Source organism: Ideonella flava (assembly GCF_051857595.1).
Taxonomy (GTDB): domain Bacteria; phylum Pseudomonadota; class Gammaproteobacteria; order Burkholderiales; family Burkholderiaceae_C; genus Ideonella.
Window position 1 is genome coordinate 1 of the sequence record NZ_JBPZHD010000009.1, and the last position, 115,343, is coordinate 115,343.

Here is a 115,343-nt window from a genome sequence, read left to right on the forward strand (position 1 = left end):
TACGCCAATCACGCCGAGGCCCAGAACGACATCGCCGACTACATCGTCCGCTTCTACAACCCCACGCGGCTGCACTCCACGCTGGGTTATCGCTCACCTGCCGACTACGAGCGCTGCCTTCTGCTGCAGCGCGCTTCCCTACCTATCTGAGTGTCCGGAATGGCTTGACCACGGCACCTGCGTCCCCTCGCCTCCGGCGCTAACTACGCCTTCGTCAAACGGCTTGGTGGCCCCAACGACAAGGGGCGCGACATCGAGGCACGGCTCGTTCCCAACCGCGAGGAGGGACGCTGGGACCTGTACCAGGGGAAGCACTACGAGAGCCCGTTGACACCTACGGACCTCTTTCCCGAGCTTGCCAAATTCTTCAAGCACCTTCTTGCGGAAAGCTACCAGACGCCGCGGCAGTACCTAATTTGCGCGCCGCGGGGCGTCGGCAACGACCTCTTTGACTTGCTTGCTGCGCCCGCGGCGTTCAAGCAGCGGTTTGTCGACGACTGGCGAGCAGGGGTCACCGGGCTCAAGCAGCAGGTGGCTGACCTCACGCTCGAGCAGCTTGCTCTGGTTCAGGCGTTCGACTTCTCGACCATCGTCGATTGCCAGCTGCGCGACATCCTCGAATGGCATGAGTTGGACCGGGCCGCTCACCACGCCTTGTTTGGCATCGTGCCAGAGAGGATGGAAGATCCGGACGCGCCCCCAGTGCCGACGAAGGCAGAAGAGAACTACATCCAGGCGCTGCTGCACGTCTACTGGGAATTCAGCGGCAATACGCTGACCCTTCAGGACTTGATGGAGTCGGCTCAGTTTGCTGAGCACTTTCATGACCAGCGCACCTCCTTCTACTGCGCGGAAGGGCTGAAGACCTTCAGTAGAGACCTGTATGGAGAGCACGAATTTGTGCGCCTCTTAGACATGGTCCATGCCGGTGTTCGTTCCTCCGTGAACAGCCCAAAGCATACCAACGGGCTCGCCCGTCTGGAGGCAGGCTTGACCAACTCGCAGACGCTCAAGGTCAACGACAGCGTCTTGGCGCCTCGACTGAGGCCCGGTGACTTGCCCGGTACTTGCCACCATCTGGCAAATGAAAAGAGGCTCAAGTGGGTCAAGTGAAGCGCCCAGCTGTCGCCGTTTTCAACTCGCCTTTCGAGTTGGGCTTGCGCATGGTCTACCTGCTGCAGGCGATGTCCCCTAGAGGAGCCGACCTGCAGAAGCTGGTGCTTCTGGACTACGCGATCGTCTATTCCGCCGACCTGAACGGTCCAAGTAGCTTGCACACTCCCATCCCGTTCCGTGGGGCAGAGTTGCTGAGTCGACGCGAGTTGATCGAGCGCGGGCTGCATTTAATGAGCACGCGTGGGTTGGTGACGGCATCGTGGGGGACCGATGGCATCACGTACTTCGCCGGCGAGGCAGCCCGCACGATGACGACTTCTCTTACCTCGCAATACATGCGCCAACTTGAGCACCGGTGCCAATGGGCAGCCCGAATCTTTGGGAGCGCAGATTCGAGCGCGCTGACGTCGCAGTTCGCAGTTAGCGGCCATCTGTGGGGCGCTGAAATTGAAGCCGTCGTGCGGCACGGATAGGAACAATGGGCATCATTCTTGGAAAGCTCACCTCGACTGGGCCGGACTTACCAGACGCTGAGATTGAGTTCCACGCCAAACGTCGGGTCATCGTCGGCCCAAGTGACACCGGCAAGTCCTACGTCCGTGGATGCCTCTGGTATCTGCTTGGCGGCGACAAGCCCCCAAAGCCGTTCCCGCTCGCGCGGGGATACCAAGAACTCAGGCTTCGGTTCACGTCCGGAGAGCGCGAGTTCGAGGTTCGTCGCTCGCTGCTAGGTGGCGACGCCGCAGTGTGGGCTCGGCCTCTCGGCATTGAGGATGGGCAGGTCTTCGAGGCGGTGGAAACCGATATTAGCGAGCTGCTCGTGGAGCTGTCCGGAGCGGCCGGCATGCAAATACTCCGCAACCAGAGTGAGCGTGGCCCCGTCACGGGGGACGACGTCCGACATTGGGCGTTGTGGTCGCAAACTCAGATTCCGGCCGAGCACGCGACCAGCGGGCAAGGATTCGGCATCACGAAGCGCATCTCGTCGTTCAACCTGTTCTTGAGCGGAAACGACGACGCGTCGATACAGCTCACAAAGACGAAGTCTGAGGTCGAGCGGATTAAGGGCCAGCTCACCTCAGCGGAAGCTTCCCTTGAGCGTGTCAAGGCAGGTCTTCCTGCTGGCGTCACCCGAAATGAGGTCGCTGATGGCATCGAGAAGGTGGACGCCACACTCGCCGCCATCACGAGCCAGTACGAAGCACGGGCAACCAAACTCAAGGAGCTGCGCAAGGAGATTGCCGACGCGTCGGATGAGCTCAGGACGACAACAAACCAGCGCAACCATGCACAGTCGATGGTTGGCCGGTTTGAGCTGCTCGACCTGAAGTACGCAAATGACCTCTCGCGCCTTGGCGCGACGAGTGAGGGCACCGCGTTCTTTGAGGCTTTGCCAGCTGTCCCGTGCCCGCTGTGCGGCTCCGCTCCGAATAGGGCTGAGCCGCATGACCACGGTCAAACCGAGCCAAAGGACTATCGAGCCGCCATCGCCGCCGAAACCGAAAAGGTTCGGGTTCTGCGCCTTGGCTTGTCCGCTGCGCTTGCGCGCGAGAAGAACCGACACGCGACCCTTCACGCCGCTGCTGAGGTATTGACCAGCAAGCTGAACGTGCTTCAGAACCGCGAGGCGATGGTTGTAGGCGGTGCCCGAATCGAGTTCTCGGCTGACCCAAAGACTCTCGCGGTACGACGTACTGACCTCTCGGCTCAGTTGGCCATCTTTGACGAGCTCGAGCGGCTTGCCGCTGAGATTGCCAGGCTCAAGAAGCTAAAAGTTCGCAAGCGCGTAGACATAAGTCGCGACGGAGGCACGGATGGCCGGGCTGTCGCCGACCACGTCAAGGGGCTTTTGGTGGCCTGGGGCTTCACCGACATCAAGAACATTGCGCTGGACGCGGAGGAATGTGACATCGTCATCAACGATCGGCCGCGGCTGAGCTACGGCGCTGGTCTGCGGTCACTGTACCTGTCTGCGCTTGTCATTGCGTTGATGGAGCACGCCGTCGGTAGCGGATACCCGCATCTGGGCGTTGCCGTCATTGATTCGCCTTTGAAGGCATATGCTGATCCAGAGCAGACGGCATCGCCTGACCTGGCCCTTGGCACGGTGCGTGAGAGGTTCTACAGCTGGCTTTCGACTTGGGCAGGCAATGGCCAGATCGTTGTCCTAGAGAACGAAGCCATCCCTCCGTCCCTCTCGGCATCTCTGGAGCCCATCGTGTTTTCGAAGGTGCCTGGCGCAGGTCGACATGGCTTCTACCCGTATCGCGACGTTCCAGCCGCCGACGTTGAACCTGCTAACAGTTCCGAGAACGCTGGCGACGATGAGGGGCCTTGGGTCGAGGATGACAACGGTTCTTCGAGAAGCGACGAGAAATAGAGGTCGTAGACCGCTATAGAGCGCGGAATTTCGTAAAGCTGCCGGCGGGGATCGGGTCGCAAGCCCCAACTGACCACAACAAGGATCAATCGTTGAGATCCGGTTCGCGGCTACGACACGGCTAATGCCCGCTCTTGTCACTGCAGCAGTCGCATGGGCCGAGCACCGATGAATGTCCGGTGGCGATTGCAGCAGCCGCTCAGGCAGCCGACGGCGAATGACTCCGACCAGTCTTTGCTTGTCTTTCAAAGTCAGCGGCAGATTTGCGGCGCCAGCTGGGGCCGAACTGAGCTGCATCCGCAATCCGCGCTCGGACTGTACCGAAGAAGCAGTCGTTCACTCCTCGAACCCTCGCTGCCTCCACGGATCCGAAGCACTGAGCCGACATGCGAGATCAGCGGTCATTCCACGTCGCTGACTGAGAGGTCTGAGATGCCGTGGTCGCCACACAGGCGACTCTTTCACTTGGGACGCTCATGACCCTGTTCGGGGCCTGCAGTCGCGTCAGGCCTAACCATCAATCTTCGCGTTGTGCCGGTGAACCGCAACGATGCCGGCAATCGCGCTCAGCAGCCAGGTGGCGAGGAAGACCACGGGGATGGCGTCTGGCTCGAACATGCAAAGCGCCAACGCTGCAACGGTCAAACCCAGGCCGGCCTTCCAACCCGCTGAATAGATCAGGCCCAGCGGGCCGAACAGCATGCTCAAGAAGGCCTGCGCGCCGTACGACTTCGTCAGCGCGAGGCGCGTTTGAAGATCATGCTCCTCCTTCGCCACGAGAAGTTGCTGGGCGATTTCGTTCGCGTCGAGCATCTCGAGAAAGTTGCCAACCTCGGACTCGAAGGGTTCGTCGTCGAACGCCCCGGGATTTAGCGCCAGGACTTCGGCCTTGAGGCGCTCGCTCATCGCCGCGCCGCGCAAGCTCTTCGCCTGCGCCAGCGCCTGTGCCTTCAGATGACGCGACCGCGTGAAGTCGGCGTGCTGCAGCCTCGCGTCCCGGAAGTCGACGCCCAACAGGAGCGCCCCCGTGAAATCAGCGCGACCGCAGGAGGCACCCGCAAAGCAGGCCTGCTGCAGGTTGGCCTCGCGGAAGTTCACGCCGGCCACGGTCGAGCCGGCAAAGCTGGCGCTGGGCGCATAGGCGCCGGACAGGTCGACGGTTCGCTTCGTGGCCCACGGTTGAACGTCTCCCCGCAAGTCCAGCCCATCGAAATGGGCGTTGGCCAGAAAGATCGAGGTGATCCTGTTCTTGTTGAGCAGGCGCGCCAGGTACAGGATTCGAACCCCCGCCTCGGCACTCCTCGAGCCGCGCAGGGAATCGATCTCTTCCTGGAACTGGATCGATTCATGATCGCGCTGCGCCCGGCGATTGAGCCAGACGACCACGAAGCCGATGACCAGCAGGTCGAGCAACATCCCATGCGCCTCGACGAGGACACCGGCCAGGAACTGATTGCCCCCGTAGCAGGCGTTGTCGTGGTAACAGGGTCGGCTGATGGCGTAGAGCAGCATCGCGGCGACGACGAGCACCACGACGGCGATGCGCAGCTCCGAGCCGAGCAGCACCTGTCGAAGCGGCCGGCGATGCCCCTTGCCGGATCGATGCTGTCGCCGGTCCTCGATCTTTCCCGGCCCGTACGGGTTTCTCAAGATGGCCTCCTGCCTGGACGATGCGGTCCATCGCCTTCATCATCTCCGCTAAAGCGAGGCGCAGGTGCCGGGCTGTCACTTCGGGGCTCCGCGGCGTCCCTAGACAAAGGTGATGTCGAACACACCCGACAAGCGCCGGATCATGCCGGGCGCGTCGTCTTGCGGCGGCGTGCGCTCCTCCGGTGGCAGGCCGCTCGCCTGCCCCCCGAGCAAGCCCAGGAACAGCTCGCGAAGGCTTGCGCATTCGAACAACGGGTGTTGATCGGGGTGGTCCGGGTGGACACGACCGTTCAGCAGCACTTCGGCCACGACCGCTGCCGTGCACCCGCGGACCGAGGATCCGTCGGCCCCCTTCAGCGCTCTAAGCGTTCCGTCGCCGAGCCACATCGCCTCCTGTGGAAGGAAGACGTCCACCGCCCTGCCCCCCTCGCGCACCCGTTGGCCGGCGATCAACAGGTAGCGGTATTGCCGCATGACGTCGCCCGCTGCGCCGGCGAAGGGTCGGGCGTCGAGGCGTCCCGGGTCGTAGGTCATCTTGCCTTCGGCATCGACCCGCACGGCCAGTCGCGCCCCTATGGGGTTCAAGGCATCGCTGTCGGGCAGCGAGTACATGGGCAGGGCCTCGCTCCACGGGCTGTTCCGGGCGGCCGGGTTGGGGACGTCCAGTCGCCTCGACAACTCCACGAACAGGTTGTAGTGCGGCGGTGTGCCCACCGGGGGGTACACCACGAACGCGCTGGCATTCGCCAACGCTTCGCTGTTGCCCCGATCCAGGCTGAACCCGAAGGGGCCGAAGCAGTCCAGCTCCTGGTCCAGCACCAGGCCGCCCTTGGGATCGACGCTGTGGTCCGGCAAAGGGCCGAGGCGTCGCTCGTTCGGCTCGACGTCCTCGCCGATCTCCTGCTTCACCCTCGCCACCCGAGCGACCAGGCGCTCACCGATGCCATGCTCCCGGAACCACACCTCGTCGAGAACCACGAGGAACGGGCAGCCGTCGCCCTGCGCCTGCGGCCGCGGGCTTTCTCCGCTGGACCGCAGCAGTGGCAGCACCGCCAGGACCTTGGGCGGCTTGATCCGCTGCGCGTCGCCCCTGAACTCCGCGCCAATGCGGCGCGGACCGATGGCGTCCGACTCCGGCGCCGTCAGGACACCGGCGTACCGTGACACGAGCCGCAGGCGGTAATGAAGATAGTCCGCCGCGGTGTAGCCGTCCCGGTTGTCGACGTGCAGCACGATCTCGTCGCTCCAGCGGCGCGGGAAGCGCTTGACGACATCGCTGCGATGGACGAAGCCGCGATCAATGGCCGCCAGCTCGTCGAAGGAGCGCACCAGCTCCGAGTCGGGCTTGTCCCGCAGCGCGGGGTTGACGATCTCCGGCGGAGGGCCGCTGGCCAGCCGGCGCCGCTGCTCGTCCGTGGTGGGTCCGAGAACGAGCGCCTGGGCGGCGGGCAGAGGTAGGTTGCGCCACACCCAGCGATCGCTCGACACCCGCTGCTGATGCACCTGGCGCAGCTTGTCGCGCTCGGAGGCAGACAGCTTGGAGAACGCATACCTCAGCTCAACCTGCTCGCGCTCGTCGGCCTTCAGCACCAGGTCATCCGCTGTCAGCTTCGGCAGCGCCGCGCTGGCGGCCTCGACGAACACGACGCTTTCGGTGAAGGCCCGGTACAAGTTGCCGTCGCCGTCTCGCCACGGGTCCTTGCCCTTTTCAAGCAGGCGGTCCAGGGCCTGTCCGTCCATCCTCTGGAAGTCGGTCGACGAGACGAGCGCCACGAAGCCCAAGCGCACGTGGCTGCCCGGCGCAACGAAAAACGTCAGCTGTGCCGGATCGAAGTGGTCGTGATCCCCGACCGCGACGCGCATGTCGGCGCCTGACGTCCGGGCCAGGACATGCCGCTGCTCGACCTGACCATCGAACGTGAAGCGCAGTCCGATGGCGGACACGGCTGGGTCCAGTGGAAGGCCCACGTCACTCTCCGCCGCACCGGTCGCGAGCTGACGATCGCGCGCCTCGTGCAGCGTGGTCAGCGTCTGGACGAGCACCTTCAGCGCGGCCTGGCGCTGCGCGTCGCTCCAGGTGGTGTCCGGCATGAGCCAGCGCTGCAGCGTGTGCTCGTCCAGGCGCGGCGGCTCGACGCGGAAGCGGGCCTCGCCGACCAGTGGCACGCGCCCCCCACCCAGGCGTCCTTCATGTCGATAGTCATCGCCGGCCGGCGTCAGCAAGATCGCGCAGGGCTTGGTGTTGCCGGCAGGCTCCGGAATCGGGGCCTCTTCCAGGCAGCGCAACGCGATGTCGTCCGGCACCCTCGGCCACGCGCCGTCGAGCGGCAGCAGATTGCAGTCGCCCACCGGCACCCGCCTCAGGAACTGGACCCGGTCCCTCTGCGGGGGGTCGAGCGTGGCGAGCTTGGTGACATCGAAGCTCCAGGGCCGTTCGGGATAGGTCAGTTCCGTCGCCTGCCCGCCCGCCCGGTCGATCACGCCGGCGGCGAACTCGTAGTGGTCGCCATAGCGCAGAGGAATCGCCCGCAGGACCGATACCTGAGCGCTGACCAGCCTGTCGAGCGGTGCCAGCTGCGAGGGTTCATCGGGGGCCTCGACCGCTTCGCGGTGGACCCGCTCGACTGGATTGCGGCACACCAGGTTGGCGCCGCGGTAGCTGAGCTCGCGGTACAGCACGCCATCGACGTACGTCGCTGTCATGCCGAAGATCCGGTCCAGCGCCTTGTGCACGCCGGCGTTGTCGGCCAGCTCGTAGTGCCCCGCCGTCAGCGCCTGCCACGCAATCGCCCCAGCGGTGTCCAGCAGGGCCGGGTTACTGCTGCGCCGCCCGAACAGCTGGATGCCCGCCACGTCGTCGATGCTCGCACCGAGCTGCTGGGCCTCGTGCACCAGCCGGTAGCGCTCGTTGCCCACCATCAGCTCGATCCCTTCATTGGGTGTGCAGGGTCCCGGATCGCGCCGGGCGAACGACGGCAGCAGGCGCTCGACGAGGACCTTGGTCAAGCCGGCGATATCGCCCCTGTCGATCTCGGTCCTGGGCAGCGGTGGGTCGGGCATGGCGCGATCCATCAGCTGCTGCAAGGTCTCGCCCATGGCCACCTGGTACGCCGACCGGATGGCTTCGGCGGGATCGGCATCGCGCAGCAGGGCGTCGAGGATGAGCTGCCGGCGCTGCTTGGAGACGCCGCCGACCGGGACGCCCGTCGTCTCACGCCAGCGCTGCAGGGCGGCAACCACCTCCGCCGAGCTGGCCGACCGCCGCTGATCGACGCCCAGGAGGGTGACGCAGGCCGGCAGCCACTCCTCGACGGACAGCGCGTTCATCGCCGAGGCGGGCGTCAGCGCCGCCTCCAGGCGATCGGCCAGGTCCAGCAGCGAATCGTCGCGGCTGTCGCGGATGCTCATCCAGTGGTTGTCCAGCTCGTCGAGACCGTGCGCCAGCGCCTCGTCGAGCTTGAGCAGCATGCCGTAGGCCAGCACATCGTCGGCCTCGCCGTAACGGTGCTCCATCACCAGGGGCTCGTCAGTCGCATGACTATCCGCGTAGCTGCCGGCACGAATGGTCTGCGGCGCCATGCCGATCCCCACCAAGCCCTCTTTCAGGGTCCAGCGGCCGGTCTCCGCGTCCTGCGTGGCCAGGTATTCGCGAGGCACATGGAAGAGCCAGCATGCCTTCAGCGCAGAAGGGGTGGGGTGCGCGACCGCCGACAGCGAATTCATCAGACCCTGCCAAGACAGGGGCTGGCGCCCGTCGTCGACACTGTCCGGGCGCTTGCCTTCGAATACGAAATCGATCCTCTCCGCCATGGCCTGGGCGCGCCCCACGATCTCGGCCTTCAGGGCGGCGAGGAAGTCCGCGTCTTCAGTCAAGGGAGCATCCACGTCCATCGGGCCAGCGCCGAGCGGGGCACCGGTCTGATCCACCAGGACGAGGCGGGGCAGCGCGTCCGGCCAGGTCGCCCATGGGACCGCTTCGTCGATGAAGGCATGCTTGCCGGCCAGGGTGTCGGGTTGCGTGGCCGCCCCGACGGCCACCCGCAAGGCCATCGGCCATCGAGGGGTCTCGAGCAAGGCGCCGCGCGGACCGGCAATCGACAGAGACAGCGTAACTCTCAGACCGCTCATGTGTGCCCCACTAGATCAACAAGGTCTCGAACTGCCCACGGATGGCCGCGCCGATATCCGGCTTCGCAAGCGTCCCGTAAGCCGGCACGGTGGGCGCTGGCAACGGGCGCCCGGCCGCAGACACCGGCACCGCCTGGTCGGCCGCGCTGGCCATCGGCGCCATCGCGTGGGCCAGCGCCTTGGCGTTATGCTGGCCGCCGCTCTTGCCTTTGCCGGCAAACTCCTTGCGCGCCGATCGATCGACATGCAAGGTGAAGCACCAGCAGATGCGGATGCTGACGCTGAAGGTGCCCTCGCCCACCACGCCGCCGTCGTCGGTGTAGGTGATCCGCAGGATGAGGCGGATGCAGGCGCTGGCGATGCCCATCACCGAGAACTCGCCCCAGATCAGCAGGCCCAGCGAGATGGCGGTGCTGCCCCGGCCGTTCTGCCAGTCGCGGTAGAAGTCGAGTCCGCCCGTGAAGAGGATGCCGGCACTGCCTTGCGCGAAGCCGAAGTTGACAGCCAGGAAAGCCCCCGCGGACATGCCGATCGACACGCGCGTGACGAAGCGCGCTGGCGGGCGGTAGGTCGCATCGATACCGAACCAGCCGCCGCCGCCCAGAAAGAGCACCGCCAGGCCGAACGGCCGGTCCGGCTTGCTCAGCCACAGCCCGGTGCTGATCTCGAAGCCATCGTTGACCATCAGGTCCAGGTGGCTGTTCAGCGTCACCCCGGTCATCGTGAACGCGCCGGTGCCGATGTCCGGCAGCGGCAGGCTGACGGAGGCGCTCACGCCGGCCGGCAGGAGCGGCGTGATGGTGGCTCCGTCGACCCGAGGCATGAGCCAGCGCAGCGCGTCGGTCACGAACTGGAGTTCCGGCGCGAGCTCTATCTGGTTCTTGTCGAAGTCGAACCGGAGTTCGCCGCATTCGTCGAACGACAGCGTGGCCTCGTGGAGCGTGACCATCGGCTTACCGTTGAGCGCAAGCTCGAACGCCGCCTCGAGCGAGGCCGTGGTGCGCTGCTCGCGTGCGCTGCCGGTCAGGCTGATGCTGCTGTCGCCGATGAAATGCGGCTTGAGCAGGCGCAGCTTGACCGGACCCAGGTCGAAGAGCGTGGCGTCGGATTCGAAGTGCTTGTTGATCGACACCTGCGCCCACGCGCGCAGGTGCTCCTTGTCGAAGCCGTGGCGCACCTGCACCCAGCCCGAATTCCTGCGTGCCATCCAGCGGCACGTCCAGGTCCGGCAGCAGGTAGGTCAGCTTCAAGCCGCAGAAGTCCGGGAACAGGTCCCGCACGGCCAGGCCGTCGAGCCGGGGCAACAGCCGGTCGCGGATCCTGTCGAAAGGAAGCTGCGAGCTGAGCGAGTTGAGCGCCTGCGCACCCAGGTCGTTGAAGATCGCGCTGGAGCGCGTTAGCTGCAGCGCGAGCTGGCCTTGCCCGTAGTAGTAGCCCAGCTGGTCGCGGCTGACCTTCAGGGCCTCCGTCACCGGACCGTCGGCCAGCACGCGAAGGGTTTGCAGCGCGGCGTCGGCGTTCTCGTTGGCGATGGCCACGACGCTGCCGACGGCCTGCCGAGCCCAGTCTTCGAGCTGCGTGGCGCCCGCCTGGGCGTACTGCTCGACCACGGTGGCCTGCGCGCGCACCGCGTGCTCCAGGTCACCGATGGTGCCGTCGGCCACCGCCAGTGCCTGGCGAATCGCATCCAGCGGGGCCGTGGCCTTGATGTGGAAGTCCTTCAAGGCGTCCAGGCTGCCCTGCAGAAGCGTGGCCTTGAAGGTGGGAAGCTTGTCCTTGATCGCCGTGGCCAGTCCCGCCGCGGCGCCGCTCATGGCCGTCTCGACCTGGCCGGCCGCGTCCGCCAGCGCCTTCTGGAAGTCCGCGACGATGGAACCTGGGGCGTCGAGCGTCGGCATCAGGTCATTCAGCGTGTCCAGCACGTGTTGTGCCGCGGCTTGGCCTGCCGACTCCCACCACGGGTTGATCTCGTCGAGCATGCTCTGCAGCTGCTCGCGGACACCTTTCAGAAGCGTCTCGACTAGGCCCTTGTCGAGGATCCTCGTCAGCTCGTCGCGCATGCGCTGGAAGTCGGGCGCCTCCTCGTCGAACGGGGGCAGGCTGTCGTTCCAGCGCGCGACCCAGTCCGCGGCAGCCCCGATGCCGGTGTCGACAACGGCACGAAGGGGGGCGTACAGGGTCTCGCCGCCCTCGGCCATCGGCAGGCGGGAAAAGAACTCCCGCAGCGCAGCGTCGGCGTACTGGTCCAGCACGTCGAGCAGGACGCGCAGCTTGGCCGGCAGGGTCCCGATGTCCTCCTGCCACTGCGCGTCCAGCTCGGTGGCGGCGTCGGGATCGTTGGCGTACGCCGCCTCCAGGCGCCCCAGGCTCGAGCGGAACTCGGCCGCCCACTGGACCAGCCGGGCCGTGAAATGTCCCTCCAGGGTGGCCACCAGCTGGCGCAACGCCGCGAGCGCCTGCAGGGGCAAGAAGCCGACCTCGCCCACACGGTTGACCGCCTGCTCCAGCAAGCCGTCCGCCAGCGCCTTGGCCCGTTGACGGGCCGCCTCGACGCCCAGGCCCTCGAGCTGGCGCGGCAGCTGGCTGAACTGGCCGGCCAGGTCCTTGGCCTGCCTCGCGACGGCATTCTGGTACTGCACGAGGCGATCGGCCTGTTTGCCGTCCCACGCCACCTGTGGGGCAGCGTCGACCTTCACCTGCGACGCGGCACCGTGCAGCCGATCGAGCAGCTCCCCCACCTCCCGCTGCAGGTCGGGTTGGGCCTTCAGCGGCGTGTCATCGCCGGCCGCCACGCGCTCGCGCAACGCCGCGCGCAGCTCCGCGAGGCCGTCCAGCAGTTGGCCGTGGGCTGCGCAGAAGGGCGCCGTGGCCTCTCGCAGTCCTTTCAGGGACTGACCCTCGGGAGAACTCGGGTCGGGCTCCGCCTTCAGGGGAGGGTCGCCGGCCGGCAGGCCACGGGCAAGGTTGATGTTGCTGAGGCGGGCCTCCAGTCCGGGGACGTCGCGCCCATGCATGAGGTTGACGGCTTCCTCGGCCGGATTCAGCACCAGCGTGAAATGCGCCATGCCGGGCTCGATGGCACAGGCGTCCGGCTGACGATCGCGTGAGCTGAAGCTGCTCGTGAAGGGCAGCGGCGGCGGTGCCGGCGGCGGCAGCAGGGGATAGTCCACGTCCGGCCAGGCCGGCCAGGCGTCGCTGTCCCCCCCGTCGAGGTCACGCGTGCTGGTGAAGAACACGAGTCGCTCCGTGCTGAGGATCCGCTGGCCGATCGAGCCCCCGCCCTTGCCGGGGGCGCGCGCGAGGTCAAGGAAGACCTGCGGGTCGGGAAAGAAGGCCTCCTTGCCTGGCGGGATGGGGCCCCGAAGGGCGATCACGAAGCCATCGCGGATATCGCGTCCCCAGTCGGAGCGCACCGGAATCGCCACGGTGGCGAACACGCTCTGGAGCAAAGGGCCGGTCATCGACGCCGCGGCACTGCTGTCCGGATAGCGCCGGCGCGGCTCGGTGATCTCGACATATTCGCGCACCTTGCGCAGAGCCGCCAGGCCGGGAAAGGGCGGCTGGCCCTCGAACGAGTCCTGAAGGTCGTCCGAGTCGGTCTCGTCGTAGCGTGGTGCGCGCCGGGTCGTCCTTTCGTAGACGATCACATGGCGGGCCTTGTTCCAGAGCATCGCGATGCGCCCGACCCGGATGAGGGTCAACGAGTCCAGGCGGCCTTGGCGCGACGTGGTGATGATGAGCGTCTTGCCGTTGTTGAACGCCGCGGTCTGTCCACCCTCCCCGCCCAGGCTGCCGAACACGAGCCCTTCTACCGACCCGGCGCTCGATTGCGGCTTGCCAATCATCTCGCCGTAGACGTTCAAGGACTGGAAAGGCCAGTCCACCCCGCCTCGCAGGGGCTCGCGCGGGCCGAACAGCGCGCCGGGGGTGGTCAGGGGAGCAGGATCGCCGATCGAGAACGGGTTGGCCGTGTCGCGTGACGGGCGAAGGCGGTACGTGACGCCTTGATCGATCGCCAGGCGGCCTCGCGAGCCGATGTCCCGGTACGCACGCCACCACGACGGGCGGTGCCACAACCAGCTCAACCAGGCCGCGGCGCTGTTCGCGTAGTCCTCCTTGGTCTTCGAGGCGTTCGGTTGGCCCTGCCCAACGGTCTGGCGCGCACACAGGCGCTGCAACTCGTCCGCCAGCGGCGCGCGCCCGATGAAGCCATCGAGCTCGGCGAGGCGCAGGCCCGGCGACACCAACCGGGCCGACATCCCGTAGAGCAGCTCGAAGTCCGCCGACATCAGCTGCACACCGGTGGCGCCCAGGCGGCGTCCGAGCAGCCGCCGCACCGACCAGGGCGCCTCGGACCGCGCCATGTCGACATCGGTACGGTCGACTTCCAGCCGGGCCGGTGGGGTGAGCCGGAAGTCGAACAACTCGCGGTCGCGCGGCACGCGGGTGCGCACGCCGTCGCGCTCGAGGTGCAGGTAGCCCTTCACCATTTCCTCACCAATGCCTTGCGGCGGCAGCGTGGCCGTCATCTGGCCCTTGTTCGAGGCGAAGCGCCATTCAGGAGCCTGGTCGGCGTCGTCGATGTACTCCGCGAGCAGTTCGTCGCCGAACTGATGCTCGGAGGTCTCGACGCGGGCAACCGTCAGCGGACTCCGGTCGATCACCACCACATCGGTCCGGCGCACGTCCTCCTCTTTCAGACGCACCGCGAAGCGGAGCTGACGGCTGCGCTTCTCATTGGCATGCTCCTCGGCCAGAAGCAGCACCGGCTGCCGCTCGCCCAGGTCGACGGTCCAGGGGCGTTCGCGCTGGACGAAGGCCGCCATCGTCTCGAAACCCAGTTCGGGATCGACGCTGAGCGGCCGGTAGTGCGCAGCATCGAAATCGAGGACCAGGTCGGAGGACAGCGGTGAGCGTCGAAACGGGTCGCCTTCGTGCGTGAGGCCGAAGGAGAACGAGCCGTGCTGGAAGCCGGCGATGGACATCAGCACCGCGTCGACGCCCAGCTCGCAGGAGACCGCGCCGGCCGGTTCGAGGTCCCACGACAAAAGCAGATTCCCCTTGTCGCGCACGTCCTGCGCCCGGGCCGACAGGACCATCGGGCACCCATCGATGTCCAGCGCGCCACCACAGTGCAGCTCCACCGGCTGTCCCGCCTGCACGAGGCGGATGCCGACTAGGCGCGTGTCGACCAGCTGCTGATCGGTGTCGGCCCGCAGCGCGAAGTCGAGCAGCACGCGGCCGGACGTCCTGAGCCACGTCGGGATCAGGCTCAGCCGGCTGCGCGAGCGCACCGTCGCGAGACCCAGCGCGTGGGTCTCGAGCAGCGCCTGGCTCAGGCTCTCCAGCGTGAATGCATCCGGACGCTGGGCATCCGCCTGCCCGAACAGGTCGCTCCATTCGAGCGACCACCCATCGCGACGATCCGCCTGCGTGCAGCGCAGCGCCATCCCCATCGCGCCCATCGCCGCCCGGGCCCGGTTGCCGAGGTCCAGGCGCAGCGCATAGCCACTCACGGCGGCGCTGCGCACGAACGTTGGACTGGCAAGGAACTGCGTGCACACCTCGGCCGGCGAGACGCTGGTGTCCAAGACGAAGGCGAATGAATAGTCGTTCGACGTCCTGCCGTTGAGCGTCGTCGGGATGTCGATCAGGTTGTCCTTGCCACCCGGCGCGGCCTCGGTAGCGCTCAGCAGGCCATTGTCCCGACTGGGCTCCTTGCCGAACTCGTAGACCCAGCGATCGTCGACGTCCGTGAACCAACCGGGCTTGCTGCGCACGAGCCCTCCGCTGTCGGCGACCAGGTACCCGCATCGCCGCAGCCCCGTGCCGGACAGCACCATGTCGCCGTGTTCGTCGATCTTCAGCAGGAGCAGCACCCAGATCCCGCGCTGGCGCGGGCTCAGCGGCGAGCTCACGTGGAACTTCAGCTCGAACCAGCCCACGCCGGAAAGATGTCGCGACGCTGGCAGGTCGCCACGTGCTGTGGCTTCCGGCGGAAAGTCCTCCGGCAAGCCGGCGGGGCCGGGCGTGCGGCGGTCGAAGCGCCACCGGATCGACGTCTCGCCATGGAACAGGCGGACCTCGTGGAAGCCCGTCGCCAGGAAGTCGTGCCCGACTTCCTGGGTCGGGATGTCGGTGTCCGAGTGCAGCTCGATGTACTGCGAAGCCTTCTCGGTCTTGATCGTGATGGACGTCATGGGGGTGGCCACCTTGTCATTGCCGGTTCTGCAGAGATGCCGTCGAAGGCGGGATTGGCCACCCACACCTGGTCGTCAGGCGTGATGGCCGCGGCCCCGCTCTGGGTCAGTTCGATGCCGGGGACAGCCTCGTCCTGCCACAGGTACCGCTGGCGCCCCATGGCAAAGGCTCCATGACATGCGCGCCCCCACAGCTGCACGATCTGCTGCGGGTAGGCCGCGCAGATCGCATGCAGGTCCTGCCCGACCGAAAGCGCGGCGACGCTGCCGAGGAAGGTCTCCGAGACGAACTGTTGATGGGCGTCCTGCGGCAGCCGCACGTTGCCGTACCAGCCGAGCACGATCGGCTTCGCGCCGACCGCGCGCAGCCAATCGAGCCAGCGCGGCGCACTGCCGGGCAAGGACTGGTAGGGAATGCCGAAGCCCGTGAACAGCATCAGCATGTCGCACGCACCCAGCGCACTGCGGACCTCCGTGATGTCGACGACCCGGTCGTTGCGGCTCGTGCCACGGTTGCGCTGTCGCAGTACCAGGAGGCGGTCGTCGGCCGTCAGGCGGATGCCCGCGTAGTAGCGTTTCGACCGTCCGACCACGAACGGGTCGCCCGGCGCCTGAAGCAAGGGCGTGGACTGCCCCAGGATGGCGAGCAGGCTCACGGGCGCCCTGCAGACCAGGTGGCTCGCCAGCACCAGCAAAGGCGCCTTGGGAGTGACCAGGGCTTCACCAGGCGGGCCCACGAGACCACGGAAGCTCACACTCCGGCCCAGGTCATCCTCGATCGCAACCACTCCCGTCTGCCGCGGCCACAAGCCGGCATCCATCAACTGCACCGCCGGCTCGCCGAGATGCAGTGCCATCGCCCCTGCGGCGAGGGCGAGCTGCTCCTGCTTCTGTTCGGGCTCGAAGCTCAGCGCCGCAAAGCAGGCAATGCCGGCGCCGGCGGCATCAACTTCGATGCCCCAACCGTCGAGCCTGAAGTACTTGTCGGTGCCCACCTCGCCGAACCCGCGCGCGATCGTGCCCTTGCGCTGCCGGATGATGCGTTCGAAGTCCGGCCGCGAGTCGGCGAGGACCTCGGTGATCACCTCCAGCTTCCGGGTCAGCGACGCATGAGGGTCCTGGGCGATGAGATCGGTCAGGCCTTGCTTCGCCAGCGCGTCCTCGTCGTCGGTCAGGTGGCCATTGTTGACGTGCAGGTCAAAGAAGAACTGAAGGGTCCTCTCGCCATGCATGTCGAAGGCCGCGGCATACGCATCCGCATCCTTGACGGCATCGTCGAAGTACTTCGTCCTCGCGCGGGCACGCTGCTCATCCTGAACGGCGTCATACTCGCCCAGGTTCGCGAAGGACTGCTGCCAAGGCGCGAGCAATTTGAGCCCTCCGGTGTCAGGATCCGAGACCTCCTGCCCAAAGGCCTGCAGCGATGCGGCCGGGAGCGCGAGCTTGGCGCGGAGGGTTTCTGCCCGCTCCTCCCCGAAGGCCTCGAGCACCAGGTCCTCATGGGATGCGAACAGGGAAGTCAGGAGGCCGTGCAACGAGCCCTTGCGGGGATGGGCGGTTCGACCGCCCTCGATGAGCGCGAAGCCGATGATTCCCCAAGTGATCCCGGCTCTGTCCTGGTTGCCGGCCGCCAGTTTGTAGCCGTGGCCTTCAAAGCCCGCGACCAGGCCCAGCGCGCGTTCGAACATGTCCGGCCACTCGGTCTCGGTGATCGCCTTCCACAGGTCAGGGTCGACCATCCCGGTGACGGGCAGCCCGAGCGCCCGCTGTCGTTCCTGGACCGCGAGCTGCAGGGTCGGGCCGAATACGCCATCGACATCCGACTCGTCGAAGCCGAGGGCCACTTGAAGCTTTTCGATCGACCCGCCTTCGGACCCTCTGGCAAATGCCGTCGCCATGCCTGCACCCTCCCCTGAAGGACGTCGCTGCTGTGCGCAGGCAATCTATCGAAGAACGTGACCCGTCTCAATCCGTGACCGAGGGTTTCCTGAGCGCGAGTCCTCAATGTTGGGGATGCCCCTGCCGAGGGCGCCCGCACGACGCTTCGTGCTGGACGGCGAGGGCAGCCAGGGCAGACTGGCTGTCCTGCGACCAAAAGCGCGAAAGGTGCGATCGGCAATCAAGGAACCTCGGATGTCCGTGGACAGCCTGGGCAAGCGTTTCGCAAGGAAGCATGGGCGGCCGCAAATCAGTCTCGAGCGTGCATTAGCGTCCTGCGTGGCCCGCTTTGCAGCGTTGTGGAAAGCTCTCCATAACGCTGCCTATGCGCAGTTCACAACTATGCTCATCTGGTCGGCCGACATGAGCGTCGCACTTATGCCGGCCGAGGATCGTGGCAGTCGAAAGAAGGAGCAGTGATGCCCATGGCGGTCGCCATAGGTGGAACCGCCAGTGCATGTGGCCAGGGAAACTACGTCCAGTTCCTCGCGAACCGGCTCACTCGAACGGCGCGCCGAACCTCGATGAACGGCGTCATCGCCAGGCGCACTGCGCAAAGTTGCGAACTTCGCATAGGCAGCGTGTCCGGTCGGTCGCCCGTCAACGCGCTAGTCACGGTCACCGCCACCTTCCGGACGCTGGCCTATGCGACCGATCATCGCGTCACTGGCCGGTCCCGGAGGTACTGCTGACGTTCAACCGATGAGGCGCGCCGTCACGAGTCGTTGGCCGGTCGAATGGCAGCTTCCCCAGGCTACCGATTCACGCACCCGACCCAATCCCGTCCTCCGAGCTTCTCCGAAGCTACCCGACGCTTGGACCGACCTCTCTCGGGCTTTCGCCTCCGCGAAGCAGCCGTTCGTGGCCACCTGCAGCCGGCCATCAGCGGCCGTAGACGCTTTGGCTCCTTCCAGCCGTTCGACCGGGCGTGCCTGGAAGTTCATCGATCTCAAGCGAACGCATTGCCGAGGCCCAATGCGCTTGGCCGCCAGGGTATGCCCGAAGAGCGTTCCGTCATGGTTCGGTGGCGCGAAGCTCGTCGTGCAACCAGTCGACCAACTTGATCACGTCGGCGCGACGGCTGAGGTGCGGTGCGATCCAGATCGCCAGCCGGTTGGGGCCGCGGACGAAGCCCAGCGGCGCCACGAGCGTGCCGCTGGTCAAGTCGTCCCGCACCAGCATGCGCGGCACATTGGCCAGCCCCAGCCCGCAACGGGCCCCTTGGATCAGCAGGTAGAAGTGGTCGAAGGACTCGACGACCGACAGGGACATGTCCTGATGACCGCTGCACTGGGCCCAATCATCCCAGGCGCTAGTCCGGGTGCGCGACACCATGAGGCGGACGCGCGCGAGATCGTCCACCGTCTCGATGCGATGCTGCCGCAGGTACTCCGGCGAGCACACCGGGCCGACCCACTCCGGCGCCACGTCGTCCCGCACGACATCCTTCGGCGCCTCGATCGACGACAGGCGGATCGCGACGCTGACGTTGTCGCGAGCGAAGTCGACCGGGCCGTGGCTCATGTTGAAGCGAAGCTCGACCTCCGGGTAGGCGTCCTTGAAACGGTTAAGCCGTGGCAGAAGCCAGTACATCATGATCGACTCGGAACAGGCCAAGGTCAGCGGCCCTGGCTTCAACTGTTCGACGCTCGACTGAATCAGGCTGAAGGCGGTGGATAGCCCATCGGCCAGGCGTTGCCCCTCGGCCGTCGGCGATGCCCCTTGCGCAGTGCGCTTGAGCAGCGGCAGTCCAACCGTGTCTTCGAGCATGCGGATGTGTCGGCTTACGGCGCCGTGCGTGACGGACAGTTCCTCAGCCGCCGCGCTGAAGCTGCGCAGGCGCGCCGTCGCCTCGAAGGCGCGCAAGGCATTCAGCGAGAGGCGAAGCGGCGAGGTCATGCATGTCTCCCGAGTCCGGGTCAACCCGAATGCCATGTGAGGTTTCATCACAGTGCGCAGAGATCATATCGTTTGCCCGCCTCGGAGGTTACGCCTAATCTTGCGGCCAGGTCAGACGGAATCTCACAGCCCCATGAACAACCCAGCCAGCCGCCCCGAGTTCACCGCTCGCTACTTCGTCGAAAGCTCCGTCGCTCCCGAAAAGATCGCGCAGGTGATCGCCGGCGAACAGTCCAGCGGCACCTTCCTCTCGCTGCCCGGCGAGACCGATGAACTGAAGGAGCGCTCCCGCGCTCGGGTCGTCGGCATCAAGCCGCTCGCGCCCGCGCTTCAGCCAACACTGCCGAGCGCCTATGTCGATCGGCATCCACACGGCGGCGTGTTTCACCGTGCCGAGATCGAGATCGCGTTCCCGGTCGCCAACGTCGGCGCCAATCTCTCCAGCCTGTTGGCCACCGCGGCGGGCAATCTGTACGAACTCGGCGAGGTCACCGGCCTGCGCCTGCTGGACCTCGACCTGCCGCCCGACTATGCGGCCCAGTTCGACGGCCCGGCCTTCGGGATTCCGGGCACGCGGCGGCTGGCCGGCGTCGAGGGCCGGCCGATTGTCGGCACGATCATCAAGCCGAGCATCGGCCTTTCGCCGGACCAGACCGCAGAGTTGGTCGACAACCTCTGCGCCGCCGGCATCGACTTCATCAAGGACGATGAACTGATGGCCGACCCGCCGTACGCGCCGTTCGACGAGCGCCTGCGGGCCGTGATGCCGGTGTTGCACCGCCATGCCGACCGTCTAGGCCGCATGCCGATGTACGCCATCAACATCTCGGGCTCGGTCGACGAGATGCTGCGCCGTCACGACGCTGTGCATGCTGCGGGTGGCACGTGCGTGATGGTCAGCATCAACTGGGTCGGTTTCTCGGCGGTCGAGCACCTGCGCCGCCACGCGCTGCTGCCGATCCATGGCCACCGCAACGGCTGGGGCGCTTTCACGCGCCATCCCGGACTCGGATTCTCCTTCGAGGCCTACCAGAAGCTGTGGCGCCTGGCCGGCGTGGATCACCTGCACTGCAACGGCATCCGCAGCAAGTTCTGGGAGCCGGACGACTCGGTGATCGCCTCTGCGAAGGCTTGCCTGGCGCCCTGGGCGGGACTGCAGCCGCTGATGCCGGTGTTCTCGTCTGGTCAATGGGCCGGCCTGGCGCCCAACTTGTACGGCGCGCTCGGCGCGGTGGACCTGATGCACCTCGCGGGCGGCGGAATCATCGGCCACCCCGACGGCATCGCGGCCGGCATGGCCAGCATGCGCGAAGGCTGGGAGGCGGCGGTGGCCGGCGTGAGCCTGGACCGCTACGCCGAATCGCACCCAGCGTTGCAGCGCGCGCTGGTTCATTTCGCAAACCTGTAGGAGCCGGTATGAAGCTCGCCTTCTACGGTGACGATTTCACCGGGTCCACCGATGCGCTCGAAGTGCTGGCCTTCGCCGGCCTGAACTGCGCGCTGTTCCTCGACGTGCCCGACGAACAGACGCTGCGTGAATTCGGACCGTTCGACGCGATCGGCGTGGCGGGCGCGAGCCGCGCGATGTCGCCGGCCGAGATGGATGCCCAGCTCGTACCGGTGCTTGCCGCGATGTCCCGCCTGCCCGTGCCGCTGGTGCACTACAAGGTCTGCTCGACCTTCGACAGTTCACCGAGCATCGGCAGCATCGGGCGGGTGATGGACTTGTCGCGCACGGCCTTCGGCGACAGCGCGATTCCGATCGTGGCGGCAACCTCCGCGCTCGGCCGCTACTGCGCCTTCGGCAACCTGTTCGCGCGCTCCGGTACCGACGACCGCGTGCACCGCATCGACCGCCACCCGATCATGAGCGTGCACCCGGTAACGCCGATGCACGAGGCGGATCTCGCACGCCACCTCAGCGCACAGACCGCGATGCCGATCACCGGCTTCACGCTGCCGCAGTTCGCACTTGACCGCGCAGCGATGGCCGGCGAGTTGCAGCGCCTGGTCGACGCCACGTCGGGCGGTGCGGTGCTGGTGGACGGCACCACGACCGAGCACCTCACTGAGACCGGCCGTCTGCTCGATGGGCTCGCGGGCCGCACGCGAAGCCGCCAGACGCCCTTGTTCTGCGTTGGTGGTTCCGGTCTCGAGTACGCGCTGACGCAGTGGTGGCGCGAGACCGGCGTCCTGCCGGACGTTCCGACCACGCACGAGCGCTTTGACGGTGCGCCGCAGGTGCTGGCCGTCTCCGGCAGCGCTTCGCCGCTGAGCGCCCTGCAGATTGACGCCGCGCTGGCTGCCGGGTTTGTGGACATTCCCGTTGACGCGGCGGCTCTCGTCGCCACGAGCGACCCGGCTTCGGAGCTCGCCCGTCTCGCCGAACAAGCCCTGCAAGCGCTGCGCGCCGGCAACAGCGTGATGCTGCACAGCGCGCGCGGCCCGAACGACCCACGCATCAAAGCGATGTTGTCGGCCCTCGCGGGGCAAGGGATGAGCCAGGAGCAGGCCCGCCACGAAGGCGGCCGCCTGCTGGGGCACCGCTTCGGCGACCTCGTCGATGCGTTGCTGCGCGCCCATCCCCTGCAGCGCCTGCTGCTGTCCGGCGGCGACACCTCCAGCCACGTCACGCAGCGTCTGGCCCCGCAGGCTCTGCGCGTGGTGGCACGTCTGGCGCCAGGCGCGCCGCTGTGCCGCGCCATCTCCCGCGAGCCGCATCTGGCACGGCTCGAGATCGCGCTCAAGGGCGGCCAGATGGGCCAGCCCGACTACTTCGTCAAGGCGCTGCGTGGCACGGCCGACGTGCGCTGATCACTTCACCGACCCCTGAGAGGAGACTCCGCATGACATCGATGAACCGCCGCCGGGCCCTGCTGACCGGTTCCGCCCTGATCGCCGCCCCGGCCCTGGTGGTGCCGCGTTTCGCGCGCGCCGCCGAATTCACCTACAAGTTTGGCACCAACCTGCCGGCCACACACCCCCTCAACGTCCGCGCGATGGAGGCCGCGGAGCGCATCCTGAAGGACACGGGCGGCCAGGTCCAGATCAACGTCTTCCCCAACAACCAGCTGGGCAACGACGCCGACATGCTGTCGCAGTTGCGCGCCGGCGGCCTGGAGTTCTTCACCGTCTCGGGCGTGAACGTCCTCTCCCAGCTGGTGCCAATCTCGTCGATGTGGGGCCTTGGATTCGCCTGGGCGAACGACGACGCCGTGCACAAGGCGTTGGACGGTGAGCTGGGCAAGTACCTGCGCGCGCAGTTCCCGAAGGTGGGCCTGATGGCGATGGACACCGTGTGGAGCTCGGGCTTCCGGCAGATCACGAACAGCGTGCGGCCGATCAATACGCCCGACGACCTCAAGGGTCTGAAGATGCGCGTGCCGGTGAGCCCGCTGTGGACCTCGCTGTTCAAGCACCTCGGCGCGGCGCCCGCGTCGATCAACTTCGCGGAGACCTACTCGTCGCTGCAGACCAAGGTGGTCGACGGCCAGGAGAACCCGCTGACGATCATCTCGATCGCCAAGCTCTACGAGGTGCAGAAGTACTGCTCCATGACCAACCACATGTGGGATGGCTACTGGTGCATGACGAACCAGAAGGTATGGGACCGCATGCCTGAGAAGGCGCGGCCCATCATCGCCAAGCACCTGAACCAGGCGGCGCTCGACATGCGCGCCGATGGCCTGAAGCTCAACGCCTCGCTGCGGCCCGAGCTCACCGCCAAGGGTCTCACCTTCAACGATCCGAAGCTCGGGCCGTTCCGCGAGCGACTGGTCGCTTCGGGCTTCTACGCCGAGTGGAAGCAGAAGTACGGTGAAGAGGCCTGGGCGCTGCTCGAGAAGCACACCGGCAAGCTGGGCTGACCGACATGCACGCCGCCTCCATTTCTGACGACGACGGCGCGCCGCGCGGCGCCGTCGCAGCATGGGCCAACCGCGCCCAGCATGTGTTTGGCCGCTTGCTTGGCGTGCCTGTTGCGCTGCTGGTCGCGGCCGAGATCGCCGTCCTGCTGGCCGGCGTGGTCGCGCGCTACGTGTTCCACCATCCGTTGATCTGGTCGGACGAGGTCGCGTCGATCCTGTTCCTGTGGCTCGCGATGCTGGGCTCGGCGGTCGCCTTCCAGCGCGGCGAGCACATGCGCATGACGGCCGTGGTGGGCAAGCTTTCGCCCGACAGGCGCGCCTTCCTGGACGTGCTTGCCACAGCGGCTGCGCTGGCCTTCCTGCTGCTGGTGCTGCCGCATGCGTACGAGTACGCGGTGGAGGAGGCGATGATGCGCACGCCGGCTCTGGACATCCAGAACTCCTGGCGAGTCGCCGCGATGGCCGCCGGTTTCGGCGCGATGGCGCTGCTGGCCGTCTTGCGGCTCGCCGCGGTGGGCAGGCTTCGCCAAGTCGCGGCAGCCGTCGGCGTGGTCGTCGCCATCATGGTCGTGATGACGCTGCTACAGCCGGTGTGGCGGCAGCTCGGCAACGCCAACCTGGTGGTCTTCTTCGTCGTTGTCGTCGCCGGGGCGGTGTTCGCCGGCGTGCCGATCGCGTTCGCCTTCGGCCTGGCCACGCTGGGCTACGTAATGCTGACCACCAGTACGCCGGTCCTGATCGTCGTCGGTCGCATGGACGAAGGTGTCAGCCACCTGATCCTGCTGTCGGTCCCGCTGTTCGTCTTCCTTGGCCAGTTGATCGAGATGACGGGCATGGCCAAGGCAATGGTCGCGTTCCTCGCCAGCCTGCTCGGCCACGTGCGCGGTGGCCTGCACTATGTGCTGGTTGGCGCCATGTACCTCGTCTCCGGCATCTCCGGTTCGAAGGCGGCCGACATGGCGGCCGTCGCGCCGGTACTTTTCCCCGAGATGAAGAAGCGTGGCGCGAAGGAAGGCGACCTGGTAGCACTGCTCTCGGCTACCGGCGCGCAGACCGAGACCATCCCGCCGTCCATCGTGCTGATCACGATCGGCTCGGTCACCGGCGTGTCGATCGCCGCCCTGTTCACCGGTGGTCTTCTGCCGGGTCTCGTGCTGGCCGCAACCCTGGTGGCAGTGGTGTGGGCCCGCTATAGGCACGAAGACCTCAGTGGCGTGCGCCGGGCCAGCCGTCGCGAGATCGGCCGCGCGTTCCTGATCGCGGTCCCGGCCATCGCGCTGCCGTTCATCATTCGCGCCGCGGTGGTGGAAGGGGTCGCCACGGCCACCGAGGTCTCGACCATTGGCATCGCCTACGGCGTGCTGGCCGGCCTGCTGATCTACCGGCAGTTCGACTGGAAGCGGGTCTATCCGATGCTTGTCGACACGGCCAGCCTCTCGGGCTCGATCCTGCTGATCATCGGTGCGGCCACGGCGATGGCCTGGGGCCTGACGCAGTCGGGCTTCTCGAACACGCTCAGCCAAGCCATGCGTGCGCTGCCCGGGGGCGCCGCGGGCTTCATGGCCGTCTCGATCGTCGCCTTCATCGTGCTGGGCAGCGTGCTCGAGGGCATCCCGGCGATCGTGCTGTTCGGCCCGCTGCTGTTCCCCATCGCCCGGGCCGTGGGCATTCACGAGGTGCACTACTCCATGGTGGTGATCCTCGCGATGGGCCTCGGCCTGTTCGCGCCGCCGTTCGGCGTCGGCTACTACGCCGCCTGCGCCATCGGTCGCGTCAACCCGGACGCGGGGATACGCCCGATCGGAGCCTACATGCTCGCGTTGTTCGTCGGCCTCGTGATCGTCGCGGCGGTGCCGTGGATCTCGATCGGCTTCCTCTGAAACCTTCTTGTCCGGACCCAATATGAACACCACTTCCGAATCACGCGTCGCGCTCGTCACCGGCGGCGCCAAGGGCATCGGCGCCGAGGTGTGCACCCGACTGGCGGCCCTTGGCCACATCGTCCTCGTTGCCGACCTCGATGTCGACGCGGCCGAGGCGACGGCACGCGAACTCACCGCCGCCGGCGGCCGGGCCAGCGCGCTTCGGCTGGACGTCGGCAACGCCGAGGCCATCGGCACCGCGTTCGAGCAGGTCGAGCGCGAACATGGTCGCTGCGACATCCTCGTCAACTCCGCGGGCATCGCGAAGGTCTTTCCTTTCCTCGACTTCCCGCTCGACAACTTCGCCGCGACGATGAACGTCAACGTGACCGGCACGCTGCTGTGCGCACAAGCGGCGGCGCGCCTGATGGTGAAGCAGAAGTGGGGGCGCATCGTCAACATTGCATCCGTCGCCGGCATGCGCGCGGTCGGAAGCGGCCGTACGGCATACGGCACGTCGAAGGGTGCCGTGATCGCGCTGACACGGCAAATGGCGGTGGAACTGGCCGAGCACGGCATCACCGCCAACGCGGTGGCGCCGGGTCCGGTCGATACGCCGATGACGCAGGTGCTGCACACCGAGAAGTTCAGGACCGAGTATTCGAAGGCGATCCCGATGAACCGGTACGGTACCTGCGGCGAAATCGCGTCGGCCGTGGTTTACCTGACGTCGGAGGACGCTCGCTACGTGACCGGCATCGCGATGCCGGTCGACGGCGGCTTCCTTGCGTCCGGTGCACGCGGGTTGTGAGGCCGGCATGCGCCGCCTCCGCCACGCCAAGATCGTCGCCACGCTCGGCCCCGCGAGCTCCGACCTCGCCACCATCCGCGCGCTGTTCGACGCCGGCGCCGACGTCTTCCGGCTGAACTTCAGCCACGGCACGCACGCGCAGCACCAGGAACGGCTGGACCTTATCCGACGCGTCGAGCGCGAGACCGGGCGGCCGATCGGCGTGCTGCTGGACCTGCAAGGACCCAAGCTGCGCGTCGGCACCTTCGCCGCCGGCCCGATCCGGCTGGAGGCGGGCGGCGAGTTTCGCCTCGACCTCGATCCCGAACCGGGCGACGCGCACCGCGTCAGCCTGCCGCATCCGGAGATCTTCGCCGCGCTGAAGCCAGACACCGACCTGTTGATCGACGACGGCAAAATCCGGCTCCGGGTCGAGGTGTGCGGGCCCAGCTTCGCGGCCACGCGGGTCATCGCCGGTGGTGCGCTCTCGGATCGCAAGGGCGTCAACGTGCCCGACGTGCTGCTGCCGATCTCGGCGTTGACCGAGAAGGACCGTCGCGATCTCGACTTCGGATTGACGCTCGGTGTCGACTGGGTCGCACTGTCGTTCGTGCAGCGCCCGGAGGACATGCAGGAGCTTCGCGACATCGTGCAGGGCCGCGCGGGCTTGCTGGCCAAGCTCGAGAAGCCGGCCGCAATCGAGTCGCTGGCCGCCGTCGTCGCGCTCTGCGACGCGGTAATGGTGGCGCGCGGCGACCTCGGCGTGGAACTGCCCGCCGAGCAGGTGCCGCGCATCCAGAAGCGCATCGTGCGCGAATGCCGGCGTGCCGGCACACCGGTGATCGTTGCCACACAGATGCTCGAGTCGATGACGCAGTCGCCCGTACCGACGCGCGCCGAAGCGTCTGACGTTGCCACCGCCGTGTATGACGGTGCCGATGCAGTGATGCTGTCGGCCGAATCGGCGTCGGGCCGCTACCCGGTCGAAGCGGTCGCGACGATGGACCGCATCATCGCGGAGGTCGAGCGCGACCCGCACTATCGCGACGGGCTCGACGCGTCGATGGACGCGCGCGATCCGACGGTCGCCGACGCGATCTGTGCGTCGTTGCGCCAAGTCGCAGCATTGCTGCCCGTGGCGGCGATAGTGACCTACACCCGCTCGGGCTGGACGAGCCTGCGCGCAGCGCGCGAACGACCGAAGGCGCCGGTGCTGAGCGTGACGCCGAACCGCGACATCGCCCGCCGACTCGCGCTCGCCTGGGGCGTGCACACGGTCCATCTGAACAGCGACGTGAAGAACGTCGACGAAATGGTCTCGACCGGGCGCAGCACGACGCAAGCCGAAGGCTACGGACGTGCGGGCGATGCCATCGTCATCGCGGCCGGCATGCCGTTCGGAATGGCTGGAACGACCAACCTGCTGCACGTCGCACAACTCTAGCCACACATCAAGGAACACAATGTCGATCATTCAGGACATCCGCGGAACGGAGATCCTCGACTCGCGCGGCAACCCGACGGTTGCCGCGACGGTCGTGCTGCAATCGGGCGCCACCGGTCGTGCGGCGGCGCCGTCCGGTGCCTCGACCGGCGCGCGCGAAGCGGTCGAACTGCGCGATGGCGATGCGGGGCGCTACGGTGGCAAGGGTGTGACGCGGGCCGTCCGCCACGTCAACGGTGAACTGCGGCGCGCGCTGGTGGGGCTCGACGCGGACAACCAGGCAGCGATCGACCGCCGCATGATCGAGCTGGACGGCACGCCGAACAAGTCGCGGCTGGGCGCCAACGCGATCCTCGCCGTATCGCTGGCGCTGGCGCACGCGTCGGCCGCGGAGGCCGGCCGGCCGCTCTATCGCCACCTCGCTCCGTCGGGCCCCTGGCAGCTGCCAGTACCTATGATGAACATCCTCAACGGTGGCGCCCACGCCGACAACAACGTCGACATCCAGGAGTTCATGATCCTGCCCGTCGGCGCGCAGAGCTTCCAGGAGGCGCTACGTTTCGGGGTGGAGGTGTTCCACGCGCTCAAGTCGTTGCTGAAGCAGCGCTCGCTCGCCACAGCCGTGGGCGACGAAGGTGGCTTCGCGCCGGACCTGCCTTCCAACGAGGCGGCACTGGACGTCATCCTGTCGGCGATCGACAAGGCGGGATTCACGGCCGGCAAGGACATCTGGCTCGGGCTCGACGCAGCGAGCTCGGAGTTCTACCGCGACGGGCGCTACGTGCTGGACTCGGAAGGCAAGGCATTCACGTCGGCCGAGTTCGTGGCCTATCTCGAGCGCCTGGTAGCGCGGTATCCGATCCTTTCCATCGAGGATGGCTTGGCCGAGGACGACTGGGACGGCTGGAAGCTGCTGAGCGAGCGCCTGGGACGCAAGGTGCAACTGGTAGGCGACGACCTGTTCGTCACCAACACCGCGATCTTCCAGCGCGGTATCGGCGGCGGCATCGCCAACTCGATCCTCATCAAGCCGAACCAGATCGGCACGCTCACCGAGACGCTGGCCGCCATTGCGCTGGCCGAACGCGCCGGCTACTCGGCGGTGGTGTCGCACCGCTCGGGCGAGACCGAGGACGTGACCATCGCCGACCTCGCGGTGGCCACGAGCGCAACTCAGATCAAGACCGGATCCCTGTGCCGCTCGGACCGGGTTGCGAAGTACAACCGCCTGCTGCTGATCGCGGAGGAGCTCGGCGCGGATGCGCGCTATGCCGGTCGCGATGCGTTTCCGGTGTTCCCGTCATGAGACAGCTTGTTCTGCTTCGCCACGGTGAGTCGGTCTGGAATCGCGAGAACCGCTTCACCGGCTGGACCGACGTTGGCCTGACCGAGCAGGGCCTGGCTGAAGCCGGCGCGGCCGGCCAGTTGCTAAAGCGCGAAGGGTTCGATGTCGACGTCGCATTCACGTCGGTGCTACGGCGTGCCATCAAGACGCTGTGGACCGTGCTGGAAGAGATGGACCGGACGTGGATTCCCGTGCACCATTCCTGGCGTCTAAATGAACGGCACTACGGGGCGCTGCAGGGGCTGGACAAGGCGGAAACAGCCGCGCGTCACGGCGAAGCCCAGGTCAAGATCTGGCGACGTGCCTTTGACGTGGCCCCGCCTGCGCTGCAGGACGATGATCCACGGATCGAGGCCGGCGATCCGCGCTACGTCGATCTCGTTCCGGGCGAATTCCCGCACACCGAGTGCCTGAAGGACACGGTGGCCCGCGTGGTGCCCTACTGGAACGAAGTAATCGCGCCGGCCGTGATGGCCGGCCAGCGCACCTTGATCGCGGCGCACGGCAATAGCCTGCGCGCGCTGATCAAGCACCTCGACGGTGTTGCGGACGATGACATCGTCGAGCTGAACATCCCGACGGCCCAGCCGCTTGTGTACGAGCTGGACGAACGGCTCAGGCCGATTCGTCACTACTATCTCGGCGACCAGGACACGATCCGCGCGGCAATGCAGGCGGTCGCTGATCAAGGAAAGGCCGTGTGAGGAGAAAGAAGGGGAAGCCTGGACGACGGCCGTTGTTCTGGGTGGCGCTGTCGGCGGCTGAGACTCGTGGCCTAACTGGTGGAACTTGATCGCCTATGGCCGTCGGCGTAGGCCGTGCGCGCGAGCCAGTTTGGTGGCAGTCGTTCTCGCTATGACGCAAGGTGAAGGGCTGTTTCTAGCTTCCACGATGTACTGCTTAGGGTCGGCACACGACTGACAGCTTGCGGAGATCGCCGCCGCAGAGCAGTCGTTGAAGACGGGCGGCCCGGAAGCAGTCGGTCGCGACTGGGTGGACTCGACCCGAACCAGTCACCGGTGATGCAAGAGAGCAGACGCTCGGCGCGACCTTCAGACATTGCCGTGCCCGCTCACTCCACTACCAGTTAGTCAGCGCCGCCGGCGAACCGTTTCGCCGACGCGGCCCCAGTCCTGGCGCGCCAATCCCAGACACTTCCAACCCTTCGGCGATCCCCTCCCGGGTCAACACCGCCGGAGCCTCGTCAGCGATGGTGATGTTCTCAACCTGGAATCGATTCACTTGGGTCTGGCGCGTGTCTTTGAAGTGCGCCACCCCGTACTCAACTCCTGGAGGGCTGATAAACGGGTCGACGCCGCAACACACGAGCATCGTCGTCCACGTGCTCTCGAATCGGAACGCTATGTTGTCCCACCACAATTCTTGCTTGCCACCAACAAGCACATTCTCCAGTAGCGTCATCGTGCCGCCAACCTTCTCGAATCCGCGCGAACACCACTGGATTCCGATTCGCCGCCACGCACCGTTGAAGCTTCCCGACAGATCCTTTACTGCGTGATGGGCGCTGTGAATGCGGAGGTCGCGCACCTCGAAATGCACAATCGGTGCGGGCACTGGCAAACTGATCGCGATGGAGCTCGGATCCCACTTTGCTGCGTCGGTGAACTCCACCCGCAAATGCGAAATGGACCAATGTGCGCACAGCCCGTCGAATGGAGAGACATGACCTTCCCAAACGAACACTGGCCCTGGTGTTGAACGCCTCAGACAGGAGACTTGCGGCGATCGCATTCGATAGTGAATGCCTGGAAGAATTGGCAACGGCGCGTCAACTTCCCACAGGCCGTACCTCTCTGCTTCGGTGTCGAAGTAGATCTCGCCAGCACCAGCGCCTCCATTCCACAGATCCAACGCGCGCTGCCGAATGACCGAGGTCAGGTTGCTCATGTCGTCACCTCCATCCGCCGGCGACTCTGCCTCTGCAACGCATCGCGGCGCCACCCCAATCGGGAACCCAACGCACACTGGCTGCGAGGTTTGGCGGTGGCGGACATCTGCCGATCTGAAGTGTCGCTGTCGACCCCTACGCATCGGATTCAACTAGGCGTAGTTGCCCGTCGCGCTGGACGAGACCGGTCATTCGCGGCTGCACTCCGAGAGATCGATCATCTTTCGCGTCAAGGCGGCTCACGGCGCTCTGTCTGCAAGTACGAGCGAACGCCCGTGGCCCGTCGCCTGCATCTCATTATTGGGAGGCACCCACTATCGGCGTAAGGCATGGATTTCTGTGGTGCCTGATTGCGTGCCAGACTTCTTAATGGCAAACACGTCGCGGTTCGCCGCGACCCCGAACTCGAACGTATGGTCTGTCGGGTGAAGTGCTGTTCGGGTTTGCAGCGAGAACTGCTGGTAACCGCTCGCCGCGGACAGGACGTGGATCTCGGTGGTGCCCGAAGCGCCGCTCTTCTTGATGGCAAACACGTCGCGGTTCGCCGCGACCCCGAACTCGAACGTATGGTCTGTCGGGTGAAGTGCTGTTCGGGTTTGCAGCGAGAACTGCTGGTAACCGCTCGCCGCGGACAGCACGTGGATCTCGGTAGTGCCCGAAGCGCCGCTCTTCTTGATGGCAAACACGTCGCGGTTCGCCGCGACCCCGAACTCGAACGTCTGGTCTGTCGGGTGAAGTGCCGTTCGGGTTTGCAGTGAGAACTGCTGGTATCTACTCGCTGCCGACAGGACGTGAATCTCCGTCGTGCCCGATTGCGTACCGCTCTTCTTGATGGCAAACACGTCGCCATTCGTTGCGACCCCGAACTCGAACGTCGGATCTGTCGGATGCAGTACCGTCCCGGTCTGTAGGCCAAACGCCTGGTATGGAGCGGTGGGCGCGGGGTGGACTGTCGTCCAAAGCGCCTCGTTGCGAAAACTGGTTCCCGCGTTGGTTCCGCCAGTCTGAGTGCATCCCCCATTGGTGTGGATGCCGATCGCAACATTGCCGCCCTCCACAATCACCGGGCTGCCGGAGTTACCACCTTGCGTGTCGGTAGCGTAGCGCAGGACACCCGAAGTGGCCCCGCCGGTGTTCTCGCTCAGCGCGCCGACATGGGTCTGCTGAGTCTGGTTCTGTGCGTTGCGCGGTCCACCAGCACCGAAGTTCGGGGCTGGGCCGTCGACGCCATAGCCTGTGATCCGGACTTGCGCCGGGTTGTCCGAATTTGACAGCTGGAAGGTGGCGCCTTGGGCGGCGGCAGGCATTAGACGAGTTTGTGTGTTCGGCAAGACTTGGAACATGGCCCAATCATTTCCGACGCCGCCGCGTTGATCCACGATCGACTGGGCGTCCACGCGATACTGATCGCGAACCGGCGGTGCGACCGTTGTGCCATCGGCTTGCGAAGCCGGCACGTTGAATTCAACCGTCTGTGTGTCCGGGCCAATGCAGTGCCCGGCAGTCAAAAGATTGCCGCCATCAATCAGCCAACCGGTGCAGCCTATTGGCATAATCCGGCCTGTCCGCGGATTGGCCGAGGCAGCCCTGTCATCGGTCGCCCCGCATATCGCTTCGGTCCCAGCGCCCACACGCGGCGCCTCCCCTTCCTTCCACAGCCCGCGGAGATTGTCGGGAATGAAGCGCAGGACGTCGGGACCGAGCAACTTGCGTAGTGGCTGCGGCGTCACAACCCCAGCGCTGCTGACGCTGGAAGCGGGCAGGCCGATGACAATGTTCTTGATCTTGGCTGAGACAGGCTGCTCAGCGCCCTCTCCAGGTCTTAGGCTAAGGCGGAGTTCTGATCCGTTAAACACCGCGCTCAAACCACTCCAGGCGTCGATTTGTGTTTGCGAGAACGTCTGCGACTCGCCTGAAGCGTCGATGATCGTTAGCAAACCGTCCGGGCCGAGCCGCACCTCCGAGAACTGCAGTTGCAGCCATGCTGCCCCTGGCACTGAGATCGTTCTTTTTCCATCACCAAGTTGGGCAAACAACTGTGACATGGCCTCTGGCGCGGCGTCTGCCGATACTACGGCGCGCAACGCTGGCGCAGGTTGCCCCCAGGATGACGGAGTGACGCTGACCAGCATCACTCCCAGCAAGAATGCGAATTCATCCACGCAATGAATGAACCCTTTGTCCTTCGCCATTTGACTCTCCCTATCCACTCGGGACACAGACGTTCAAGGTACTGGGAGGACGTTCCCTTGCACGAAGCTATCACGCTCAATACACCTTCACGTCCTCAACCTTGAGGATGGTCGCTTTGGGCAGCTTTGACAGCCGGTTCAGACATCCAGCGGAAGGGCAACCGGAGTTCTGGAGTCGGACCTCGCTAGGGAACGTTGGCCCGAAGGATTGTGTAGGCGTGCAGGCTCGCGACAAGATTCTTCTTGCCTTCCGGATTCAGGGTGCCGAGTCGCAACGCGACTCTATGTGCCGCAAAGGTAAGCCTTCTAAGGTTGCTCGCTGAGCGGGACGCGTACAAGTCCACTTTTCATTAACGTTGTGGATGCAAGTTGTACTGCCTTGCGCAAGCATGCGGTGCAAAGTGGAACTCGGCCCCGTCTAATCCATGCAGAACTGGGTCATTCTCGGGAGCAGGAAATGAGCTTTCAACGAAGAGTGCTTCTTTGGTGTTTTCTCACCTCGTCGATTGTCTCAACGAGCCCGACAGTTCTTGCATACGACTGGACGGCAACCGGCACTCAAGTTGTTGCGGTCGAATCCACCTACATGCCGGACAGGATCTCTTTTAGAGTTCAATCTGCGCCGGGTGCTTGTGCCGGAAAGTGGCTCATATGGAACGGAAAGGGTGCTACCGTCGCCGATAGGCAGTCTAACGCAAAGGCGACCTTTGCGCTGCTGCTCGCAGCAAAGGTGTCTGGGACGACTGTCAACATATTTGGCAACAACGCAGGATGCACGATCGATTTTGTCCATTTGGAGTAGATGAAACTCGACGCTATTGGAATTCGCTAGCACACCGCTCACGATTTTCGACGGAGTTGGATTCGATGAGCCCTCTTGCCCGAGCGTTCGCCTACTCTCTCGCAATTTGGTGCTTACTGCCTCGCCCAAGCGGTGCGCAGCCCAATTGCGTCGAAACGGCACAAGGGCGCATCTGTACGATTCGCCAGCCAATAACGAACGGAACGGTAGTCGACAACGACACTCAGCGAGTCCTTGGGCTTGTAACCGTCAACGGAGGATGCAGCGGAACTCTGCTCAATCAATATTGGGTTCTTACCGCAAGGCACTGCGCGACAACAGACGCGACCATTCGGGGTACATTGGCGCCCGCAACCCAAATTGTGATCTCTGCGGCATGGTCTCCCGCGACTTTCGCAGCAACACGCGTTCATGACCTCAATATCAACGTGCCGAAGCCAGAGACGGATATGGTTTTGATCTATCTGGGGTCCGGGGATTTTGGGCCCGTCAACATCCAGCCGTTGTACGCGCAGGAAAACTCGCAGTTGGAATTCGAGGGCCGGAAACTGGCGACGAGTGACATCGTCACGCAATATGGGCGAGGATTTGCAACTTTCGCGACGACACCTCCGGACACCCAAGCGACAGGCCTCGGGACCTACCGCAGCGGCCAATTTAACCCCTTCAGCATCAGTGACGCGGAGTACTCGTTAAACATGAACACTTCCAACCAAGTGGGGCATGGTGGAGACAGCGGAGGTCCCACGGTCGTTACGGCGAATGGGGTTGGCGTCGGGATCGCTGGCGTACAGTCTACTTGCACATCGAGCGGCAGATTGTCACAGCCCGATCCTCCGTTTTGGCCATGGGTGACAGGCATTTCTGGATGCCATTATGTCTCGACGCAGCGCTTCGTTAGAGAAATTTACCGCGTGATCCGCGAGCGGCCCGGATCGTGGCCAGCGGGCGATCCCATTGAGTGCTTCGTTTTCGACGATGGAAACACCAATATGGCAGGACCTTCTGACGCTATATTCTTTTCGGGGCGGACGTCTCCAAACGAGCGCGGGAAGGCTTGCATTCCTGGGGGGGTATCGGGTGTATGCCGAAAGTGGTTCGGAAATTGCCGTACCACCAATTCTCATCGTCCTGTTCAATTCTCCGTGTTTGATGATGGAAATGCCAATGCCACCAGTTTGTCCGATGCGGTTTACATCGAACAAAATGGGAATAGCGCTTGCGTTCCGGACGCGACGTCGCGCGGAACGTGTCGCCGATGGTTTGGGCGAGGGCAGGTCAGCGATGGACGGTTCGTCGCATGTTCAGTGTTTGACGACGGCTATGTGAACCGTACATTCCCGGGCGACGCCATTGTCACGCCACATCCTCTTCCGAGCGGCGGTAGCGCGTGCTTGCCCGGTCCTGCATGTGGACGGTGGTGGGGTCGCTGCGTTGCACCGCATTATCCGCTCCAAGAAATTTTGTACCCGCTCTTGGACTCGGAGTAGCCTTCAACATTGCGAGACGGGGTTTTCCTGTCCTTCCCAGCTCACAGCCACCACTCGGTCTGCTCGGGCGGTGGCGTTCCTAGCGCAGCGCGGCGCCATGCGGCTTGCTGACGCTGCTGGCCTGGCTTGCACAATGGTCTCATTCGGATCTCCTGAGGAGCTAGCGTGCAAGGCTCAGTTCTTCGAGGCATGTGCCGTGAGCGCCGCCCGCCGCGGAGCCTCGCTGGGTGTGCCTGTGCGGAAGGGCTGAAGGTCAGCTTCGCGGTAACTAGCTTAGGTCGCCCCATGTTTCTTCAGGGTCGGGGTACCGCGCGCCAGTTGGCGCGCAAAGAGCCGTCCGCGTCCCTCCAAAGGCGCGTCAGCCTCGAGCGACCGCCGACCAGAGGACAGCGAGCTTACTGGGCGGGCCGATGAATGACCGGGAGCGATCCCGCCGAAATTAAGCGCGTCGACAGGGAATGACCCGCACCCAATTTCAGGTAGACCCCAGATCAACTGTGGCGGATCGCATTGGGAGACGGAGTTCACGTCCAACTTGCGCCTTGCGTACGCACGGCCGGATTGGCGGAGAGTTTCTCCGCCAGAGTGGAAACGGCCGTGGTCTTGGATGCCGCCTCGTTCTGGGTGCGGCGGCGCATGTTCGCTTCCGTCTGCAAGTGCGGTTGACTGCTTCTGGCCGAGCCGAGCCAAACCGAGGCTCAGATTGGCGGCCGAAAACCTGCCGTTCGCACGGGCCACGCGGGAAGAATCTCGAGCGCCCGGTGAAAGGCCGCTTGTGGCCGGCTCCAGGTGGCCACGAACGGCTGCTTCGCGCGAAGCCCGAAAGAGGTCGGTCCAAGCGTCGGGCAGCTTCGGAGAAGCTCGGAGGACGGGATTGGGTCGGGTCCGTGAGTTGGCGTCCAGGGGAAGCAGCCGCTCAATTGCCCGACGACTCATGACAGCACTGCCCGCTAGTTGAAGGTCAGCATTGCCTTCGAGACCAGTCCGTTGCGGCGCAATCGTTCGCGTGAATCACCGACTGGTAGGTGGCCGTGACCGTACCTACCGCGCCGGAGATCGACCGCCCGGACACGCTGCAGACCGGCCGCTGACTTTCAAAGGCAGGTCTAGACTGGGATGGTCATTCCGAGGCGAAGGCAAGAACGACATCGGTGTCACCCATCGTGTATTCCATGGTCTGCGTCCCGGTAGTCAGCTGGGCCCATCTAAGCCAGCGACAGCTCGCGGGCGCGCTTAGCGAGATTCGGGTGTTCATCAGCCGCATCGGGACGGCACCCATGCCTCCCGGCATAGTTAGGTCTGACCGTGGGAGTGGGCCTTGATCCCCCAGAAGTGCACTGCTAGCCATCATCGAAGGCGAGCACGTTCATGTGGATCTCTTCCTGCGCAAGGCAAGCCGGTTGGCTTGCTCTAGAGTAGTCAACGCGTCGGACGACGCCACTCCCACGGTGCTGTCGGCGCTGGTTCGGCCCACAGTCCACGTGAAGCTGCCCGTGCGTTGGCCTCAAGGTCCTTCACCGCCGGATCGGTGACATAACGCGTGTATGCCCACGCCATGCCGGCCCGAACTTGCTCGAGGCTCGCGTCAGGACCATTGCAGCTCACGCGAGCTACCGTGCGGCCATACCGATCACGGGCCTTCGGGTGCACCTCCGCCACCTTTCGGAAACAGAGCTCGGAGAGGTGTTGGCGGCTGCGTTCTCCGAACGGCTGGCGCCTCTCGGGAGCATCAATCTCGGCCAGGCGAATCGTTGTCATCGGTGCGTCGCCGCACCGGGCTTTGAGCGTGTCGCCGTCGGTCACGCCGACAACAAGGCATAGCAACAGGGCTTCCATCGAAGCGTAGTGTCGCAGGCTCGCAGCATCCCGCTGTATCGCGCAGTTAGGCAAATCCGCGGCGGGCCTTCACAATCCCAGCTCACCCACCCCTTTGGAGTTGCCGCCATGAGAAAGCTTGTCTCTGCTCTGGTCCTTGCCTTCCTTGCACTTCCTGCTTTGGCGCAAAACACCTGCGACTCTCAGGCGGCCGATAAGAAGCTGGCAGGCGCTGCCAAGACCAGCTTTCTGAAGAAGTGCAACGCCACTGCAGCTTCCTGGGCCCAGTCTGGCTGTGAAGCCAAGGCAGCTGAGAAGAAGCTTGCCGGTGCCGCCAAGACCAGCTTTACGAAGAAGTGCGTGCGGGACGCGGCCACTGGCGCGAGCGCGCCAGCAAGCGCACCGACGTGACCGTCCACTGAGTCAGTTGAGGAACTCCAGCTGTTTCAACGAGCGGCCGACGATCTTGCGGAGCCCGTTCGCCATGATCGGCTGGACTGATCCTGCGCCACTAACGGTGACTTACCCGGCGCAGTGGCTGGCGGCCGCTGTGTTCCTTCGAATTCCGGTCTTCCTAGGGGGTTGGCGGACCACACTTGCCCTGCCGAATCCTTGTTCTCAAGGCAGGACCAGGTCTACAGCCGATACCTCTTCGGAACCGGGTGGGTCCTGCAGTCGAAGGGGCCATCGCTTCCGCTACCCCGGACGTGGGCCTCGAAGTACTGCCGCTTCGAGTCTGCGGTTTGAAGCGCGCGCACCGTCGCAGCGTCGATCTCGCAGTAGTGGTAGTAGGTTGACCGAAGCCGGATGAGCATGTACCGATCAGCCGCGTCGTAGCAGATCCTCGAAACGTCGCTGCCCTCACGGACGTCAGCGCAGGCGAACGCCTCCAGCGAAACGGGGCCGTGGTACTTGACCTCCACCGTCTCGGCCATGGCGAGACGGCACAACGACATGAGCAAGACAGGGACGACGTGTCTCAACGGAGCCTCCTCGGCGAGGCGGGTCATGATGGGGCGCTACCTCAGAACCTGCCTCAAACGCATGAACGGATTAGAGCGTCGAATCCCGACACGGCATTCGTGAACTTCGGGATTTCACTGAAGGTCCGGTCGCCCAAATCGGAGCTCCCGGTTTTAGCTCGACGACACGCTGCACCCGCCCACACGCGACGCATGCCGCGCGCTCGTACGGACCGCGGCCGCCCGGTCCCAATGCAACAAGCTCCGGACAACCACTGTGGCCACCTGCATGGCGCATGTGCACCGACGCAGCCGACCCCCCACTTCCACCGGATGTCAGCTTCCCGGCATGCTGCTGAACTGGCGGTCCCGGCCACGTCCGGACATTCCCCGGCCTCGGGCGAACGTTCCGTCAAGACTGGACTCGGTCACTCGCGTTCGCGACGTGAGCGGCAGCAGTCTCCAAAACCTGGCATTCGCGTGCCTTCCGAGCGAGTGACCGGTGTAGCTCTACTGTGCCGAGACGTCGGCGATCAAAAGGAGAGACCGGCGAACCGCTTCAGCAGACCGCCCTGGACGCGCTCGACCCCATGGTCAGCCGCCCATTGCCAGCGAGAACAAGCTTACGGTCAAGTGTTGTACAGAAGTCGAGGCTCAACGAGCGAGCGCGTGATGATGCAGACCCGCGCAAGAATTTCACGCTCTTTGTGACTGAGCCGGCACCCAGCGAATCTCGGATCACGAGGGAGCTTTCGCTAGGACCCGCGTGACGTTACTATGAACGAATCGGGAGGAGGGAGGGAACTGTGGGAGGCGAAACAGAGGCCATCGCCAAAATGGCTGAATACGTGTCCAGCGAGATCCTTGATTGGTTTCGATGGAACCGAGTGAAATTACCCAATCAGAATTTCGACTGCGTCAAAGTCGCTACGCACGCGCCGAAGAAGGACAGCCACACACATCCGGTAGATGCCGTCTTCTGGTATCTGGACCCGTACCTGAACAAGGTGGTCTACTTCAACACGGATCTAAAAAGCTATGCCAAAGGCACCATCGATGCGTCGCGAATCATCCCGGCTTTAAAGTCATTGGCCCAGACGATCGACTGCGCCCGTGTATCCGAGGAGTGGGAGGGACGGTACATCCTCAATGACGCGCCCCATGAAATCCGCGGGATGCTCTTCGTCTACAACCACGATGCAGAGTACGACAGGAGCTTTTACGACCTACTGACAGAACCTGTGGGGAGGAAAGGCGTGAAGGAGAAGAAGCCGCCCAGGCTTGATGTAATCCCGATCCAGGATGGGCAGTCAATCCACATCATTGAGCCGCGACTCATCAACTACCTGAGTACGGTCATCTTGGACGCCCACCGGCTGCACGCTGAAGGCACATTCCCTGAGCGGGCCTACGAGTTTTTCTATCCTGAGCTTAAGCTGCACAAGACAAGCGGCGCCAAGCTGGAACGGCCTGCAACTGTGGAGACGCTTGCTGGGCCTTACCTGATCATTCGGCACGACAAGGTCGTCAAGTACAACGAATCTTCAGGCATGCCCGAAGAGCGGTATCCAGAGGGGTATGTCATCTACTACAACCGGCCAGGCGACTCAGCAGAGGAGTTCATGTACTTCTTGGACATTCTCTCAGGCTATCAAATTATAGATGGGCAACATCGAATTCGCGTTCGCATAGCACACAACTCGCCAGCACTCGACGCCCGCAGTAACTTCAAGCGAGCCATTTCTCTCTATGCCCAGGAATGGGGATTCGACCGGTACAAATTGGCCCGGCTGGAGGCGATCGAGTTTTCGGAGGTCGAGATCAGTAAGTACTCATTCTCCAGAGTAGATATAGGCTGGGAGCGCTGATGCGCATCGGAACCATATACAGCGCAAGCGATAAGTCGCTTTACGACGCTCTCAACCAAAAGACGGTGACGAATGCCGACTTGCGCGAGTTGTTTCTGTCCAGAGGCATTCTTGTCTCCAAGGAAACAAGCCGGAAGAATCTTGCCCGCCACTTCTCTCGGCTCAATCATGATTACCGGGACTACGAGAAGCTCGCGAAGCTTTTCGGCAGCCCCTCGTATCGGGAAAAGATGTCAAGCATGCGGATTCCGACCGCAGTTCCACTGACGACATTTGAGTCAAGTGCCCACGAGCTCAAGGCGGAACTAGAGCAGGGCGGCGCGATCGTCAAAGTCTATGCAGCTAAGGGTACGCGACTCGACATCGAGATCAAGTACTCCAAGGTGCACTTCAACAAGAGTGACTTCCGTCAGGTGGTGAGCCGCACTGCAATCATCTCCTTTCAGCGTGAGGGCAACGAGATCGTCATCACTGCTCCGCACAGTGACGATGTCCGCGAATGGGTTGAGACGATCAAGCAGACGGCCAGCGAAAAAAGCGGCGAAAAGCTGGAGCTAGATGAAATCACACTGCCCCCGGGACTTGACCCGAAAGTCAAGAGTGCGTTCTTCACGCATTTGATCAAGGAACTTCCGGGATATGTTCTCCACGATGTGTCCGACGTCTATGTGAGCAAACCAAAACCACCTACTGCCGCAGAGGACGACGAGGACGACCTCGACGAGGGATCACCCGGGATTCATATTTCTAAAGCGTCACTCCGTGGTCAAGGTGTCGGTCAATCCGATGAATTGAAGCTTCTCAGTGCGAAGGGCTTCTACATCTCCAGGATCGTCTGGACTGCTAAGGCCACTGCTCCCGACTCGGACATCTTTGAATTTGAGGCGCAGTTTGCCTCGCCGGACGACTGCACAGATTTCACATACCTGCCGCGCGGCTACTACCGTTGTTTGGAGGGGCATAGCTACAACCAGACGCGCACCGGATTCTCATCAGAAGAGGAGCAGCGGTTCGGTAAGGTAATTGAAACCGCAGCCAGGGCGACCTTAAAGAAGCTACCTGGGATTAGCCATGCATAAATCGAAATGGCTCTACTTCGATGGAGCCCGCTCGCAGCGAGCCTTGATTTCAGCGCTTCGGCAGTGTGCCTTTGACGCCGATTCAGGGCGAGGCTTTGAAGTGATCTACCGAAGTGGTGACCGCTTGAGGTCTAAGTTCATTGAGCGGATCGCGACAAGAGAGGCAGTCACAGATCCGTTTGGATTTACGACCGAGTTTGAGACGGTTCGGTACGCAACTACGGTCTTCGACCTTCATATGGTCATTAATCTCCCGTACCAGTACGTCTTGGAAGTGGGGTTGCCTCCGCGCTCACTGCGTCCGCTGATAGCCGCGCTTGAGAGCGCGCTTGATCAAGTGACTGTGAAAGAAGCCGACCTAGCCCTGCTTCATGTTTTCGGCGAGCTCAAGAAGTCATCACCGGCGGCGAAGGTAACTCGGATCAAGGCGTCGCAACTTCGGCTCACGGCAGAATCGGAGGCCAAAGTTGAGTTGGTGTCGATCAAAGACGCGCACAAAGACTTCGTGAAGGCATTCGGAACCGCTGCGAAGATTGATAAGCTTCGAATCGAGAATGCGTTCGGCACTGGTGTGGGAATTACCGAAATTGCCCGAAATGGGTTGGTAGGTCACGACCCTTCAGTGGACGATGAGGTTCGCTCGTTTATGCTTGGCTACCTGGCCGCCAACTACGAACGGGGTGAGAGCAGGACCACAGAGGGATGAGCATTCACGTCTGTTTGTAATGGATCGGCACTGCGAGTTCGAGCCGTAGGGAGGCGGTCGCCGGCGCCGCGGACTGCTCCGCGGGACGCCTACGGCTCCTGAACCTCCTGCACCCATCACTCGTGCCAGTGACGGTCGTCGAGCTAAACGACTGCTTGCAGTCAGCGTAACTACGGTCGCCAGAACCAAGGTCGGCAACCACTGCGCACCTGGCATTGACATCGCCCTGCCGAGCGTCGTTCTCGGCCGCATGAGTTTGCCGGCCGAAGCAGCAACTGTTCGACCGCCCAACGGTTCGGAATGGCGCTCGCCTACTGTTGAACGTCAGCAGTACCTTTGGGACCGGTAAGTCGCGTGGCGATTGCCCGGGCTGGTCGATGACTGATAGATGGCCCTGACCGTCACTACCTCGTCGAGGATCGATCGACCGCAACCGCTGCGGACCGGTCGCGGAAAGCCACTGTCGTCGCGAGTTCGACGCCGCCGGTCCCAGCGGCTAGTCGATTGATTTAGTCGAGGCCGGAACGTTGCGCTCGCCCCACGGAAGGTTCAGAATTGCGCTGCCGAACTGCCGACTGACAGCTTCAGTCCGATGGTGGCGCGTCATGCCACGCCCGAACACCGCAAGGCTCCTGAAAGAGCGGTGGCGCTGCAGCCCTCAGGCTGTCAGCCTGGAGTTCCTTTCTTTTCAACCCAGTGGGGATGTCATCATCCCCTGCCGGGCGTGGTGCATCCCTGTTTCCCCCAAAGGAGATGCGCCATGTCCCAAGCTCAAACCACTGCCGTCGCAGCGATGTTCAACCTGATCATCGAAGGCATCGGCTATCTCAATCGGATCCGCATCGTCACGCCGAAGAAGGGGCCCGCCTACACCGCGTGCACCATCAACGCCATGATGGGCGAGTCCACCGCAGTTGAGTACGTCTCGATCGACTGCCGCATCGTGGGCGCCCAGGCGCTCGAGGCGGTCAAGCTGCTGGAAGACTCGGTGAAGGCCAAGCAGAAGGTGATCGTCGGCTTCCGCGCCGGCGACCCCAAGCCTGACTTCTATGAGTTCCCCGACAGCAAGACCGGCGAGGTGCTTAAGCGCGAAGGGCTCAAGGCGCGTCTGCTGCAGCTGACCTTTGCCAAGGTCGACGGCCATAAGGCGCTGATCCCTGTGGTCGAGCGCCCGACCGAGCGCGGTGTCGAGACTGCTGAACCCATCGAAGAGGGCATGAAGAAGGCCCCGCCGGAGGAACAGCGTTCCGAACGCCGCGAGCCTGCCGAGGCAGCTTGACGATCGGACTGAACACCTAGCAGCGCAAGCACGTTGCTGCGCTGCTGAACAAGGCATCCATCGGCTACGTTCCCGTGGTTGGCTACACTGCATTGACGAATGGCGACTGCCTGGCGCGACAAGCGCCAGCGCCGCCACCCGATAGATTCGAAACAGCGACCCTCAGTCCATAACCTTGCTGCCCCACGTCGTGCGGGGCAGCTTTCTTGACCGGCGCGCGTGCCGCCGGTGAAGAAAGCTCTTGCAGCACAAGGTTGTTCCCGAGTGGCGGCTTCTTGGCAACTAAGCCGCGCCTGGTTTGTGCGTTTTCCCAAAACGCGCGCCCTCAGACACCGTCCGGCTCCTGAAAGAGCGGTGCACCGGCAGCCTCGTGCTGTCGGCGTGGAGTGCGATGACGCGATCTGCCTGGCTCCAAGCCAGGTCCTTTTCCGGCGGAGCTCCCTGCACCAGATCCCACAAGCCTGTTGCCACAGTACCCGTCGAGTTGCCAGCGGCTGAACCCCGCGCGCAATGTGCTTCCTGGACCGCGAGGCTTCGGCCTCGCCCGGTCTTAGCTTCCGGCAGCCTCCTCCTCACCGAGCTGGCCAGCACCGGCGCCAGTTGCCCTTCTCCCAACCGCCTTGCGGGACCTGTTCGTCCCGCTACGGGGCTCGCACGTCCTTTCAAGGCTTCATCCCAAGCCATCAAAAGGAGCGTGCATGTCTATCTCAGTTCGAGGCACCCTGGTCGTCCAGCGCAAGCGCGGACGCAAAGGCGAATTCAACATCGGCGACCTTTCCACCGAGATCGGTGAGTTCGAGGTCAAGGATGCCCTGATCGAAGAGTTCGAACCGGGCAAGTACACCGGCGAGTTCGTTGTCAACTGGATCGAGCCCGACTCGTTCTCGTGGCGCGGCAAGGTGTTCGTCAAGAACCGGGCGAACCTGGACGCGATCTACATCGATGAAGCCGACGAGACCGAAGGCGCAGCGACACCCGTTGTGCCCCCGGAGCCCGATCCTGCCGACGCAGCAGCTGCCACCGATGGGACCGAGCCTCACATCGCTGGCGAGGACCCGTCAGGCATGCAATCAGTCCCTGCCCTTCCGACGCCAACTGCTGGCGTCCGCAACGATGGCAGTGACGATCTGGCGCTGCTCGGTCCCGAATTGTTCGAGCTGCTCGCCACGCGCCAGCCGATGAAGCTGGATCCGACGATCGACCGCGTGCAGTTCCGCCGGCAGCGCGACCGCCTGAAGGCGCTGGACTACGTGTTCAACGTCAAGAGCCAGACCTGGTCCTGCGATTCGCAGAACTGAACCATCGAGCCTGCCGCCTGTCAGCAGGTCCGGCAAGTCCCACATTGACGGGCTTGCCACAGCGTCGAATGCCGGCGCTGCGGCAAGCCCGCGCAGTACAGGCGGAGTGATCAACCCCCGGGTGGCCGCGCCCCCCATGCGCGGTGCCGTTTTGCTGAATGCAGCGGTGATGAGGATCGAAATGGTGTCCGTTGTCTGCGAGTTCGGACACGCCGAATCAGCGGGTCTAGGGATGGACCAGCCAAAGGCGATGCAGACGTTGTCGATCCCGAGCCCGGCCGCATGGCCGGGTTCCTCGAGTGCTTGTGCGCGCCTGCTGCGCGCGAGCCCTGGAGGAACCCGAACTAAGGCTGCAAGGAGTTTGTACTGCTGACCGACGGTTTCGGTCCGATGCGTCACGTCACGACGCGCCAACACATGCGAACTGGCTCCTGCAAGGGCTCGCGGGCACCGCAAGGTGTCGGGAGTTCGTTTGACCACCACCCTCGGGGCTTTTCACCCCGGGGACGGGGTGCGGCCTTTCTATCCACACCGGAGAAACACATGCACCCCAACTTCGCTCAAGTTCATCCGCTCACGAACAGCACCGAGTCGGCGGACGCCATTGACATCGGTCTTCACCTCTGGGAGGACGCCGTGCGGATTCTTCTCGTCGCACACCGATGCGCCACCCATGAAGGCCGCCGAGACGCTGAAGCGCACCTGGTGCGCATGGCACGCACTGCGGACTTGGCCGTCGAAGCGGTGACGCTTCTCAGCCACCTGCCGCCTCACGTGACGACCCATTTGGACGACGAATCGTCACGACGCCGAATCAACCTTCTGCGGCGCGCCCAGGAGGCAAGTCGTCGCAGCGAGTCGGAGCCGGCAAGGGTCGCGAACAGCGTTGACCAGCCTTCCACCTCGACACCGCGGCACGGGATGCTCGCGCAGCGCTTCGGTCAACGTTTGGAGCTGCAGATCTGCTACTGCGCCGCAGGTTTCTACCTTGGCACGTACAGCGCCGATGGCCCTTTCACGCGCGAGTCTCGGGAGTACTGGCGCACGAGGGAGCAGGCTCAGCGCGCACTCGAAACCGGCCATTGGACGCAGCGCGAGAACGTCTAAGCCGACTCCTCCCATCACCCCCAACAAGAGAGATCACACCATGGCTCTGACCGATTCCAACCCTGTCACAAGCGGCCTGCCCAAGCGCGACTTTCAGGTCACCGTGCAGATCCCTGAAGAGCGATTGCACGCCTTCGACTTGCTGCTGGAGGAGTTCCGCACAGGCACCAGCAGATTCGACGCGCAGGCTCAGCAAGCGCAGCTGCAGGAGAGCGACGAGCGGCACGAGGGCGTGAAGGCCCTGCAGTCGCTCTTCGAGTTCGCCACCAGCAACCGCTGCGGCAGCAGCAGAGTGATCGCCGAGATCCTGGCATCGCTATACAACGGCTACCGCTTCAGAGTGGACCTGACCGATCTGCGGCTGCTTGACAGCCAGCGGTTCAGCGAGGTCCTGAAGGTGCTGCGGCTTGACCACGTGCCGCAGCAGGAAGTCCACAGCTACTTTCGAAACGGCGGTGCGCGGTTCGAAACGATGTTCAAGGACTACGGCCTCATGAACTACGCGGCTGGCCGAAAGGAGAGCCACGAGAACGCCGAACACGACGAATGACGGGCGGCGACCGGCCGATCGACCCGAAGGCGATCTTGAAGAACGCCCGCGTTGCATACAGCTATCGCTAACGCGTTCTTTCCAGCCTCCTGTTTGAGCGCTGCGCCAGCAGGTGGTTAGCCCCGAGCTCTGCGCGAAAGCGGCAAGCCCGGTGCACCACGTGCCGGCCATCGTGCCGTCGAATCCGCCGCTGAAGCGGCGCCACCCGGCCTGGTGCCGGGTTCTTCAAGCCCTTGCCCGTCTTGACCGGCCGAGGGCTTGAAGAACAGAATCAAGTCGTTCTTTCTGCCTGACCGACTCAATCGGTCCGCCTGTGGCTCGTCACGCCACGCCCTCTACACCGTCAGGCTCCTGCGAAGCGGTGGATCGGCAGCCCACGGGCTGTCGACCTGGAGTTTTCTCATCAACCCCCTGGGGATGTCATCCATCCCCGCCGGGGCTTGGTGCGTCCCCATTTTTCTTGGAGATGCACCATGGGCTTCCCTCCCATCACGGGCCTCGTTCACGTGGTCCACCCGGAAAACGTGCCCAGCCAGCCTTCTTCCCCCGTCTCCCTGACGGGCACCGCCTCTGGCGACGCCGAGAGCATGGACATGTGGCAGTACTTCGTGGAGCACATCGAGGAGTTCGAGGTGGCCAAGGCCATCGTCGATCACTTCGACACGAACCCGACGGACCTGCACAGAGCCGAGGTCGGCGTCGACGCCTTCGCGCTGTTCTTGCGCGCGAAGATCACGCTCAAGCGTCAGGCCGTCGCCTATGCGACCGCACAGGCCGCCTTGACCAAGGCACGCGAGCAATCGCGTGGCTTGAAATCGGTGGCACGTGCCATCTGCAAGAGCGCCAGCGACGTTCGCCACGCCGTCGAAGCGCAGCCGCAAGCGCTTGCGCTCATGCTGATTGGAATCGGCCTGGTCATGCTGCGCTGACTGCAGCGCGCCCACCTGCGTCACGACCTGCCGAGCGATCCGAGGCCTTGCCGCCTCGGTCCTCGGCCTTCTTCATCACCCGGCCAGGGGAGTCGCCGCTCCCTCTGGGCGGCACTCCGCATGGCCTTCATCCAACGGAGTTGCCCATGCGCGAAATCGCATTGACTCAGGCGCCCGAGCGCCCCTCCTCGGCCACACCGGCCGATCTGTGCCTTGACGACAACCGCCACGCGTTCTGGCTTGCGTTCCTGGACTGGCAGTCCAGCGCATCGCCGGAGGATCTGGCCGCCCTGTCGCAGGCGTTGGCGCCTCACGCTCAGCACGTGCGTCCCATCCACCGGGCCATCAGCGATGCGCTGCAGGACCCGCAGACGGCCTTCCTACTGCCGTTCGACCTAACGCGGCGGCTGGAACACGCCGGCTGGAAGTTGGAGCACAAGCACCCTGCCCGCGTGCCGCATCCGCTCGCCGCGTGACCAACAGGCGACGCTCGATCGGCGCCATCCCTTGCCCACCGGGCCCCAGCGCCCGCCGGCCTGGGGTCCTCTTCCCCATGGAGGCGGCCCTCATGGCCCTGATCTTTCCGCGCATTGCGCGCAACTTCATCAAGAACGGGTACTTCCCTACGGATGCCGAGACGCTCGCGCGCATCAGCGCGGCGCTAGAGGCACCACCGGCGCCCGTTCGCATCATCGACCCGTGCTGCGGCGAAGGCGCCGCGCTGCTGTCCATGTCTGAACACCTGCAGTCCTGCGGCGCGACCGTCAACACGTTCGGCGTCGAACTGGACGAGGAGCGCGCCTGGCATGCCAAGTCGGCGCTGGGCACTGTCGCCCACGCCGACGTGCACGAGGTGCGCATTACCGATCGAAGCTTCGGCCTGCTGTTTCTGAACCCGCCCTACGGTGACCTGGTCGCCGACGCGGTGGGCACCGGCGACCATCAACAAGGGCGGCTGCGCCACGAAAAAATCTTCTGCCGGCGCACCTTCAATCTCTTGCAGCCCGGGGGCATCCTGGTGCTCATCGTGCCATTCACCGTGCTGGATGAGGAATTGACTTCCTTCGTCGCGCGCCACTTTGAGGACGTCACCGTGCATATGGCGCCTGAGCAGCAGTTCCGGCAGAGCGTGGTGCTAGGCCGCAAGCGCCGGCCGACCACGCCCGATGCCCGCATCGTCAGACGCCTGCTGGCCTTCGCCGCCGGCGAGGACCAGCTCGAAATGCCCGCGCAGTGGCCCGCAGCGCCCTACGAGGTGCCGGCAGCCAAGCCGGTCGAGGACTTCACGTTCACGGTCGCGCGGCTGGATGCGAGGCAGCTCGAGGCCGAGCTGCAGGGCGGACTGGCCATGCAAAGCCTTTGGCCCCGCTTCGGCCTGCACATGAAGCCGCGGTTGGGTGACCTCCGCCCGCCGCTTCGCGCCATGACCGACTGGCACCTGGCCCTGGCGCTGGCTGCCGGCCAACTCTCCGGTGTGGTCACCTCGGCGGCCGGCCGGCGCCTGCTCGTCAAAGGCCGCACCCACAAGGTCAAGGACACCCAGATCCTGACCGAGACAGACGACGACGGCTCGGTGAGCGAAACCCGCGTTCTGGTCGACCGCTTCGTGACCGTGATCCGCGGCATCGACCTGACGCCCGGGCCCACGCTCGGGCTGGTTGTGACGATCCAGTAGCCAAGCCGGCAGCCGGCCGCCAACCGGGCGGTTGCCCTATCGAGTCCTCCCTCCGCCCTCGGGGCGGTTTCCCCCTGCCGCGGCTTTCAAAGCTGCCTCCAGGGGCCTTTTTAAAGGGCGTCACCCACCTGCCCCCTTCACAAAGGCTCTGTGACGCGCTGTGGCCCCTTCTGGGCGCCTGCAGCGCCAGTTTCCAACCCGTCGCTCGGGGATACGAGCCGCCGACGGCGTAACCGTCGCCCTGACCGCGCAAGGCCTTCTGCAACAGCGCGGCCGCGTGCCTCCCAACCAGGAGGCGCGGCGCGAAGGTTCGATCGCTAGCAAGCCGTCCCGGCCGGGCATTCCACTCCCGGCGGGATGGGTGTCCGGCCTTCTTCCTTCATCCCAAGGAGAAGCCTATAAGCACACGCTCTGAACATCACCGCGCGCCTGGCGCGGCACCTGACCACGCGGAAGCCCCGTCTTCGGCATCGGCCAACGCCGACGCCATCGATGTCAACCACAGGACTTCCGACATGAACGACACGCACAGCCCTCGCCTGCTGGACCAGCCGCTGCACCTGCATTGCGCGCTGCGGCTGACCAACCAGGCCAAGGCCGAGCCGCTCGGTACTGACCCGACAGCCACGCAGGCCCTGGCCGAAGCGCTGTCGGTGCGCGTAGATCTCGATCAGCCGGTCGTGAACCGGCTGTTCGAGCTGTGGAACACCCTCCTGGCTATCGAAGCCGACGAACTGGGCGACTGGTCCTTGCCGGCCAGCGCTCGCATTAACCACTGCCTGGTCGGCTCGACACCGGCGCTGCTCGGTGTGGGCGCTACCGTCTACGCGAGTGGCGAGGTGGCGTTTGCAGTCATGGCCGAAGGCATCGACGTGCCCTTGTGGTTCGCCTACCTGATCGATCTGCACGACCTGGAGCGGTTGCACCGGGCCAGACCGTCCGCAGTCGCTCGCAACGCTGCCAACGTGGGAGTCTCATCATGAGCCAGCACTACTTCAGCACCCATCACCAGGGTGAACCCGTCACCGTCCTGCTCGGTTGGGATCGCCCGGTCGGGCACTTCTTCCTGGTCGTCGAGCGCGACGACCCGGGGCCCGACGAGGACGACTACCTGTACTTGAACCTCGACGAACCCGATGCGTTCGATCTGCCGCTGGAGTTTTTCCGCCAGAAGCTGAAGGACCTCGGCATCGAGGTGCCTGCTCAGATGTTTGAACAGGTCCAGCTCGACACCGACTTCGGCATCGGCAACCGCCGGGTGATCTACCAGCCCGACGGCCGCTTCGAGAGCGCCGAAACCGCCTGACCCAGCCAGGGCCGGCCCGTTCAAACGGGCTGGCTGTGGTCCTTCCTTCATCACGCTGCGCCGGACGGCGCGGCGTGCCCCTGCTTTCCTGGAGGAGTTCCCTCATGATTTCTCACCCTGCCGGGCTGGCCGACAACCAGCTCGAAGAGATCCTGCTCGCCGGCGCCCGAGGCCTGCGCGCCGGCACGGCCAGCACGTGCGCCGAGCACATGCCGCGCTACAGCTGCACGCCTGACTACCGCCGGGCAGCGCTGGCCAGCCTTATGAGCTGCGCTCGCGAACTGAACAAGCGCCACGCAGCCAGTAGCCTGGGCCTGGCTTCAGTCAACCTGAACAAGCCCGAGGATGCTGGCGCTTATCTGGTACGGCACTTCGACGGTTACGAGTTCGAGGCCTTCGCCGTCATCTTCCTGGATGCTCAGCATCGTGCGATCACGGTCGAAGAGATGTTCCGTGGAACGCTGACGCAAACGTCGGTGTACCCGAGGGAGGTGGTCAAGCGCGCCCTGGCGCACAACGCAGGCGCCGTGATCCTCTCCCACAACCATCCTTCGGGTTCGGTCGAACCGTCGCGTGCCGACGAGGTCCTCACCGCTTGTCTGAAGCAGGCACTCAGCCTCGTCGGCGTTCGGGTTCTCGATCACGTCGTCGTAGGGGGCTCCCAGTTCCTCTCGATGGCTGCGCGCGGCCTGATCTGACCGCGTTCCTGACTTCAAACCATTTCTTCGCCCGGCGGGCCTACCCGCCGCTGGCGCGGTGCGCCCGCCTCCATCCCTTGAACCATGGAGGCTACATGTTCATCCTCGAACAGCAGTCCGACGTCTTCGTCGACGCCCTCGTGTCCGACCACCGGGCACAAGTGCTATTTCTCTCGGTTTACGGCCGGGACACCTCGATCCAGCAGCTCATGGCTCGCCTGCATCTGCGCAAGGTCCAGGGCGGCGTGGACGACCTGACCTTGCTGGACGCAGCCACCCGGACCGTGGCCATGCGCATCCTGGTGGGCGATCCAGCCCGCCTGGACAAGCTCACCGGCCGGCTGCCGCGCACGGGGCTGCTGGGCAACCTGCTGCACGCTTGGATCTTCGATCCCGCAGTGCTCAAGCTCGATCCGGCGAACGGCTCAGGCTGGCTGCTCGAACACCAGCCGGGCCACATGTCGCAAGGCCACCGGGCCGTGCGGGAAGCCGCACAGGCCTGGCGCATGGTCAAAGAGCTGTCACCAGTTCCGCTGCTTGACCATTGGATGCTGCCGGTGCTCGCGCACCTGCAATCGATGCAGGCACTCATCCGGCCGGCATCGGCCGGGCCCGTGTCGGCGCTACGCATCGAGCTGCCCCAGGACTTCACTGCCTGGGTGTCGGATCAGGTCCGCAGCGGCCATCTCGTCGAGCGCGCGGGCGAGCCTCGTGAACCTGCGATGGCCCCGGCCGGGACTGCTTTGTCGCAGGCCGCGTGAGGTGGCCATGACGACGACTGACGCCATGTCCTTCTCACAGGCCTGCGCTGAGGCCTCCGCTCGTGCACGACGCTCCGCCCAGCTGTGCTGCGTCGTCTGCGCCGGCGACGACAAGTACGCCGTGGCAACCGAGGCGGACCTCGACACCTGGTGGCTCGGAGCCACCGTGCAAGCCGCTTTCGACGCCGACGGAAGCCGGCTGGACTGAGGCCACGACACGGGCGCTGAAGGCGCCCTTCCCTTCAACCCTTTCATAACGGTGCCGGTGGAGATCTCCGCCGGCCCCTTCTTCACTTTGCTGGAGAGATGCCCCATGTCCGACACCGAACTGCTCGAACAGACTGCTGCCGCCGATGGCAGCGAAACCATGCCCATCGCCGACTTCGTGCGCGAGTACCGCGCGAGTCTGGTCGACGCCGTGCGGGTGCAGAACCCGCCGATCTACGACGGCCAGCAGGACGCCGCAGTGAATGCCCTGCTGGACGATTTGGCTCGCAAGCCCTTTGTGGCCCAGCGCGATGTTGTGCAGGCGGTTTGCCGGCTACTGGTCAATTCAGGCGCCCCGTCCGCCGTGATCAATGCGGAGATGGGCACCGGCAAGACCATGATGGCGATCGCCACGGCCTGGGCCATGCATCACCTGGGCTATCCGCGTACGCTGGTGGTGTGCCCGCCCCACCTGGTCTACAAGTGGCGGCGGGAGATCAAGCAGACCGTTCCGGGCGCCACCGTGTGGATCCTGAACGGGCCCGACACGCTCAAGAAGCTCCTGCAGCTGCGGCTGGTCACCGGTGGCCCCAAGTCGCCGGAGTTCTTCGTGATGGGCCGCGTGCGCATGCGCATGGGCTTCAACTGGGCACCCGTCTTCGTGACCCGCCGCCTCATCGACCCGGGACTGACCGGCCCGGAGCGTCTGGATCGAGCGGCCGCACCCGTGGCCGCTTGCCCGGACTGCTTTGAGCCGATCACCGTGCCCGACACCGACGGCGAAGACAGGTGGATCGCCCCCGAGGAGGCCGCCAGCCGGCTGAACGTCCGTCAGATGCGTTGTGCCCGCTGCAACGCCGCGCTGTGGTCTCTCGTGCGGCCCGGCACGATGCCAAAGACACGCCGCGAGATCCTGCGCGATTCCATCACCCAATTGCCAACCATCGGTCAGAAAACGGCCGACAAGCTCATCGATGCCTTCGGCGAAGACATGCTCGGCGGCATGCTCGAAGATAACGTCTACGAGTTCATCAACCTGATGAACGACGAAGGCGAGCTGTTCTTCAGCGACCGCCAGGCACGTCGCATGGAGCGGGCCATGGCCAACATGGAGTTTTCGTTTGGCCATGGGGGCTATCAGCCCACCGAGTTCATCAAGCGCTACCTTCCAGGAGGATTCTTCGGATTGCTGGTGGCCGACGAAGGCCACGAATTCAAGAACGACGGCAGTGCCCAGGGCCAAGCTTTTGGTGTGCTGGCCAGCCAGTGCCGAAAGACGCTGCTGCTGACCGGAACGCTGATGGGAGGCTATGCCGATGACCTGTTCTACCTGCTGTTCCGAATGAACCCGAAGGCGATGGTGCAAGACGGCTTTCGCTACCAGCGGGGATCGCTCGGGTCGGCCAGCTGGTCCTTCATGCGCACGCACGGGGTGGTGAAGGACATCTACAAGACCACCGGCGGCGGCGAGGAGCGGTCCCACCGCACCGCCAAGGGCAAGAGCGTGACGCACCGCGAAGCCAAGGCGCCCGGGTTTGGGCCCGTGGGAGTGATGCGCTATGTGCTGCCCTGCACCGCCTTCCTGAAACTGAAGGACATCGGAGGCAATGTGCTGCCGCCCTACAAGGAGTTCTTCACCGGCGTTCCCATGGCACCCGAGCAGGAAGCGGCCTACCGCAGCATGGCGAACTCGCTGAAGGACGCCCTGAGGCAGGCGCTGCGCGTCGGCGACCAGAGTCTTCTGGGCGTCGTGCTCAACGCACTTCTGGCGTGGCCAGACTGCTGCTTCCGCCCGGAGACGGTGCTGCACCCGCATCGCAAGACGCTGCTGGCCAGCGCACCCGCCTTGTTCGACGAACTGACGCCCATGCCGAAGGAGTGCCAGCTCATTGAGCTGTGCCGGCAGGCAAAGCAGGCCGGCCGCCGCACGCTGGTCTACACGGTCTACACGGGAGCGCGCGACACCTCCGCGCGCTTGAAGGCCTTATTGGACGGCGAAGGCTTCAAGGTGGCCGTATTGCGGGCGACAGTGGAAGCAGCCAAGCGCGAGGATTGGCTGATGGAACAGGTCGACCGCAACGTCGACGTGATCGTGACCAACCCGGAGCTGGTGAAGACGGGCCTGGACATGCTGGAGTTCCCCACCATCGTGTTCATGCAGTCGGGCTACAACGTCTACACGCTGCAGCAGGCCAGCCGCAGATCGTGGCGCATCGGCCAAAAGCTCAACGTCGACGTGCACTTCATCGGCTACGAGGGATGCGCGCAGATGGAGTGCCTGTCGCTGATGGCCAAGAAGATCTCGGTGTCGCAGTCCACCTCGGGTGACATGCCGGACTCCGGTCTGGACGTGCTGAACCAAAGTGGCGACAGCGTGGAAGTGGCGCTGGCCAAGCAGCTGCTGCAATAATCGCCGCCGCCCTTTTCCTCCCTGAGCGCGTTCAGACGCCGTCTGATCTTTGACCCCCGATGCCGCAGGGCACCGGGGGTCTTTTCTTTGCGTCATGGGGAGGCGCACCGACGCTCTCGACAGGTGCCACGGTGGCGCGATTCGTCGCTCATGTCTACTGGTCCTTCACGACGCACCTGCTGCATGCTATTGTCTCCACCGTATTCCCTTTGCTCGAAGGTTGTCGAGCCGCTGACAGCGTCAACGTCGTCCTGACCGCACAGGCCTTCTGAGAAGTGCGGCGGCCGGTCCCCTCGACTGGCCAGAAGGTGTTCTTCGTTCGACCCGTGCCGGGAGCTCATCCCGGTGCCGGGGTGCTCTCGGCTTCTTTCTTTTCATCCCCCAGAAAGGAGAGCCCTCCATGGCTGAAACAGCCGCATGTTCCCCCTTGCCTTCCACAGCTGACGACCACCGCACCATCTTCGCGCGGCAGATCCCCGGTCACCAGCGCTTGGGCTTTTTGCCACGTTCTTTCGGACCTCGGCACTACCGCCAGGGAGAAGCCGCCGTCTTCAGCTGGATGGGCAACCTTTGCCCTGAGTACAGCGGCGGCTTCTGGCAGTTCTATGAACTGTCAAACGGGGGCTTCTACCTCGCGCTGGACACCAGCCAGCGGACGACCACTGACCTGCCCATGACTCTTCTACGCGCGCCGAATGGGTTCGAGGGCGCAGTGAGCTTTGACGCCGCCGGCATTGTGGCAACGATGTACGCGATCAACGGGTTGATCTGGCAAGGCGCCGAACACCTCGACGAGGCGTTCTACCAGCTGCGCGACTTCGCGGTCGAACACCGCGAAAGCAGGCAAATCCTGTGCGCGGTCGACTGACCAGCGCACAGCGAATGCTTTCCGCTCATCGTCCTTTTCAACCAAGTCAAGGGGCGCTGCCTGGCAGCGCCTTTTCCATTCCTGGAGCAACCCATGAGCTACAGCGCATCCGATCTGCAAAACGACGTCGATCGCCTCCTGGACCGGCTTGGTCTGGAGATCACCGGCGACGACTGCGACGGGTACACCGTGCGCCACGCCGGCCGCGACCTCACCACCGCTCGCGGGACCATCTTCGACACGGCCGCCGAAGCCACCGCCGCAGCTCTGGATGGGCTGATCGACCTGGTAGAGGACTTGATCAGCGCCTCGAAGGTCGTCATTGTCCGCTGGGAGCACGGCGACTTGGCCGAAGCGGTTCGCGAGCTGGACGTGTGCGTACGTGTCGTCGACGGGACGCCCGCTTCTCAGAGCGGCGCCGAAAAGGCCGAGGACCGGCGACAGACCCGGCTGCGTCATCTCGTGCGGGATGGCCTTCGGTTCGACGAGTGCGTGACCGCGTTCAGCGTCACCGAGCGCCAGGTTTGCGCAGTGGCCACTGCACGCAGCTTGTTCCACCAGCGCGGCGCGATCGAGATCCCTGCCGCAACGGTGGTCAGTCGCGATGAACGCGGCACCGCCGTCATGGCATGGGCGCGCGTTTGCGACGAAGCCGAGCCTCTCGACCTGCTTCCCTGAGCTTTCTCTTCATTTGCCCCGAGGGCCCGCCCCTCGGGTGCGGGCCCTGCGGGCGTTTCACGTTTGTCCCGAAGGAACCATCATGGACATTTGTGTACGCAGGCTCGGCCTGCACCGCGGCGCTCCGCGCCTGTACCTCGACTCCCCCGCCTTGGTGCGAGCCGGCTTCGAACCTGGCTTGCCGATTAGGGTGCTCTGTGACACCGAGAACGCCCGGGTGGTGGTCGAGGTCAACAGCGAAGGCAATCGGCGAGTGTCGCGCAAGACGCGCGGCGCCTGCGTGGTGCCGGTGATCGACCTCAACAACCAAGCGGACCTGCAGCCGATTGCCGCCCTTGGGGTGGTCCGAGTCGTGCTCATGCGCGGCGTCATCCACATCCTGGCCATCGCGTGCCAAGCAAGGGCGCTGGAGCGAGCCACGCGCATGTACCGGCGCCTGCAAAGCAAAGAACCCGTGCGCTGTGCCAGCGTCGCTTTCGGCGCGGGCATCACCAACTGGGCGCTGCATGCTGGCTTGGCCGCCGCAGGCGTGGACACCAGGCTCACCTTCGTCAACGAGATTGACGAGGATCTCGTGACCCATAGCTCGACTGTTCATCCACTGATCGACGGCGCCACGGTCGTGGTGAACGCTCCGATGCAAGAAGCGGTGGCAGATGCATGGCTGCTGCGCCGGATCGGCCACGTCGACGTGTTGGAAGCCGGCATTCCGTGCTCGGGAGCTTCTCGCGCAGGCGTTGCCAAACGAAAGCTGCAGCGCATGGAGGATCACCCGCTGGTTGGCCACCTGGTGGCGGCCGTAATCCAATGGATCGCGGCAATGCAACCGGCGATCTTCTTTACGGAGAACGTGCCCGACTACGCCACTTCAGCCAGCGCCTCGATCCTGCGGGCTTGGTTGCGTGACGCCGGCTACGCGGTCCAGGAAACGGTGCTGGATGCGTCGGAGTTCGGCAGCATCGAGGGACGCCGCCGGTGGTTCCTGGTGGCCCATCCGCCGGCGCTCGACCTGCAACTCGGATCACGTGCTGCCTCAGAGACACCGGCTGGCACGCTGGGTGACTTTCTCGATCGCATCGATGATGACGACCCGTCATGGCGCGCTGTGGCGTACTTGAAGGACAAGGAGCTGCGGGACGCCAACAAGGGCAGTTGCTTTGCCATGCAATGGCTCACGCCCGAATCGAGCCGAGTTCCGACCCTGCGCAAGGGCTACCACAAGGGTGGGTCAACCGACCCTCGCCTACGGCATCCGACCCGGCCTTACCTGTCGCGGCTGCTCACGCCCGCCGAGCATGCCCGCATCAAGGGGATTCCAGCCGAGCTGGTGGCCAACTTGTCCGCAACGGCCTGTCACGAGGCCTGCGGACAAGCGGTCGACACACGCCCCGTCCAGGCAATCGGCCAGTGGCTTGGCATGGCGTTGCGCAGGATGGGCAGGCCGAACCGAGACACCTGCAGCAACGCACAGCTCGACGATAAGATTGCCGCCTGATCGGGAGATCTACGGCCGCGGGGAGGTTGCCTGCGCAACCTCCCCCGCCATCGACCATTTCACTTCGCGTCTGCTGTCCTCAACAAGGCGCGCTCCGCCGCCGGATTCATCGCCACGCCCCGTCGCCCGGCGTTTGTCAACCTACCGTAGCCGGCGTGACGGGCACAGGCGCCGTCTCATTTGGCGCCGATGGCTTCGGGGTGCGTCCATTGGACTTGCGCTTGTTTGTCGACGGCGGCGTCTTGACCGCCTTGGTCTTCGATGCCGGCACAGACTTCTCGGCTGCTGCCTTGCCGTGGGTGGAATTGCGGCTGCCGGACGACGACTTCGCGCCAGCTGGTTTGGACTTGTTCTGCTTCGCAGCAGCCGGCGCAGCCGACTTGCGCCTTACCTTGCCGGTGGACTTGGTCGCCGCAATTCCGCGGCCCTTCTTGGGCGGGATTTCCTCAGCGGCATCGCTGTTGATAAGAAAGGCACTACGGTCCTTTGCCGACGCGATCCACCTCGGGGGCTTACCTCTGCCAGTCCAGGTCTTTCCGCTTGACGGATCGCGATAGCGAGGCGTACCAGCCTGACTGGCACCGTCCTGCTTGACAAGCCGGCCACCACCACCGCGAGGAACCGACGAGGCGGCGAAACCCAGATCCTCTGCCGTCAATCCGTGCTTATCGATCAACGCCCGCACCCGGTCAATGACCTTTTGATTCTGCGCCTTCAGGAGACCTTGCGCCTTCTTTTCCAATGCGGCGATTTGCTTCTTGATGCTCGCCAGTCGATCAACCATTGTGTTTGCCAAGGCAGTTGCGGTGGGGGCGAGTCTACCGATGTGCAAATCCTGCGGGTGCTCGGCTTCAGCCCCGCAGTCCTGGCACCGGAACCAACGTGCGCGGGCGGCGCAGTGTGTCAGGCGACATGAAAAACCGACGCCCAAAGGACGGGCTCAAGATGGCAATGCGGCTTCCTCTGGCGAGGTGAGGGAGGGGCCGGGCGCTTCGCGCCCGGCGGGCCATGGACATGTGGACGATGCGCCTTCGGCGCACCAGACCCGTCCGTGGACAACGCTACGCGTTGACCACCGCCGCGTCCTTCGCCCACATGCCCATAGCCTCAACCGAATGAGTGCAAGCCAGAAAACGCCAAGAATCTCACCGGTAACATTCCGCCGTGAGGCAACACGAGGGGTCAGTTCTGGATGTCGCTTGACAGCTGGGTCGCTGCCGACTCGTGCAGTGACAGCCAGGCCTTCACTGCCCCATAGTCGTTGCTCGCGTCGAGCGCACAGCTGCCCCCGGGGCGCTCCGAAAGTACCCCGTGAGCCATCGACATCCTCGGGCACGACTTGTAGCTCCCACGGCGCCAGTTCCTGCGCCTGGTTCACCGTGACCAGCGCGCGCCAGCGCATTCGGTGAGCGCGCGATGCCGGGCGAAGAAGGGGGGCGGGTCGGCAACGAGTTGACCTGCTCCAGACCAGTCGTTTACCGGCACCGGCAACGGCACATCCGGACAGTGTCCAGGTGCGAACCGGGTGGCAAGTCAAGACTGATTGCCGGCATTGGGCGCACCGCTATCGAATGACTGGTGACCCCCCGGATCCTGCCTCTCTGCCGGGGCAAGAAATGGCTGCCGCTCGTGAACGGCACTCAGACCATCAGCAGTCCCTCGCCTGTTCGAATAGGCAGCCCGAAAGCCGTCGTTCCATCGAACAATCTCGGCGACAAAGGCGTCAGTTGCCTAGACAGGCTATAGATGGGTCTTGTGATAACTCTCATAAAACGAAGACGACTTTAGAGGACGAAGGGCCCACTCGTACTTCGCACCGCTGCGCTTGCCTAAGACGTAGTCCACCTTGCGCTGGCTGTATTCGTGATGAGGAAACCGGCGTCGCTCAAACTGCTTGTTCCAAAGTGGCGCTGAGCCGAATCGCTTTCCAAACCGATGCAGCAAGACAGCTTCGCAGTCCAGGTAGGTGTTTGGCTGCTTTCTGACTCGTGGTGTGGCGACACAAACCTCGAAATCGAACTCTCCAACCAACTCGACGAGACGAGACGCCCAAGTTCGATGGCTGTTGATCCGGCTTCCAAAGCTACCCTCCCCGACGTAGACCGTCGGTGAATCGCCTGATGGATACGCAATCGTGAAATTCCCGGCAAGTCGAACTGCGTAGACGCTTCGGGTAATACGTGTCTCATCTGCGCCAGCATCGAGCAGCCGAGGGAGAAGCGTCCGACGCCAGGTCTCGTCCGGTCGCCAAGGTACACACGTCCATACGAGTTCAACCTGAACAGTCTTGGACATGTCTGCGCCTGCAATCTGTGTAAGGTTGAAGTTAGCGCGTCCGACGAGAACGCGCAGCGGCCTCTTGGGCCTGCGCGGGGCCCAGCGGCGCCACCGCCTTCAGCGCCACGCTGCCAACCGGCATGGCCTTCTCGATCGACAGGTCGGAAGAGTGCCGCTTGAGGTGCGCCTGCAGTTTGGAGAGGTCGCCGCACCAGGCCGTCTCGGCGGCGAGGTCCGATGTGGGTGAGCGTGCGGTCGAGAATGCCACCGCGCGCAGTTGCAGGCGCTCGGCATCTGGGGTGCTTGCGATTTCGAGGCCATGCAAGTCACCGTCTTGCTTTCTGAGCACGACTCGCCCGTTGTCCACCCAAGCGGTCGACATACGCTCGTCAACCTGGTAGCCGAGGGACGCCAGTCCGGACAGGATGGCCTCTCGGCGCGCGGCGGCGGCTACGCGCAGGCGCGCTCGGCCGACTGCGGCGAGGGTGGCCTCGACGATCTGAGGGAGATCCTGCACCGCTCGACGCGAGATCGCGCGCTGGAGCTCTTGCCGGGCAGCCACCAGTTCCTCGCTCGTGGGCACGGTCGCCAGTTCGCTCAGGACGCTTCGAGACCGGTCGAGGAGCGCCACCTCGCGCTTGAGGGCGTCGACGGCGGCTGCCACATCCAGGGTCAGGGCGTCGATCCGCATGCTGCGGGCCGCACTGTCGGGTTCGGCCTCCAGCAGCGCCAGGCGCGCCGAAAACGCCTCCGTGGCCGCCAGACCCTGGAGGACCTCAATCTGCGAGAGCCGTGCCTGCAGGTCCGCGAGGCGCCTGTCCCGGCCCGCCGTGTCGACCAGCCTGCGAACCGATTCGTCGGCGTCCTCCGCTGCCGGCATCAACGACGCCGCCAGCGCCCGCTGTGCATCGGACAGCTGTGTCTCCTGGGGGGCCGGCGACAACACCCGCATCGCCTTGCTCAGCGCCTCGCCCGCCCCGTCCGCGTTCGATCGGCTCAACACCGCGCGCAGCTGCTTCAGCAGATCGGCGTGCTGTCCCGGCGCCTCGCGCTCCAGCTCCCGGATGAGAAGGGCTGCAGCCTGACGCTGACGCATCGCGCGCTCGCGCGCGCTCGTCGCGGCCTGGGCCGCGCGCTCGATCATGTCGCGCCGGCTGGCCTCGACGAGGGCAAGCTCCTGAGGCAACTGGCGGTCGGCCTGGTCAAAGCTGCCCTGCCGCACCAGCGCGGCGAGCTCCTCTCGCCGCGCGCGGGACGAGGCCATACCCATCCCTTCCTCGTCGCCGAGGCGCGCGGCGTCGGTCCTCAGCGCCTCCAGCGCCGCGTCGAGCCGAGCCAGCCAGGTCGTGCAGCTGGCGATCCGCTCCTCGCGCGTGACCACCCGTACAACTTTGGGGCCGCTCATGCCGCCTCCTTCCGGTCCAGCACCGACGCGATCGCGTCGCTCAAGCGTCGGCGCTCCTCCTGCGGTGCGTGATACCAGGCGTGCGACGACACCCGGTGGATCTTTGGCACGGCGCGGCGTAGGACGCTCGGTCGCCAGACCTCGCGCGCCCTGGCGCTGGAAAGGAGGTCGTGACGCGGTGCGTCGCATTCAATCCCGATGGCAAAGACACCGGTCTGGGGATCCTCGATGGCGAAGTCGAGGCCGAAAGCGTCCCGGTCGGGCGCCTTCACGACGTCCCACCCCAGCGAGGCCACGTGGGCCGCCACCGATTGGCTGAACCCATCCTCGGCCGATCCCGACTCCTGCGCAGCGCGACCGTCGCGGCGAACCATCATGCGCTGGAGGAGGGTCCGCGTGTTGGCGAATTCGGCGTTCGACACGGTGCGGGCGTACTCGAGATAGCCCTGCAGGAAATCGCGGGGCGTCGACGGTGGCCGGTGGGTGCTGAGCAAGTCGGACACTGCTCCAATGGGCATCGACGTGATGACAACGATCTTGCGCCGTGCGCGGGTCACGGCCACGTTCAGGCGGCGCTCCCCGCCCTTCTGGCCCAGGACGCCGAAGTTTCGCCGGAACGTGCCCTGGCCGTTGCGGCCGAAGGTGGAAGAAAAGACGATGACGTCGCGTTCGTCGCCCTGAACGTTCTCGAGATTCTTGACGAAGACACCCATGTCCTCACCGTCCTCGACCCGTTCGCGTTCCTGGCGATAGGCGTCCCGGAAGGCCGGGTCGGCCGCGGCTTGCTGCTCCAGCAGCTCCTCGATGAGATCGGCCTGCTTGCGGTTGAAGGTCACGACGCCGACGGAGGGGCGCTGCAGGGCCGGCTGCTTCCAGTGATCGACCAGCCACTCGACCACGCGAGCGGCCTCGCCGCGATTGGTCTGGTCGTGATAGGTCGAATTGACCTCGATGACTTCGATCGGACGGGCCTGGCGAACCGTGGCTTCGGGATGCCGCACGGGAACGCTGAGCTCGTTGCCGTAGAAGCAGGCGTTGGAGTAGCCGATGAGCTCACGGTACATCGACCGGTAGTGGATCTGCAGCGTCGAGTTCGGCAGGTTGGTCCTCGCCAATTGCAGGAGGTCCGGACAGTCCTTGATTTCTCTGCGGTTCCAGGTCTCCTCGAAGGCATCGCGCTCTTCCTCCGATGCGCCTTCGTCGGGCGTTTCTCCGTCGTAGGCCTGTGCCTCGTCGTTTTCGACCTTGCTTGAGAAGAACGCCGTCGGCGGCATCTGCTTCTCGTCGCCGCTGACGATGCTGACGCGGCCGCGGAACAGCGTCGGCAGGGCGTGCTCGACCGGCATCTGGGATGCTTCGTCGTAGATCACGGCATCGAACAGCCCCCCCTTGAGCGGAAGGACCCGGCTGGCGACGTCAGGGTTCATCAGCCAGATGGGGCGCAGCTCCATCAGTCCGAGCGGTGCGCCGAGCTCGATGAATTCCCTCAACCGCCTGGCGCGCTGCCCGGTCAGGCGCGTGATGTCCTCCCATTCCGCCGAGCGCCGAATGGCGGCCAGGTTGAAATCGTCCTTGAGCAACTGCCGGTTCAGTGCGCGCATCTCCATGTCTAGCGCCGCTAGGCTGGCGACCTTGATCTCGATCTCGGCCCGTTCGAGGTGCAGATCCGGCGCCGCGTCTTCGTGTCGACGCTTCCAGCCCAGGCGCGCTTCGCGGCCCAGGATCCGGCGGACTTCGCCCTCCAGCGCGCCTGGATCGAGCCGCTCGAGCAGGGCTTCCTTGGTGCGCAGCACCGCGAAGGCCGCCATCGCCTCCTGGCTCAGGCGCTGGGCGCGTCCTCGAAAGTGCTGGTAGAACGCGAGCGTGGGCAGCGCACGGGTGATCGGCTCGAGGCGGACCTGGTTGGGCTCGTTGTGGGCGATGGCGTCTCCGCACTGGCCGATCCACGTCTCCGCCATCCAGCTGTCGAGGCTGCGCAGTGCCTTCGCACTCTTGGTGCGCACCTCGAAGCGCGCGAAGGCGGCGTCGAAGCCCGCGAACAGGCGCGCCATTGCCTCGCTAGTGCCTTCCATGGCAGCGGCGTCGAGCCGCTCGTGCCAGGGCGCGCTCGCCAGTCGCGCGGCGAGTTCCGCGACGGAGCTGAGCACGTCGAGCGTCGCCGATGCGTCGTCGACCAGGGTCGGTCCGGCATCCGCGGCGATCGGCGGAAGGTGAAGGCGCTGGTGAAGCTGGCTCAGCGCCAGGCGCAGCGGACGCCACCGGGCCTCGAGTTGGCCAGCGCCCACCAGGGCCTGGTCCCGGCCGTCGGTGGGGCGGTCTCCACATTGCGCGAGGTAACGGTGGACGCGCCGCTTGCGCAGGTGCCTGCCAATATCGAGGAATCGCCACCACGCGGCGGGAGCGATCGCCTCCGCCGCGTGGGCGACAAGCGTTGCAAGTGTCTCGGCCGGCACCTGGGCCAGAAGCGGGGAGAGGCGTTTGTCGTGCTGGATGAAAGGGCAGGCCACGAGGCTCGCCTTGATCTCCGTGAGCTCGGCGATCAGCCTGGCCCCGACGGGGTCGACTGCGGGGCGGAACAGGGGCAGCCATCGGGCCAGCAAGGTCCTGTGGAGATCCGGGAGATCGAGGAACTGCCGTCCATAGGCCGCCAGCCAGGTCTTGTGAGGTTGCGGGTCGTCCACCTCGAACGCGCTTGGATGGGCAAGGAGGACTTCCGTGCGCAGGCGTTCGGCGCGCGTGAAGCCGTAAAGAGCCTCCTTGAAGTCATCCTGCGTCGCCCGGTCGGCAGAGAACGGTCGCAGGTCCACGAGGGCACTTCCTTCATAGCGGGCCGGGAGCCAGTGCCGCGCCAGCGGAGCGACCTCCTCCTCGAGTGCTGCTAGGGCGCCCGTCCCCAGCTTCTGAAGCGGCGTTCGAAGGGCGGGTAGATCGATCGGAGGCGTCGGCGCCTCGAGCGACATCAGTTCTCCGAGCAGCGTGCGATAGCTCAAACCCGTCTGGGCATCGATGCGGTGAAGAGCGGCATGGTGGCGATCGAGCTCGCCTTCGAGCGCGTCGATGCGCGCGGCCGTGCTCTCTCGCTTGCGCCGGACCGTCACCAACGGATCTGTGCCGCGCCGATGCAAGGCCTCCAGCTGCTCGCGCACGGCGCGGATGATGGGTGCCCGGTCCTTGTTGACGTCGTTGACCATGACGATCCGGTCGCCGAGGCCCTCTGCGACCAGGCGCTTCTGCACGACTTCGAGGGCGGCGTGCTTCTGGCAGATGACCAGGAGGCTCTTGTGGCGCCCGATGGCATCGCCGACGATATTGACGATGGTCTGGCTCTTGCCGGTGCCGGGAGGGCCTTCGATGAGCAGCCCGGGCCCGTTCCTGGCCTGCAACACCGCCGTCTCCTGCGACGGGTCGCTCGAGACCGTGAAATACCGGTCGAGCTCCTGGTGATGGCTGCGGTGCGCCACCGGTGCCTGTTCGTGCAGTCTGCCGTTGGTTCCAAGCCGCAGCGCCGTCTCCAGACCCGTGTTGGCGGGCGAGTGACTCCTCAGATTGCGCAGGTCTTCCCCGATCGCCTGGCCGGTGAACGTGACGTGGAACAGCACCGCGGCGCACTCCAGGGCATCGCGGTGCTGCGTCAGCGTCGTGGACGGCCCGGGCAGGGCCCGAAGGGTCCTGGAGCGGGCCTCGCTCAGGACCCCGAACGCGTCGACCACATCGGCTGCCCGGACGGAAGACCGGCTCAGCAGGTCGTTCGCGACTTGCCGCCATCGCTGCACCTCTTGCGTGCCCAGCAGCGCGTCGAGCGCAGGGTTGACGCGCACCTCCTCGCGGTCCGCGTCGAACGCCAGCGAAGCGGTGCCTCCGGAGCCGACATCGTGCTGGAGCCGGACGGGCCACAGCAGCACCGGCGCAATCCGGGTCCTGTTGGTTGCTCTTGCATCGCGCATCAGCAGGAACGGAAACCCCAGGTACAGCCCATCGATGCCTGTGTCCCTGCGGTACAGCGTCGTGTGGCGCGCCAGGCTCTGCAGGCGGTATTCCGCCGTGCCTTCGCCGGCAAAGGCGGCCGGGTCGATGGTGACAGATTGCTGATTGCGCTGTAGCAGGTGGTCCAGCAGGGCGGATGCCGGGATGCGCTGCGTCCCCAGCTCGTGCAGATCGACACGGGCGGTGGACTGGCCGATCGTCATGCGCACCAGCGGGCCGCGCAGCACAGCGTTGACGACCCGCTTCTCGAAGAACTCGAGGATCTGCGAGATGTACTGCTGCTTCTGCGGCTCGACCCATTCCGATGACATCACCGCCATGAGCACAATGGCCCGCGCGAGCGGGATCCGGCGCTCGATGCGGAACTCTTCGGTCCACTCGTTGAGCTTGGGGTAGGGGCAGGTGGCGAAGCCGGCGGTTCGCTCGCCCAGGAGGTGGAGCAATTCCAGCCGAGGCAACTGGGCCAGCTTGCCGGCTTCCGCGGGCTGGAACGAGCGTAGTCCGGCCTGAGCGGCTAGGGTGCTTGCCTCCTTGACGATTTCGTCCAGGGAGATCAGCGAGCCGAGGTCAGCCGACAACAAGACGATGAGGTCTTCCTCGCTGATCACCGACTTCTCGGCGATGGTCTGCAAACCGCCGTGGGCCGTGTCGGGGAAGTGTCGACGCCGCTCTTCCCAGGCCGCGACCAGGCGGGCTTTGGAGGTCGTGAGCACGTAGATCCGCAGCGAGTCCTCGTTGACCTCGATCGACAGGTTCCTGGCCCGGCGACGCACCGCCTCGTTGCGCCTCTTCAGCTGCAGGATCCAGGCTTCCGTGTCCAGGCGCTCGAGGAACTCGGGCACGCTGCCACTGATGAGCTCGTAGCCTTCGAGTGCATGCTCGAGCAGCCAGCGAGGGGTGACGATGTCTCCGCGATGGATTAGCGGCATCGCCGGATTGAGCACCTTCAGGGCCAGCATCAGCTTGAAGTCGTCGTCGATCGCCTGGTCTTGAGCAACCTGGCGCAGGCCGGACAGCTGCCTGGCCGAGGCGCCCGCCTCCTGCGCGCAGGTGACGACCGCACCGCGCAGGAGGTGGTCACGGGCCTGCTCCCAATGGACGGGTTCGGCGGCGGCGAGCGCGAACTGCGTGGGCACGCGATACCGGCGCCCGCTCAGCTCGAGCGAGACAGCGGCGTCCTGCCCCGCATCGGTCGCCGTCGGCCGTGCCGGTGCCGCCACGTTCTCACCGTTCAGCCACGCCTGGACCTGCTCCCATTGCCAGCGCTGCGTCCGGTCGCGCGCCAGCAGGCCGCGAAACAACAGGTCCAGCGATGGGTGGAGGTCTTCGGGCAGCGGGACACCGTTGGCCAGGACGTGGATGAGGTAGGCGTGCTCGCTGATGCCGTCGAAGCAGCGTCCTTGCGTCACCTGCTCCAGCAGCACCATGCCCAGGCTCCACCAGTCGGACGCGGCAGCGACGCCCCCAGCGACAGCTTCTGGCGCCATGTAGCGGGTGATCTCGAGGGGCGACACGATGTCGAGATCGAACTCCGAGAGGCGCGCCGACCCGAACCCGCCGATCACCAGGTCGAGCGGCTCGCGCTGGCGCACCAGGAGGGTGGCAGGGCGGATGTCGCGGTGTCGCAGCCCCACTTCCGAAAAGGCATGCAGCGCCTTGCTGAGTTCGCAGACGATGCGTCGGATGCTTTCGACATCCGAGGCGACAATTCCCAGGTCGGCGAGCGAACCGCCGGTCAGCTCTTCGGCCACCTCGTAGGCACGCTCGTCCCAACGACCCGTATCCAAAAGGCGCGGGACGTGCTCGTGCGGAAGACGGCGCAGAACGTCGTAGACGGCCGCGTCCGGCTCGGCGCCGTGGTGATACAGCGTCAGGACGCCTTGCGCCCCATTGCCTTCGTGCCGAGCGAGGTAGCGGTCCCGCACCCGTGCCGTCGAGCTGATCTGGCGCAGCAGGCGCCAGCCGTCGATCGAGGTCTCCGTGACCTCTGCGCTCTGGATGGTCGTCGGCTGCTCGGTGGAGACGGCTGCGGCAGGTTCGGCGCGATCGGCCCCGCAGGTCAGGCAGATGAAGTCGTCAGCGGCCAGCGCGTGGCCGTTCGTGCACAGCGCCTGGCCCCGCTCCGTGCGGACGGCCTCTTCGGTGATCAGATTCGTGGGGGACCAGCCGGCCTGACGCAAGGGCTCGTCGGACAGCGACCAACCGCAACGCCCCACGGAGAGCTCACCCTCACAAAAGAGCTCGGTGAGCGAGCGCTCGGTCTTGCACTGGGGGCAGAAGCGGAACATTCAACTCGCCTTGCTCGGTGTTGCCGGGATCACGGCCTCGTGCCCCTGCTGGCTCAGGATGTCGCGCAGCCTCGGCATGTCCCCGGGACGTGGGATGCCCGCGAGCCACACGGTGCCGTCCGCATCGAACATGACGTCGAGGCGACGCGCCAACTCGTCTGCCGCTGCCGTGTAGGACGCGAAGCGCTGCCGACCGAGATCCGTCAGCAAATGCATCCGCTGGTTGTCGCTGCCGCGCAGCGGCAAGGTCTGCGGTGCGTCGACGACGTATGGGTCGGTGATGAGCGCGTCGATGCGCCCCGACTGCAGCGCGGGCAGCCCGGCGAGCCGTTCGAAGGCGTAGCCGCTGTAGACGAGCACATCCTGGGACGGCCGCAATGGGAGGGTGCGCAGCAGCAGGCCGAGCGCCTCGGGCTGGTCGAACGGCTCTCCTCCCGAGATGGTGAGGCCGTCCGCCTCGTGTAGCCATGGATCGATTGCGTCGGCGAGCCGATCGACACTCGTCCGGCCCTTGCCCGGGGCCCACGTGTCCATCGACACGCAGCCCGTGCAGCGGATGCTGCAGCCCTGGAACCAGATGCCGATGCGTCGTCCGGGACCGAGCGTGGTCACCGGAAAGTGCAGCCGCGAAATGGCGACGTTCACGTGGGCCTCACGCGCGGATGAGTTCGAGTGCGCCGCCGTCGCCGGGATGCACCACCTCAAATGCCTCACCGGGTTGCGCGTTCTTGTCGAACAGCTGCCGGGCCAGCGGGTTCACCAGGACCGCCTCCAGCTGGTTCCTGATGCCCCGGCCTCCGTTGGACAGGTCCGTCAGGCAGCGCGCCTCCAGGTGCGCCCGCGCCGTCCCGTGCAGCTTGATGGCAAAGCCCTTGCCGGCGAGGTCCGCGAGGATGGACGCCAGCATCTGCTCGAAGATCTGCCGGGCCACGGCCGGGCGGATGAAGTCGAAGACGATGATGTTCTCGCCGATGCGGTTCAGGATCTCCGGACGGTTGAGGACCAGCTTGAAATGGTCGCGTATCTCCCCGAGGACCTTGTCGTGCAGCTGCTCGTAGGGATCCTCAGGGCCGACGTGCGCGGTGCGCCGGCCGGCGTCATCGGTGCGGTAGATGCCGAGGTTGGACGTGAAGACGATGAGCGCCTCGGAGAAGTACACGCGGTCGCCGCGCCCCGAGGTCAAGACGCCGTCATCCAGGATCTGCAGGAACTTGTCGAGGATGCGTGGATGGGCCTTCTCGATCTCGTCGAACAGCACCACGCTGAAAGGCTTCTCGCGCACCGCGTTGGTGAGCTCCCCGCCCATGTCGTAGCCCACGTAACCGGGCGGCGCCCCGATCAGGCGCTGGTCGGAGTGTTCGGCGCTGAACTCCGACATGTCGAAGCGGATGTAGGCGCCTTCATCGCCGAACAGGAGGCTGGTGATGGTCTTCGCCAACTCGGTTTTCCCGACCCCCGTCGGTCCTGCCAGGAACGCCATGCCGCGCGGGCGGTTGCCGCGCCTGCCGTCGACGCCCGTGACGGCTCGCTTGATAAGGTCGAGCATGTGGGTGACCGCCCGGTCCTGGCCCTTGACGCGGCGCCTGACGATCTCCGTGGAGCTGCGCAGCTTGCTTCGATCGAGCCGTTGCCAGGGATCCTCGGTGACGCCCACCTTGTAGCGCCGAATGGCGTCGCCGATGTCGGCCACCTTGACGTCCTCGACCTTGGCGAGGACGGAGATCGCGTTCAGGTCGAGGAGCAGCAAGCCTTCGGTGCCGTCGACGAAGGCATCGACCGCGGCCGTCTTCTGGTCGTCGGAGGCGTCAGCGAAGCCGCGCAGGGGCTTGAGGAAAGCCGAGGCCAGCGCGCGGCGCGCGACATGGTCGGGCTTGGCGACGGGAATCACACGCATGCGGGGGTTGTCGACGACGAGCCAGGCGGGCAGGTCGCCTTCGCGCTCGACGACCCACAGGATCGTGTTGAAGAAGCTTCCCGCCCGCCCCTGGAACGGCCGAGCCCGGGCCTCGTGCGAGAGGATCAGCGCCTGCGTGAAGAGCTGATGCTCCGCTGGCAACAGTGCGTCGGCGCGCATCGTCAATCGAGACGCGAAATCGACGATCAAGGCGACCGGAGCGCGCTCGTGACGGATCACCTGACCGAGCATGGCCGCCAGGGCTTCCGGACCCGGCGCAGCCCCGTCGAGGCCGGGTGGTTCAAGCAGGGCGTCGGCGGCGACGTTGTCCGCCCGCGGCACCGTCGCCGACAGCGCCCGACATCCGCGCAGCTGATCGAACAGGAGCACCTGGCGATAGCCGTGCGCGAACAGCACATCGGCCAGCGTCTGATCGAAGCGAAGCGGCGTGATCGTGCCGGGGGCAATCTCGGCGGCCTGCAGGTCGCGGACGTTGCCCGTCAGCAGGAACTGGGTCTTCAGGGGCAGAAAGCGCCTCAGGTCCTGGATCCAGCGCGGATCGCCGTTCTCTGACGCCATGCTCCCCAGCCTCCCGCTGCAGTGTAATGGCTTGTAACCGTATCACATTCGGCGGTCAGGGGACACCCGAGGTTGCCAGCGCGGGACGGCGAGGCGGTGGGGCCGGCTTGCCGTCGAAGCGGCCAGCGGCTAGACGAGACCGGCACGGCGCTGCGGGACAGGCTTCAGTAACCGAGGACATTCCCTGACCAGGGGCGCGTCGTGTCGGGTTTGAGGGTTGCTTTACGTTCTGATCATTGACCTGAGATGGAGGGGCCTGAAGGGCGTTCGAGTGTCACGCCCGCTATCGCGGGACCTCGCGATCTGCCACAGGGCTGAATCGGCCTCAATCCGTTCATGAGATGCGCGGTCAAGGCAGTGAAATGGCTGAGGCACGGACGATGGACGAAGCACCGCAGGAAAGCCAGGACGCGCACGCAGCGTCGCACGGCATCGAGCTCGCCGGGCGTCCGCACCATACGCCGACCCAGCTCGCGTCCCACCTCGCTTGCCCGCATCTGACGCAGCTCGAGCGGCAACGCCGTGAAGGGCTGATCGAGATCGAATTCACCCCCGATCCCCGGCTCGAGGCCCTGCGTCAGCGCGGCCTGCAGCACGAGGCCGCCTATGTCGAGTCGCTGCGACGCGCCGGGCTCACGATCTGCGACCTTCGGCAGGAGAAGGACCCGACGGCGACCCAGGAGGCGATGCGGGCCGGCTTCGACGCCATCGTGCAGGCCACCATGCGCAATAGCGCCTTCAGCGGTATCGCCGATGTGCTGCTGAAAGTGAAGGCATCGAGCTCGTCCCTGCCGGGCTGCGCGTACGAGCCCGCCGATACCAAGCTGTCGCTGGAGACCAAGCCTGGCACGATCCTGCAGCTGTGCACCTATGCCGAACTGCTCCAACCGATGCAGGGCATGGTCCCCGAGCGCATCCATGTGATCACGCCGCTCGGGCAGGAGACGTACCGGACCGCACAGTTCGCGGCGTACTACCGGCTCGTGCGAACAAGGTTTCTGGCCGCCGTGGCGGCCACGCCTGCGCCGCGCACCTATCCCGATCCCGTCGCGCACTGCGACATCTGCATCTACTGGCGCCACTGCGATCGACAGCGACGCATGGACGATCATCCTTCGCTGATCGCGGGCATCCGTGGCGGCCAGATCCGCGAGTTCCAGCAGCAGGGCCTGCCCACCGTCGGCATCGTCGCGGAGCGCCTGGGCATCTTGCCCGCTAAGCCGACGCGGGGAACCGCCGACGCTTTCGAGCGCCTGGGCCAGCAGGCGCGATTGCAGGTGGCCAGCCGGGGTGCCGACTTGCCTTCAGTCGAGCTGCTCGCGCTCGAGCCGGGCCGCGGCTTGGCGCGCCTGCCAGAACCCTCGGCGGGCGACATCTTTCTGGACTTCGAAGGCGACCCGTATGTGGCCCCGCATGGCCTGGAGTACCTCACCGGCCTTTGCATCCGAGGCGAAGATGGGGATGTCACGTTCGATCAGTGGTGGGCGCTGAACGTCGCTGAAGAGAAGAGCGCGCTGGAGGCGTTCGTCGACCTCGCGCTGGCGCGCGTGCAGAAGCATCCGGACGCGCACGTGTACCACTTCGGCGCGTACGAGCCATCGGCGCTCAAACGCCTGGCTGCCCGGCATGCGACACGCACCGCGGAGCTAGACCAATTGCTCCGCGGCCGGCGCTTCGTGGATCTGCACGTGGTGGTGCGCGAGGCCTATCGGATCGGTGTGGAGCGCTATGGCCTGAAGGAACTGGAGTCCCTGCACGGCTTTCAGCGGCGCCTGGAGCTGCGAGACGCTGCCCGCGCGCGGCGCGATCTCGAGATGGCGCTGGAACTGGGCAACGTCGAGGCTAGCGATCCGACGATGAGGGAGGAGGTTGCCACCTACAACGGCGATGACTGCCTGTCCACCGAGTCGTTGCGCGGCTGGCTGGAGCTCCGGCGCGCCGAGCTCTTGGCACGCGGCGAACGCATCCCCCGGCCCGTCCCCGGCGAGTTGGCGCCGAGCGAGGAGGTCGGTGCACGGGATCAGCGCATCCAGGACCTGCGCGAAGCCTTGCTTCAAGGCATGCCCGACGTTCCGGGCGCGCAAACGGCAGATGAGGAGGCGCGCGCGCTGCTGGCCGCGATGCTGGGCTACTACCGGCAGGAGGAGAAGAACGCCTGGTGGGAGTTCTTCCGCCTGCGCGATCTTCCGAATGAAGACCACATGGACGAGCGCGAAATGCTCGGCGGGCTGCAGTTCGAGGAGCAGCTCCCGAAGCAGGGCCGCGAACGCAATGCGCGCTGCCGCTTCCGCTTCCCGGCGCAGGAAACGGCGATCGATGTCGGTAACAGCGTCGTGTGGCCTGTCTCGGGCGGCCCCGGCCAGGAGCCCCAGACGTGCAAGGCCGAAGTCAAGGAGTTCGACCTCAACGACCGGACCATCGTTCTCGGGCTCGGCGAGAAGGCCATGCAGGCGCTACCCGGCGCGGTCTTCCGAGATCCGGTGGTCAGCGCCAAGCCCCTCGAGGAGGCGTTGCTCGCCTTCGCCGAGCATGTGCGCAACAACGGCTTCGAGCATGCCAGTCCTTACGCGGCCGCGAGTGAGCTCCTTCGCGCTCGCCCGCCGCGCCGCGCTGCGGGCGTCGATGAGTGGTTGCTGCATCAGGACGAAGCGGCCGGCTCGAGCCTCGTGCGGCTGTGCCTCGAACTGGACGGTGGCGTGTTGCCGGTGCAGGGGCCGCCCGGTGCGGGCAAGACGACGCTCGCCGCGAGTGCCATCCTGGCGCTCGCGGCAGCCGGCAAGCGAATCGGCATCACGGCGGTCAGCCACAAGGTCATCGACAACCTGCTGGGTGCCGTGCGAAACGCTGACAACGCTGCAAGCCAACCGCAGCACCTGCATTTGGTGCACAAGGACGACGAGCACGAAACGGGAGACGGAATCGAGTTCGCGAAGTCGACGGGTGAGGCGCTCGGCCGCATCGCGCCCGGCACCGTGGTCGGCGGCACCGCGTGGCTGTGGGCGCATGCTGACGCGATCGCCTGCCTCGACGTCCTCATCGTCGACGAGGCAGGACAGATGGCGCTGGCACAGGTCCTTGCGGCGGCGCGTGCCGCCAGGAACCTGGTCCTGCTGGGTGATCCGCAGCAGCTCGAACAACCCGCCCGGGGTGCGCACGAAGACGGCGCCGACGTTGCGGCGCTCGTCCACCTGGTCGGAGCGGGACAGAGCACCCTGCGTCCCGACCAGGGGTTGTTTCTCGACTGGACGTACAGGCTACACCCGGCGGTTTGCAGGTTCACATCCGAGGCCTACTACGAAGGGCGTCTGCAAGCGAACCGCGGCCTTGAGCACCAGCGGATCGAAGGTGCTGCGCCGTTTGCCGGCGCTGGCTTGTTTCTCGTGGAGGTGGCACACCAGGGCAATCAATCTCAGGCGCTCGAGGAGGTCCAGGCCGTCGTCGCCGTGGCTTGTCTGCTGCTGCAGAGCGGTTCTACCTGGATCAACGCATGCGGCCAAAGCCGACCGTTGGAGCCAGCCGACATTCTGGTGGTCGCGCCCTACAACGCGCAGGTCGGCGCGCTGAAGCGAGCGTTGGCCGGCGCTTCGGTGACTCGCGTCGGAACGGTCGACAAGTTCCAAGGCCAGGAGGCACCGGTCGTGATTTACTCGTGCACGAGCTCGTCGCCCGAAGACGCGCCGCGCGGGATGGCGTTTCTGTACGACCCGCATCGATTCAACGTGGCCACCAGTCGGGCACGGTGCATGGTGATCGTTGTGGCGAGCCCTCGGCTCTTCGACCCCAACTGCCGAACTCCGGAACAGATGGGCTGGGCAAACGGACTCTGCCAGTTTGCGGAGGCGGCTACTAGGGTGGAAATTCCTGCCAGGACGGAAAGAGCCTGAACTTCTGATGTCGTCAATGGGTTGCAAGCTGACCTTGGGACGAATCCAGCGAAGGACTGCAACCGCTGCGGACCTGACGCTGACCTTGTCTGGCCGAGTGTGGGGTCGGGTACGGTCGACCATCCCGGCGAACAGACGGCCGCAGACCGGTCATTGACCTCCGGCCCTGCGCCGCCGAACTTTGAGCGTCATCAGTCCGAGGCGAACTCGTCGCCCAAGATAGCGGCGATGTCTTGGCGCTCGCCCAGCAGCCGGACCACATCCAGGTGGTCTCTGCGTTCGAAGGTTCGAAGTAGCGAAGTAGCACCACAGCGGCGGAAACTTTGCCGCCCGCCAGGTCCGAAGCCCCGGAATGCCAGTAGCTGTCCGAGCGTCGGCGAGCCCATGCCCGGTTCGAGTTCGATCTGGTCAAGCGTTTCGTTGGTGGCCTTGGCCACCTTCACCGCCACGCGCGCGTCGCACTCCTTGCGGTAGTACCGGACCTCGCCCTGCTGATCGCGCAGCGCCCACGGGCGCAGAACCGCCGGCTTCAATCGATCTCGCCGCGAGCGATCGCCAACAGTTGCTTCTCGTCCGCCTTGGTGCGACGCCGGCCGGGCCGGATGCAAGCCCTTCTTCAATGAGATCGCGAAGCCGCTTCTTGGCCTGCTCTTCCTGGTCGCGCCGGACCAGGTCGCGGATGTACTCGCTGGTGTTACCGTAGTTGCCCGCAGCAACCCGGATGTCGATGTACTCGCGCATCGACTCGGGCAAGGCAAAGCTCATGGTTTGGCGACTCATGGCTGGATCTTGCGCAGATTGACAACGGTTGTCACCTGCCGCTGTACCCAGCGGTCGCGTACGGCTGCGCGGATCAACACGGGCGTTCCACAGTGGCGGCCACGCGTCCAGCGACATCATGTCGGCCGACGCGTTGTCGCCGTCGCCCCAGAGAGCCGCGATCGGGATCCTGCTCCGGAACTCGGCCCACGTCCGGCAGTGGGACGTCTCCCTTGAGTTCGGTCACTTCCTGGCACTGCAGCTCTGTCCACGTCTTCCCTGCTCGAAACCCTCTAAATATCGCCCTCAGCTAATGCCCGTTAACTGAGGGCACCCCGGCAGCAAAAAAAAGGCCCCGAAGGGGCCTTGATCCAGTGGATACGCCTTTCAGGCGATGATCTTGAGCTTGCGGCCCCGATCGGCTGTGGCGTCGTTGAACACCAGTTCGCCCGTTGCCTGGCGCTGACCGGCCGACACGCCGACCTGGATGCCCTTGACCGCCGCTTGTGCGATGCGGCACCGAAAGATCTTCAAGTGCGGCCGCTTGGCCGCCTTCGCAGGCGCCTTCTTCGGCTTGCTGGCCTTCAGCGCCTTGGCTGCAATCGCGTTGGCGCCGATTGTCACATCACCGGTAAATACACCCAGACAATCCAGCGCGGCCTCGTCGACGCCGAATGTCTTGAGCGCATTGCGCGCACGGCTGAGTGCCTCGTCGCTGACGAGAACGCTCTTTCCGGGGCGGACGATGATGCGCTTCATGTCTTGACTTTCTCAGGTCGGACCGGGACGGGCACACTCCGATAAGGAAGTTGAGCTCGGCGCTCGATTTAGCAGCGCGACATGGTCGTCGCGCAGGACCTTGACCCGCCGCTTTGGCAACCCTACCGGCGATTCAACATGTTGGCCTACCCTGTCTTCATGGGGGAATGGGCACAGCCGAGCCGGGCCGGGCTCACGGGCCCGCAAGTCACCCTTTCAGCGCAAGGCCACCGCCTGGGCTCCGCTCGGGCCAATGAAGCCCACTTCGCGCAAGGCATCCACGACGGACGAGCCGATGAGCGGCAGCCCGTTGGCGTTGCCGGGCCCGAAACCGTGCATCTTGAGGTCGGGCCAGCGCGACTTGACGACCTGGTCCAACGTGGACACGCCGTCGATCAGCCCGAGCTTGTGGGCCTCCAGGCCACCCCAGATCTCGCCGGAACCGAAGTCCACGCCGGTGGCCAGCTTGCCCTTGCGCTCGGCTTCCAGCTCATCGACGAACTGCCGGCCCATCTTCGTCACCAGATCCTTGGCTTTGTGATCCGCCTCCGGTGACATGGGCAAGTAGGGGTTCAGCATCGCTTTCAAGTTGCCCGACGCATAGACGCGCTGCCCCACGTCCACGCGCTCGAGCGCCTTGTGAAAATCCCAGCCCGACAGCACCGCACCGATAGAGCCCACCAGGCTGTACTTGCCAGCGTAAATCTCGTCGCAGTGCAGCGCGACCATGTAGGCAGCCGAGGCGCCTACGTTGTTGATGACCGCGATCACCGGCTTGGGGTGGCTCGCCCGCCAGCTGTCGATCGCTGTGTAAATGCGCTCGGCCTCCAGGGGCGCGCCGCCCGGGCTGTCGATCGACAGCACAACGGCCTTGACACGCTCGTTTTCGAATGCGCGGCGCAGCGCCGGGATGACACGCTCGGCCGAGGCCTGCTTGCCATCGGCCATCTCTCCGGCCAGTTCGACGACCCCCACCGCCTCGCTCGAAGGGCCCGGCCGGGCATCGAAGGGCGACGGCAGCCACCGGAGGATGAGCACCGGCCCCAGGATCATGACCGCGTAGATCAGCGGCTTGGCCAACCGCGCCCGCCGCTCCGCCCGCCGGTCCGCTAGCATGTCACGCGCCAGTGCCCGGGTGAGGTTCTGGGAGTCGAGCTGGGCGGGCTCCAACTCGTCGATCGCGAACGCGGGCCGGCGCCAGCGCGCGAAAAGTCTCTGCAGCATCGGGGCGTCTCCTTTGGGGTCTAGCGTTGCAGCCCGGGGGCAACCAATGGAAGGCCGCAGCGCTCGGCGTAGTGCGGCGCCTTGGGAACCTTGCAGTCGTCGTTCTTTGGCTTGGCCGGGCGCGGCGGCGCCACATAGGCCGGCTCATTCGAGCCCGGAGCGCGTTTCATCGCACCGGTATCTCCCGGCCGGGGGTCGACCCAGTCGTCAGGGTACTTGTAGAGCAGCTTGCCCTCGGCCATGCGCTTCTTGAGCGGCTCGATCTTGCTGATCGGACAGCTGAACTTGTGCCGCTCTTGACCCCGGCTGTTCAGCGGATGTTCCTCGACGATGTCGGCTCGCCGGCATAACAACGCTGCAACAGAGAAGTAGTCGTGGATCCAACCCACCATCGGTCCGTTGGTATCACTGCGGATGATCATGAAGTGGTCGCCGTCCTTGCAGTACTGGACGGCCTTGCGCAGCACGAAATCGATCCACTCACCCTCGCCATTGGCTTCGGGCGCGTCCCAAGCCTTCGGGCCGGTGACCCTGTAGCCGAACTCGCAACTGTCATCCGCAGTGACCGGCTTGAACGGATCGACTTGTCCGAACGCCGCTGGCGCCGTACCCAGCATCGCGGCCATGGCCAGCGCGGCCAAGCAATCCGCGTGCGAACGGCCCCGGGGCATGCCGTCCAGTGGGCTGATAACGCGGGTGTAGAGTTCGCGCATGAAGGATCCTCCTGGGAGAAGAAGATGTACAGCCTGACGAACTTCTTAGCGGTGCTCTGGTACACGATGCTGGGCTGGTTCGGCATTGGACGCGATACCGCCCACACGGTGACGTTGTACAACGGAGCCGATGAGGCGGCCTGCTCTTACGAGGCAACTGATATCCATGTGGCTAGCCAAAGCTTGAACTTGCCCGGCTCCACCGGAGATGGCTGGGCTGGCTGGTGTGCTGGTGATCCTTCGCGGAACGCAGGACCCTACGCCACGGCCGCTGATGCGGTGGCGAATGGCGGGGCTGGCGTAAAGATCGGAAATCTCTACCTTTAGCTCTGACCATCATTTGGTAGGGATCTCCGAATTCGAGGCCTTCCGCTTCTCATTCCAATCATCGAGGTCCTGCCTGCCAGGACGGGGACGGGATACCTGAACCCTCGTAGCTTCCACTCCCGTACCATTGCCTTCACTGTCGGAAGCGATGGAATGCAAAAAGGAGCCGGCTTGCGCGGGAGCGTTCTTGAAGGCAGCGTCTGATCCCATCTGCTGGGCCGCCAAATGTGTCTTGGCGCTCTCGTTGGATTGCTCAATACGAAGCTCCACCTGACCCTGGCCGGTTGCCACGTCGGATTTGAGACCGGTACCGTCTACCTCGCCGTGAGGCGAAACGCCGGCACGGCGCTGTGCACCTTGCACTTCGCCGCGTCTCGCCGCAGCGTCCTGAACAACCATTTCCTGCCCGCCGCGTGGCGTGGAACTCTGGTAGCCAACCCGAAGTAGGTCGGGCTTGATGGTCTGCATGATGTTCGGACCCTGCCCCACTTGCGGCATGAAGAAATTGCCGTCATCGTCCCTGCCGATCTCACCCACGTTGAGGAATCTCTGCAACGTATCGACCCACTGCTTGCGAGAGATGTTCGCATTGCCGGGGTGTTTGCCCTCTCGGGCGGCAAACTCGTAGAAGGCGTTCGCGTTGCTGATGGTCCAACTGTGCTGGAGCGCGTTGAGCTTGCGCTCCGTTTCCTGGAATTGGTGCGCCTCGTCCAGTCGGCTCGCCGACGACTCGCGGAACGACGATGCGCGCTGAAGGTCTGCGCGCACATCCTCCAATGCGCGCGTGTCAGAAGACTCGGACGAGCGGAACTGGGTGGAGTTCGCGAATTTCTCGACGGCCGATGCCGTTCTTTGGGCCGACCGGTTGCGCAGCCCTGAGACTGCCTCGGTGACAGCGCGTTGCGCGGAGGAGCCGAGATTGCCGCTGAATTGGCCGCCGGCTGACAAGCCGACCCCTTGTTTGCCTGTTGCTTGATCCGGGTCGGCCCATCGTCCCAGGAACTTCATGACGCCGCCAACGTCTACGCCGGCTTGCAAAGCCTTGGTAAGTCCGGCGCTGTCATTCGTACCAAATTGGCGGATCAGTTGCTCCCCCACGGTTCGCACGTCTTGAGAGTTGTCCGCCTCCGTCGCCTCACGAGCCTTGTTCCAAGCCTGCCCGCCTTCCGCACCGAACGCTCCAGACTTCGCAAGACCATCGACTCGGCCAATGGCCGACTGAATTAACGTCTCGGCAGATCTGGCATCGGACTGAGCAAATTGAAGCGACTGGGTGGCGCCCTGCGCCTGCTCGCGCGCCAAGGACGACACGTCGCTGACACTCACAGGGCCTGAGCTTTGTGCGTGCTGGTAGCGGGCGCCACCGGTGAGCGCGTCGACCGTCGACATCCCGCCCACTCCTGCAAACGTGGTCATCGTCGGCGACGACCGGTAGGCAGAGATTTGCTGCTGGTCCATCGTCACGTTGCCCATGTTGACGTTGCCCTTGGATGCCTGCGGCGCCTCGGACTCGGCCTGGCTTGCACCCGGGCGGGCACCGGCGATGGACATGATGCGGTCCATACCGAAAAGTACGGCGCCCGCCAGCACTGGAACGAAGGTCACCATCCACGCGGCGACGGCCACGTCCGATACCGCCGTCGAGTAGATCCCGGTGGCCGTCTGCAAGGACAGCCCGCCCCCCATCGGCAGCGTGGCCGCGGCGGCCAAGTTGCCGGAAGCGGCGAGCGTCTGCAGGTAGTTCACGACCGCGAACATGGGCGGCCACAGCTCCACCCACACCATGACCAGCAGATAGCCCTTGGCCAGGGCCGCGAGCGCCCTCCCCTCGGAGGCGATCGCGAGGATGCACAACACCGGGAACACCGCATAGAGGATGGCGTCGGTGATATTGCGTACGATGGGCAGCGCTTCCTCGGCGATGCGCCCCTGCACCAGGTAGCCAGCGTTCATGGATCCCACCGCCTGCGAGCGCAGGCTGGCGAACATCATCACGGCCGGGTCATCCAGCGACGCGCTGTACAGCGCGGATGAATCGGCCGTCGCGTTGATCAGGATGTTCTGGATCATGATGTCCTGCGCCGTCGCGCCGGCCTCGGCCAGGCGCGCCTTGCCGTACATCGCCAGCAGCGAGTCGGTCACCTTGGCCTCAGCCATTGCCCCGTCAACGTTCGGCATCAGGCGCGTGGCCATGCTGCGCAGGGCGGCTTGACCCGCGATCACCAGCGTCGGCTGGATGCGGCTGAAGACCTGGTCGCAGGGTGCAGAGACGAGCTCGCCGCCGTTGGCGGTGTCGTGGTAGGTCGAGAACAGGGCAGGATTCGGATGGCTGATTTCGTCGATCAGGCTGCTTGAGGTCTCGAAGGCGCCGGGCACCGCCTCGCGCCCCAGGCTCGGAAAGATGCAGTTGCGCAGGTAGTTGAGCGTGTCGCCCTGGGTGTTGAGCGAATGGAAATCCGCCTCGCGCGAGGCCCGCACCAGGCGGTTGCCGAACATCACCCCGTGTTCGAGATAGCTCAGCTCGGTGGGCAACGCGCGCCCCTCCTCGGGAATCGTCTGGAACGCCGTCTCAGACAGGTCGGTCAGTGTGGCGCCGATGGCCGTCTTGACCTGGGCGATGACGGCCAGGGCCCAGGGCACATTGGCCACCACCGCCGGTGCCTGCATCCCGAGTCGGTCCTCGATGGTGACGGTGGCCTTCGGAGTCAGGACCACGCCCGTCAAGACCGCAACGCAGATGAACCAATTCCACCCCTTGGCGATGTTCTTCGGGTTCACCATCAGCACGGCAACCACCAGGAAGCCGATGATCACGGCCACGCGGATCATGTCGCCGAAGTCGTCGGACGACATGACCATCGCCACGGCGTTGAAGATGCCGTGCAACGCATCGACATTGCCGTAGGCGTAGACGGTCATCGTGGGCTGTGCCATGGCGGGCTCCGAGTGCGGTTCAGCTGCGGCCGGCGCGGCCCGTCATGAGGTTGCTCAGGTCGAGCATGTTGCGCACCGAGGACGGCAGGCCGGTGCGCAACTGCCGTTCGATGCGCTGCAGGTCGTCCACCACAGCGTTGAGGCTGGGTACACGGGCCAGGGTGGTGGCGCGCTCCTGGTCGAGCGCCTTCATCAGCGCTTCGACGTTGTCGCGCAGCTCCTTGCCGTACTTCTCCTCGGGCTCGCTCTGCAGCTTCGCCTGGCCGATGTAGGCCAGGACCTGCTTCAGTTCGCGCCGCAGGAAGGTGTGGGCGTAGTCATAGGCGATCAGCTTGGCATAACGATTCACCAGCATGTCGGTGAGGTAGGTGTCGTTGCCGGTGGATCCCGCCTGGTAGCCGATCGCCATCATCCGGTACACCGGAACCGAGGTCATGTTGATGAAGCCGATCTCCGCCGCTGCCGGCGCCGTGCCCGACTGCAGCTTGTCGCGCAGCGACAGCAGAGTCGCGCGCACGTGGGTCGGGAACGGGGTCACCTCCTTGTCCACCTGCACGGGCTCGAGACAATCGTCGTCGTTGCATTGCCACCAGCCGCTGATGACCACCGTGTCCTCGGTGCTACCCTGCTTGTTGCCGTACAGCAGCGTGCTGAGCGAGTCCACCGAGGGAGGAATGGGTCTGGGTTTTTCGCCCGTGCCGCCGTGGTTCAGCGCTTTCCTGAATATCACGGTGCCCGCGATGTTCATGAAGGTCTCCCTCTCGTCGCGGCTGAAACTGGAGCCGGCGAGCGCATCCCACACGAGGTTCAGGTCGCGCAGGGCGAGCGCCTTGCTGCCCTCGTCGTTGCCAGCCTGCACTTCGGCGTTCACCGCCGGGGCGTTGCTCGCGCAGCGGCTCTGCGCGGCCGCGTCGTCGTCGCCATAGAAGCTGCGCGCCATGGAGACACAGGCGCTGTAGCTGTTGACGTCGAAGGCGCCGGACATGCCATTGACCAGCGCGTTGGCCATCTGGCAGGAGCCGCGGCTGAAGGAGTTGTATTGGGCGAGCGTTTTCTCCAGGTCGCCGAGAACCGACTCGATCATGGGGTTGATACTCTTGAGCGCCGCCTTGAAAAGCAGCCCCACCGTGTTGGCGCCCACTTGTTGCAGCAACGCCTTGAACTGCTCGCTGTTGATGTGCGAGAAGCTGCCAAGGTAGGCATCGATGCCACCGCAGCCCGAGCTGATGCTCGGCATGGTGACGCTCCAGAACTGGTAGTTGCGCGTCGGCGCGCGCATCTGCAACTCGCCGCCGGTGTAGATGCCCATGGTCTGGGAGCGGAAGGCGCCCGGGCCGGTGACATTGCTCACGGCACCCATGTCGTTGAACATCTGCAGCATCTCGCCACTCAGGTCGGCGGCCCAGGCCATGCTGACCCACTGCATCGCGACGATGGTCGTGACGGCCACGGCGGTGCGGGCACGCCGCCCTGCAGGAACTCGACGGGTCTTTGTCATGGTGAAGGTCCTCTCAAGGCGGTCGCGGTAGTCGAGGTGGTGATTCACGGCTTGGCAAAAGCATCGGCGGGCACCCAGGACACGGGCTGCGGCGCACCAGCGCGGTCGAGCAGCGCGCCCATGTCGCCGCGACTGCGCAGCACCATTGCGATGCGATCGACCATCTCTGCTGCCGTCATGGGCCCGAAGCCCACTGGCAGCAGTTCGCGCGAGCGCGGCTCGGCGAGAACCGTGAAGGGCACCTGAAAGCTCCCTTCCGGGATGCGCAGAGCCTGCATGACCTGGCGCGACATGCCGTTGTCGCTCGCCGGCTGCGGGTACATGGGGATGCCCTTGCCGTCCAGGCTCACCGGGAAGACCGTGAACCCGTACTTCTCCTCCAGTTGCCTGAGCATGGGAGCGTGGGCGTGGCAGTACGGACAGTCAGAGCGGAAGAAGAAGTACAGGCCGTGCGTGCGTGCGAGTTGCTGCATCAGCGTGTCCTTCTGGTCGGCGTGGACCTGGTCGAACACCCGTAGCGCCGCGCCGTTGGGCGGCCGGGTGCCCTGGGAGGTCTCGTCTACCCATGGCATGCGGGCCGCAAGCAGCTGGGCCCGATCGGTGAACAGCGACGCCTTGCGCCGCGCCTGGGCCCACGTCTCCAGGAACCGGGCCAGGTTCTCCTCGCTGGGGTTGACCACCGCAGCGTTCAGGGCGTTCTCCAGGTGCTGCTGGAACGCCTTGTGAGCCGCCAAGTCGCGTTCCAGCGGCGATGGAGCGGGAACGGGTGCAGGCAACCGCGGCGGCACCTCGTCGTCGTCGGGCGGAGGATCCTGGTACCAGAACCAGCCATCGCGAGACGAGCGCCAGTAGGCTCGCGCCGCCGAGTTCTCGCCGTCCGGCATCAGGGAGGCCGCAGCGAGGTTGGCGACAACGCGAGCAGGCGCTGGTGCCGACGTCGCCTGGGCCTGGGCGACGTGGACGCAGAGAGCCTGGCCGGTCAACACCGAGATGGCGGTCACGGCGCGGGTGACCTTGAGGAAGCGTCGGGCGATGTGGGTGTGGATTGACATGAAGGGCTTCCTCGTAGGTCACGGTCCGCAGCGGCCGCCACCGTAGTAGCAGTTGTCCTGGGCTTCGCCTGCGCGGCCAGCGTTCCCGCCGTTGTCGATGGGTGCCGGCGTGATCGAGGCGTAGAATTCGCTCAAGTCGATGCGCGACCAGTCCAGGTTCTGGAACTCCTCGACGGTGAAGCCCTCGCAGGAGGGCTCGCGCGAGGAGCCCCAATCGCGCTGAAGTTGCGGCCGACCCTGCTCTTGGACGATGCGCGCCAGCATCGATGGGAAGCAGCAGTAGCTGTAGGTCCTGCACAAACACCCACCCAACCAGTCGCGCTCGGAGCAGAAGTTGCCGATGTAGTGGCACTGCCCCTCCTCGCGCTGGCGGACCGTTTCACGCTCGTCGGCCTCGCACTGGATGAAGTCACCGTTGGCATCACAGCAGTCACGCAGGCCCCAGGTGTCCTTGTCGCAATGGCCGGGCGAGCCCTTGAATATCTGAAGGTTTGCCGCGTCGAACTGCTGGCCAGCTTCCTCGCGTGCCTCCATGTGCGCCACGGCGAAGGCAAAGTTCTCGTTCGGTGCATAGGTCGTGTCGTAGCAGGAGCCGCCGGCGCAGTAGTTCTGGTCGCCGCAGTTGAGCGCCTGGGAGTACACCGCGTCGGCGATCTTGCAGTCGTACTGCGCCTCCGCCTTGAGGCAATGCCCCTGGCCATCCTGTTCCTCGCAGGTGTACTCACCCGCCTGCGAGCAGCCGGCAAACCGGGGATCGGTGCAGGTCGAGCCCGCGGACAAGGCCGTGCAGGCAAAGGTGTTCTGCCAGTGCCAGCATTGCCGGGTGACTTCCTCGCCGTCGATGAGGCGCGTGGAGGGTCCGTCCAGGCACATGCTGGCCGTTCGGACGCACTGCTGCTGGCCGGTGGGCATGGGCGCTGGCAGCGACGGACCGCCGGGCCCAGCGACGCCGTCGGCTGGCAACATGGGCGTGATGCCTTCAAACGCGGCACAGGCGTTGTTCCAGCTCTCGTTGGCCGTGGCCAGGACCCTGGGCCGTGAGAAAGCGAGCGACAGGCTCGTCATCGGCTGCCCCGGCGGCGTGCTGGGCACCACGATCGCCTGCTGGGTGGGCGTAGATGGGCCCTGGCGGCTCCAGTAGCCCACTTCGCTGTTGGCAAGCGGATGGGCCAGCAAGGCGCCGCGAGTCCTTGATTTCGCCCAGCACTGGTGGCGATCACCCCGCTCCTCTGCGCAGGTCTGTCCTTCGCCGTCTTGGACGCAGGTGACGAAGTACAGCTCGTTGCCTGCCAGCTGCTGCAACGGGCAGGCGTACTTGGCCTCCAGGAAGCCGGGAGCAACCGGCTCGCAGACGATGCCGCCGTCGCCGCCTTCAAAGGTGCACTTCGTGCCACCCGCGAAGTAGTAGAAGCTCAACGCGCAATCGTCGCCGATGCATCCGGGACCATAGGCAAAGACGTCGACGTCGGTGGTCGAGCCCATGTGGTCGGCGGCGATACGCAGCGAGGCCACCTTGGGCGGATCCTGGCCGAGGGCGGGCAGGCTGGCGGCCATGGAGAGCCGCGCGTCGGCGGTGACCGGCTCGGCCTTGCGCTGCGAGCCCAGTGCGCCGATGCGAAAGGTCGTCATGCCGTCAGGCGGCGCCAGATCGCACAAGGCGGAGGCGTCGACCTGGCCGAGGTTGCCCAGTAGTGTCTGGCCGGTGGCCACCCAACTGCCCTGCTCGCAGCTCGTGCGCGTGTGCGGCACGACGGAGAGCTGCTTGTCGCACTGGGTGGTGGTCCAGGCCTCGGTGCGGGAGTCGCAGGTCTCGCGCCTGAACTGCGCGGGCGACACCAGCGTAGGCGATCCGACCGAGCAAGCGCTGTAGGTGGTCGCGATGTCGCCGAGGATGAGCGACGGATTCATCTGCGCGTCCTCGCCGGCAAAAGCCGGGTCGGCCCGCGTGACGTTGCTTGGTGGGCGAGACTGGATCCCCTGGCTGATGCCGGCGCAGGTCGGGTCGCTCGGCCGCGCGGCGCAGTCGGCCTGCTGCTGGGACAGCGGGGTCTGCAGGTCGCGGGTGCGGTAGTAGCTGCGCTCGGGCGGGTTGTCTGTGTAGTTCGGCACTTCACTGGCCGTTCGGCCGGATTTGATCTCCTCGACCTGTGGACCGGTCTTCGACTGTCCCAGGGCCTTGCCGTCCTCGAAGTCACGCGCAGAGTCGGCCCCGGCGGCAGAGGCCAGCGCAGCGCCAAGGATGGCCACAAGGACAGGCGCAGCCACCCTCATGGCATACCGCCTTCCAGGCGCCGCAGATAGGGCGCAGCCGCCACCGCCGCTGCCGCATCGGCCTGTGCCATCGCCAACAGCGCTCGGCGCAGGGTCACGTCGCCCGCCACTCGGCTGTGGGGCGGCTGGCCGCACTGCGCCCCCTGCTCCACGTCGCCGGACTGGCAACGCTGAATCGGCTGGTTAGGGTCGACCAGGACGTACGTCGGCACCGCCTCGATGCGCAGCGCGCGATACAGCGTCGGGTCGATCTGCCAGGCGACGCGGCGCTTTCCGATCAACTGCTGGATCATGGCCTTGGTCGTCTTGAGCGAGCCGTCTTTGACGCCCCGCAGCACCAGCAACGCGCCCGAGCGCTCCGCGTCGTCGACCAGCATTTCCAGACTGGCGCTGGGCATTCCCAGGGAGACGAAGACCAGCAGTCCCGACACCGCACGCTCACCGCCAGCCGGCGTGGCTGCGGATCCCACGCCCAGGCGCTCATAGCGGCTGGCCAGCTCGGCAAGGTCTGGAGCCGGCGCAGCCGGCACGTCGGGCAGCGCGTCGACGTTGGGCATGGACGGTGCTGCGCGGCGCAGCTCATCGGCACCGGGCATGCGCAGGTCCTGTGGCCGCATGCGCTGCTCGATCTCCTGAGTGTTCGGCATGGCGGGCGCCTGGGCAACGGCGGGCGGCACCGCCGAGGCGAGCCAGCAAAGCGAGAAGAGCAAGGTGCGCATCGTGGCTCCCCGGCCTCAGTAAGACATGCAGCAGTTGCGCTTGCGAAAGACCTGGTAGGTGAAGTCCTCGCCGCGGATGGGGAACTCCTTGGCCATGCCCCAGATCTGCGTGGTGCGCCCGAACGGCTGGCAGCAGCGGTTCTCGCCCGAGCCATCGTTGCCGGCGGTCAACGGGATGGGGTAGACCATCTGGATCTTGTAGCCCGTCTTGTCCATGAGCGGCGCGTAGTGCGGTGAGCACACGGCACTCTCCCCGTGCCACTGCTGGGCGATCAACTGACGGTGCAGCTTGGCCATCATCCGGTGTGCGATCAGCGATGACGCCTGCACGCCACCGATGTGCACCGGCACGTTCCCGTTCATCGGATAGGTCGGGCCGTTGCAGCCCGAGCACCAGAACATCTCGCGGATGCCGAATCCGGCACTGGCCGCAATGCAGTCCGCGGTGCACGCGGCGATCGCAACGATGTTGGCAAACAAGGGTGCTTCCGGCTCGAGGATCGCCGTGAGCTCGTCGTCGTGCCAAGCCGGGTCGTACTCGGTCATGTAGGCCAGGTCATACGCGCCCGGCTCCAGACACTGGTCATCCATCAAGACTTCGAGGTAGTAGAGGATCGGGTTGATGTAGTAGTGCGCCTGGTAGAAGGAGCCCTTGTTCACCTTGTCGTGGGCGGTGTGGTCCTGCCCGCCTGGCGGCGCATACCGCCCCCCGTCCATGTAGTAGCCGCCAAGCGACGGGAAACAGAAGGCGGTGCGGGTGATCTCCAGCGTTCGCGCCGGCTCCCAGAAGCCCACCTCAAGGCCGATTCGGTAGTACGGCGGGACCCCAATCGGGCAAATGCAGACCGGATTCGCCGGGTTCTCGATGTCCTCTTGGCCGTAGTCGAAGGCGATCGCGCCGATCGAGATCGGGAAGATGCACTGCCAGCACACGTCGGTGATGGGGTTGAAGAAGGTGCCGAAGCAGGTCGCCTCGCCCGGGTTCGGCGCGCCCTCGGCATGGGCGGGCAGTTGGCACAGGAGGGCTGCGGCCAGCAGCAGCCGGGACAAGGCAGAGGACAGAAGACGGTGACTCATACCGGCAACTCCTCGACCTTCAGCACGAGCCCGGCCTGGCTGACCTTCGCTGGAACTGCCTGGATCCCGAAGCGCTGCACCAGGCGTCCGCCCTGGTCGAAAAACACCTGGCGCTGCCACAGCTTGGCCAGTGCCACCGGCGAACCGGCGGTGAGGATGAGTTTGACTGGCAGCTCGCTGCTGTCCATGAGGCGCTTGGCCACGGCCAGCTGAGCGCGGTCGCGCCCATCGATGAACAGGAGCACGCTCGACAGCCGCACAACCGACAGCGGGTTGGCCAGCGTGCCCGCCGGGATGACGATGCGGCCCTCGTGGTCGACGATGGGCTCATCGAACCGGACCGAGGGGTCCACCTCCCAGGAACGAGGTTTTCGCGCGCGCGAAACGCCGGCCACCGCCGTCGGCGTCTCGATGTGGGCGCGCATGCGGTTGAAGGCAGCCTGCTGCAAACGCGGCAGTTCGCCGGAGCCCTCCTTGGCCTTCAGGACCGCCTGGATCTCGTCGAGCATGTCGATCTCGGCGATGGGGTAGACCGGGCCGATCGTGCCCGAATCCGCGGCCGCGGCACCGCCGGCGATCGCGACGGCGGCAGCAGCAACCGCGGCTATCAGCGCAGCCGTCCGCCGGGCCTTGCAACCGTGTTGTTTCAGGATTGCCGTCACCACAGTGGCACCGCCCTTCCTCTGATCGCTGACACGGGCACGAGGCCCATGACCGCGTAGCGCGAGTCCAGGGCGTCAGCATGGGGCGCCCACATGTAGACGAAGCCGGGCGGGATGACTTGAGGGCTGATTGGCTGCAATGGCACGCCCGCGCGGGAGTGCGTCTTGCAGAGCCCGCCATTGATCCGGCCACGCGCCGTCACCAGCCAGATCTGCCGCCCTTCGACCTCGACGCGGTCGCCCGGCACGCCGACCAGGTACTTGACGAATCCCTCGCCCTTGGCCGGCCCCGCAGAGGCTTGCTTCCAGCCCACATGGCCGAGCAATTCGGACCACCAGGTGGAGCCGTGGTAGCCCGCGATCGCTGATCCGGTGTAACCGAAGACCGCCAGTTCACCCGGCCGGGCCGCTGCGCCCTTGAGCACCAGCACGGCTGACTTGTGCACGCTGTCGGTCATCACCCAGGCCAGGCCGACGTACCGGGTCACCATGAACAGCAGCAGCAGGATCGCCAGGTCGCGTGGCAGCGCTCGGCGGATGGCTGGCCAGCGCTCCTGCAGACGCTTCGTCAGCCTCGGCCAGAGGCCACGCGGGCGCGCCTGCGCCGGCGGCCATACGCCTGGCATCACGATCACCAGGCCAGTGTCGCTGTCCGGCACCTGCACCGCTGAGGAGCGTGACCGCGCTCGCTTGCTCACCGCCGTCCTCCATCACCAGCCTGTGTCGTACGGGCCTGGGCCAGGCCCAGGAGCGTGGCCACGACTTCGGTGTAGTCCGGAATGGTGGAGTCGGCGCCGAAGACGGTGGACATCGCCACCAGCGTGCACCGGCACTCCTTGGACAACTCTTTCATGGTGTTGGACAGGGCTGGTCCGAACTCCTCGGGCATTCGATAGAACTGCGACAGGGCCTCTCCGGCAAGCGCTGCCGTGCTGGGAGCGGAAGCCGATGTGCCTGGCGCTTGAATGGCATCCACCGCCATCAGCGCGTTGCGCGAGGCCTTCTCGTGGGCCAGCTCATAGAGTCGCGCAACGTCGACCACGGCCAACCGCGGTGTGCGCGGCTGCCGAACCGCCACGTCGTATATGCCTATGGCCACCATGGCGACCACGCCGGAGACGATGGCATAGGAGAGCAGGCGCACCATCGTCTGGCCGCCCCCACGAAGTGCGGCGTCGCCTTCGATGGCAAGCGATTGGCTCAACGCCTGAGGGGCGGGCTCGCCCGGCGCCTGAGGCTGAGATTGAGGGATCATGCGGCCTCCTGCCTGGGGAGGATTTCGATACGCGGCAGTTCGTTGGCGCCTTGGGCGCTGGTGTGAGGCTCAAGGCCGATCCGTGAATCCGAGCGCAGGCCCAGCGTCGCGGCAACGCGCCAACGTACTTCGTCATCGAGAAGCAAGGTGGTCGGCACGGCCAGCTTCTTGCGCGCGAAGGCCAGCGCAAGCCAAATCAGTACCGGGGCCAACGTCAGCCCGATCAACTCGAGCGGCTTGACGACACTGCGCCACTCCTGGGCAGACAGCGAACGCAGGGTGTCGAAGGACTCGGGGTCGGCAAATATCAACCCGACGGCTAGCCAGAACAGGAGCGTCGGCAGCATCCACCCAAGTGCAGACAGCAACTGCATGGCGAAGACAAACCACGCCATCCACCAGCGGGTACGGGCGCGCGTATCGCACAGGATCTCCATCTCAATCCACGCCAGGTCGGCGTCGCCAATAAGTGCTGCCGGCTTGCCACAGACCCGAACGGTCCAACCGCCCGAGGGCTGCTTGATCCTGCGCCGCAGCTGATACGCCAAGGCACCCTGTGCCACGGACAAGACCGTCAGGCCCATCGCCCACAGGTACAGGAATGCGACAAACGGACGCGGTGACCCGAGAACGAGTCCCAGCACGACTATTGCGGCGCTGACCACTGCCGCCCCCATGGCATCGACGAACAGCAGGCGGGGAACCTTCCGATACGGATCGATGCTGCCGGAAAGCAGGGTGCGCAGTGCCACCCAGGGGCGGCCCGAGCGAGCAGCGTTGCGATCGGCTGAATTGGTCATGTTGCCTCCTGGATGCCGCGTTCGCGCAGCAAATCGTCGATCGCTTCGCTCACCGACATGCCTTCTTCCAGCCGCTGATCCAGCGGGACGTTGTCCTCGGGGCGGTTGGAGAACAGCAGCAGCGTGCTGGGGTTGATGACCAGGCGCATCACGCCCCGGTACAGGTCGGAATGGACGTACCACTCCTTGAAGTGGCCCGATCCACCGCCGATGGAGCCCAGCAGGCGGCGCAGGTTGTCGTCGAGCTTGATGGCGTCGCCCTTGGCGATGGCCTCGATGGAGTTCTCGGACTGGCGGCCGAGCAGAATGAACGCCGCCTGATTCCAGATCGAGGCGCCGTAGGGTGAGCTGAAGTAGTGCGCTACGTCCTGCGTCGCGGTGATGGCCGAGCCGTTGTACTTGCGCACCCGCAGGTAGAGCTTTTCAAGGAACTGGGCCTGCGCCTGGTCGTCGGGGCCACTGCCGGCGAGCGCCTCCTTCGCTTCGTCCATGATGAAGATCTTCTGACGGTGTCGCTCTTCCAGCATCTCCTGGGTGATCTGGTACAGCAAGATCAACTGAACCACGGCCTTCAGGTGTGGCTTGGTGTCGAGTTCCTGCATCTCGAACACCATGAATGAGTTGCTGAAGTCCAGCGTCGCTTGACCCTCGAAGTAGTTGGCATAGACGCCACCCCCGCTGAACGGGGCAAGCATGTCGGCCATGTCGTAGTAGCGCTGATCGATCGGCCGATCGTCGTACAGACGGCCCATGCTGTAGCGCCGCTGAACGTCGGTGACCGTCATCGCTCGCCCACGCGAGGTGAACTCTTCCTTGATGATCACCGCCAGCGAAGCGTAGATCGGCGGCTCCAGCGGTGCATTGGGGCTGGCCATCTTGGCCAGCAGCGGCTGCAGCATCGCGACGTCGTCGTCGATCCCTCCGCAGACCTCGACGCCCTCTGGCGTCTGAATCTCGCGCGGCTCGGACACCAGGCTGAACGGGTTCACGCACAGGTGTTCGGTGCCGTTAAAGACCACGAACTGCCCGCCCACCCGGCCGGCGGTGCGTTCGAAGCTCTTGCCCATCTCGATCACCCGCACGAGCGCGCCTTTGCTCGCGTAGGAGGTGGCGATCTCCTGCAGGAACGTGGACTTGCCCGAGCCAACGGAGCCGACGACGACCGCGTTCTTCCCGCCATCGATGTTGTCGAAGAAGTCCAGCGCCTGGACCTGCCCGCGCCGGCCCACGCCAACCAGCGTTGGCGTGCCGGTGCCCTTGCCCTCCGCAATCATGGGCGCCATGTGGATGGTGTTGCCCGACGTGCGCAGGTCCCAGCGGCGGAGCTTCTCCAGGTCAGCGCCAAAGGGCCGGCTCAAGGTCAATGGCAGCGCCTGCAGCAGTGCGGGCTTGTTGACATAGGTGTCCCCGTGCAGCTCGAAGCCTCGCGCAGCCCAGACATCACGCATTGCGCTCTCGGCGCGTTGGGCGCGACCCGGCGGCGCGAACAGCGCGACCTGGTGATAGACCTTCACCAGCTTGCCGCCGCGCTCCAGCGCCTTGAGCGCCGAGGTCCACTCGGCCGACTTCTCGGCGGCACCGGGCAAGAGTTCGGCGTGCTTGGCGTCCGCGTTGCGCTTGGCCTCGGCCTTGCCCACGGTGGCACCCGTGCGCATGTCCCGCTGGTCCGGGATCAACACGCCCATCGTTATGAGGAAGGGACACGGCACTTGCAGCGTGTCCTGGAACAGGTCACCGATAAGCGCGCCCATGCCCCACAGGAAGAAGCGCTTGGGTGGGCGCACCAGGGACAGGCACCGCACCTCCACCCGCTGATCAGCGCCGCCGGGACCCTCCAAGACGGAGAACTTCGGGTGACGCCAATCGCCCAGCGTGTCGCGGTCGATGCACTGCTCACCGATGGATTTCAGGGGCTGGTACTCCGCCTGCGCTGGTGCCTGGCCGAGCAGCCGCGCCGGATTGAGCATGCCGCTGACCAGGCTGATCAGGTCGTCGGCGCCGAGAATGCGGTTGGCGAAATGCGCGGATTCAAGCGTGCTGCGAACGCCATCGCGGATGTTGAGCAGATCGTCGATCGCGCCGAGGTTCTCGATGCTGCCGGGCAGCGAGACCGACAGGAAGAGCCGGAAATCCCTCACCAGCATGCCGGAGCCCGGCACCAACGGCTGCTGGCTGCCACGCATGAGGTGCGCATAGCGTCGGCGTGCCGCCTGGCGAAACACGTTGTCGTTACGCGCCGGCCGGCCACCCAGCAGCTCAGAGCGGCGCTCGACATCGGGGTCCGACATGCGCAAGCCTGCATAGCGCTTGAGCAAGGGACCGATGTGCGGCGAGGCGTAAAGCGAGAGCTGCATCGTCGCGTGGGTCGGCAGCCGGGCGTAGATGCCCTTGAGGCGGTCGGCCGTTGCCTGGTCGGCGCCGGACTGGGGTGTCAGCTCCAGCAGGAACCCCACCGAGTCACGGTTGATGAAGACCTGGTCGTCGGGCCGGTAGCTGCGGTAGGGGAGCCAGTCTCCGATGCGGGAGCCCTCCTCGCTCAAGTCGACGTGCTCATGGTCCGCGACGGCGACATCGCCCGCCTCGTCGCCGCTGGTCTGCCGTTGAGCGGAGAACAGCGAGCGCAACCAGCGCAGCGGCGCGGTAGTGGTCGACGTCATCGTTGCGTCCCCCCGGTCGGGCGGAATGCCGGCGCTGCAGGCGCTGGCACCGGTGCAGCTGCCTTGGACGAAGACGCCGGGTTCGTCACCGGCGCGGCGGCTGCCGATGAGACAGGCGCCGGCATCGGCGTGAACTGACGCCGGATGCGCTCGCGGTTGTGCTCAACCAGCCAGCGGCCGGAGTCCACCTGCAGGTAGACGTAGCTGTCGCTGTGCAGGTCACCATCGGAGTCCTCCCAAGGCGCGAGCCAGATGCGGATGAGGGTCGGCTCGGACCGGATCGCCCCCAGCGTGGCCACAGCATCGGCGCCCTCGCCCTCGGCTTCCAGCAGCTGCGCCTTGCGCGGCGCGGCGGCGGAGAAGAGGGCTTCCGGCGACGGGCGGCCAGCTTCGGCGGACGCGGCCGAGGCCGGCCGTTGCGACGGCAGGTTGCCCGCTGACGCGTTGGCATGCACCCCGCTGACGCTCTGACACGGCACACCGGGCGGCGCCGCGCAGGTCATCTCGGAGCTGCCGCCCAGGCCCGACATGTTCGAGCAGCCGGACAGCATGGCCACCACGACAGGCCCGCCCCAAAGGTGGTGATTGAGGCGGCGGTTGAGCCGGCCGGGCCGGCAGGAGTTGCGCTCGAAGCTCATGGATTCACCTTCACGGGGTTGGCGTCGGCGGGGACCAGACCGGTCTTGGTGACCACGTTGCCGCTGGCGGCGTCTGCCGAGGCATCCAGCCAGGCAACCAGGTCCTGAGTCGGCAGTGCACCGGCACGCTTGCGGCCGTCCGCGCTGAAAAGCGTGGGCGTGGCTTGGACACCCATCGCCTTGGCTGCGCGCTCGACCTGGTCCAGCCCCTCGGTGGGGCAGCCGGCTGGCGCGGCGGGCGGCTGAAGGCCGTTCACCATCCAGTCGCGCCAGGCCTGCTCACGCCCGGGCGCGCACCACACGCCCGCGGCAATGCGGCGCGACTCCGGGCCCAGGATGGACAGCACGTAGACGTGGACCGTCACGTCGTCAAGCTGCGCAAGCGTGCGCTCAAGCTTGCGGCAGTAGCCGCATTGCGGGTCGGCCAGCACGTGCAGGACGCGCCTTCCGGTGCCGCGCGTCCAGGTCAGGGCCTGTTCGCGCGGCAGGCTCGACACGTCCACCTTGTCGATAGCGCCGAGCCGGTCGGCCGTGGTATCTCGGCGTTGCTGCATGTCCCACACGCGGCCGAAGACGAAGTAGCGGCCCGTGGGCTCGACGTACGCCACGTTCTTGCCCATGACGACTTCGTACAGCCCGGGTACCGGCGACGGCGTGACACTGTCGATGCGAGTCGTCGGGTACTGCGCACGCAACTGTCGCGCCATCGCCTCCGCGCTGGTCGCTTCGGCCACCTGGTGCGCCGGCTCGGCGGCCAATGCCTGCATCGCGAACGAACCTACGAAGGCAAAGGCGATCGAGCCAGCAGGCAGCACTGCGGCAGAGATAAGCAGGTCGACGCAACGGTTGCAGCGCTGAATCCAGCGGGTCGATGGCCTATCACTCTTCATCGAAATCTCCTTGCGCGGCACGCAGCAGCGAGGTGCGGTCGGCGGTCTGCCGGCGCACGGCCGTTGACGGCCCGGCGGCCAAGGCCGGGTCCAGCTGGACGCCCTGGGTGATGACCACGTCCACCGTCCGTCCGGCCTGCACCTCGATGACAGGGAAGGTGCGCTCGGCGAGCTGGATGTAGTACTGCGAGAGGCGGTCGAGGGCCTTGCCCACGCCCGTGCCCACCCCTTGACGCACGATGCCCGCCGAGTCTGTAGGCGGTGTGCTGACCGAGCCCAGCGGCGTGGTGCTGATCGTCTGGCTCGCCTGGGCGATGCCCTGGCCGATGCCCGAGGCGATGCCCGACAACAGCGCGTTGCTGAGGATCGCGCCCTGCTTGGTGACCAGCGTGCCGCGCACGCCGTTCATGCCGTCCTCGCCGAAGATGGAGCCCTTGAGGGGCACCTCCAGCACCGAACCGTTGTGCAGCACGCAGGACAGCAGCGTCGTGCGGATATACGCCCGCTCGGCAGACTGGTCGCCGTATCCCTCTCCCACCACGAAGCAGTCGCGCACGCCGGCCCGGAACTCGTTGGGCAAGACCGCTGCGTCCGCCAGACGCAGCAGCACCGGCACCGGGTTCGATTGCGCCTGGCCACCGGTGGGCGCTGCCAGGCCGCCCAGGATGACGGCCTTGGCGAAGCCCACCGGCAGGAAGCTGCCCACCTGGCGGCGGCCCGGCGTGCCCACCCCAGCCTCACCTGCCGAGGCGGCGCTCTTCATAGACACGCGCACCAGCCCCTGCTGCGGCGGGGCCGTTGTCGCGGTTCCCATGCCGTAAGACGGCCCTCCCCGCGATGCCGTGGCGCCCCCGTTGGGTGATCCCGGCGGATAGGACAGGTTGTCGTTCGGCGCCGGAAGACGGCCAGCCGACCGGGGCTGCGCCGGAAAGGCGCCGGGGGTGCCTGACGCAGCCGGGGCGGCGGCCCGCCCGCGCGAGGCTGCCGTCGCGGTGGCCTTGGACATGACGCGTCGCACGTCCTCAGCCGAGGTGCCGTCAGCGTCTGATGCAGCGCCTGACGCAGCCGCGGTGCCGGCGATCGGCCGGTTCTCGCGCAGCGCCTTGAGCTGGTCCAGCAGCTCGCGGTTGGTGCGCTCTTGTTCGGACTTTTGCTGCCGCGACTCGTCGGCCGACCTCTTGAGGTCATCGCGCAGCTTGGCCAGGTCGCGGCCCGCGTTGCCGATCCAGGCGTCCTTGCTGTCGAGTTCATCGCCTGGAACGGCGGCGAGCGACTTGGGCTTGGGCAGCTTGGAGGCCCGCACGCCCTTGACCGCGTCGGGGCCGCCGATGAAACCGGAGACGGCCAGGGCGACGATGGCCATGGCTAGCCCGCCGCCAATCATGTTGACGACCTGCTTGCGCTTGGGCGGCAGGGTCGAGTAGATGGGGATGCGCACGGGTCAGCCCTCCGCTTTCATTCCTGAGGGTCCTGCCGCACCAGCCAGACAGGCGTGGCCTCGCCTGGAGCCAGCGTCAGGCGCTTGACGGCCACTGCCACGACGCCATCGCGGTACAGCTCGCGCTCGTCGATGACCATGCGCTTGCCGCTCACGTTGGTCAGCTCGTAGGTTTCGCCGACCAGGCCAGGAACGTGCTGGACCTCGCGCAGCATGAACCGGGCCTCGCGCCACAAGGCGACCTCACGGCCGCCGCCGACAACGGGCGTCCCCTTCGGTGCGCCGTCCTGGCCGGGGCTGACCATGGCCAGCGTGAGCGCCTTGACCGAGCGGGCATGGGCTGAGGCCTTGCGGGGCTCGCCCTCCGGAAGGGCCCGCACGGAACCGAGCGGCCGCAGGACAAGCGTGTCGCCGACCACGTCGGCAGGCTGGAGCAGCAACGCGAAGGTGCCCCGGTCGGTCTTGATGTCCAGCTTGACAGGCGCGGACGCTGTGACAGGCGCCGGCGCGGCCTCGGGCCCGCTCGGCCAGCCCGCCGATGCCGGCATCGGCTTCACGTACACCTCGCCATCGGCGTCATCACGTACCAGCGCAATGCGGCCGGCCGGGTTGGTCGCCGCGTCGTGGATGTCGCCCAGCACCTCCGTGATGCGGCCACGGTCGACGCGAATGCGCGTCTGGTCGCGCAACGAGATGCGCGCCAGCGCCGTGTCGCCGTCGCGCACGTCCAGGGTCTGCGCCGCCAGGGCGGAGTCCGAGCCGCCGATGGCCAGGCCAGCCAACACCACCGCAAGCAATTCACTTCGCACGGTTCTTCTCCTTCGCTTTGGCCGACTCGGCCTTGAGCTGCTCGTCGAGCGCCTTGGCGAGCCAGGGGTCGTCAGGCGGCGTTTCCTGCCAGTCCTTGAGGAGCATTCGGCCGCCCTTGCTCTCGAAGCTCGCCTGATAGGCCACGGTGCGGCCGGCCCCATGGACGAGCTGGCCGTTCACGTAGGTGTCCACGTGTCCCAGCAGCAGCACGCGCTGGCGGTCAGGGTCCGGCGCGACTTGCTGTGGCCAGAACGTGGTGGTGGCATTGGCCTCGACGAGACGCCTGGCCGCCACGGCCATGCGCTGCTGCAGTTCGCCGTAGGTGCTGGGGTGCACCCACTTCAGGATCTGCGCTTGCTGCCACTCGATCGAGCGAGGCGTCGCATCCAGCATCAAGTGGGCGATGTAGGTGCCCATCTCGATCAGCCAGGCGGAATCGACGCGGTCGCCGCTCACGGCGATGGCCTGAGCCCGCGAAGGCGGCTCCAGGATGGTGGTGGTGCGTTTGGTGAGCATGCCAAACGCGAGAAGGATCGCTGCGCCCGCGAGGGCGAAGCTGATCATCTGCTGGCGCCTGAGCAGGCTGCGCAGCTCGCTCAAGTCCGCGTGGTGACGTTCGGGCGTCATCGTGTGTCCTCGGATTGGCTGACGATCCGGCCGTCAACCGGCCGTTCGCACGCAGTGCATGGGCGGCACGCACCGCATCGGCAACACCATCGGCGGCATGTACCAGTACAGCCAGTGCTTGACGTAGCCGCGAGGCTTGTCCTGCCGGCTCTTGTGCAACAGGTAGCCGATGCCGCCTGGGATGGCGACATCGATGAAGGTGGGCAGCCCCGACATGAGCATCGTCAGGAACACGGCCCCGCAGAGGACGGCGATGTCCATGTCCACGAAGATGAACTTCATGGGCTCGTTCAGGCGAGCGACGATCTCGCAGTCCTGGTCTTCGTCCATGCGGGGTTCTCGTGGTTGCTGCCGGCAGCCTTCAGATGACGGCGCCCACCAGGGCGATCGCCGCACCCAGGGCGGCGCCCAGGAAGATCGCGTAACCGATGAACTTCATGACCACGCCCGCCGCATTGGTGGCGATGTAGCCGATGGCAGCCATCACGAAGCCCATCAGGGTCAGGATCTGCTTGCCGTAGCCGTTGGCCATCTCGTCGAGGGTTTCGAAGGCGGCTTGCAGCGCCGTGCCTTCGTTGGTGGCTGCGCCGGCGAAGACGGCGGCCATCATCAGTGCGAAGCCGAGCATCAGGCAGGTCAGGAACTTGCCAGCGTCGATGGACGGCTGGCGACGGATGAGAGCGTTCATGTCTTGATCTCCATGTGGTGGGGGACAGGTTGCTGTTGCAGGTACGACAGGTGCATCGAGAGCGCCATGCGCGCCTGCTGAACCCACGCCGCATGAGAAGCCACGTCCTGGTGCAGGAGCGCAACCGCGCCATCCACCAGGTAGCGGAGCTCCAGCCGCGGTTGGCGGGTAGTGCCCTGGATGGCGCGCAGGCGATGGAATGCTTCGGCGGACAACAGCAAAGACTTGCAGCCGTTCCGCTCGACGCTTCCAGTGCGCGACGCACCGTGTGCCCGGGCGTGGACAGCCGTCCTCGCCCCTTCGGCGGCCGTGCGGCCGCCGGTCCCACCAGCGGCGACACGAGCGTCGCCTGGATCTCGTGCAGCTGCGGCACCGCTGCCATCTCTGTAGTCAGCAAGCTCGCGCACCAACTCGCCGCGTGCGGCCTGCAGCCACCGCTCCCGCGCCTCGGGTTCGGCGCGCAGCAACTCGATGGACCCCTCCACCAGGTACCGCATGTCCAGCCTGGGCTGCGGCATCGCAGCCTGGAAGCCGCGCAGGTGCCCGAACGCCTGCAGGCCGATGAGGACCGGCCGGCACTCGAGTGCCTTGCGCCGCCCACTCTGCTCACTCATGGGCGCCTCCTGCGGCTTCGCCGCTGCCAGAGCGTTGCGAAACGGTCTGACCGGCCTCAAGCTCCAACAGGTCGGCGTGGCGCGACACCAAGCGGTCGACGGCGGGCGTGTCTTGGAAGCGCAACTGCAGTTCGACGCGGCGGTTGCGAGCCCTCTCGTCGGCGTCCCGGTTGCCATTGAGGTAGCAACAAAGCCCTCGCCCATCTGCCGAGAGCGCCGGCCCGCCGCTGCTGGCGCCGAGCTGGCGGCGCATCTCCACCATCACAGCCAGGGCACGCGAGGTCGCCAGGCGGTCATTGCGCGGTTGCCCGCCCGTGTCGTCGGTGAAGCCAACCGAGCGCACGGAGGTGGCCTCGGAGATGACAGGCATGAGGTGTTGCAGGCGCTGGCGCGCCTGGCTGGTCAGCTCGGCCGAGTCAGCGTCGAAAAGCAGGCTCGCGCGAGCCATGCGCAACGCGCCGCGTGTCGGCGCGTGCGCTGGGGAAGCCGCCGATGCAGCCGCAGCGGAGGCGGATAGTGTGGCGAGGGCTGTTGAGACGGCGGCCGGCAGGCGCTGGGCGCTTGCGATCTGGCGGCCCACGGTCTTGGGTGTGGGCCTCTCACAGTCCACGCACGTCAGGAAGCGACCATCGTCTGCCTGAGCAATGCCGCGCGGACGCATCAGCGGCGCCGGCTCCTCGTGACGGTCGTAGGCGCAGGAGGCCAGCCAGGCGCACCCCAGCACAGCCGCAAGAGCAGTCGCGCGAAGCTTCATGGCGTCGCCTCCAGCGGGTGGGCAGCGATGGCGACCCCAAGCGAGCTGGCAGCCACGAGGCCGGAAGGCCGAACAGGTGCGCCGCCGGCGGCCGCAAAGTCGACGCCAGCACGCCGCGGCTCAGCGGGCATGCGCCCCTGTTCCTGCCGCCTTGCGCGCCACACACGCCAGGCATAGGTGGTGCGCGCCTGTTGGCAAGCACGGCCCTTGAGCTGCGTGCAGGCGGCGTTGTATGCGCCAAGCGCTTCCCAGGAATTGCCATGCCGCCGCAGCAGGTCCGACAGGATCCATGCCCCCACCTCGATGCTGGTGCAGGGGTCGCGCAATTCGGCCAAGCCAATGCCGTACCGGCCCAGCACCGGCAACCAGGAGGTGTTGATCTGCATGAGCCCGATGTCGCGGGTACCGGTGCGGGCCAGCGAGCTGTTGTTGTCCACGCGCGGCCGCATGCCCGACTCGACCACCGCGATCGAGCGCAGCAGGTCCGCATCCAGCCCGAAGCGCTGCGCGTGCTGGTCAAAGCAGGCATCGAAGGCCTGCGCGGCGTGCACCGGCACGCCGACGCACGTCAGCCCAATCGCTGCCGCCAGCCCTACAACCCGTGTCATGACTCCCATGCCTTAAGTCCCAGGTGATCCGAGAAAAGCCCGGGGCGTCTCGCCCCGGGCAACGGACATTGAGGCGGCAGGGAAGCGACACCGCCTCGAAGGGCAGTGTCAACAGCGGGGAAGTTCAGTGCTACCGAGAACCTTCGAGGCGATGCTTCGAGGTTTTCGCTGGACGCAACAGGCCGGCTGTGAAATAGTGCGCGGTTTTGCGCAACTGACCCCGCCCTGTCGGCGAACGACAAGTCAGTTAAATCAACGACTTACGTCAGCGGCATGCAGCAGCTGCAGGTTCGGAAACGGCGGGATGCCGTTTGAATCCTGATGACAAGGTGATCAACCGTATCAAGCCCTGGGATCGAGAAGGGTAAAGGACTGATCGAAAGGGCCTCGGCCCCCTGCGTCGTAGGCCGACTTGGGGGCCTCGAGATGGCCAAGGGAATAACGGAAACGGCCTAATAGTTAAAGGCCGCCAAGGGTTTAGCTGCTTCTCCGCCTCTGCGGAGAAACAGCCAAATGGCGAGAGCAAGGGCGCGCCCGGCTGTCAAGCGCAAACCCTCGCGCATCGCCTCGAAGGTTCTCCCTTCAGTTCGTGTTGACCGCCACCTAGCCTGTCCGCATGAGGTGCAAGCTGTTCGGCCAAAGTGCCTCCAAACCTGTAAAGGGCCCGGCACAGCCAGAGCCGCACCCACTGCAGCAGCGCGTCAGGCACCGACGATGAGCACTCCTGACTCCATTGAGCACGATGACCCGGACTTGCTGCAGGTTCTGGAATCGCTGGACTTCGGCCACTGGCATGGCCTGCTGATGGAGTTGTGCAGCCGGTTCGACGGCTGGATCGTGGACTACCTGCAGGCGCCGGAATCGTCGCCGGACTATCGGCCGCTGGTGGACATCGCGCAAATCCTGCGGGAGTTTCCGCACGACAAGGCCGGCAACGACGTGGAGATGGCCAAGGCGATCGCCGGCTGCGACTTTCTGGTCCGCGCCGCGCGCGACAGGTGGGGCGGGCGCGTGTGCTGGGATCCATTCTCGGAAACCTACGCCGCCTTCGCCCAGCGCTTTCCGGACCGGTACCCGTACTGGGAAGCACACCCCGCGCGGGGTGGCTCCGCGTTGACCGCCTGGATGCTCAAGCGTTTGCAGAGGGGCGACAAATCGGATCTCAGGCCGATTGAATAGGAACAGATGGTTTGGTCAGAGGGGCAATGGGATGGTTCTCAATTGGTCGTGGTTTCAGGTTCGCACACATGCGAGGTCCTCGTGTCCCTGACTTGGACGGACCTGGGAATGGCCGCGAGCGCCTTCACGGTTGGCGTCATGCTGGTCCACCGGTTTCAACGGGCGCGTTGTGTCCGTGCCGTCTTTGAGCGAGTGGGCGCACCTGCAGGGCCGCGGCCCACGTCTCAACTGCCCATCCAGGGGTTCACGACGCTGGTGGACGCCACCAAGACCGGCGATCTGCTGCGATCGATCGAGCGGCGCACACGGTTTTCCAGCGCAGTGTTCAGGCGCGACTGCCTGCCGGTGCTCGAGGCCCTGGCAAGCTTTGTACAGATGCTGCCGGCATCCGAGGCGCACCACCACGCACAGCCTGGCGGCCTGTGGATCCACGTGCTGGAGGTGGCCGACGCCGCCCTCACCATGCGTGCCGGCATGGAGCTGCCTTCGGGGGCCACCACTGAAGTGCGCAAGCGCCTTGAGCACCGCTGGACCTACGCAGTGCTGATCGCGGCGCTGCTGCACGACGTCGGCAAGCCGGTGACCGACATCAAGGTCACGCTCTACACCGAGGACCCGCGCGCGGGACGGCCTTGGTCACCCCTGGCTGGTCCCATGGAATCCACAGGCGCCCACTGGTACAGCGTCAGCTTCGCCGACTCGACTCAGCGCGACTATCAGGCGCACCAGAAGGTGGCAGCCATGCTGCTGCACCAGTTCGTGCCGGCCCGGCTGCTGCGCTGGCTCAGCGAGGATTCCGGCGTGCTGACTCAGTTGCTGGCCTACCTGGCCGGAGAAGACCCCGACGGCACGCTGGCCGGCATCGTCAAGCGAGCCGACAGCGACTCCGTGCGACGCAACCTGTTGCATGGGCCCCGCACACGGTTCTCCTCCGCGCGCACGCGGCCCCTCATCGAGCGCCTCATGGAGGCGCTTCGCAGGATGTTGCACGAGGGCGGCCAACTGCCTCTGAATCGGCCGGGGGCCGCCGGGTGGGTGTTCGATGGCTGTCTCTGGTTTGTCTGCGCCCGGCTGGCCGACGAGGTCCGCAGTTACCTGTCCCAGCACGAGAGCCTGCAGGGTGTGCCAGGCAAGGACAGGAACGATCGGCTGTTCGACACCTGGCAGGAACATGGAGCCTGCAAGTCGGCGCCCGATGGAGGCGCCGTCTGGCGGGTGCGCATCGAGTGCGATGCGTGGCGGTCCCCCGACACACTCACGGTGCTGTGCTTCCCGCTGGACCGGTTGTACCAGCGAACCGACGAGTTCCCCGCTCCCATGACAGGCCGGATCCTCGTCGAGACGGGCGCGCACACGGCGGCACCGACACAGGCTCCATCACCCGCGCCCGCCTCGGCTCCTGCAGTGGTCAGCAATGGCACCCCGTCATCGGCCACGTTGTCTGCACCTTCGCCGGCAGCCCGGGCTTCGACGAAGCCACCGGCACATCCCGCAGCGTCGACCGCGATTGCATCTGCTGCCCCAGTGGCACCGAAGCCAACGCCTGTCCCCGTGGCTGCGCTGAAGCCGGCGGCTGCGACAGCGGCGGTCGCGGAAGCGCCCCAAGCGCTTCCCGCCCCACGGAGCAGCCTGGCGGCCCTTCCGGTGGCAGAGCCTGCCACTGCGGCGGTCGCGGAACCATCATCGTGTGTCGCAGTGGCGCTTGAGGCCACTGACACAGCGATCCGGGACGACGTGCTTCCCCTGGCCGAATCGGCCAGCTTGGTAGAGCGAGTGTCCGAGCCCGTGCCATTGACGCCGGCCACCGCGGCGGTCCTGGGGCCACCCATGCGTCCACATCAGCCTGGCGGCCAGCCCAAGCCCAAGAAGGCGCCAACCCCGGCCGCCGAAGCCTTCATGGCCTGGGTGGCGTATGCCGTGGGATCGGGTGAGCTCAAGTACAACGAGGAAGGCGCCCTGGTGCACTTCGTGCCGCAGGGCTGTCTGCTGCTATCCCCGGAGATCTTCAAGCGCTTCCTCGACGTGCACCGCGAGCTGGCCGACGGTCCAGTGGTCGCACTGCTGGCCACCCACGGCGACAAGGCGTTCACACGCCTGCAAAACGAGCTGGCCAAGAGCGGCTGGACGCAGCGCAACGGCAACGAAAACCTGCACTACTACGCCTTCACCAAGGCGGACGGCGGGCTGTCTCGCGTGGCGAGCTTCTACCTGTTGACCAAGCCCCAACTGTTCTGGAACCCGGTACCGGCCGCCAACGGCCGGATCAAGGCCGTGCAGCGCCCACGCCAACTGGTCATTCCAAAGGAGAGCAAGTCATCGTGAGGCGGCCATGAGCGACCCCATCGACAACGTCTACCGCTGGCCGCACGAGTACGCGAGCGCCGCAGGCTTTCTTTGCGCCATGGCGCTCGTTCTGGCGATGCCTGAGGCGTTCTTGCTCAGTCGGCCAGCGGCGGTGGCCACCTCACTGGCGCTGTTGGCGGCCGGCGCCTGGCGCCTGCACCAGGCTCGGCGCATCTCTCGCCACCGCAGCGCCGTCCGCATGCTCACGCCCTACGCGCTTCGGCCCGAGGAGTTGCCATGGTCGCGGCAGGCGGTCTTTCTTGGCCTCGGGTTCGAGTGGACCGTGCGGCATACCCAGCGCATGGCGCTGCTTGCCTTGCCTGAGACGAGAAGCTGCGGCAATCGCCGCCCTGGGCCCGCTGGGCTCGCGCAGTGGAGCGAGACCCCGAGCAGCCCCAGTGGCTTCGACAACTTGTGGCCCTCGACTCCCGCTGGAATCCCTGCAGGCCCCCGCCTGCCGTCGGCGGCCTGCCTGCTCTGCACGGTGTGGAGATCGACGAGCAAGAGGTGTGGACGCCACTGGCCGAGCTCAACAATCACATGATGGTGTACGGCACCACCCGTGTCGGCAAGACGCGCCTCGCGCAGATCCTGATCGAACAGGACATCAAGCGCGGCGACGTCGTGATCGTCTTCGACCCCAAGGGCGACGTCGACCTGCTGCTGGGCATGTACTCGGCGGCGCTTCGCGCGGGCCGCTCGGATGACTTCCTGCTGTTCCACCTGGGCTTCCCGGAGATTTCCGCGCGCTACAACCCGATCGGCAACTACGAGCAGGTCACTGAGGTGGCTACCCGAGCGACGGGGCCGCTTCCAGACCAGGGCCAGTCGGCGGCGTTCAAGGCGTTCGCCTGGCGCTATGTCAACGTAATCGCCCGAGCCATGGCCGCGGTCGGCGAGCGGCCGGACTTCCGCAAGATCTACGAGTACGGAGTGTCGATCGACCGGCTCGCCGGCAAGTACGTGCGCCAGTGGCTGGATGCGAATGCGCCTGGCTGGAGTGACGAGTTCGACCCGACACCCTTGAAGGAGCATAAGGACCTGGTCACAAAGGCGGAGAAGAACTCTCGCGATCTGGAAGTACTGATGCTGCTCGCCTACTTCAAGGACAAGGGCCACCGCGATCCGATTGCGGACGCCCTCAACTCGGTCCTGGCCAACGACCGGACCTACTTCGAGAAATTGGTCAACTCCCTGTACCCTCTTCTGGAAAAGCTCACCAGCGGTAGCCTGGCCGAGCTGATCTCGCCCGACTACGAAGACACGGTCGATCCACGGCCTATCCTTGACTGGCTGGCCCTGATCAACCGCGGGGGCATCGTGTACTGCGGCTTCGATGCGCTCACCATCCGCGACGTGGCCGAGGCGGTGAGCGCATCGATGCTGGCAGACCTGACGAGCACCTTCGGCCGCATCTACAAGCACGGCTCGGGCTATGGCATGCCCACGGCCGAGCCGATGCGACGGGTGCGTCTGCATGCAGACGAGCTGAACGAACTCATCGGCCCGGAGTTCGTCCAGGCGGCCAACAAGGGCGGCGGCGCCGGCCTGTTCATCACCGGCTACTCGCAGACCGCCCAAGACATCGAAGTCAAGGTTGGATCGGCGGCAAAGGCCGACCAGATCGGCGGCAACTTGAACTCCCTCATCATGTTGCGGGTCGTCAATGCAGACACGGCCAAGAAGCTCACCGACCGGCTGGAAGAGGTTCGCATTGCCACCCGGCTGGTCGCCAGCGGCGTCAGCGACACCAACGACCCCGCCGACTTTGCCGAGTTCGCCACCCGCAACGAGGACCGCGTTTCCACGGAGAAGGTACCCATGCTGGACCCGGCGTGGCTCATGAAGCTGCCCAAGGGTCAAGCCTACGCGCTGCTGGAAGGTGGGCGCCTGAGCAAGGTGCGCATCCCCCTGCCCCTGCCCCACGTTGGTGCAAGCATTCCGGCGAACTGGTCAACCATGCTTGACCACATGCGCAATGAGTACACGGCGTACGTTGCAAGAACCCCCGACATGGATCTCACCGTGGAGGGCACCGGCGGTGGCTTCTGACTCCGCGACGATCGACCGCAGTGTCCTGCTGCGACAGTGGTTCTGGCCGATGCGGCTGGCTTTCTGGGTGGCCGCTATTGGCCTCATGGTGTGGGTCATCGGGATGCTTGCACAAGCAGGCTGGGCGGTGCATCGCCAACCCGAAGATCCGGTCGGGTATCAAGAAGCGCATCTGGAAAAGGAAATGCACGCGCTTGCCCAGCTCACGCCAATCTACGTTGCGCCGGCTGCGGTAACGCGGCTTATTGGCGACACCATTCACGGGATGGCGCTCGGGGCAGCGACTCTCGTGGCGCGAACGCTCATGAACATCCCCGGACGATCGCGCCAGTTCGCCTCAAGCTCCTTCATCCGCGACAACCCAGATCCTGGAAGCGCTTTTGCGCGTGAGCTGCTCGACAGCGCAGGCGCCGACTGGGATCTCCTTGTCTTTGGGACCTACGGCTTTGCCGTGCGCACAGGCATGTATGCAGCCTCGATGCCTGCTTTGCTACTCGCCTGCGCAATCGGATTGATTGACGGACTGGTAGTGCGAGCGAGGCGAAGAGCGAATGCAGGTCGTGAGTCGTCCAGCATCTATCACCGAGCCAAGCTCGGCGTGTCGTTCGTACTGATTACCGGTTATTTGACCTGTCTGGTGCTGCCAGACTTGCTTCAGCCGACCTACTTGCTACTCCCGGTCGCGGTGACGGTGGCACTCCTGCTTCGGCTGCAGCTTGCCTACTACAAGAAGTACTTGTAAGCGCCTACAGCTCGGCCTCTCAAAGAGGGCGCTGGCCGCCGAAAGTCGTTGGTCTTTGCACTTCATGTTCATGGCGCGAAAAATCAGCTCTCATTTGACTCCGCCAAGGCGCGCAACGCTTCGAGCGCGCCTTGGACCTTGCCGATAGGAACAAAGAGGTGATCGTGGTGGAAGGCCGAAACCACGTTGCATGCGATGCCCTTCTCAGCAAGGGCAGCGCTGATGTGCGCCATGAATCCCACCGAATCCAGCGCGGAGTGAACCGACAGGGTCACCATTGCTGACTCGAAGTGGTGAGCGAGGCCCAGATCGCGAGCCTGCTGCGCCGGAACAATGGCGGTGAGGCCCTCGGCTTCTCTGAAGGTGCCAATAGGCTCGAGCGCTGGTGGGAGCCGGAAATCGGAAAAGCAACAAAACACGAAGACGTCCGAATGCACATGGGGCTCCATGTGCTGAAGGAGTTTGTTGAGGTCGCGTTCGCCAAGCATTGATCCACTCGTTTTCTGATTTGTGCGGCCGTAGGAGACCGGCCGGAAGGCCGCACGATTATGCGATTGCCGTTAACGATCCGGGCGCCCGCAGATTTGTAAGGTTAGCGAAGCTAACCGCGGGATAGTTCTTCTAAACAGCTCGCAGGTTGGGCTAGCTTACTGCTACCTTTCGGCGAATCAAAATGGCGCGCTTCGCGTGAGCGATACGCTGAAGCCAGTGCGGGGAGCGAAGAATGATTTCGGGCAATGCCGTATTCGAAGATCTGAGCACATTCCGGGCGCAACTACAGCATGAAGGCGCGCCATACCAGCGGCTGTTGAAGCTCAATCTCTGGCGTCCGCTGTGGGACACCTGGATCGATTGGGTCGCTATCGCGCTCTCGGTAGCTCTGGTGTTCTACGGTGGATGGCTGATGGCACCTGCGGCCATCGTTGTCGTCGCCAACAGACAACGGGCTCTCGGCAACATCCTTCACGATGCTGGGCATCGCAACCTGCATCGATCTCGAGCGATCAACGACGCCGTGGCGAATGTTCTGGTTGCGCCGCTTGTCTTCGCCGACCTTGCGAGCTATCGCGACGCTCATTTCAAGCACCATTTGCAGCTTGGCGATGCCGCTCGCGACCCCGACTACCTTCATCCATTAGCGCATCGATCGGTGGGATGGCTGCATAACTACGCGAGGAATGTCCTCTCGGTGAATGCGTGGTGGAGTTCGGTGTCGGGGCACCTTGGCAACAGTTCAGTGCCGCTCGTCGCCCGGCTCTACATCGTTGCTTGGTGGTCTGCCGCGGGTTCGGCACTGACGCTTCTGGCCGGCTGGCGGTTCACCGAGGTCTTCTTGCTCATCTGGTTCGTCGCACGCGGCACGGTCTTTCACGGGATCACGATGTTCCGTGAGATGTGCGATCACTTCGGGTTGCGCCCCGGCGGCGTCCTCTCATTCACCCGGGACATCCTTCGACATGGCTTTTGGTACGGCATGGTCCACCCGCGCAACAACGGGTATCACTTGACCCATCACCTTCTCCCAGCAGTGCCGTACTACCGTCTCCCACAGGCGCAAGAGCTCTTCGCACGGATGCCCATGTATCACGAGAGTGGCCGGGTTTACTCGACCTATATTTTTGGGCCTGGCGCGGTAGTGCGCGGGTGGCGGACAGGTACGGGGGCATGATGCAACGGACCTTGAATGCGGTGCAGGTCGCTGCGCTCCTTGTGTCCGCCAGCTATGGGATCGGCTTTCTCTTCGGCTCTGGTGAGCTGGCCCTGCAACATGGCATGGGCGGAAGCATCTACGGTTTGGCGACTGCGCTGGGCATGCTGCTACTGACGATCTTCGCTGCCCGGCTTTGGCGGACCGGAATGCCGATCTGGGATCTGTTCGGGCGCGCGTACGGAAGCGCTCTCAAGAACTGCGTGGCGCTGCTTTCCGTCATCTGGATGGCCGGTGTCCTGGCGGCCCAAGTTCACGGCGGCGTGGCCATCGTCAAACTGCTGGGACTGGGAGAGGTCGCTGCATATGCGCTCGTGCTGCCATCCATCTTCCTAGCCTCCCGCATGAACCTCCAGGCGGCATCCGCAGTGTTTGCATGCTTCCTCGCGGCCAGCGGGCTCGTGCTGATCTACGCCTTGGTCACAGGCCAGGGGGGCGCTATTTACATCGCTGGGCCTGTACGGCTCGTGGCGGACCTGCCAACCTTCCGCCCAGGTGCCCTGATCGCGATCGTGATCGCTGTAGTAGCGCTAGTCTGCACTGGCGCCGACTATCACCAGTTCGTACTGGCCGCCAAGGCGCCGAAAGGAGCCGTACTCGGCTGCCTTCTGGCTGGACTTTGCCTCGTGGCGGTGAGCTTCCTGCCAGCATCGATCGTTCTCGGGCTGAAGGAAGGCGGCAACCTTGCCGGTCTCGATGATCCGAAGCAAGTCATTCCCTTCGCACTTCTTCGCGAGGCTGGACGCTTTGGAAGCGCCTTCGCCAACATCCTGTTAGTGGGCCTCTCGGCAGCGGCGCTAGGCTCGGGCGCCGCCATCCTGCGGGCCATGACGAGCGCGCTGGGTTCAGCTACTGAAGGGCGAAGGGCCGCCACGGATCCTAGACTTGCGGCTGTTGCGCTCGGCATCGGCACCTTCTTGGCGCTACGCGATCAAGGCATTGTCGCAACGATGGTCTCCGTGAATGTGGTGTACATCGGCAGCATCACTGCCGTCTTTGCCGCGCTGCTGTCTGGTCATGTTCTGACCTCCAAGCAGGCGGGAACCACGATGCTCTCGGGGTTCGTCGGTTCGTTCGGGGTGTATGTCGCCGACTGGGCAGGCAGCACGCCCGGATGGGGTGACTCGGACCTCCTTTCATTGGCTGGCGGGCTCGTGGCATCGACCATGGTGCTGGGAGCCCAATCCGCAGGTCGTAGGGCAAACAGACTGCCAAGCTGAGCTAAAGCTGGGGCTCATGCGCGACAAGACTGCGCCGAGCTTCCTCGACGATGAGCCCAGTGATCTCCTGGGATAGGGGCGGCTCGACTTCCCAGTGATGCCAGTACAGCATGACAAGAACCGGCATCGCAGGCGCAAGGTCGACTAGTTGGCCAAGGTCCGCGAACTGGCGCGCCTGTACCGTGGGCACGAGGCCGTAGCCGACGCCTGAGAGAACACCTTCTAAGAGCGCATTCGGCGCAGGCAAGTAGTGCCTCGTGTAGCGATCCACCCTAAAGCCGAATACACGTTCCAAGAAGTCGTCGTGCAGTGAATCCTTGCGATTGAACAGCACGGCAGGCGCGGTGAGTGCCGCCTGCACCGAGAGACCACCGCGAAAGTGCTGCTCCGCGAACCCAGGCGTCGCATAACAGCGGTACTCCATAGCTCCAAGAGCTTCTGCGACAAAGCCTGTCGCCGAACGCTGCTCGGTCGAAATGCAGCCGATCACCTCGCCTCGCGCCAGTCGTCCTAGCGTGTGATCTTGATCGTCCGTGACGATCTCGATAGCGACGCGCCGGCGCAGTAACAGCGGCCAGAGGATCCTGGGAAACCAGGTCGCTAACGAGTCGGCATTCACAGCGATAGCAATCGGCACCGACGTCCGATTGCTCTCCTTCGGCATCAGCTGCGCAAGAGCAGCGTCTTCAAGGAGGCGAAGCGCCTTGACATGGCGCAACAGTACCTCCCCGGCCGCCGTGGGAACCACTGGCTTCTCCCGAATGACGAGTACCGAGGACAGCGACTCCTCAAGCGCCTTGACGCGCTGCGAGACGGCGCCGCGCGTAACGTTCAGAACGGCAGCAGCCTTTTCAAAGCTGCTCTCTTCGATGACGGCGGCAAAAGTCTCCAGCTGATCACGATCTAGCAATTTGCTCCCCTGGTTCAGTCGGGCTGCACCGCGACAAAAGAATCTAAACCCCTCAAGCAGACCGTTAGTGCCCGATAGCATAAGTCGTAAATCTCATAGTTCGAAACGCCATCGGAAGGTGCGTCGATCCTGCATAGATCGCGACGGCCTTGATGGGACCCGTTGGGTTGGCTCCAGAGGGCCATCCCCCTGAAGAGGGAAGATCAACATGAGGACGCCAGGGAAACTTGATCGCGATGAAAAAGCTTAACTACCTCGGCCATGACATCACGAGCCACGCTTGCTCCTGCGATGGGCAATGGCGCGGCGGCTTTCAGATTGACGACGCCCCGATGTTCATCATTGATGGATGGCCAGCGTCTTTCGATGAACTTGGTGCGCATGCCGATGCCCTTGGGCAGGCCATGTCAGCCATCGACCGGACCAAGGGGTGCCAGGGCCCTCCGCGGCAGCTGGGCACCAAGGGCGCTCCACGACAGATTCTGGAAACGCTTTCGCTGTGATCCCCTCGACAGCGCGGGTTCCGACTGGAACCTTCTCGTCCCGCGGAGCAACGGATTCGCGACGAGAGCGGGCATTTATGTTGCAATGCTCCTCCCCTACTGTCGGCACGTGGGATCGGCGCTGTGGAAAGCCTTGTCATGCGGACAAGGCTAGAAGAGCGAAGGGCTAGTCGGGAATCATCCAGCGATGACCGGACTTGATGCACCCAACCTTCCCTTTGCTCTTAGTGGCGGTGACGGTTGCCTTGCTGTTGAAACTGCGGTTCGCCTACACAAACAGTACCTGTAGTAGGCGACTTCGTACGCCGGCTTCCTTCCTCGCCAAGTACGCATCGTCCGCGCCTTCGGGCGCGGTGGCGAAGTGTGTCGTGTTGTGGGACGCACACCCAGCCAAGATCTCAAGGGACATGCTGGCATGCACAAGGACGATGACCCCTCACTCGGATCGCTACTGGACAGTTATTTCAAGGTCAGATCACTCGTTGAAGCGTCGAAGGATCGATATGAATTGGCAGTACGAAACCTCACCAACTACGTTAGCCCGGATCGCCCGGACCCGAAGCGGGTCGCGCTGAGCGCGATTACGTTGGATGCACTGGCCGGCTTCAAGCAAGCCATGCTTCAGCGCGCGACTGCTGCCACCTACAACACCGAGCACGGGCACCTCTCCACCCTGTTCAACTTCGCGGTTCGAATGGAGTGGATGCCCCGCAACGAGCTGCGCTATATCGGCCGCGCGCCGGTCCCCAAACGTGCGCCGAAGTCGCTGTCGCGACAACAGGTTGGAGCCTATCTACATCTGCTTGAAACAGCCTCCAAGCCTGGTCCGAAGGGCGCGCCGACCGAGCTCTTTCATCCCCAGTGGTTCTGGGGATGTGTACTGGCAACGTTCTTCTTCACCGGCATGCGAATGCGGCAGCTCGTCGGGCTCAACTGGTCGGACATGGATCTCAAGGCCATGACGATCACGCTACGTGCGGAGACAAGCAAGAACAGACGGGAATGGACCATTCCGATTCCCCCGGCACTCGCCCCGTACCTCCTGAGGCTTCACGACCGAACAGTCGAGATCCGGGGGCCATCGTTGGATGTCTTCCAGGTCTTCTGCCTGCCGATCTTCTCGCGTTGGAGGACCCTGTTTGCCACCAACGTCATGCGAAGCGACAACGTCAACCAGTTCTTCCAGAGGTTGCACAAGTACGTAGCGCGCCACCATGGCGAGTTGCAGCGGGTCAGCGCGCACAAGCTTCGTCACTCGACTGCGACGATTCTGGCGAACAAGGTTCCCAACCTACGTGTCGTTCAAGAGTTGCTTGGGCACACGTCAATCAAGACAACCTACCAGTACGTCCACGTCGAGCTAACCGACATGCGCAGTGCCCTGGACAAGCTGTAGCGGTGGCAAGAAGGTTTGACCATGACGAAATAGGTAAGCCATAATCGTACGTAGTGGGATCTGGTCTGAGAGGCTGCGCAGGCGTTCAGGCACCCCCGTTCAGTGCAGCTCTTCGACTAGGACTGTTAATCCGTAGGTCCCTGGTTCGAGCCCAGGTCGGGGAGCCAAACAAGACAAAAGGCTTGCACTCGCGTGCAAGCCTTTTTTCTTGGCCAAACCTGTGCCCAAACGGCACCGAAACAGCACGAGCGAGAGAACTCATCTCGCCAGTGCGTTGTCGTGCACACAGCGCCTGCTCCAGAACGTCGAGCACGAAGTGGCTCAGCATGGAACTGCTGCGCTTGCGCCACGTTGATGCCGGATGCGCGCCCAACGAAAGACAGACCTCCACAAGCGGCTGGCGACCACAGCCCATTCGGGAAGACGGCCAGCCGCAGCATCCCGTGCCGCACCCCATCGGGGTTAGGCCCAGTGGCCTGCGTGACTGAACAAACAGCCAGCCAACCCTCACCAATCCTCTTCGGCGTTTACATTGATAAACAATTGATGGAGTTGCCAAGTCTTGCCATGGTCTTGGCCGTACGCGGCCCGTAGACTCCCGCGCCATAGGCCTCGTGCGGTAAGGGGCCCACAAACAAAGAAGAGGGAGCTGCCATGCGTGCAGACGTGGCTTTGCAGATGTTGGGTGATCTGTTCTGGACGGGGCTGCTGGTGTGCGCCCCCGTGCTGGGGCTGACGATGCTGGTGGGCGTGCTGATCAGCGTGCTGCAGGTCGTCACCCAGGTTCAGGAAATGTCCCTGACCTTTGTTCCCAAGCTGGTGGTCGCGGCGGTGACGCTCGTGGTCTTCGGCCCGTGGATGCTGCGCACCCTGTCGGCCTTCTCCGTCCGCTTGTGGACGGGGATCCCGGCGATGTTGTCCTAGCCCCCTCCTCCGTTTCACCTTCTCGTCTTGCCTGGCATGGATGCAGGTTGGCTCGTCGCTGCGTTGCTGTTGTCGATACGGCTGGGTGCGCTCGCCCTGATGGCGCCTCCGCTGGGCGGCGCCATGGTGCCGCCGACCGTGCGCGTGGCCGTCGTGCTGGGCTGGGCAGCGGTGCTGGCTGCTGGCATTCCGGCAGCGTCGTCGTCGGTGACAACGTTGCCATCCAGTCCTGAGACCGGCGTGCCGGCCCTCGGCCCGCTGTTGGCGGCAGCGGCGAGCGAGGCGGCGCTGGGCATGGTGATGGCGTTGGGGCTGAACCTGGCGTTCGCGGTCTTCAGCTTCGGCGCACGACTGGTCGACGTGCAGATCGGCTTCGGCATGGGCCAGGTGTTCGATCCGATGACGCGGCAGCAGCTTCCCGTCCTGAGCGCGGTGTTCACCCAGCTCGCCCTCGTCGGCTTCTTCCTGCTCGACGGCCACCACGCACTGTTGCGCGGCGTCGCGCTGAGCCTGGAGGTGGTGCCGCCCGGGCACGCCTGGGCCTTGGGCCCGCTGTTGCCCGCCGTGGTTCGACAGGCCGGACAGATGTTCAGCCTCGGCTTCGCGATGGTGGCTCCGGTGGTGTTCTGTCTCACCCTGGTCGAACTGGGCTTGGGCGTGCTTTCGCGCAACCTGCCGCAGATGAACACGCTGGTGGTCGGCGTGCCGATCAAGGTGGTGGTCGGTCTCTCGGCCCTGGGGCTTTGGGCCGTGGGCAGTGGCACGGTCATGCAACGCGCCTACGCCAGCACCTTCTCGATGTGGGGGGCCTTGTGGCGCTGAACGGCGAACAGGAACTCGACCGCAACGAGGCCGCCTCGCCGCACAAGCTGGCCGAGGCGCGCAAGCGCGGCCAGGTGGCCAAGAGCGCGGACATCGTCTCGGCCGTGGTCTTCACGGTCGGCACGGTGATGCTGTATTCCAAAGGCTGGGACAGCCTGGTCGAGCTGTTCAAGTTCGATCGCCACCTGCTCGGCTTCGCGCGGGCGGGCACCGGCGGTGGTGCCCAGGCGGGCTGGCAGCTCTTCGACCTCGCGGCCCACGTGCTGCAAAGCGGGCTGATGCTGGTCCTGCCGGCGATGGGCGCCTTGATGATCGCGGCGGTGCTGGCCAACGTCGGCCAGACCGGGCCGGTGTGGTCCTGGCATCCGGTCAAGCCCGACTGGACCCGGCTGAACCCGATGACCGGCTTCAAGCGGGTGATGTCGCTGCGCACCTTGTTCGACGCGGGCCGCGCGCTCATCAAGCTCACCGTGCTGGCGATCGTGGTCGGCTCCACGCTGCGGGACATGGTGCCGCACTTCGGACAGCTGGGCGACGTCACTCCCTACGGCCACGCCGGCCTGCTGCTGCGCGACCTGGGCGCGCTGGCGCTGCGCGTGGCGTTGGCGCTGGTCGTCATCGCCCTGCTCGACTACGCCTACACGCAGCGAGAGTTCGCCAAGAACATGCGCATGAGCCGCCGCGAGATGCGCGACGAGAACAAGAACCGCGAAGGCGACCCGCGCATCCGCGCCCGACTGCGCGAGCTGCGGCGCGAGTTGCTCAAGCGAAGCGTGGCCGTGCAGCGCACCGCCCAGGCCGACGTGCTGATCACCAATCCCACCCACATCGCGGTGGCGCTGCGGTACCGGCACGGCGAGATGGCCGCGCCGGTACTGGTGAGCAAGGGCGCCGGCGCCTTAGCAGCCGTGATGCGCGTCATCGCGGCGCGCCATCGCATCCCCGTCCTGCGCAGCCCCACGCTGGCGCGCGCGCTGCACGCGAAGACGCCGCTGGATGCGCCCATCCCCACCGAGCTGTACCCGGACGTGGCCCGCCTGATGGTGTGGGTGCTGAGCATGAAGAACGCCCGCCTTGGCGGCGCTGAGAGGCCCGCCGCATGAGCACGAGTGCTGCCCCCGCGGCTGGCGGCCTGATGGGCCGCCACAGCGACATCGCCATGGTCGCGCTCGTGATGGGCGTGCTGGTGGTGCTGTTCACGCCGATCCCTTCGGCGATGCTGGATTTCCTGATCCTGTCGAACTTCAGCTTCGCCTTCCTCATCCTGCTGCTGACCTTCTATATGGCGCGGCCGGTGGAGTTCTCCACCTTCCCTTCGCTGCTGCTGATCGCCACGCTGTTCCGCCTGTCGCTCAACGTGGCGGCCACGCGGCTGATCCTGTCGCAGGCGGACGCCGGCAAGGTGATCGGCGCGATCGGCTCGTACGTGGTGGGCGGCAACTACGTGATCGGCCTGATCGTCTTTCTCATCCTGATCGTGGTGCAGTACGTCGTCGTGACGAACGGCGCGCAGCGCGTGTCGGAGGTGGCGGCGCGCTTCACGCTGGACAGCATGCCCGGCCAGCAGATGAGCATCGATGCGGACCTGAACATGGGCTTCATCGACCAGGCCGAGGCCCAGCGCCGGCGCAAGAACCTGGAGAAGGAAGCGGGCTTCTACGGCGCCATGGACGGCGCGAGCAAGTTCGTCAAGGGCGACGCGATCGCGGGCATCCTGATCCTGCTGATCAACATCGTCGGCGGCGTCGTCATCGGCGTGATGCAGAACGGCATGCGCTGGGACCAGGCGCTCAAGACCTACACCCTGCTGACCATAGGCGACGGCATCGTCACCCAGGTGCCGGCGCTGGTGATCGCGGTGGGCACCGGCATCATCGTCACGCGCTCGGCGGCGGACGGCAACCTGAGCCGCGAGGTGCTACGCCAGATCACCTCCTTCCCCAAGACGCTGCTGCTGGTGGCCTGCGCGCTGCTAGTGCTGGTGGCCATGCCGGGCATCCCGGCGCTGCCGGCGCTGGTGCTGCTGCTGGGGGTCGGCGTGGCAGCCTTCCTGGCCTATCGCGCCGCGGCGCGGCGTGCGGCGGGCGAGGCGGCTGCGCCGCTGGAGTCGGACTCCGCCGCCGACGGCGCGGCCGGCGAGAGCGACGACCCCTACGCCGCGCTCCAGGTCGAGCCGATCGAGGTGCATGTCGGTGCGCATTGGGCGGCGCAGGCCTCGCTGCCGGCCAGCCCGTTGATGGAGCGCATTGCCGCCTTCCGCAAACAGAACGCGCTGGAGTTCGGCGTGGTGCTGCCGCGCGTGCGCTTTCGCGACACGGCGAAGCTGACCCTGCACCAGTACGAGATCCACATCGACGGCGTGCCGGTGGGTCGGGGCGAAGCGCGCGCCGATCGCCTGCTCGCCATCCACCCCGCTGGCGACCTCAAGGCCGTGCCGGGCGAACCCACGCGCGACCCGACCTACGGCCTGCCCGCCCTGTGGATAGAGCACCGGCAACGCGAGACGGCCACGGCCGCCCGCTACACCCTGGTCGATGCCAACACGGTGCTGCTGACGCACCTGACCGAAGTGCTGCGTCGTGAAGCGGCCACGCTGATGACCCGCGCCGAGACCGAGCGTCTGCTCGAACGTGTCCGCAAGACCCAGGCCTCGCTGGTCGAAGAGCTGATCCCGACGGTGATGGCCGTCAGCGACGTGCAGCGCGTACTCCAGGGCCTGCTGCGCGAAAAGGTCAGCATCCGCCATCTGGAGGCCAT

The 115,343-nt window shown here is 65.3% G+C and carries 89 protein-coding genes, 1 tRNA gene and 2 pseudogenes (1 of these 92 running past the window's edge); 49 read left to right on the forward strand and 43 right to left on the reverse strand.

Features of this window, described 5'->3' with window-relative positions; translation table 11 throughout:
- The 4 genes from ACS5PM_RS19650 to ACS5PM_RS19665 all read left to right on the forward strand — a co-directional run.
- Window positions 1-150: IS3 family transposase (locus ACS5PM_RS19650; RefSeq protein WP_439389740.1), on the forward strand; the 150-nt coding region annotated here is incomplete at its 5' end.
- A 177-nt stretch (window positions 151-327) separates the two neighbouring features.
- A complete protein-coding gene (locus ACS5PM_RS19655; protein WP_439389378.1) occupies window positions 328-1,113 on the forward strand; it encodes an ABC-three component system protein in 786 nt (261 codons plus the stop codon).
- Entirely contained in the window at window positions 1,110-1,589 is a 480-nt protein-coding gene (locus tag ACS5PM_RS19660; RefSeq protein ID WP_439389741.1) for an ABC-three component system middle component 2, read from the forward strand. Before ACS5PM_RS19655 ends, ACS5PM_RS19660 begins: the two co-directional genes overlap by 4 nt.
- A 5-nt stretch (window positions 1,590-1,594) precedes the next feature.
- A complete protein-coding gene (locus ACS5PM_RS19665; protein ID WP_439389379.1) occupies window positions 1,595-3,496 on the forward strand; it encodes a hypothetical protein in 1,902 nt (633 codons plus the stop codon).
- Between the two features lie 510 nt (window positions 3,497-4,006).
- On the opposite strand, the gene ACS5PM_RS19670 is transcribed toward ACS5PM_RS19665, so the two are convergent.
- From ACS5PM_RS19670 to ACS5PM_RS19685, 4 genes are all read right to left on the reverse strand, one after another.
- Window positions 4,007-5,062, reverse strand: coding sequence for a pentapeptide repeat-containing protein (locus tag ACS5PM_RS19670; protein WP_439389380.1), 1,056 nt, complete (start codon window positions 5,060-5,062; stop codon window positions 4,007-4,009).
- A gap of 183 nt (window positions 5,063-5,245) precedes the next feature.
- Window positions 5,246-9,274 carry a hypothetical protein gene (locus ACS5PM_RS19675; protein ID WP_439389381.1) on the reverse strand — a complete coding sequence of 1,343 codons (4,029 nt, stop codon included), beginning with the start codon at window positions 9,272-9,274 and terminating at the stop codon, window positions 5,246-5,248.
- Between the two features lie 953 nt (window positions 9,275-10,227).
- Window positions 10,228-15,474, reverse strand: a complete 5,247-nt coding sequence (locus tag ACS5PM_RS19680) for a hypothetical protein (RefSeq protein ID WP_439389382.1) — start codon at window positions 15,472-15,474, stop codon at window positions 10,228-10,230.
- The gene (locus ACS5PM_RS19685; protein WP_439389383.1) at window positions 15,471-17,372 is read right to left on the reverse strand and encodes a peptidoglycan-binding domain-containing protein; all 1,902 of its coding nucleotides are present in this window, start codon (window positions 17,370-17,372) and stop codon (window positions 15,471-15,473) included. The genes ACS5PM_RS19680 and ACS5PM_RS19685 overlap by 4 nt, the downstream gene beginning before the upstream one ends.
- A gap of 235 nt (window positions 17,373-17,607) precedes the next feature.
- Between ACS5PM_RS19685 and ACS5PM_RS19690 the strand changes: the two genes are divergently transcribed.
- Complete coding sequence (locus ACS5PM_RS19690; RefSeq protein WP_439389384.1) at window positions 17,608-17,832, forward strand: hypothetical protein; 225 nt, start codon at window positions 17,608-17,610, stop codon at window positions 17,830-17,832.
- Window positions 17,833-18,426: 594 nt separating this feature from the next.
- Here the strand turns inward: ACS5PM_RS19690 and ACS5PM_RS19695 are convergent.
- Window positions 18,427-19,311 carry a LysR substrate-binding domain-containing protein gene (locus ACS5PM_RS19695; protein ID WP_439389385.1) on the reverse strand — a complete coding sequence of 295 codons (885 nt, stop codon included), beginning with the start codon at window positions 19,309-19,311 and terminating at the stop codon, window positions 18,427-18,429.
- Between the two features lie 133 nt (window positions 19,312-19,444).
- Here ACS5PM_RS19695 and ACS5PM_RS19700 point away from each other — a divergent pair, with 133 nt between their 5' ends.
- Genes ACS5PM_RS19700 through gpmA form a run of 8 tightly spaced genes read left to right on the forward strand, consistent with a single transcriptional unit; the run spans window position 19,445 to window position 29,322 of the window.
- Complete coding sequence (locus ACS5PM_RS19700; RefSeq protein WP_439389386.1) at window positions 19,445-20,719, forward strand: ribulose-bisphosphate carboxylase large subunit family protein; 1,275 nt, start codon at window positions 19,445-19,447, stop codon at window positions 20,717-20,719.
- A gap of 8 nt (window positions 20,720-20,727) precedes the next feature.
- Complete coding sequence (locus ACS5PM_RS19705; RefSeq protein WP_439389387.1) at window positions 20,728-22,125, forward strand: four-carbon acid sugar kinase family protein; 1,398 nt, start codon at window positions 20,728-20,730, stop codon at window positions 22,123-22,125.
- A gap of 32 nt (window positions 22,126-22,157) precedes the next feature.
- Entirely contained in the window at window positions 22,158-23,177 is a 1,020-nt protein-coding gene (locus ACS5PM_RS19710) for a TRAP transporter substrate-binding protein (RefSeq protein WP_439389388.1), read from the forward strand.
- A gap of 5 nt (window positions 23,178-23,182) precedes the next feature.
- Window positions 23,183-25,057, forward strand: coding sequence for a TRAP transporter large permease (locus ACS5PM_RS19715; protein ID WP_439389389.1), 1,875 nt, complete (start codon window positions 23,183-23,185; stop codon window positions 25,055-25,057).
- 22 nt (window positions 25,058-25,079) lie between these two features.
- Window positions 25,080-25,850, forward strand: a complete 771-nt coding sequence (locus ACS5PM_RS19720) for an SDR family NAD(P)-dependent oxidoreductase (RefSeq protein ID WP_439389390.1) — start codon at window positions 25,080-25,082, stop codon at window positions 25,848-25,850.
- A gap of 7 nt (window positions 25,851-25,857) precedes the next feature.
- Window positions 25,858-27,273, forward strand: coding sequence for a pyruvate kinase (gene pyk / locus ACS5PM_RS19725; protein ID WP_439389391.1), 1,416 nt, complete (start codon window positions 25,858-25,860; stop codon window positions 27,271-27,273).
- Between the two features lie 19 nt (window positions 27,274-27,292).
- Entirely contained in the window at window positions 27,293-28,579 is a 1,287-nt protein-coding gene (gene eno, locus ACS5PM_RS19730) for a phosphopyruvate hydratase (RefSeq protein WP_439389742.1), read from the forward strand.
- Entirely contained in the window at window positions 28,576-29,322 is a 747-nt protein-coding gene (gene gpmA, locus ACS5PM_RS19735; protein WP_439389392.1) for a 2,3-diphosphoglycerate-dependent phosphoglycerate mutase, read from the forward strand. Before eno ends, gpmA begins: the two co-directional genes overlap by 4 nt.
- A 376-nt stretch (window positions 29,323-29,698) precedes the next feature.
- Here the strand turns inward: gpmA and ACS5PM_RS19740 are convergent, their stop codons facing one another.
- Both ACS5PM_RS19740 and ACS5PM_RS19745 read right to left on the reverse strand, forming a co-directional pair.
- The gene (locus ACS5PM_RS19740) at window positions 29,699-30,526 is read right to left on the reverse strand and encodes a hypothetical protein (protein WP_439389393.1); all 828 of its coding nucleotides are present in this window, start codon (window positions 30,524-30,526) and stop codon (window positions 29,699-29,701) included.
- Window positions 30,527-30,841: 315 nt separating this feature from the next.
- Window positions 30,842-32,719: a trypsin-like serine peptidase gene (locus tag ACS5PM_RS19745; RefSeq protein WP_439389394.1), complete on the reverse strand. Its 1,878-nt coding sequence runs from the start codon at window positions 32,717-32,719 to the stop codon at window positions 30,842-30,844.
- Window positions 32,720-33,586: 867 nt separating this feature from the next.
- Between ACS5PM_RS19745 and ACS5PM_RS19750 the strand changes: the two genes are divergently transcribed.
- Window positions 33,587-35,011, forward strand: coding sequence for a trypsin-like serine protease (locus ACS5PM_RS19750; protein WP_439389395.1), 1,425 nt, complete (start codon window positions 33,587-33,589; stop codon window positions 35,009-35,011).
- Window positions 35,012-36,430: 1,419 nt separating this feature from the next.
- Here ACS5PM_RS19750 and ACS5PM_RS19755 read toward each other — a convergent pair.
- Entirely contained in the window at window positions 36,431-36,847 is a 417-nt protein-coding gene (locus ACS5PM_RS19755; protein ID WP_439389396.1) for a thermonuclease family protein, read from the reverse strand.
- Between the two features lie 108 nt (window positions 36,848-36,955).
- On the opposite strand from ACS5PM_RS19755, the gene ACS5PM_RS19760 reads away from it, so the two are divergent.
- On the forward strand, window positions 36,956-37,237 hold the full coding sequence (locus ACS5PM_RS19760) for a hypothetical protein (protein WP_439389397.1): 282 nt from the start codon (window positions 36,956-36,958) through the stop codon (window positions 37,235-37,237).
- 224 nt (window positions 37,238-37,461) lie between these two features.
- On the opposite strand, the gene ACS5PM_RS19765 is transcribed toward ACS5PM_RS19760, so the two are convergent.
- Window positions 37,462-37,836, reverse strand: coding sequence for a KTSC domain-containing protein (locus tag ACS5PM_RS19765; RefSeq protein ID WP_439389398.1), 375 nt, complete (start codon window positions 37,834-37,836; stop codon window positions 37,462-37,464).
- 758 nt (window positions 37,837-38,594) lie between these two features.
- Here ACS5PM_RS19765 and ACS5PM_RS19770 point away from each other — a divergent pair.
- From ACS5PM_RS19770 to ACS5PM_RS19860, 19 genes are all read left to right on the forward strand, one after another.
- Window positions 38,595-39,656 carry a PD-(D/E)XK nuclease domain-containing protein gene (locus ACS5PM_RS19770; protein WP_500684348.1) on the forward strand — a complete coding sequence of 354 codons (1,062 nt, stop codon included), beginning with the start codon at window positions 38,595-38,597 and terminating at the stop codon, window positions 39,654-39,656.
- Window positions 39,656-40,735, forward strand: coding sequence for a hypothetical protein (locus tag ACS5PM_RS19775; RefSeq protein WP_439389400.1), 1,080 nt, complete (start codon window positions 39,656-39,658; stop codon window positions 40,733-40,735). Before ACS5PM_RS19770 ends, ACS5PM_RS19775 begins: the two co-directional genes overlap by 1 nt.
- Window positions 40,728-41,441, forward strand: coding sequence for a hypothetical protein (locus ACS5PM_RS19780; RefSeq protein ID WP_439389401.1), 714 nt, complete (start codon window positions 40,728-40,730; stop codon window positions 41,439-41,441). Before ACS5PM_RS19775 ends, ACS5PM_RS19780 begins: the two co-directional genes overlap by 8 nt.
- A 793-nt stretch (window positions 41,442-42,234) precedes the next feature.
- The gene (locus tag ACS5PM_RS19785) at window positions 42,235-42,720 is read left to right on the forward strand and encodes a DUF3577 domain-containing protein (protein ID WP_439389402.1); all 486 of its coding nucleotides are present in this window, start codon (window positions 42,235-42,237) and stop codon (window positions 42,718-42,720) included.
- Between the two features lie 698 nt (window positions 42,721-43,418).
- Complete coding sequence (locus ACS5PM_RS19790) at window positions 43,419-44,018, forward strand: DUF3275 family protein (RefSeq protein WP_439389403.1); 600 nt, start codon at window positions 43,419-43,421, stop codon at window positions 44,016-44,018.
- Between the two features lie 543 nt (window positions 44,019-44,561).
- On the forward strand, window positions 44,562-45,125 hold the full coding sequence (locus tag ACS5PM_RS19795; protein WP_439389404.1) for a hypothetical protein: 564 nt from the start codon (window positions 44,562-44,564) through the stop codon (window positions 45,123-45,125).
- Window positions 45,126-45,165: 40 nt separating this feature from the next.
- Complete coding sequence (locus ACS5PM_RS19800; RefSeq protein ID WP_439389405.1) at window positions 45,166-45,675, forward strand: DUF7673 family protein; 510 nt, start codon at window positions 45,166-45,168, stop codon at window positions 45,673-45,675.
- A 473-nt stretch (window positions 45,676-46,148) separates the two neighbouring features.
- Window positions 46,149-46,604, forward strand: a complete 456-nt coding sequence (locus ACS5PM_RS19805) for a hypothetical protein (protein ID WP_439389406.1) — start codon at window positions 46,149-46,151, stop codon at window positions 46,602-46,604.
- A gap of 146 nt (window positions 46,605-46,750) precedes the next feature.
- On the forward strand, window positions 46,751-47,080 hold the full coding sequence (locus tag ACS5PM_RS19810) for a hypothetical protein (protein ID WP_439389407.1): 330 nt from the start codon (window positions 46,751-46,753) through the stop codon (window positions 47,078-47,080).
- A 92-nt stretch (window positions 47,081-47,172) separates the two neighbouring features.
- A complete protein-coding gene (locus ACS5PM_RS19815; RefSeq protein ID WP_439389408.1) occupies window positions 47,173-48,279 on the forward strand; it encodes a DUF6094 domain-containing protein in 1,107 nt (368 codons plus the stop codon).
- A 515-nt stretch (window positions 48,280-48,794) separates the two neighbouring features.
- On the forward strand, window positions 48,795-49,262 hold the full coding sequence (locus ACS5PM_RS19820) for a hypothetical protein (RefSeq protein WP_439389409.1): 468 nt from the start codon (window positions 48,795-48,797) through the stop codon (window positions 49,260-49,262).
- Window positions 49,259-49,585, forward strand: a complete 327-nt coding sequence (locus ACS5PM_RS19825; RefSeq protein WP_439389410.1) for a hypothetical protein — start codon at window positions 49,259-49,261, stop codon at window positions 49,583-49,585. The genes ACS5PM_RS19820 and ACS5PM_RS19825 overlap by 4 nt, the downstream gene beginning before the upstream one ends.
- Before the next feature lie 74 nt (window positions 49,586-49,659).
- Window positions 49,660-50,283, forward strand: coding sequence for a RadC family protein (radC, locus tag ACS5PM_RS19830; protein WP_439389411.1), 624 nt, complete (start codon window positions 49,660-49,662; stop codon window positions 50,281-50,283).
- 95 nt (window positions 50,284-50,378) lie between these two features.
- Window positions 50,379-51,044, forward strand: a complete 666-nt coding sequence (locus ACS5PM_RS19835; protein WP_439389412.1) for a hypothetical protein — start codon at window positions 50,379-50,381, stop codon at window positions 51,042-51,044.
- A 7-nt stretch (window positions 51,045-51,051) separates the two neighbouring features.
- Window positions 51,052-51,252 (forward strand): hypothetical protein, encoded by a 201-nt coding sequence (locus ACS5PM_RS19840; protein ID WP_439389413.1) that lies wholly within the window; start codon window positions 51,052-51,054, stop codon window positions 51,250-51,252.
- Between the two features lie 105 nt (window positions 51,253-51,357).
- Window positions 51,358-53,661 (forward strand): SNF2-related protein, encoded by a 2,304-nt coding sequence (locus ACS5PM_RS19845; RefSeq protein WP_439389414.1) that lies wholly within the window; start codon window positions 51,358-51,360, stop codon window positions 53,659-53,661.
- Between the two features lie 400 nt (window positions 53,662-54,061).
- Window positions 54,062-54,529, forward strand: coding sequence for an antirestriction protein (locus ACS5PM_RS19850; protein ID WP_439389415.1), 468 nt, complete (start codon window positions 54,062-54,064; stop codon window positions 54,527-54,529).
- A 93-nt stretch (window positions 54,530-54,622) separates the two neighbouring features.
- Window positions 54,623-55,207: a hypothetical protein gene (locus tag ACS5PM_RS19855; RefSeq protein ID WP_439389416.1), complete on the forward strand. Its 585-nt coding sequence runs from the start codon at window positions 54,623-54,625 to the stop codon at window positions 55,205-55,207.
- A gap of 82 nt (window positions 55,208-55,289) precedes the next feature.
- Window positions 55,290-56,702, forward strand: coding sequence for a DNA cytosine methyltransferase (locus tag ACS5PM_RS19860; RefSeq protein ID WP_439389417.1), 1,413 nt, complete (start codon window positions 55,290-55,292; stop codon window positions 56,700-56,702).
- 136 nt (window positions 56,703-56,838) lie between these two features.
- Here ACS5PM_RS19860 and ACS5PM_RS19865 read toward each other — a convergent pair whose 3' ends face one another.
- The 5 genes from ACS5PM_RS19865 to ACS5PM_RS19885 form a co-directional block, all read right to left on the reverse strand.
- Window positions 56,839-57,486, reverse strand: coding sequence for an H-NS family nucleoid-associated regulatory protein (locus ACS5PM_RS19865; protein WP_439389418.1), 648 nt, complete (start codon window positions 57,484-57,486; stop codon window positions 56,839-56,841).
- Window positions 57,487-59,028: 1,542 nt separating this feature from the next.
- Complete coding sequence (locus ACS5PM_RS19870; RefSeq protein ID WP_439389419.1) at window positions 59,029-60,384, reverse strand: coiled-coil domain-containing protein; 1,356 nt, start codon at window positions 60,382-60,384, stop codon at window positions 59,029-59,031.
- A complete protein-coding gene (locus ACS5PM_RS19875; protein WP_439389420.1) occupies window positions 60,381-66,656 on the reverse strand; it encodes an AAA domain-containing protein in 6,276 nt (2,091 codons plus the stop codon). Before ACS5PM_RS19875 ends, ACS5PM_RS19870 begins: the two co-directional genes overlap by 4 nt.
- The gene (locus ACS5PM_RS19880; protein WP_439389422.1) at window positions 66,657-67,301 is read right to left on the reverse strand and encodes a 4Fe-4S cluster-binding domain-containing protein; all 645 of its coding nucleotides are present in this window, start codon (window positions 67,299-67,301) and stop codon (window positions 66,657-66,659) included.
- A gap of 7 nt (window positions 67,302-67,308) precedes the next feature.
- Complete coding sequence (locus ACS5PM_RS19885; RefSeq protein WP_439389423.1) at window positions 67,309-69,129, reverse strand: AAA family ATPase; 1,821 nt, start codon at window positions 69,127-69,129, stop codon at window positions 67,309-67,311.
- Between the two features lie 380 nt (window positions 69,130-69,509).
- On the opposite strand from ACS5PM_RS19885, the gene ACS5PM_RS19890 reads away from it, so the two are divergent.
- Window positions 69,510-73,013: a TM0106 family RecB-like putative nuclease gene (locus ACS5PM_RS19890; protein WP_439389424.1), complete on the forward strand. Its 3,504-nt coding sequence runs from the start codon at window positions 69,510-69,512 to the stop codon at window positions 73,011-73,013.
- A gap of 191 nt (window positions 73,014-73,204) precedes the next feature.
- Here ACS5PM_RS19890 and ACS5PM_RS19895 read toward each other — a convergent pair whose 3' ends face one another.
- The 6 genes and pseudogenes from ACS5PM_RS19895 to ACS5PM_RS19920 form a co-directional block, all read right to left on the reverse strand.
- The gene (locus ACS5PM_RS19895) at window positions 73,205-73,546 is read right to left on the reverse strand and encodes a type II toxin-antitoxin system RelE/ParE family toxin (protein WP_439389754.1); all 342 of its coding nucleotides are present in this window, start codon (window positions 73,544-73,546) and stop codon (window positions 73,205-73,207) included.
- Window positions 73,547-73,661: 115 nt separating this feature from the next.
- Window positions 73,662-73,793, reverse strand: a pseudogene (locus ACS5PM_RS19900) (ribbon-helix-helix domain-containing protein); the annotation flags it as partial.
- Window positions 73,794-73,838: 45 nt separating this feature from the next.
- Window positions 73,839-73,979: pseudogene (locus tag ACS5PM_RS19905) on the reverse strand (Tn3 family transposase); the annotation flags it as partial.
- 180 nt (window positions 73,980-74,159) lie between these two features.
- Window positions 74,160-74,531: a hypothetical protein gene (locus tag ACS5PM_RS19910; protein WP_439389425.1), complete on the reverse strand. Its 372-nt coding sequence runs from the start codon at window positions 74,529-74,531 to the stop codon at window positions 74,160-74,162.
- 216 nt (window positions 74,532-74,747) lie between these two features.
- Window positions 74,748-75,755, reverse strand: coding sequence for a S49 family peptidase (locus tag ACS5PM_RS19915; RefSeq protein WP_439389426.1), 1,008 nt, complete (start codon window positions 75,753-75,755; stop codon window positions 74,748-74,750).
- A 20-nt stretch (window positions 75,756-75,775) separates the two neighbouring features.
- Window positions 75,776-76,468 carry a hypothetical protein gene (locus ACS5PM_RS19920; protein ID WP_439389427.1) on the reverse strand — a complete coding sequence of 231 codons (693 nt, stop codon included), beginning with the start codon at window positions 76,466-76,468 and terminating at the stop codon, window positions 75,776-75,778.
- A gap of 24 nt (window positions 76,469-76,492) precedes the next feature.
- Here ACS5PM_RS19920 and ACS5PM_RS19925 point away from each other — a divergent pair, with 24 nt between their 5' ends.
- Window positions 76,493-76,795: a hypothetical protein gene (locus ACS5PM_RS19925; RefSeq protein WP_439389428.1), complete on the forward strand. Its 303-nt coding sequence runs from the start codon at window positions 76,493-76,495 to the stop codon at window positions 76,793-76,795.
- 9 nt (window positions 76,796-76,804) lie between these two features.
- Here ACS5PM_RS19925 and ACS5PM_RS19930 read toward each other — a convergent pair whose 3' ends face one another.
- The 21 genes from ACS5PM_RS19930 to ACS5PM_RS20030 are packed head-to-tail and all read right to left on the reverse strand — an operon-like array spanning window position 76,805 to window position 98,736.
- Window positions 76,805-79,729 carry a conjugal transfer protein TraG N-terminal domain-containing protein gene (locus ACS5PM_RS19930; RefSeq protein ID WP_439389429.1) on the reverse strand — a complete coding sequence of 975 codons (2,925 nt, stop codon included), beginning with the start codon at window positions 79,727-79,729 and terminating at the stop codon, window positions 76,805-76,807.
- A gap of 19 nt (window positions 79,730-79,748) precedes the next feature.
- Window positions 79,749-81,227 (reverse strand): conjugal transfer protein TraH, encoded by a 1,479-nt coding sequence (locus ACS5PM_RS19935; RefSeq protein WP_439389430.1) that lies wholly within the window; start codon window positions 81,225-81,227, stop codon window positions 79,749-79,751.
- Between the two features lie 44 nt (window positions 81,228-81,271).
- Complete coding sequence (gene traF / locus ACS5PM_RS19940) at window positions 81,272-82,279, reverse strand: conjugal transfer protein TraF (RefSeq protein WP_439389431.1); 1,008 nt, start codon at window positions 82,277-82,279, stop codon at window positions 81,272-81,274.
- A gap of 18 nt (window positions 82,280-82,297) precedes the next feature.
- Window positions 82,298-84,550, reverse strand: a complete 2,253-nt coding sequence (gene traN, locus ACS5PM_RS19945; RefSeq protein ID WP_439389432.1) for a conjugal transfer protein TraN — start codon at window positions 84,548-84,550, stop codon at window positions 82,298-82,300.
- On the reverse strand, window positions 84,547-85,269 hold the full coding sequence (gene trbC / locus ACS5PM_RS19950; RefSeq protein WP_439389433.1) for a type-F conjugative transfer system pilin assembly protein TrbC: 723 nt from the start codon (window positions 85,267-85,269) through the stop codon (window positions 84,547-84,549). Before trbC ends, traN begins: the two co-directional genes overlap by 4 nt.
- A gap of 15 nt (window positions 85,270-85,284) precedes the next feature.
- On the reverse strand, window positions 85,285-86,346 hold the full coding sequence (locus tag ACS5PM_RS19955) for a TraU family protein (RefSeq protein WP_439389434.1): 1,062 nt from the start codon (window positions 86,344-86,346) through the stop codon (window positions 85,285-85,287).
- Window positions 86,343-87,008, reverse strand: coding sequence for a type-F conjugative transfer system protein TraW (gene traW, locus ACS5PM_RS19960; RefSeq protein WP_439389435.1), 666 nt, complete (start codon window positions 87,006-87,008; stop codon window positions 86,343-86,345). The genes ACS5PM_RS19955 and traW overlap by 4 nt, the downstream gene beginning before the upstream one ends.
- On the reverse strand, window positions 87,005-87,706 hold the full coding sequence (locus ACS5PM_RS19965; RefSeq protein WP_439389436.1) for a S26 family signal peptidase: 702 nt from the start codon (window positions 87,704-87,706) through the stop codon (window positions 87,005-87,007). The genes traW and ACS5PM_RS19965 overlap by 4 nt, the downstream gene beginning before the upstream one ends.
- Window positions 87,703-88,263 carry a hypothetical protein gene (locus ACS5PM_RS19970; protein ID WP_439389437.1) on the reverse strand — a complete coding sequence of 187 codons (561 nt, stop codon included), beginning with the start codon at window positions 88,261-88,263 and terminating at the stop codon, window positions 87,703-87,705. The genes ACS5PM_RS19965 and ACS5PM_RS19970 overlap by 4 nt, the downstream gene beginning before the upstream one ends.
- Window positions 88,260-89,063: a hypothetical protein gene (locus tag ACS5PM_RS19975; protein WP_439389438.1), complete on the reverse strand. Its 804-nt coding sequence runs from the start codon at window positions 89,061-89,063 to the stop codon at window positions 88,260-88,262. The genes ACS5PM_RS19970 and ACS5PM_RS19975 overlap by 4 nt, the downstream gene beginning before the upstream one ends.
- Window positions 89,060-91,720, reverse strand: coding sequence for a type IV secretion system protein TraC (gene traC, locus ACS5PM_RS19980; RefSeq protein WP_439389439.1), 2,661 nt, complete (start codon window positions 91,718-91,720; stop codon window positions 89,060-89,062). The genes ACS5PM_RS19975 and traC overlap by 4 nt, the downstream gene beginning before the upstream one ends.
- Window positions 91,717-92,358: a TraV family lipoprotein gene (locus ACS5PM_RS19985; RefSeq protein WP_439389440.1), complete on the reverse strand. Its 642-nt coding sequence runs from the start codon at window positions 92,356-92,358 to the stop codon at window positions 91,717-91,719. The genes traC and ACS5PM_RS19985 overlap by 4 nt, the downstream gene beginning before the upstream one ends.
- Window positions 92,355-93,269 (reverse strand): DsbC family protein, encoded by a 915-nt coding sequence (locus tag ACS5PM_RS19990; protein ID WP_439389441.1) that lies wholly within the window; start codon window positions 93,267-93,269, stop codon window positions 92,355-92,357. The genes ACS5PM_RS19985 and ACS5PM_RS19990 overlap by 4 nt, the downstream gene beginning before the upstream one ends.
- A complete protein-coding gene (locus ACS5PM_RS19995; RefSeq protein ID WP_439389442.1) occupies window positions 93,238-94,686 on the reverse strand; it encodes a TraB/TrbI/VirB10 family type IV secretion system protein in 1,449 nt (482 codons plus the stop codon). Before ACS5PM_RS19995 ends, ACS5PM_RS19990 begins: the two co-directional genes overlap by 32 nt.
- A 17-nt stretch (window positions 94,687-94,703) precedes the next feature.
- Entirely contained in the window at window positions 94,704-95,495 is a 792-nt protein-coding gene (locus ACS5PM_RS20000) for a TraK domain-containing protein (RefSeq protein ID WP_439389443.1), read from the reverse strand.
- Window positions 95,485-96,123 carry a TraE/TraK family type IV conjugative transfer system protein gene (locus ACS5PM_RS20005; protein WP_439389444.1) on the reverse strand — a complete coding sequence of 213 codons (639 nt, stop codon included), beginning with the start codon at window positions 96,121-96,123 and terminating at the stop codon, window positions 95,485-95,487. The genes ACS5PM_RS20000 and ACS5PM_RS20005 overlap by 11 nt, the downstream gene beginning before the upstream one ends.
- Window positions 96,124-96,156: 33 nt before the next feature.
- Window positions 96,157-96,453 (reverse strand): type IV conjugative transfer system protein TraL, encoded by a 297-nt coding sequence (gene traL, locus ACS5PM_RS20010; protein WP_439389445.1) that lies wholly within the window; start codon window positions 96,451-96,453, stop codon window positions 96,157-96,159.
- 31 nt (window positions 96,454-96,484) lie between these two features.
- Complete coding sequence (locus tag ACS5PM_RS20015) at window positions 96,485-96,811, reverse strand: hypothetical protein (protein WP_439389446.1); 327 nt, start codon at window positions 96,809-96,811, stop codon at window positions 96,485-96,487.
- Entirely contained in the window at window positions 96,808-97,425 is a 618-nt protein-coding gene (locus tag ACS5PM_RS20020; protein ID WP_439389447.1) for a hypothetical protein, read from the reverse strand. Before ACS5PM_RS20020 ends, ACS5PM_RS20015 begins: the two co-directional genes overlap by 4 nt.
- Window positions 97,418-98,179, reverse strand: coding sequence for an OmpA family protein (locus ACS5PM_RS20025; protein ID WP_439389448.1), 762 nt, complete (start codon window positions 98,177-98,179; stop codon window positions 97,418-97,420). Before ACS5PM_RS20025 ends, ACS5PM_RS20020 begins: the two co-directional genes overlap by 8 nt.
- Window positions 98,176-98,736, reverse strand: a complete 561-nt coding sequence (locus ACS5PM_RS20030) for a lytic transglycosylase domain-containing protein (protein WP_439389449.1) — start codon at window positions 98,734-98,736, stop codon at window positions 98,176-98,178. The genes ACS5PM_RS20025 and ACS5PM_RS20030 overlap by 4 nt, the downstream gene beginning before the upstream one ends.
- Window positions 98,737-99,501: 765 nt before the next feature.
- On the opposite strand from ACS5PM_RS20030, the gene ACS5PM_RS20035 reads away from it, so the two are divergent.
- The 4 genes from ACS5PM_RS20035 to ACS5PM_RS20050 all read left to right on the forward strand — a co-directional run bounded on the left by ACS5PM_RS20035 (window position 99,502) and on the right by ACS5PM_RS20050 (window position 105,103).
- A complete protein-coding gene (locus ACS5PM_RS20035; RefSeq protein WP_439389450.1) occupies window positions 99,502-99,966 on the forward strand; it encodes a hypothetical protein in 465 nt (154 codons plus the stop codon).
- A gap of 255 nt (window positions 99,967-100,221) precedes the next feature.
- Window positions 100,222-102,288: a MobH family relaxase gene (mobH, locus tag ACS5PM_RS20040; protein ID WP_439389451.1), complete on the forward strand. Its 2,067-nt coding sequence runs from the start codon at window positions 100,222-100,224 to the stop codon at window positions 102,286-102,288.
- Window positions 102,289-102,681: 393 nt separating this feature from the next.
- Complete coding sequence (gene traD / locus ACS5PM_RS20045) at window positions 102,682-104,361, forward strand: type IV conjugative transfer system coupling protein TraD (protein ID WP_439389452.1); 1,680 nt, start codon at window positions 102,682-102,684, stop codon at window positions 104,359-104,361.
- Window positions 104,351-105,103, forward strand: a complete 753-nt coding sequence (locus ACS5PM_RS20050; RefSeq protein WP_439389453.1) for an IncC plasmid conjugative DNA transfer DtrJ family protein — start codon at window positions 104,351-104,353, stop codon at window positions 105,101-105,103. The genes traD and ACS5PM_RS20050 overlap by 11 nt, the downstream gene beginning before the upstream one ends.
- Before the next feature lie 83 nt (window positions 105,104-105,186).
- Here ACS5PM_RS20050 and ACS5PM_RS20055 read toward each other — a convergent pair whose 3' ends face one another.
- Window positions 105,187-105,591 carry an ACT domain-containing protein gene (locus ACS5PM_RS20055; RefSeq protein ID WP_439389454.1) on the reverse strand — a complete coding sequence of 135 codons (405 nt, stop codon included), beginning with the start codon at window positions 105,589-105,591 and terminating at the stop codon, window positions 105,187-105,189.
- A gap of 236 nt (window positions 105,592-105,827) precedes the next feature.
- On the opposite strand from ACS5PM_RS20055, the gene ACS5PM_RS20060 reads away from it, so the two are divergent.
- Together ACS5PM_RS20060 and ACS5PM_RS20065 are read left to right on the forward strand one after the other, a co-directional pair.
- Window positions 105,828-106,772: a fatty acid desaturase gene (locus ACS5PM_RS20060; RefSeq protein WP_439389455.1), complete on the forward strand. Its 945-nt coding sequence runs from the start codon at window positions 105,828-105,830 to the stop codon at window positions 106,770-106,772.
- Window positions 106,769-108,031 carry an SLC5/6 family protein gene (locus ACS5PM_RS20065; RefSeq protein WP_439389456.1) on the forward strand — a complete coding sequence of 421 codons (1,263 nt, stop codon included), beginning with the start codon at window positions 106,769-106,771 and terminating at the stop codon, window positions 108,029-108,031. The genes ACS5PM_RS20060 and ACS5PM_RS20065 overlap by 4 nt, the downstream gene beginning before the upstream one ends.
- 1 nt (window position 108,032) lies before the next feature.
- Here ACS5PM_RS20065 and ACS5PM_RS20070 read toward each other — a convergent pair whose 3' ends face one another.
- Window positions 108,033-108,941 (reverse strand): HTH-type transcriptional regulator ArgP, encoded by a 909-nt coding sequence (locus ACS5PM_RS20070; protein ID WP_439389457.1) that lies wholly within the window; start codon window positions 108,939-108,941, stop codon window positions 108,033-108,035.
- 227 nt (window positions 108,942-109,168) lie between these two features.
- Between ACS5PM_RS20070 and ACS5PM_RS20075 the strand changes: the two genes are divergently transcribed.
- The 7 genes from ACS5PM_RS20075 to ACS5PM_RS20105 all read left to right on the forward strand — a co-directional run.
- Window positions 109,169-109,444 (forward strand): hypothetical protein, encoded by a 276-nt coding sequence (locus ACS5PM_RS20075; protein ID WP_439389458.1) that lies wholly within the window; start codon window positions 109,169-109,171, stop codon window positions 109,442-109,444.
- A gap of 415 nt (window positions 109,445-109,859) precedes the next feature.
- Window positions 109,860-110,840: a tyrosine-type recombinase/integrase gene (locus ACS5PM_RS20080; protein WP_439389459.1), complete on the forward strand. Its 981-nt coding sequence runs from the start codon at window positions 109,860-109,862 to the stop codon at window positions 110,838-110,840.
- A 92-nt stretch (window positions 110,841-110,932) separates the two neighbouring features.
- Window positions 110,933-111,007 (forward strand) — tRNA-Asn (locus ACS5PM_RS20085).
- Window positions 111,008-111,494: 487 nt separating this feature from the next.
- Window positions 111,495-111,764 carry a flagellar biosynthetic protein FliQ gene (locus ACS5PM_RS20090; RefSeq protein ID WP_439389460.1) on the forward strand — a complete coding sequence of 90 codons (270 nt, stop codon included), beginning with the start codon at window positions 111,495-111,497 and terminating at the stop codon, window positions 111,762-111,764.
- Window positions 111,765-111,800: 36 nt separating this feature from the next.
- Window positions 111,801-112,586, forward strand: coding sequence for a flagellar biosynthetic protein FliR (locus ACS5PM_RS20095; RefSeq protein WP_439389461.1), 786 nt, complete (start codon window positions 111,801-111,803; stop codon window positions 112,584-112,586).
- Complete coding sequence (locus ACS5PM_RS20100; RefSeq protein ID WP_439389462.1) at window positions 112,577-113,689, forward strand: EscU/YscU/HrcU family type III secretion system export apparatus switch protein; 1,113 nt, start codon at window positions 112,577-112,579, stop codon at window positions 113,687-113,689. The genes ACS5PM_RS20095 and ACS5PM_RS20100 overlap by 10 nt, the downstream gene beginning before the upstream one ends.
- Window positions 113,686-115,343, forward strand: the 5' portion of a protein-coding gene (locus tag ACS5PM_RS20105; protein WP_439389463.1) for a flagellar biosynthesis protein FlhA. Its footprint extends 433 nt past the window's final position; the window shows 1,658 of its 2,091 coding nt (coding positions 1-1,658); it begins with the start codon at window positions 113,686-113,688; its stop codon lies off the right edge, out of view. The genes ACS5PM_RS20100 and ACS5PM_RS20105 overlap by 4 nt, the downstream gene beginning before the upstream one ends.

Excerpts from the sequence above, each read along its gene's own strand:
- ACS5PM_RS19665 (WP_439389379.1), top strand. The coding sequence starts at position 1,595 with ATGGGCATCATTCTTGGAAAGCTCACCTCGACTGGGCCGGACTTACCA.
- ACS5PM_RS19675 (WP_439389381.1), bottom strand. The coding sequence starts at position 9,274 with ATGAGCGGTCTGAGAGTTACGCTGTCTCTGTCGATTGCCGGTCCGCGC.
- ACS5PM_RS19680 (WP_439389382.1), bottom strand. The coding sequence starts at position 15,474 with ATGACGTCCATCACGATCAAGACCGAGAAGGCTTCGCAGTACATCGAG.
- ACS5PM_RS19685 (WP_439389383.1), bottom strand. The coding sequence starts at position 17,372 with ATGGCGACGGCATTTGCCAGAGGGTCCGAAGGCGGGTCGATCGAAAAG.
- ACS5PM_RS19690 (WP_439389384.1), top strand. The coding sequence starts at position 17,608 with ATGTCCGTGGACAGCCTGGGCAAGCGTTTCGCAAGGAAGCATGGGCGG.
- ACS5PM_RS19695 (WP_439389385.1), bottom strand. The coding sequence starts at position 19,311 with ATGACCTCGCCGCTTCGCCTCTCGCTGAATGCCTTGCGCGCCTTCGAG.
- ACS5PM_RS19700 (WP_439389386.1), top strand. The coding sequence starts at position 19,445 with ATGAACAACCCAGCCAGCCGCCCCGAGTTCACCGCTCGCTACTTCGTC.
- ACS5PM_RS19705 (WP_439389387.1), top strand. The coding sequence starts at position 20,728 with ATGAAGCTCGCCTTCTACGGTGACGATTTCACCGGGTCCACCGATGCG.
- ACS5PM_RS19710 (WP_439389388.1), top strand. The coding sequence starts at position 22,158 with ATGACATCGATGAACCGCCGCCGGGCCCTGCTGACCGGTTCCGCCCTG.
- ACS5PM_RS19715 (WP_439389389.1), top strand. The coding sequence starts at position 23,183 with ATGCACGCCGCCTCCATTTCTGACGACGACGGCGCGCCGCGCGGCGCC.
- ACS5PM_RS19720 (WP_439389390.1), top strand. The coding sequence starts at position 25,080 with ATGAACACCACTTCCGAATCACGCGTCGCGCTCGTCACCGGCGGCGCC.
- pyk (WP_439389391.1), top strand. The coding sequence starts at position 25,858 with ATGCGCCGCCTCCGCCACGCCAAGATCGTCGCCACGCTCGGCCCCGCG.
- eno (WP_439389742.1), top strand. The coding sequence starts at position 27,293 with ATGTCGATCATTCAGGACATCCGCGGAACGGAGATCCTCGACTCGCGC.
- gpmA (WP_439389392.1), top strand. The coding sequence starts at position 28,576 with ATGAGACAGCTTGTTCTGCTTCGCCACGGTGAGTCGGTCTGGAATCGC.
- ACS5PM_RS19740 (WP_439389393.1), bottom strand. The coding sequence starts at position 30,526 with ATGAGCAACCTGACCTCGGTCATTCGGCAGCGCGCGTTGGATCTGTGG.
- ACS5PM_RS19745 (WP_439389394.1), bottom strand. The coding sequence starts at position 32,719 with ATGGCGAAGGACAAAGGGTTCATTCATTGCGTGGATGAATTCGCATTC.
- ACS5PM_RS19750 (WP_439389395.1), top strand. The coding sequence starts at position 33,587 with ATGAGCCCTCTTGCCCGAGCGTTCGCCTACTCTCTCGCAATTTGGTGC.
- ACS5PM_RS19755 (WP_439389396.1), bottom strand. The coding sequence starts at position 36,847 with ATGGAAGCCCTGTTGCTATGCCTTGTTGTCGGCGTGACCGACGGCGAC.
- ACS5PM_RS19760 (WP_439389397.1), top strand. The coding sequence starts at position 36,956 with ATGAGAAAGCTTGTCTCTGCTCTGGTCCTTGCCTTCCTTGCACTTCCT.
- ACS5PM_RS19765 (WP_439389398.1), bottom strand. The coding sequence starts at position 37,836 with ATGACCCGCCTCGCCGAGGAGGCTCCGTTGAGACACGTCGTCCCTGTC.
- ACS5PM_RS19775 (WP_439389400.1), top strand. The coding sequence starts at position 39,656 with ATGCGCATCGGAACCATATACAGCGCAAGCGATAAGTCGCTTTACGAC.
- ACS5PM_RS19780 (WP_439389401.1), top strand. The coding sequence starts at position 40,728 with ATGCATAAATCGAAATGGCTCTACTTCGATGGAGCCCGCTCGCAGCGA.
- ACS5PM_RS19785 (WP_439389402.1), top strand. The coding sequence starts at position 42,235 with ATGTTCAACCTGATCATCGAAGGCATCGGCTATCTCAATCGGATCCGC.
- ACS5PM_RS19790 (WP_439389403.1), top strand. The coding sequence starts at position 43,419 with ATGTCTATCTCAGTTCGAGGCACCCTGGTCGTCCAGCGCAAGCGCGGA.
- ACS5PM_RS19795 (WP_439389404.1), top strand. The coding sequence starts at position 44,562 with ATGCACCCCAACTTCGCTCAAGTTCATCCGCTCACGAACAGCACCGAG.
- ACS5PM_RS19800 (WP_439389405.1), top strand. The coding sequence starts at position 45,166 with ATGGCTCTGACCGATTCCAACCCTGTCACAAGCGGCCTGCCCAAGCGC.
- ACS5PM_RS19805 (WP_439389406.1), top strand. The coding sequence starts at position 46,149 with ATGGGCTTCCCTCCCATCACGGGCCTCGTTCACGTGGTCCACCCGGAA.
- ACS5PM_RS19810 (WP_439389407.1), top strand. The coding sequence starts at position 46,751 with ATGCGCGAAATCGCATTGACTCAGGCGCCCGAGCGCCCCTCCTCGGCC.
- ACS5PM_RS19815 (WP_439389408.1), top strand. The coding sequence starts at position 47,173 with ATGGCCCTGATCTTTCCGCGCATTGCGCGCAACTTCATCAAGAACGGG.
- ACS5PM_RS19820 (WP_439389409.1), top strand. The coding sequence starts at position 48,795 with ATGAACGACACGCACAGCCCTCGCCTGCTGGACCAGCCGCTGCACCTG.
- ACS5PM_RS19825 (WP_439389410.1), top strand. The coding sequence starts at position 49,259 with ATGAGCCAGCACTACTTCAGCACCCATCACCAGGGTGAACCCGTCACC.
- ACS5PM_RS19835 (WP_439389412.1), top strand. The coding sequence starts at position 50,379 with ATGTTCATCCTCGAACAGCAGTCCGACGTCTTCGTCGACGCCCTCGTG.
- ACS5PM_RS19840 (WP_439389413.1), top strand. The coding sequence starts at position 51,052 with ATGACGACGACTGACGCCATGTCCTTCTCACAGGCCTGCGCTGAGGCC.
- ACS5PM_RS19845 (WP_439389414.1), top strand. The coding sequence starts at position 51,358 with ATGTCCGACACCGAACTGCTCGAACAGACTGCTGCCGCCGATGGCAGC.
- ACS5PM_RS19850 (WP_439389415.1), top strand. The coding sequence starts at position 54,062 with ATGGCTGAAACAGCCGCATGTTCCCCCTTGCCTTCCACAGCTGACGAC.
- ACS5PM_RS19855 (WP_439389416.1), top strand. The coding sequence starts at position 54,623 with ATGAGCTACAGCGCATCCGATCTGCAAAACGACGTCGATCGCCTCCTG.
- ACS5PM_RS19860 (WP_439389417.1), top strand. The coding sequence starts at position 55,290 with ATGGACATTTGTGTACGCAGGCTCGGCCTGCACCGCGGCGCTCCGCGC.
- ACS5PM_RS19865 (WP_439389418.1), bottom strand. The coding sequence starts at position 57,486 with ATGGTTGATCGACTGGCGAGCATCAAGAAGCAAATCGCCGCATTGGAA.
- ACS5PM_RS19870 (WP_439389419.1), bottom strand. The coding sequence starts at position 60,384 with ATGAGCGGCCCCAAAGTTGTACGGGTGGTCACGCGCGAGGAGCGGATC.
- ACS5PM_RS19875 (WP_439389420.1), bottom strand. The coding sequence starts at position 66,656 with ATGTTCCGCTTCTGCCCCCAGTGCAAGACCGAGCGCTCGCTCACCGAG.
- ACS5PM_RS19885 (WP_439389423.1), bottom strand. The coding sequence starts at position 69,129 with ATGGCGTCAGAGAACGGCGATCCGCGCTGGATCCAGGACCTGAGGCGC.
- ACS5PM_RS19890 (WP_439389424.1), top strand. The coding sequence starts at position 69,510 with ATGGACGAAGCACCGCAGGAAAGCCAGGACGCGCACGCAGCGTCGCAC.
- ACS5PM_RS19910 (WP_439389425.1), bottom strand. The coding sequence starts at position 74,531 with ATGAAGCGCATCATCGTCCGCCCCGGAAAGAGCGTTCTCGTCAGCGAC.
- ACS5PM_RS19915 (WP_439389426.1), bottom strand. The coding sequence starts at position 75,755 with ATGCTGCAGAGACTTTTCGCGCGCTGGCGCCGGCCCGCGTTCGCGATC.
- ACS5PM_RS19920 (WP_439389427.1), bottom strand. The coding sequence starts at position 76,468 with ATGCGCGAACTCTACACCCGCGTTATCAGCCCACTGGACGGCATGCCC.
- ACS5PM_RS19925 (WP_439389428.1), top strand. The coding sequence starts at position 76,493 with ATGTACAGCCTGACGAACTTCTTAGCGGTGCTCTGGTACACGATGCTG.
- ACS5PM_RS19930 (WP_439389429.1), bottom strand. The coding sequence starts at position 79,729 with ATGGCACAGCCCACGATGACCGTCTACGCCTACGGCAATGTCGATGCG.
- ACS5PM_RS19935 (WP_439389430.1), bottom strand. The coding sequence starts at position 81,227 with ATGACAAAGACCCGTCGAGTTCCTGCAGGGCGGCGTGCCCGCACCGCC.
- traF (WP_439389431.1), bottom strand. The coding sequence starts at position 82,279 with ATGTCAATCCACACCCACATCGCCCGACGCTTCCTCAAGGTCACCCGC.
- traN (WP_439389432.1), bottom strand. The coding sequence starts at position 84,550 with ATGAGGGTGGCTGCGCCTGTCCTTGTGGCCATCCTTGGCGCTGCGCTG.
- trbC (WP_439389433.1), bottom strand. The coding sequence starts at position 85,269 with ATGCGCACCTTGCTCTTCTCGCTTTGCTGGCTCGCCTCGGCGGTGCCG.
- ACS5PM_RS19955 (WP_439389434.1), bottom strand. The coding sequence starts at position 86,346 with ATGAGTCACCGTCTTCTGTCCTCTGCCTTGTCCCGGCTGCTGCTGGCC.
- ACS5PM_RS19970 (WP_439389437.1), bottom strand. The coding sequence starts at position 88,263 with ATGATCCCTCAATCTCAGCCTCAGGCGCCGGGCGAGCCCGCCCCTCAG.
- ACS5PM_RS19975 (WP_439389438.1), bottom strand. The coding sequence starts at position 89,063 with ATGACCAATTCAGCCGATCGCAACGCTGCTCGCTCGGGCCGCCCCTGG.
- traC (WP_439389439.1), bottom strand. The coding sequence starts at position 91,720 with ATGACGTCGACCACTACCGCGCCGCTGCGCTGGTTGCGCTCGCTGTTC.
- ACS5PM_RS19985 (WP_439389440.1), bottom strand. The coding sequence starts at position 92,358 with ATGAGCTTCGAGCGCAACTCCTGCCGGCCCGGCCGGCTCAACCGCCGC.
- ACS5PM_RS20005 (WP_439389444.1), bottom strand. The coding sequence starts at position 96,123 with ATGACGCCCGAACGTCACCACGCGGACTTGAGCGAGCTGCGCAGCCTG.
- traL (WP_439389445.1), bottom strand. The coding sequence starts at position 96,453 with ATGGACGAAGACCAGGACTGCGAGATCGTCGCTCGCCTGAACGAGCCC.
- ACS5PM_RS20015 (WP_439389446.1), bottom strand. The coding sequence starts at position 96,811 with ATGAACGCTCTCATCCGTCGCCAGCCGTCCATCGACGCTGGCAAGTTC.
- ACS5PM_RS20020 (WP_439389447.1), bottom strand. The coding sequence starts at position 97,425 with ATGAGTGAGCAGAGTGGGCGGCGCAAGGCACTCGAGTGCCGGCCGGTC.
- ACS5PM_RS20025 (WP_439389448.1), bottom strand. The coding sequence starts at position 98,179 with ATGAAGCTTCGCGCGACTGCTCTTGCGGCTGTGCTGGGGTGCGCCTGG.
- ACS5PM_RS20035 (WP_439389450.1), top strand. The coding sequence starts at position 99,502 with ATGAGCACTCCTGACTCCATTGAGCACGATGACCCGGACTTGCTGCAG.
- ACS5PM_RS20055 (WP_439389454.1), bottom strand. The coding sequence starts at position 105,591 with ATGCTTGGCGAACGCGACCTCAACAAACTCCTTCAGCACATGGAGCCC.
- ACS5PM_RS20060 (WP_439389455.1), top strand. The coding sequence starts at position 105,828 with ATGATTTCGGGCAATGCCGTATTCGAAGATCTGAGCACATTCCGGGCG.
- ACS5PM_RS20065 (WP_439389456.1), top strand. The coding sequence starts at position 106,769 with ATGATGCAACGGACCTTGAATGCGGTGCAGGTCGCTGCGCTCCTTGTG.
- ACS5PM_RS20080 (WP_439389459.1), top strand. The coding sequence starts at position 109,860 with ATGCACAAGGACGATGACCCCTCACTCGGATCGCTACTGGACAGTTAT.
- ACS5PM_RS20090 (WP_439389460.1), top strand. The coding sequence starts at position 111,495 with ATGCGTGCAGACGTGGCTTTGCAGATGTTGGGTGATCTGTTCTGGACG.
- ACS5PM_RS20095 (WP_439389461.1), top strand. The coding sequence starts at position 111,801 with ATGGATGCAGGTTGGCTCGTCGCTGCGTTGCTGTTGTCGATACGGCTG.